96 protein-coding genes and 2 pseudogenes (1 of these 98 running past the window's edge) are annotated in these 115,343 nt (G+C 72.4%); 36 read left to right on the top strand and 62 right to left on the bottom strand.

The window, feature by feature from the left end; translation table 11 throughout:
- Window positions 1-155 carry the 3' end of a DUF5691 domain-containing protein gene (locus AC07FV_RS28545; protein ID WP_479090224.1) on the top strand. Its footprint begins 1,480 nt before the window's first position, so the window shows 155 of its 1,635 coding nt (coding positions 1,481-1,635); its start codon lies beyond the left edge, outside the window; its stop codon occupies window positions 153-155.
- Between the two features lie 82 nt (window positions 156-237).
- Here AC07FV_RS28545 and AC07FV_RS28540 read toward each other — a convergent pair whose 3' ends face one another.
- Window positions 238-654 carry a cobalamin B12-binding domain-containing protein gene (locus tag AC07FV_RS28540; protein ID WP_479090222.1) on the bottom strand — a complete coding sequence of 139 codons (417 nt, stop codon included), beginning with the start codon at window positions 652-654 and terminating at the stop codon, window positions 238-240.
- A 593-nt stretch (window positions 655-1,247) separates the two neighbouring features.
- On the opposite strand from AC07FV_RS28540, the gene AC07FV_RS28535 reads away from it, so the two are divergent.
- On the top strand, window positions 1,248-2,201 hold the full coding sequence (locus tag AC07FV_RS28535) for an esterase/lipase family protein (protein WP_479090221.1): 954 nt from the start codon (window positions 1,248-1,250) through the stop codon (window positions 2,199-2,201).
- Window positions 2,202-2,461: 260 nt separating this feature from the next.
- On the top strand, window positions 2,462-4,075 hold the full coding sequence (locus AC07FV_RS28530) for a M23 family metallopeptidase (RefSeq protein WP_479090219.1): 1,614 nt from the start codon (window positions 2,462-2,464) through the stop codon (window positions 4,073-4,075).
- A gap of 79 nt (window positions 4,076-4,154) precedes the next feature.
- Here the strand turns inward: AC07FV_RS28530 and pcrA are convergent, their stop codons facing one another.
- Entirely contained in the window at window positions 4,155-6,635 is a 2,481-nt protein-coding gene (gene pcrA, locus AC07FV_RS28525) for a DNA helicase PcrA (RefSeq protein WP_479090217.1), read from the bottom strand.
- Between the two features lie 451 nt (window positions 6,636-7,086).
- On the opposite strand from pcrA, the gene AC07FV_RS28520 reads away from it, so the two are divergent.
- On the top strand, window positions 7,087-8,271 hold the full coding sequence (locus AC07FV_RS28520) for a C40 family peptidase (protein WP_479090215.1): 1,185 nt from the start codon (window positions 7,087-7,089) through the stop codon (window positions 8,269-8,271).
- Window positions 8,272-8,298: 27 nt separating this feature from the next.
- Complete coding sequence (locus AC07FV_RS28515; RefSeq protein ID WP_479090213.1) at window positions 8,299-9,318, top strand: tellurite resistance/C4-dicarboxylate transporter family protein; 1,020 nt, start codon at window positions 8,299-8,301, stop codon at window positions 9,316-9,318.
- Here the strand turns inward: AC07FV_RS28515 and AC07FV_RS28510 are convergent.
- Window positions 9,296-9,649, bottom strand: coding sequence for a hypothetical protein (locus tag AC07FV_RS28510; protein ID WP_356601867.1), 354 nt, complete (start codon window positions 9,647-9,649; stop codon window positions 9,296-9,298). The genes AC07FV_RS28515 and AC07FV_RS28510 overlap by 23 nt on opposite strands.
- A 337-nt stretch (window positions 9,650-9,986) precedes the next feature.
- On the opposite strand from AC07FV_RS28510, the gene AC07FV_RS28505 reads away from it, so the two are divergent.
- A complete protein-coding gene (locus AC07FV_RS28505; RefSeq protein ID WP_479090211.1) occupies window positions 9,987-11,042 on the top strand; it encodes a C40 family peptidase in 1,056 nt (351 codons plus the stop codon).
- Between the two features lie 16 nt (window positions 11,043-11,058).
- Here the strand turns inward: AC07FV_RS28505 and AC07FV_RS28500 are convergent, their stop codons facing one another.
- Both AC07FV_RS28500 and AC07FV_RS28495 read right to left on the bottom strand, forming a co-directional pair.
- Window positions 11,059-11,796: a LuxR C-terminal-related transcriptional regulator gene (locus AC07FV_RS28500; RefSeq protein ID WP_479090210.1), complete on the bottom strand. Its 738-nt coding sequence runs from the start codon at window positions 11,794-11,796 to the stop codon at window positions 11,059-11,061.
- Entirely contained in the window at window positions 11,793-13,085 is a 1,293-nt protein-coding gene (locus AC07FV_RS28495; protein WP_479090208.1) for an ATP-binding protein, read from the bottom strand. Before AC07FV_RS28495 ends, AC07FV_RS28500 begins: the two co-directional genes overlap by 4 nt.
- A gap of 180 nt (window positions 13,086-13,265) precedes the next feature.
- Between AC07FV_RS28495 and AC07FV_RS28490 the strand changes: the two genes are divergently transcribed.
- Window positions 13,266-14,708: a PspC domain-containing protein gene (locus AC07FV_RS28490; RefSeq protein WP_479090206.1), complete on the top strand. Its 1,443-nt coding sequence runs from the start codon at window positions 13,266-13,268 to the stop codon at window positions 14,706-14,708.
- Window positions 14,695-14,937, top strand: a complete 243-nt coding sequence (locus AC07FV_RS28485) for a hypothetical protein (RefSeq protein WP_479090205.1) — start codon at window positions 14,695-14,697, stop codon at window positions 14,935-14,937. Before AC07FV_RS28490 ends, AC07FV_RS28485 begins: the two co-directional genes overlap by 14 nt.
- On the opposite strand, the gene AC07FV_RS28480 is transcribed toward AC07FV_RS28485, so the two are convergent.
- Window positions 14,934-15,470 carry a DoxX family membrane protein gene (locus AC07FV_RS28480; RefSeq protein ID WP_479090203.1) on the bottom strand — a complete coding sequence of 179 codons (537 nt, stop codon included), beginning with the start codon at window positions 15,468-15,470 and terminating at the stop codon, window positions 14,934-14,936. The genes AC07FV_RS28485 and AC07FV_RS28480 overlap by 4 nt on opposite strands.
- A 138-nt stretch (window positions 15,471-15,608) precedes the next feature.
- Entirely contained in the window at window positions 15,609-16,904 is a 1,296-nt protein-coding gene (locus tag AC07FV_RS28475; protein ID WP_479090202.1) for a hypothetical protein, read from the bottom strand.
- Between the two features lie 210 nt (window positions 16,905-17,114).
- Between AC07FV_RS28475 and AC07FV_RS28470 the strand changes: the two genes are divergently transcribed.
- On the top strand, window positions 17,115-17,972 hold the full coding sequence (locus AC07FV_RS28470) for a DUF4429 domain-containing protein (protein ID WP_479090201.1): 858 nt from the start codon (window positions 17,115-17,117) through the stop codon (window positions 17,970-17,972).
- A gap of 59 nt (window positions 17,973-18,031) precedes the next feature.
- Here AC07FV_RS28470 and AC07FV_RS28465 read toward each other — a convergent pair whose 3' ends face one another.
- A complete protein-coding gene (locus AC07FV_RS28465) occupies window positions 18,032-18,835 on the bottom strand; it encodes a class II aldolase/adducin family protein (protein ID WP_479090199.1) in 804 nt (267 codons plus the stop codon).
- A 136-nt stretch (window positions 18,836-18,971) separates the two neighbouring features.
- Between AC07FV_RS28465 and AC07FV_RS28460 the strand changes: the two genes are divergently transcribed.
- Complete coding sequence (locus tag AC07FV_RS28460) at window positions 18,972-19,454, top strand: pyridoxamine 5'-phosphate oxidase family protein (protein ID WP_479090198.1); 483 nt, start codon at window positions 18,972-18,974, stop codon at window positions 19,452-19,454.
- Window positions 19,455-19,460: 6 nt separating this feature from the next.
- Here the strand turns inward: AC07FV_RS28460 and guaA are convergent, their stop codons facing one another.
- Entirely contained in the window at window positions 19,461-21,041 is a 1,581-nt protein-coding gene (gene guaA, locus AC07FV_RS28455; protein ID WP_383641399.1) for a glutamine-hydrolyzing GMP synthase, read from the bottom strand.
- Window positions 21,042-21,384: 343 nt separating this feature from the next.
- Between guaA and AC07FV_RS28450 the strand changes: the two genes are divergently transcribed.
- A complete protein-coding gene (locus AC07FV_RS28450; RefSeq protein WP_479090197.1) occupies window positions 21,385-21,702 on the top strand; it encodes a chorismate mutase in 318 nt (105 codons plus the stop codon).
- Window positions 21,703-22,386: 684 nt separating this feature from the next.
- Window positions 22,387-23,400: an LPXTG cell wall anchor domain-containing protein gene (locus AC07FV_RS28445; protein ID WP_479090195.1), complete on the top strand. Its 1,014-nt coding sequence runs from the start codon at window positions 22,387-22,389 to the stop codon at window positions 23,398-23,400.
- Between the two features lie 77 nt (window positions 23,401-23,477).
- Here AC07FV_RS28445 and AC07FV_RS28440 read toward each other — a convergent pair whose 3' ends face one another.
- The 9 genes from AC07FV_RS28440 to AC07FV_RS28400 form a co-directional block, all read right to left on the bottom strand.
- Window positions 23,478-25,313: a GMC oxidoreductase gene (locus AC07FV_RS28440; protein ID WP_479090194.1), complete on the bottom strand. Its 1,836-nt coding sequence runs from the start codon at window positions 25,311-25,313 to the stop codon at window positions 23,478-23,480.
- A gap of 55 nt (window positions 25,314-25,368) precedes the next feature.
- Window positions 25,369-26,982, bottom strand: coding sequence for a succinic semialdehyde dehydrogenase (locus AC07FV_RS28435; RefSeq protein WP_479090193.1), 1,614 nt, complete (start codon window positions 26,980-26,982; stop codon window positions 25,369-25,371).
- 122 nt (window positions 26,983-27,104) lie between these two features.
- Window positions 27,105-27,860: a serine/threonine-protein kinase gene (locus tag AC07FV_RS28430; RefSeq protein WP_479090191.1), complete on the bottom strand. Its 756-nt coding sequence runs from the start codon at window positions 27,858-27,860 to the stop codon at window positions 27,105-27,107.
- Complete coding sequence (locus AC07FV_RS28425) at window positions 27,860-29,617, bottom strand: serine/threonine-protein kinase (RefSeq protein ID WP_479090189.1); 1,758 nt, start codon at window positions 29,615-29,617, stop codon at window positions 27,860-27,862. The genes AC07FV_RS28430 and AC07FV_RS28425 overlap by 1 nt, the downstream gene beginning before the upstream one ends.
- A gap of 81 nt (window positions 29,618-29,698) precedes the next feature.
- Entirely contained in the window at window positions 29,699-30,799 is a 1,101-nt protein-coding gene (locus AC07FV_RS28420; RefSeq protein ID WP_479090187.1) for a serine/threonine-protein kinase, read from the bottom strand.
- Window positions 30,800-30,908: 109 nt separating this feature from the next.
- Entirely contained in the window at window positions 30,909-32,696 is a 1,788-nt protein-coding gene (locus AC07FV_RS28415) for a serine/threonine-protein kinase (RefSeq protein ID WP_479090364.1), read from the bottom strand.
- Window positions 32,697-32,841: 145 nt separating this feature from the next.
- Complete coding sequence (locus AC07FV_RS28410; RefSeq protein ID WP_479090186.1) at window positions 32,842-35,490, bottom strand: protein kinase; 2,649 nt, start codon at window positions 35,488-35,490, stop codon at window positions 32,842-32,844.
- Between the two features lie 153 nt (window positions 35,491-35,643).
- Window positions 35,644-37,689: a serine/threonine-protein kinase gene (locus tag AC07FV_RS28405; protein ID WP_479090185.1), complete on the bottom strand. Its 2,046-nt coding sequence runs from the start codon at window positions 37,687-37,689 to the stop codon at window positions 35,644-35,646.
- A 171-nt stretch (window positions 37,690-37,860) separates the two neighbouring features.
- Window positions 37,861-39,567, bottom strand: coding sequence for a glycerol-3-phosphate dehydrogenase/oxidase (locus tag AC07FV_RS28400; RefSeq protein ID WP_479090184.1), 1,707 nt, complete (start codon window positions 39,565-39,567; stop codon window positions 37,861-37,863).
- Window positions 39,568-39,884: 317 nt separating this feature from the next.
- On the opposite strand from AC07FV_RS28400, the gene AC07FV_RS28395 reads away from it, so the two are divergent.
- Complete coding sequence (locus tag AC07FV_RS28395; RefSeq protein ID WP_479090182.1) at window positions 39,885-41,093, top strand: nucleotide sugar dehydrogenase; 1,209 nt, start codon at window positions 39,885-39,887, stop codon at window positions 41,091-41,093.
- 64 nt (window positions 41,094-41,157) lie between these two features.
- On the opposite strand, the gene AC07FV_RS28390 is transcribed toward AC07FV_RS28395, so the two are convergent.
- The 4 genes from AC07FV_RS28390 to AC07FV_RS28375 all read right to left on the bottom strand — a co-directional run bounded on the left by AC07FV_RS28390 (window position 41,158) and on the right by AC07FV_RS28375 (window position 45,526).
- Window positions 41,158-42,282: a GuaB3 family IMP dehydrogenase-related protein gene (locus AC07FV_RS28390; protein WP_479090181.1), complete on the bottom strand. Its 1,125-nt coding sequence runs from the start codon at window positions 42,280-42,282 to the stop codon at window positions 41,158-41,160.
- 115 nt (window positions 42,283-42,397) lie between these two features.
- Window positions 42,398-43,906, bottom strand: coding sequence for an IMP dehydrogenase (guaB, locus tag AC07FV_RS28385; RefSeq protein ID WP_479090179.1), 1,509 nt, complete (start codon window positions 43,904-43,906; stop codon window positions 42,398-42,400).
- A gap of 140 nt (window positions 43,907-44,046) precedes the next feature.
- Entirely contained in the window at window positions 44,047-44,634 is a 588-nt protein-coding gene (locus AC07FV_RS28380) for a sigma-70 family RNA polymerase sigma factor (RefSeq protein ID WP_019329587.1), read from the bottom strand.
- A gap of 280 nt (window positions 44,635-44,914) precedes the next feature.
- Window positions 44,915-45,526, bottom strand: a complete 612-nt coding sequence (locus AC07FV_RS28375) for a response regulator transcription factor (protein ID WP_003948568.1) — start codon at window positions 45,524-45,526, stop codon at window positions 44,915-44,917.
- A 399-nt stretch (window positions 45,527-45,925) separates the two neighbouring features.
- Here AC07FV_RS28375 and AC07FV_RS28370 point away from each other — a divergent pair, with 399 nt between their 5' ends.
- Window positions 45,926-46,258, top strand: coding sequence for a WhiB family transcriptional regulator (locus AC07FV_RS28370; RefSeq protein ID WP_383641440.1), 333 nt, complete (start codon window positions 45,926-45,928; stop codon window positions 46,256-46,258).
- Window positions 46,259-46,326: 68 nt separating this feature from the next.
- Here the strand turns inward: AC07FV_RS28370 and AC07FV_RS28365 are convergent, their stop codons facing one another.
- Complete coding sequence (locus tag AC07FV_RS28365; protein ID WP_479090178.1) at window positions 46,327-47,247, bottom strand: LysR family transcriptional regulator; 921 nt, start codon at window positions 47,245-47,247, stop codon at window positions 46,327-46,329.
- Window positions 47,248-47,328: 81 nt separating this feature from the next.
- Here AC07FV_RS28365 and AC07FV_RS28360 point away from each other — a divergent pair, with 81 nt between their 5' ends.
- The 6 genes from AC07FV_RS28360 to AC07FV_RS28335 all read left to right on the top strand — a co-directional run bounded on the left by AC07FV_RS28360 (window position 47,329) and on the right by AC07FV_RS28335 (window position 55,972).
- The gene (locus tag AC07FV_RS28360) at window positions 47,329-47,997 is read left to right on the top strand and encodes an MOSC domain-containing protein (RefSeq protein WP_479090177.1); all 669 of its coding nucleotides are present in this window, start codon (window positions 47,329-47,331) and stop codon (window positions 47,995-47,997) included.
- 146 nt (window positions 47,998-48,143) lie between these two features.
- A complete protein-coding gene (locus AC07FV_RS28355; protein WP_479090175.1) occupies window positions 48,144-48,917 on the top strand; it encodes an SDR family NAD(P)-dependent oxidoreductase in 774 nt (257 codons plus the stop codon).
- 157 nt (window positions 48,918-49,074) lie between these two features.
- A complete protein-coding gene (gene pglW, locus AC07FV_RS28350) occupies window positions 49,075-53,499 on the top strand; it encodes a BREX system serine/threonine kinase PglW (RefSeq protein ID WP_479090174.1) in 4,425 nt (1,474 codons plus the stop codon).
- A 55-nt stretch (window positions 53,500-53,554) separates the two neighbouring features.
- The gene (locus tag AC07FV_RS28345) at window positions 53,555-53,755 is read left to right on the top strand and encodes an RloB domain-containing protein (RefSeq protein ID WP_479090173.1); all 201 of its coding nucleotides are present in this window, start codon (window positions 53,555-53,557) and stop codon (window positions 53,753-53,755) included.
- Between the two features lie 258 nt (window positions 53,756-54,013).
- A complete protein-coding gene (locus AC07FV_RS28340) occupies window positions 54,014-54,703 on the top strand; it encodes a hypothetical protein (RefSeq protein WP_479090171.1) in 690 nt (229 codons plus the stop codon).
- A gap of 273 nt (window positions 54,704-54,976) precedes the next feature.
- On the top strand, window positions 54,977-55,972 hold the full coding sequence (locus tag AC07FV_RS28335) for a hypothetical protein (RefSeq protein WP_479090170.1): 996 nt from the start codon (window positions 54,977-54,979) through the stop codon (window positions 55,970-55,972).
- A 34-nt stretch (window positions 55,973-56,006) separates the two neighbouring features.
- Here the strand turns inward: AC07FV_RS28335 and AC07FV_RS28330 are convergent, their stop codons facing one another.
- Window positions 56,007-56,678, bottom strand: coding sequence for a contact-dependent growth inhibition system immunity protein (locus AC07FV_RS28330; protein WP_479090169.1), 672 nt, complete (start codon window positions 56,676-56,678; stop codon window positions 56,007-56,009).
- Window positions 56,679-56,687: 9 nt separating this feature from the next.
- Window positions 56,688-58,805 (bottom strand): RNase A-like domain-containing protein, encoded by a 2,118-nt coding sequence (locus AC07FV_RS28325; protein ID WP_479090363.1) that lies wholly within the window; start codon window positions 58,803-58,805, stop codon window positions 56,688-56,690.
- 234 nt (window positions 58,806-59,039) lie between these two features.
- Here AC07FV_RS28325 and pglX point away from each other — a divergent pair, with 234 nt between their 5' ends.
- Window positions 59,040-62,756, top strand: a complete 3,717-nt coding sequence (gene pglX, locus AC07FV_RS28320; RefSeq protein WP_479090168.1) for a BREX-2 system adenine-specific DNA-methyltransferase PglX — start codon at window positions 59,040-59,042, stop codon at window positions 62,754-62,756.
- Window positions 62,757-62,804: 48 nt separating this feature from the next.
- Here the strand turns inward: pglX and AC07FV_RS28315 are convergent, their stop codons facing one another.
- Together AC07FV_RS28315 and AC07FV_RS28310 are read right to left on the bottom strand one after the other, a co-directional pair.
- Entirely contained in the window at window positions 62,805-63,011 is a 207-nt protein-coding gene (locus AC07FV_RS28315) for a DUF397 domain-containing protein (RefSeq protein WP_479090166.1), read from the bottom strand.
- Window positions 63,008-63,844: a helix-turn-helix domain-containing protein gene (locus tag AC07FV_RS28310; protein WP_479090165.1), complete on the bottom strand. Its 837-nt coding sequence runs from the start codon at window positions 63,842-63,844 to the stop codon at window positions 63,008-63,010. Before AC07FV_RS28310 ends, AC07FV_RS28315 begins: the two co-directional genes overlap by 4 nt.
- Window positions 63,845-64,108: 264 nt before the next feature.
- On the opposite strand from AC07FV_RS28310, the gene AC07FV_RS28305 reads away from it, so the two are divergent.
- Together AC07FV_RS28305 and AC07FV_RS28300 are read left to right on the top strand one after the other, a co-directional pair.
- On the top strand, window positions 64,109-65,074 hold the full coding sequence (locus AC07FV_RS28305; RefSeq protein WP_479090163.1) for a hypothetical protein: 966 nt from the start codon (window positions 64,109-64,111) through the stop codon (window positions 65,072-65,074).
- A gap of 167 nt (window positions 65,075-65,241) precedes the next feature.
- Window positions 65,242-65,805 carry a Uma2 family endonuclease gene (locus tag AC07FV_RS28300; protein WP_479090162.1) on the top strand — a complete coding sequence of 188 codons (564 nt, stop codon included), beginning with the start codon at window positions 65,242-65,244 and terminating at the stop codon, window positions 65,803-65,805.
- Window positions 65,806-65,865: 60 nt separating this feature from the next.
- On the opposite strand, the gene AC07FV_RS28295 is transcribed toward AC07FV_RS28300, so the two are convergent.
- Genes AC07FV_RS28295 through AC07FV_RS28285 form a run of 3 tightly spaced genes read right to left on the bottom strand, consistent with a single transcriptional unit; the run spans window position 65,866 to window position 69,199 of the window.
- Window positions 65,866-67,341 carry a hypothetical protein gene (locus AC07FV_RS28295; protein WP_479090161.1) on the bottom strand — a complete coding sequence of 492 codons (1,476 nt, stop codon included), beginning with the start codon at window positions 67,339-67,341 and terminating at the stop codon, window positions 65,866-65,868.
- A complete protein-coding gene (locus AC07FV_RS28290; RefSeq protein WP_479090160.1) occupies window positions 67,338-68,720 on the bottom strand; it encodes a KGGVGR-motif variant AAA ATPase in 1,383 nt (460 codons plus the stop codon). The genes AC07FV_RS28295 and AC07FV_RS28290 overlap by 4 nt, the downstream gene beginning before the upstream one ends.
- Window positions 68,717-69,199 (bottom strand): hypothetical protein, encoded by a 483-nt coding sequence (locus tag AC07FV_RS28285; RefSeq protein WP_479090159.1) that lies wholly within the window; start codon window positions 69,197-69,199, stop codon window positions 68,717-68,719. Before AC07FV_RS28285 ends, AC07FV_RS28290 begins: the two co-directional genes overlap by 4 nt.
- Window positions 69,200-69,377: 178 nt before the next feature.
- Between AC07FV_RS28285 and AC07FV_RS28280 the strand changes: the two genes are divergently transcribed.
- From AC07FV_RS28280 to AC07FV_RS28255, 6 genes are all read left to right on the top strand, one after another.
- Window positions 69,378-70,625 (top strand): hypothetical protein, encoded by a 1,248-nt coding sequence (locus tag AC07FV_RS28280; protein WP_479090158.1) that lies wholly within the window; start codon window positions 69,378-69,380, stop codon window positions 70,623-70,625.
- A gap of 100 nt (window positions 70,626-70,725) precedes the next feature.
- Window positions 70,726-71,187, top strand: a complete 462-nt coding sequence (locus AC07FV_RS28275; RefSeq protein WP_479090156.1) for an ATP-binding protein — start codon at window positions 70,726-70,728, stop codon at window positions 71,185-71,187.
- Window positions 71,188-71,352: 165 nt separating this feature from the next.
- Window positions 71,353-75,267: a BREX-2 system ATPase PglY family protein gene (locus tag AC07FV_RS28270; protein ID WP_479090155.1), complete on the top strand. Its 3,915-nt coding sequence runs from the start codon at window positions 71,353-71,355 to the stop codon at window positions 75,265-75,267.
- The gene (gene pglZ / locus AC07FV_RS28265; RefSeq protein WP_479090154.1) at window positions 75,267-77,999 is read left to right on the top strand and encodes a BREX-2 system phosphatase PglZ; all 2,733 of its coding nucleotides are present in this window, start codon (window positions 75,267-75,269) and stop codon (window positions 77,997-77,999) included. The genes AC07FV_RS28270 and pglZ overlap by 1 nt, the downstream gene beginning before the upstream one ends.
- Entirely contained in the window at window positions 77,996-79,339 is a 1,344-nt protein-coding gene (gene brxD / locus AC07FV_RS28260; protein ID WP_479090153.1) for a BREX system ATP-binding protein BrxD, read from the top strand. The genes pglZ and brxD overlap by 4 nt, the downstream gene beginning before the upstream one ends.
- Window positions 79,336-81,477, top strand: a complete 2,142-nt coding sequence (locus AC07FV_RS28255) for a DEAD/DEAH box helicase (RefSeq protein ID WP_479090151.1) — start codon at window positions 79,336-79,338, stop codon at window positions 81,475-81,477. Before brxD ends, AC07FV_RS28255 begins: the two co-directional genes overlap by 4 nt.
- 141 nt (window positions 81,478-81,618) lie before the next feature.
- Here AC07FV_RS28255 and groL read toward each other — a convergent pair whose 3' ends face one another.
- The 4 genes from groL to AC07FV_RS28235 all read right to left on the bottom strand — a co-directional run bounded on the left by groL (window position 81,619) and on the right by AC07FV_RS28235 (window position 85,583).
- Window positions 81,619-83,244, bottom strand: a complete 1,626-nt coding sequence (gene groL / locus AC07FV_RS28250; RefSeq protein ID WP_479090149.1) for a chaperonin GroEL — start codon at window positions 83,242-83,244, stop codon at window positions 81,619-81,621.
- A 134-nt stretch (window positions 83,245-83,378) separates the two neighbouring features.
- A complete protein-coding gene (gene groES / locus AC07FV_RS28245; protein WP_003974211.1) occupies window positions 83,379-83,687 on the bottom strand; it encodes a co-chaperone GroES in 309 nt (102 codons plus the stop codon).
- A gap of 271 nt (window positions 83,688-83,958) precedes the next feature.
- Window positions 83,959-84,678, bottom strand: coding sequence for a polysaccharide deacetylase family protein (locus AC07FV_RS28240; RefSeq protein WP_479090148.1), 720 nt, complete (start codon window positions 84,676-84,678; stop codon window positions 83,959-83,961).
- Window positions 84,675-85,583 carry a polysaccharide deacetylase family protein gene (locus AC07FV_RS28235; protein ID WP_479090146.1) on the bottom strand — a complete coding sequence of 303 codons (909 nt, stop codon included), beginning with the start codon at window positions 85,581-85,583 and terminating at the stop codon, window positions 84,675-84,677. Before AC07FV_RS28235 ends, AC07FV_RS28240 begins: the two co-directional genes overlap by 4 nt.
- Window positions 85,584-85,706: 123 nt before the next feature.
- On the opposite strand from AC07FV_RS28235, the gene AC07FV_RS28230 reads away from it, so the two are divergent.
- On the top strand, window positions 85,707-86,903 hold the full coding sequence (locus AC07FV_RS28230; RefSeq protein ID WP_479090144.1) for a THUMP-like domain-containing protein: 1,197 nt from the start codon (window positions 85,707-85,709) through the stop codon (window positions 86,901-86,903).
- A gap of 28 nt (window positions 86,904-86,931) precedes the next feature.
- Here the strand turns inward: AC07FV_RS28230 and AC07FV_RS28225 are convergent, their stop codons facing one another.
- The 8 genes from AC07FV_RS28225 to tsaB all read right to left on the bottom strand — a co-directional run bounded on the left by AC07FV_RS28225 (window position 86,932) and on the right by tsaB (window position 93,774).
- Window positions 86,932-88,179, bottom strand: coding sequence for an RNA polymerase sigma factor (locus AC07FV_RS28225; protein ID WP_479090143.1), 1,248 nt, complete (start codon window positions 88,177-88,179; stop codon window positions 86,932-86,934).
- 44 nt (window positions 88,180-88,223) lie between these two features.
- The gene (locus AC07FV_RS28220) at window positions 88,224-88,580 is read right to left on the bottom strand and encodes a YciI family protein (RefSeq protein WP_479090141.1); all 357 of its coding nucleotides are present in this window, start codon (window positions 88,578-88,580) and stop codon (window positions 88,224-88,226) included.
- 108 nt (window positions 88,581-88,688) lie between these two features.
- On the bottom strand, window positions 88,689-89,744 hold the full coding sequence (locus tag AC07FV_RS28215; RefSeq protein ID WP_479090140.1) for an LCP family protein: 1,056 nt from the start codon (window positions 89,742-89,744) through the stop codon (window positions 88,689-88,691).
- Window positions 89,745-89,953: 209 nt separating this feature from the next.
- Window positions 89,954-91,003 carry a LacI family DNA-binding transcriptional regulator gene (locus AC07FV_RS28210; protein WP_479090139.1) on the bottom strand — a complete coding sequence of 350 codons (1,050 nt, stop codon included), beginning with the start codon at window positions 91,001-91,003 and terminating at the stop codon, window positions 89,954-89,956.
- 198 nt (window positions 91,004-91,201) lie between these two features.
- Window positions 91,202-91,459, bottom strand: coding sequence for a hypothetical protein (locus AC07FV_RS28205; protein WP_384694953.1), 258 nt, complete (start codon window positions 91,457-91,459; stop codon window positions 91,202-91,204).
- Window positions 91,456-92,598 carry a tRNA (adenosine(37)-N6)-threonylcarbamoyltransferase complex transferase subunit TsaD gene (gene tsaD / locus AC07FV_RS28200; RefSeq protein WP_479090138.1) on the bottom strand — a complete coding sequence of 381 codons (1,143 nt, stop codon included), beginning with the start codon at window positions 92,596-92,598 and terminating at the stop codon, window positions 91,456-91,458. The genes AC07FV_RS28205 and tsaD overlap by 4 nt, the downstream gene beginning before the upstream one ends.
- Window positions 92,591-93,076, bottom strand: coding sequence for a ribosomal protein S18-alanine N-acetyltransferase (rimI, locus tag AC07FV_RS28195; protein WP_479090361.1), 486 nt, complete (start codon window positions 93,074-93,076; stop codon window positions 92,591-92,593). Before rimI ends, tsaD begins: the two co-directional genes overlap by 8 nt.
- 44 nt (window positions 93,077-93,120) lie before the next feature.
- The gene (gene tsaB, locus AC07FV_RS28190; RefSeq protein ID WP_479090137.1) at window positions 93,121-93,774 is read right to left on the bottom strand and encodes a tRNA (adenosine(37)-N6)-threonylcarbamoyltransferase complex dimerization subunit type 1 TsaB; all 654 of its coding nucleotides are present in this window, start codon (window positions 93,772-93,774) and stop codon (window positions 93,121-93,123) included.
- A gap of 162 nt (window positions 93,775-93,936) precedes the next feature.
- Between tsaB and AC07FV_RS28185 the strand changes: the two genes are divergently transcribed.
- Window positions 93,937-94,491: a hypothetical protein gene (locus AC07FV_RS28185; RefSeq protein WP_479090135.1), complete on the top strand. Its 555-nt coding sequence runs from the start codon at window positions 93,937-93,939 to the stop codon at window positions 94,489-94,491.
- A gap of 46 nt (window positions 94,492-94,537) precedes the next feature.
- On the opposite strand, the gene AC07FV_RS28180 is transcribed toward AC07FV_RS28185, so the two are convergent.
- From AC07FV_RS28180 to alr, 4 genes are all read right to left on the bottom strand, one after another.
- Complete coding sequence (locus tag AC07FV_RS28180; protein ID WP_384694942.1) at window positions 94,538-94,711, bottom strand: hypothetical protein; 174 nt, start codon at window positions 94,709-94,711, stop codon at window positions 94,538-94,540.
- 340 nt (window positions 94,712-95,051) lie between these two features.
- Window positions 95,052-95,594, bottom strand: a complete 543-nt coding sequence (tsaE, locus tag AC07FV_RS28175; RefSeq protein WP_479090133.1) for a tRNA (adenosine(37)-N6)-threonylcarbamoyltransferase complex ATPase subunit type 1 TsaE — start codon at window positions 95,592-95,594, stop codon at window positions 95,052-95,054.
- On the bottom strand, window positions 95,560-96,831 hold the full coding sequence (locus tag AC07FV_RS28170) for an alpha/beta fold hydrolase (RefSeq protein ID WP_479090131.1): 1,272 nt from the start codon (window positions 96,829-96,831) through the stop codon (window positions 95,560-95,562). Before AC07FV_RS28170 ends, tsaE begins: the two co-directional genes overlap by 35 nt.
- Window positions 96,832-96,958: 127 nt before the next feature.
- Window positions 96,959-98,125, bottom strand: a complete 1,167-nt coding sequence (gene alr / locus AC07FV_RS28165; protein WP_479090129.1) for an alanine racemase — start codon at window positions 98,123-98,125, stop codon at window positions 96,959-96,961.
- 92 nt (window positions 98,126-98,217) lie between these two features.
- On the opposite strand from alr, the gene AC07FV_RS28160 reads away from it, so the two are divergent.
- Window positions 98,218-98,589, top strand: coding sequence for a holo-ACP synthase (locus AC07FV_RS28160; RefSeq protein ID WP_479090128.1), 372 nt, complete (start codon window positions 98,218-98,220; stop codon window positions 98,587-98,589).
- Window positions 98,590-98,675: 86 nt separating this feature from the next.
- On the opposite strand, the gene AC07FV_RS28155 is transcribed toward AC07FV_RS28160, so the two are convergent.
- Window positions 98,676-99,287: a helix-turn-helix domain-containing protein gene (locus tag AC07FV_RS28155; protein WP_479090127.1), complete on the bottom strand. Its 612-nt coding sequence runs from the start codon at window positions 99,285-99,287 to the stop codon at window positions 98,676-98,678.
- A 61-nt stretch (window positions 99,288-99,348) separates the two neighbouring features.
- Between AC07FV_RS28155 and AC07FV_RS28150 the strand changes: the two genes are divergently transcribed.
- Together AC07FV_RS28150 and AC07FV_RS28145 are read left to right on the top strand one after the other, a co-directional pair.
- Window positions 99,349-100,806 (top strand): NAD(P)H-hydrate dehydratase, encoded by a 1,458-nt coding sequence (locus AC07FV_RS28150; protein ID WP_479090125.1) that lies wholly within the window; start codon window positions 99,349-99,351, stop codon window positions 100,804-100,806.
- 65 nt (window positions 100,807-100,871) lie between these two features.
- Window positions 100,872-101,333 carry an ASCH domain-containing protein gene (locus AC07FV_RS28145; protein ID WP_479090124.1) on the top strand — a complete coding sequence of 154 codons (462 nt, stop codon included), beginning with the start codon at window positions 100,872-100,874 and terminating at the stop codon, window positions 101,331-101,333.
- A 73-nt stretch (window positions 101,334-101,406) separates the two neighbouring features.
- On the opposite strand, the gene glmS is transcribed toward AC07FV_RS28145, so the two are convergent.
- Window positions 101,407-103,254, bottom strand: coding sequence for a glutamine--fructose-6-phosphate transaminase (isomerizing) (gene glmS, locus AC07FV_RS28140; protein ID WP_479090123.1), 1,848 nt, complete (start codon window positions 103,252-103,254; stop codon window positions 101,407-101,409).
- A 129-nt stretch (window positions 103,255-103,383) separates the two neighbouring features.
- A complete protein-coding gene (locus AC07FV_RS28135) occupies window positions 103,384-104,166 on the bottom strand; it encodes a hypothetical protein (RefSeq protein WP_479090122.1) in 783 nt (260 codons plus the stop codon).
- Between the two features lie 218 nt (window positions 104,167-104,384).
- Between AC07FV_RS28135 and coaA the strand changes: the two genes are divergently transcribed.
- On the top strand, window positions 104,385-105,353 hold the full coding sequence (gene coaA, locus AC07FV_RS28130; RefSeq protein ID WP_383641818.1) for a type I pantothenate kinase: 969 nt from the start codon (window positions 104,385-104,387) through the stop codon (window positions 105,351-105,353).
- A 70-nt stretch (window positions 105,354-105,423) separates the two neighbouring features.
- On the opposite strand, the gene glmM is transcribed toward coaA, so the two are convergent.
- The 4 genes from glmM to AC07FV_RS28110 all read right to left on the bottom strand — a co-directional run bounded on the left by glmM (window position 105,424) and on the right by AC07FV_RS28110 (window position 109,452).
- On the bottom strand, window positions 105,424-106,782 hold the full coding sequence (gene glmM / locus AC07FV_RS28125; protein ID WP_479090120.1) for a phosphoglucosamine mutase: 1,359 nt from the start codon (window positions 106,780-106,782) through the stop codon (window positions 105,424-105,426).
- Between the two features lie 248 nt (window positions 106,783-107,030).
- Window positions 107,031-107,543, bottom strand: coding sequence for a 30S ribosomal protein S9 (gene rpsI, locus AC07FV_RS28120; protein ID WP_052839842.1), 513 nt, complete (start codon window positions 107,541-107,543; stop codon window positions 107,031-107,033).
- A gap of 42 nt (window positions 107,544-107,585) precedes the next feature.
- Window positions 107,586-108,029, bottom strand: a complete 444-nt coding sequence (gene rplM / locus AC07FV_RS28115) for a 50S ribosomal protein L13 (RefSeq protein ID WP_003974239.1) — start codon at window positions 108,027-108,029, stop codon at window positions 107,586-107,588.
- Between the two features lie 208 nt (window positions 108,030-108,237).
- Window positions 108,238-109,452: a glycosyltransferase 87 family protein gene (locus AC07FV_RS28110; RefSeq protein WP_479090119.1), complete on the bottom strand. Its 1,215-nt coding sequence runs from the start codon at window positions 109,450-109,452 to the stop codon at window positions 108,238-108,240.
- Window positions 109,453-109,526: 74 nt separating this feature from the next.
- Here AC07FV_RS28110 and AC07FV_RS28105 point away from each other — a divergent pair, with 74 nt between their 5' ends.
- On the top strand, window positions 109,527-110,420 hold the full coding sequence (locus AC07FV_RS28105; protein WP_479090118.1) for a hypothetical protein: 894 nt from the start codon (window positions 109,527-109,529) through the stop codon (window positions 110,418-110,420).
- 45 nt (window positions 110,421-110,465) lie between these two features.
- On the opposite strand, the gene truA is transcribed toward AC07FV_RS28105, so the two are convergent.
- The 9 genes and pseudogenes from truA to AC07FV_RS28060 all read right to left on the bottom strand — a co-directional run.
- Window positions 110,466-111,320, bottom strand: coding sequence for a tRNA pseudouridine(38-40) synthase TruA (gene truA, locus AC07FV_RS28100; protein WP_479090117.1), 855 nt, complete (start codon window positions 111,318-111,320; stop codon window positions 110,466-110,468).
- Between the two features lie 68 nt (window positions 111,321-111,388).
- Window positions 111,389-111,886 carry a 50S ribosomal protein L17 gene (gene rplQ / locus AC07FV_RS28095; protein WP_479090116.1) on the bottom strand — a complete coding sequence of 166 codons (498 nt, stop codon included), beginning with the start codon at window positions 111,884-111,886 and terminating at the stop codon, window positions 111,389-111,391.
- A 192-nt stretch (window positions 111,887-112,078) separates the two neighbouring features.
- Complete coding sequence (locus AC07FV_RS28090; RefSeq protein WP_003966937.1) at window positions 112,079-113,101, bottom strand: DNA-directed RNA polymerase subunit alpha; 1,023 nt, start codon at window positions 113,099-113,101, stop codon at window positions 112,079-112,081.
- A 142-nt stretch (window positions 113,102-113,243) separates the two neighbouring features.
- Window positions 113,244-113,648: a 30S ribosomal protein S11 gene (gene rpsK / locus AC07FV_RS28085; RefSeq protein WP_003948617.1), complete on the bottom strand. Its 405-nt coding sequence runs from the start codon at window positions 113,646-113,648 to the stop codon at window positions 113,244-113,246.
- 64 nt (window positions 113,649-113,712) lie between these two features.
- Window positions 113,713-114,093 (bottom strand): 30S ribosomal protein S13, encoded by a 381-nt coding sequence (gene rpsM, locus AC07FV_RS28080; protein ID WP_003974244.1) that lies wholly within the window; start codon window positions 114,091-114,093, stop codon window positions 113,713-113,715.
- A gap of 195 nt (window positions 114,094-114,288) precedes the next feature.
- Window positions 114,289-114,402 (bottom strand): 50S ribosomal protein L36, encoded by a 114-nt coding sequence (gene rpmJ, locus AC07FV_RS28075; protein WP_003974245.1) that lies wholly within the window; start codon window positions 114,400-114,402, stop codon window positions 114,289-114,291.
- A 68-nt stretch (window positions 114,403-114,470) separates the two neighbouring features.
- A complete protein-coding gene (gene infA / locus AC07FV_RS28070) occupies window positions 114,471-114,692 on the bottom strand; it encodes a translation initiation factor IF-1 (RefSeq protein WP_003948620.1) in 222 nt (73 codons plus the stop codon).
- Between the two features lie 249 nt (window positions 114,693-114,941).
- Window positions 114,942-115,106, bottom strand: a pseudogene (locus AC07FV_RS28065) (type I methionyl aminopeptidase); the annotation flags it as partial.
- Between the two features lie 98 nt (window positions 115,107-115,204).
- A pseudogene (locus AC07FV_RS28060) lies at window positions 115,205-115,343 on the bottom strand (type I methionyl aminopeptidase); the annotation flags it as partial.

Below are 115,343 nucleotides of genomic sequence, written 5' to 3'. Positions count from 1 at the left end.
CGGAGGCGGGTCGGCTCGACGGGCTGCTGGCGACACCCGACGAACCGGAGGACGCGGCGCCGGGCGCCGGGGGGTACTGGGCGGAGGCCTTCCAACGGCTCGTCACCACGTTGCGACTGCGGGCGGCGATGGCCGAGGAACTGGGGGCGCGATGAGGCGGGACAGGGGCCCGCACCCGCGGCGGACGCATCCGCCCGCCGCCGACCCTCGAAACCCGCTCCCGCTCCCGCCCTGCGGTTACGCCTCCGCGGGTTCCCGTACGTTCGTCCGCACCCAGTCCACGATCGACGCCGTAGTCGCCCCGGGCGTGAAGAGCTCCGCGACGCCCTTCTCCTTCAGCGGCGCGATGTCCGCCTCGGGGATGATCCCGCCACCGAAGACCAGGATGTCCTCCGCGTCCCGCTCCCGGAGCAGCTCGATCACGGCGGCGAAGAGCGTGTTGTGCGCGCCGGAGAGGATGGACAGCCCGATCGCGTCGGCGTCCTCCTGGATCGCGGTGTCCACGATCTGCTCGGGTGTCTGGTGGAGCCCGGTGTAGATGACCTCCATACCGGCGTCACGCAGCGCCCGCGCGATCACCTTGGCCCCACGATCGTGGCCGTCGAGCCCCGGCTTGGCCACCACCACGCGGATCGGACCGGCTGCCACACCCATCACTGCCTCCATGAAGCGACTACATCCATCCGTACCGACAAGTACCGCACACTTCGCCGACGCCGTACACACGGGCACGGGCGACGGGACACACGAGCCGCACATCGCCCCGGCCGCCCCGTGCCGAGGGCGAGCTTCCGTGACGCGGGCACGGACCCCCGCACCGCATCGTCCGGGGAAGTGAACGAACGTTATCGCCAGGATCCCGCAACCGGCAGTTTCGTGGTCGATACAGAGGGGGAAATCACACGGTGGGACACGTTCGCCGCGCACCGCTCCGGGGCGCGGCGACATCACGCGTACGGAGAGCCGCAGCGAGGGCCGGACGGGGGCGTCAGCGCGCCTCGCCCCCGCGGGACGACACCAGCGAACACCGAGGGACCGCCGGTCCCGCCAAGCTCACGAAACACACCTGGCTCACTGAAGCCGAACAGACGGACAGGGCTCACCAGGCTCGCAGGGCACTGACGTGGCGCGACGGCACTTCCGGTAGGCCAAACCTCGTAATCATCACGAAACACTGGTGTCACGACTCTCCCCGAGGGCACACGGGGGACAGAGGCTCCCTGCGCGTGCCGACAGGAGGTCGGCCCATGAAGGTCACCACGGCAGCACTGCCCCTTCTCCCGCTCTGTCAGCGTCTCCTGCCCAGCCTCCCCGCCCTTCCAGGGGTGCCGGGACTCCCGGGGCTGTCGGAGCTGGCGGCCCTTCCGGGCCGGCTGACCGGGCTCTCCCTGACCCTCCTCAAGGCGAGCGCCCTGGAGGCCGCGATCCTCGCCGGACACCTGCTCCTCTACCCCTCCGGGGTCATCCAGGAGCGCCGGCCCGTCTCCGCCCTGCCGACGGTGGATCGGGACCGGCAGCCCGACCCGCCCACCTGCCGCCTCCCGGCCCCCGCCAGCCCGCCCGTCGTCCTGCTGCACGGTTTCATCGACAACCGCTCGGTCTTCCTGCTCCTACGCCGCAGTCTGACCCAGCACGGCAGGCACCAGATCGAGTCGCTGAACTACTCCCCGCTGACCTGCGACATCCGCACCGCGGCCGAGCTGCTCGGGCGGCACATAGAGGAGATCTGCCGGCGGACGGGCAGCGAGCGGGTCGACGTCGTCGGGCACAGCCTCGGCGGACTCATCGCGCGGTACTACGTGCAGCGGCTCGGCGGCGACCACCGCGTCCGGACGCTCGTGACGCTCGGCACGCCGCACACCGGCACCCGGGTGATGCCGTTGGCGAACGCGCACCCCATCGTGCGCCAGATGCGCCCCGGATCGGCGGTGCTGGAGGAGCTGACCCTGCCCGCGCCCGGTTGCCGTACGCGGTTCGTCAGCTTCTGGAGCGATCTGGACCGCGTGATGGACCCCCTGGAGACGGCCTGCCTCGACCACCCCGACCTGACCGTGCAGAACGTGAGGGTGAGCGGCATCGGCCATCTCGCCCTGCCCGTGCACCCCGCCGTGGCCACCGGAATCCGCCGGGCGCTCGACGCCGTGGCCGCGGAGCCGGACCTCCGGCCCGGCAGCCAGGTCGGCGGACTGACAGTCGCCTGACGCCCCGGGGGCGGCCGTCCGACGCCCCGAGCGGCCGTCCGAGCCCCTGACGGGTCCGGAACCAGGCGGACACAACCCGTTCAGCTTCGAACAAACGTCGAACACAAAGCCAAACTCGTGCCCGCCGTCCCCCAAAACACGGCCGATTGCCCGTTTCCTTCGGGCACGAAACCTGGGGAAGATTGTCGCGCCCGTATACCGACGGGTACAGTCGCCGCACTGCTCTGGCAGCCCCTGTTGTCGAGGCGAAAGAGAAGTTGGTGAACGACCGTCACCCGTCGGGGGGCCTGACCACCCCGGCCTCGGCTTCCGAAGCCGCATCGGCGCCCTACGCGTCGTACGGCACAGGGGAGGCCCAGTACGGCGACCTCACCACGTACGGCGGCTACGACGCCACCGCTTTTCCGCCCGGCGACGCCGCCACGGCCACCTTCGCCTCGGACCCCCTCTTCGGCAGCCTCCCGGGCCAGGACACCGGCAGCTACGACGTCACGGGCGCGTACGAGACGACGGGCACCTACGACGCCACCCAGTGGTCCACCGGCAGCGGTCCGGTCCTGCACCACGACGCGTACGCGGCCCAGCACGCCGGATACGGCACCGGCGCCTACGACACCGGCAGCTACGACACCGGCGCCTACGACGCGACCGCGTGGACGGACGGCCACCACCAGCAGTCCGCGGCCGTACCGCCGGGGGCGGCGGAGACCGAGGCCACCGGCCAGTGGGACACCGGCGCCTGGTCGCCGCCGGACCAGTCCGGGAACCCGGCCGACCGGACCCAGCAGTGGGACTGGGGCACCCAGACCTTCGACACGGGCACCTTCGACACCGGCTCGTTCGCCACCGGCACGTTCCACACCGGAGCGTACGACGGCGGCAACCCCGACACCGGGGCCTACGACGCCACCCGGTGGAACTCGGACGGCGCCCCGCAGGACACCGCGCACTCCCCGGAGAACGCGACGGCCGACGTCGAGCCGGCCGCCGAGGAAAGCGGCCCGTACGACGACCCGGCGGCCACCGGGGAACTCCCCGCCGTGCCCACCCTGCTGGAGGGCCAGGAGGAGGTCACCCCCGCTCCCCGGATCCCGGCCGCCCGCGCCGCCTCCCGGAACGGGTCCCGCTCCCGGCGCCGCCAGCCCGCCAAGCGCTCGGCGCTGATGACCATCGCCGTGCCGTCGGCCTGCGTGATGAGCGTCGCCGGTATCGCCGCCGCCTCCGTCGGCATGACCGGGGGCGACGGCTCGGAGGCCAAGGCGTCCGCGGCGGACGCGGAGGACCCCGCTGCCGCGCCGGTCAAGCCGTCGATCGCCAACAACAAGCTGGACACCCAGCTCACCAGCCTCGCCGCCGGAGCCGACGACTTCGCCGACCGGGCCAGCCGTACGCAGGAACGCATCGACCTCAAGGCCGAGCAGGCCCTCGAGAAGAGACGGGCGGCCGAGGAGGCGGCCCGCAAGGAGCGGCTGCGCCCCAAGTTCGCGCTCCCCGTCGCCCAGCACGGCCTCAGCGCGTACTACGGCCAGGCCGGCATCAACTGGATGTCCGCGCACAGCGGCATCGACTTCCCCGTGTCCTACGGCACGACCGTGATGGCCGCGACCGACGGCACCGTCCGTACGCAGTTCAACGTGGCGTACGGGAACATGATGATCCTCACCGCCAAGGACGGCACCGAGACGTGGTACTGCCACCTCTCCGGTTACCAGGTACCCACCGGTTCCACGGTCAAGGCCGGCGACGCGATCGCGTCCTCGGGCGACTCGGGCAACTCGACCGGACCGCACCTGCACTTCGAGGTGCGTCCCGCGGGCGGCGCGGCGATCGACCCGCTGTCGTGGCTGCGCAGCCACGGCCTCGATCCGCAGTGACGGAGTAACGTCTCAGCACATCCCCGGTGAGCCCCGTCGGCCGACGGGGCTCACCGCGTGGCGCGCCCGGGACGCGCCGTCAGAGCTTCTCCACCGGCGCGTACCGCAGCAGCAGCCGCTTGGGCTTGGGCTCTCCGAAGTCGATCGTCGCCTCCGCGTTCGCCCCCGTGCCCTTGACCGCGACCACCGTGCCGAGACCGAACTGGTCGTGCGTGACGCGGTCGCCCACGGACAGCGAGACCGTCGGCTTCTCGGCGGTGCGGCGCGTGGCGAAGCCGGAGGCGCCCGACGCCGAGGAGCGGGAACGGGACGAGGACAGCGAGGCCGCCACCGCCGAGACGGGCGCGGAGGAAGCGGGCCCGTTCGCCCCGGTCCGCTTCCACTCCAGGTGGGGGGCCGGGATCTCCTCCAGGAAGCGCGAGGGCGGGTTGTACGAGGGCTGGCCCCAGGCGCTGCGCAGCGTCGAGCGGGTCAGGTACAGCCGTTCGCGGGCGCGGGTGATGCCGACGTACGCCAGGCGCCGCTCCTCCTCCAGTTCCTTGGCCTGGCCGAGGGCGCGCATGTGCGGGAAGACGCCGTCCTCCATGCCGGTGAGGAAGACGACGGGGAACTCCAGGCCCTTGGCGGTGTGCAGGGTCATCAGGGTGACGACGCCGTCGCCGTCCTCCTCGTCGGGAATCTGGTCGGAGTCCGCGACCAGCGCCACCTTCTCCAGGAAGTCGGCCAGGGTCCCGGCCTCCTCGCCCTCGGCGCGCTCCTGCTCGAACTCCAGGGCGACGGCGGCCAGCTCCTGGAGGTTCTCGATGCGGGTCTCGTCCTGCGGGTCGGTGGAGGCCTGCAACTCGGCGAGGTAGCCGGTGCGTTCGAGGATCGCCTCCAGCACGGTCGCCGGTCCGGCTCCGGACTCGACGACCGTCCGGAGGTCCTCCATCAGCGTGTTGAAGCGCTTGACGGCGTTGCTGGAGCGTGCGGCCATCCCGTACGCCTCGTCGACGCGCTTGAGCGCCTGCGGGAAGCTGATCTTCTCGCGCTGCGACAGGGCGTCGATCATCGCCTCGGCGCGGTCGCCGATGCCCCGCTTGGGGACGTTGAGGATGCGGCGCAGCGGGACCGAGTCCTCGGGGTTGGCCAGAACGCGCAGGTAGGCCAGGACGTCCCGGACCTCCTTGCGCTCGTAGAAGCGGACACCGCCGACGACCTTGTAGGGCAGGCCGACCCGGATGAAGACCTCTTCGAAGACGCGGGACTGGGCGTTGGTGCGGTAGAAGACGGCGACGTCGCCGGCCTTGGCCTCGCCCGCGTCCGTGAGGCGGTCTATCTCGTCGGCGACGAACTGGGCCTCGTCGTGCTCCGTGTCGGCGACGTACCCGGTGATCTGCGAGCCCGCGCCCTGGTTGGTCCACAGGTTCTTGGGGCGGCGCGACTCATTGCGCTCGATGACCGCGTTGGCGGCGCTGAGGATGGTCTGGGTGGAGCGGTAGTTCTGCTCCAGGAGGATGGTCGTGGCGTCCGGGTAGTCCTCCTCGAACTGGAGGATGTTGCGGATGGTGGCGCCGCGGAACGCGTAGATCGACTGGTCGGCGTCGCCCACCACGCACAGCTCGGCGGGCGGGACCTCGGCCTCGGGCGGTACGTCGACGGGGTGCTCGGTGGAGCCGACCAGCTCGCGCACCAGGGCGTACTGGGCGTGGTTGGTGTCCTGGTACTCGTCGACCAGGACGTGCCGGAAGCGGCGGCGGTAGTGCTCGGCGACGTCCGGGAAGGCGCGGAGCAGATTGACCGTCGTCATGATCAGGTCGTCGAAGTCGAGGGCGTTGGCCTCGCGCAGCCGCGACTGGTACATGGCGTACGCCTGGGCGAGGGTCTTCTCGAAGCCGTCGTTGGCCTGGGCGGCGAAGTCCTCCTCGTCGACCAGCTCGTTCTTCAGGTTCGAGATCTTGGCGCTGAAGGACTTCGGCGGGAACTTCTTCGGGTCCAGGTCGAGGTCGCGGCAGACCAGCGCCATGAGGCGCTTGGAGTCGGCCGCGTCGTAGATGGAGAACGACGAGGTGAAGCCGAGCTTCTTCGACTCGCGGCGCAGGATGCGGACGCAGGCGCTGTGGAAGGTCATGACCCACATCGCGTTCGCCCGCGGGCCGACGAGCTGCTCGACGCGCTCCTTCATCTCGCCCGCGGCCTTGTTGGTGAAGGTGATCGCGAGGATCTGACCGGGGTGGACGCTCCGCTCGGCCAGCAGGTGGGCGATGCGGTGGGTCAGGACGCGGGTCTTGCCGGAGCCGGCACCGGCCACGATGAGCAGCGGGGTGCCGGAGTGGACGACGGCGGCGCGCTGGTTCTCGTTCAACCCGTCCAGGAGGGCGGCCGCGTCCAGGGCGGGGCGCGGGGCGCCGTCCCGGTAGTGGGTGTCGCGGTCCGGGGGCGTGTCGAACTTCCCGCCGAACAGATCGTGCGGCACCGCTTCCGGTGCGTGATCGTCCTCGGGCGGCGGCGGAGGTTCCTCCTCGTGACCCCGGGGGGTCTGGAGGCTCGCCAGGAAGCTGTCGTCAAAGAGGCTGCTCATCGCTCTCCGAGTCTAGGGTGCGCCACCGACAACCCGGTGCCGCCCCGGAAAATGGCCGGGACACCTCACACCGGCACGCGCTGCGACCTGCCGGGACACGAAGAGTGACGCCCGTCGCCAAGGTCACGAAAATGTATCGGGCATATCACCCGGCAACCTTCACAGCCACCGCACGAGTTGGCTACGGTGCGGGCAGGCCGCACGACCTCCACCGGCGAACCTCGCCGGGCCGCGCGGCCTCCGCCGAGTCCGGTGTGCCCGCACGGCAGCCGGAGCCGGGGACCCACCGAGAACCTTGGGGTGAATCGGCCGCCCAGCCCCCCCGACGGGGGCGGACCGCCGTAGGGCAACCCTTCCGCGCCACGCCGCCCGAACCCTCCCCCAGGACCGAAAGCCCGGGGGGACCCCCACCGCTGACCCGGTAGGCGGAGCATCGGAAGGAGTCGCCTCCTTGGCGTCGCACCGCAAGTCGCGTCCCACCGGTACGCGCGTAGCAGGCATACGGACCCCCGCCCTCGCGACGGCGGCGCTCACCTCCGTGGCCCTGCTGTCCCAGACGGCCACCGCCACGCCCTCGGACGACGACCGGCCGAGCCTGGAGGAGGTCGAGAAGAAGGTCGACGACCTCTACCGCCAGGCGGGATCGGCGACGGAGAAGTACAACGCGGCCAAGGAGAAGACGACCAAGCAGCGCAAGCGCGTCGACACCCTCCTCGACGACGTGGCGAAGCGCACCCAGCGGCTCAACGAGGCGCGCGAGGAGCTGGGGTCCTACGCCTCCGCGCAGTACCGCACCGGCTCCGCGATCCCGGAGACGACGACCTTCCTGCTGGCGGACTCGCCGCAGGACTACGTCGACCGGAACCACCTGCTGAGCCGGCTCACCGGCCGTCAGAAGGACGCGGTCGACGACTTCACCACCCAGCAGTCCGAGACGATGGAGAAGCGGCGCGAGGCCACCGAGAGCCTCGCGACGCTCACCGAGTCGCAGAACGACCTGAAGACGGCCAAGGCCACCGTCCAGCAGAAGCTCTCCACGGCGCGCGAGCTGCTGTCGGAGCTGACCGCCGAGGAGAAGGCCCGGCTCGCCGCGATCGAGAGGAAGAAGCAGGAGGAGGCCGCCCGCAAGGCCGCGGAGCTCGCGGAGCGGCAGGCCGAGGAGCGGGAGCGGCAGGAACGGGCCGCCCAGCAGGAGAGCGACGCCCCCTCCGGCTCGTCGGAGTCCTCGGGCGGCACCGGCGCCTCCTCGGGTTCCACCGCGCCCGACGCCTCGTCCGGCACCCAGGCCGAGAAGGCGCTCGCCTTCGCCCGTGCGCAGATCGGCAAGCCGTACGTGTGGGGCGCCACCGGCCCCGGCTCCTACGACTGCTCGGGCCTCACCCAGGCCGCCTGGAAGGCCGCGGGCGTCACGCTGCCCCGCACCACCTACGACCAGGTGAACGCCGGCACGACGGTCCCGGTCTCCCAGGCGCAACCCGGTGACCTGGTCTTCTTCTACGACGACCTCAGCCACGTCGGCCTCTACATCGGCAACGGCATGATGATCCACGCCCCGAAGCCGGGGGCGTACGTCCGCGAGGAGTCGATCTTCTACGACGGCGAGTCGTCGATCCACAGCGTGGTGCGCCCGGCCTGAGCCGCACGGCTCTCTAGCATCGGGCGCATGTCATCGCGCACCTCCCCCTCCCCTCTGCGCGCCTGGTGGGCGCAGCGTCCGCCGGCGGCCGGGGCCGCGGTGATGGCGACCGGCATCCTGTCGGTCGGCCTGCATCTGACGGGCCACGAAGTCCTCTCCCGCATCGCCCTGGTCCTGGCCTGCGCGGCCTGGCTGACCCTGGCGGCGAACTTCGTCTACCTGCTGCTGGTGGAGCGGGCGCAGTGGCTGACCCGGGCGGGGACGCCGGGCGCGCTGACCGCCGTCGCCGCGACGACGGTGCTCGGCACCCGGATCGCCCTGCTCGACCGGCCCGTCCCGGCGGCGGCGCTGCTGGCGCTGGCGGCGCTGCTGTGGCCGGCGCTGCTGTTCCTGGTCGTCACGCACTGGGGACGCCGCATGCCGGGGGCGGTGTTCCTGGGCTGCGTGGCGACGGAGGGGCTCGCCGTACTGGGTGCCACGCTGTCCGCCACCACCTCGACCCCCTGGCTGGCGCACGCGTCGCTGGTGCCGTTCTTCCTGGGGATCGTGCTGTACCTGGTCGCGCTGTTCCGCTTCGATCTGCGGCAGGTGGCGCGGGGGGCCGGCGACCACTGGGTGGCCGGCGGCGCGCTGGCCATCTCGGCGCTGGCCGGCGCCAAGCTGCTCGCGGCGGCCGGGACGGGCATGTACCTGTGGAACGAGGACGACGGCGCCGTCCTGCACGACCTGACCGTCTTCCTGCTCGTCCTCGACCTGGCCTGGTACGCCGTGCTCCTCGCCGCGGAGATCGCGTGGCCCCGGATCCGCTACGACGTGCGCCGCTGGTCGACGGTCTTCCCCCTCGGCATGACGGCGGCGGCGACGCTGTCCGTCGCCGCCGTCGTCGACGTCCCGTGGCTGGACGCTCCGGGTCAGGTGCTGCTGTGGATCGCGGTGGCCGCGTGGCTGGCGGTGGCGGCCGGGGCGGTCCTTCAGGCCCGGGCGGGGCTGCGGTCCGGTGGTGCGGACGCGGGGGCGGAGGGGCTCAGGTCCACAGCACCGCGATGAAGACGTTCACGACGGTCAGCAGGCCCACCAGGCCGAACAGCGGCTTCTCCACCTTCTCGTCGTCGCGCTTCACGTAGACCAGGCCGAGGATCACGATCAGCACGGCGAGCTTCACACCGATCTTGATGTTGTCGACGGAGTAGTCCTGGGCCTGGTTGAGGCCGACCAGGGCGATGCCGGTCACCAGCATCGTCAGCGCCCCGTGCAGCATCGCGGGGGTGAAACGGGCCGTGCCCTGGCCCATCGCCTTCATCTGGGTCAGGAAGCCCCCGAGGAGCGCCGCGATGCCGATGATGTGGAGACCGACGAAGAGGTGGATGAGTACGTCCATGGGGCCGGAGCCTAATCAGGGGCCCGGACGCCGTCCGACACCGGCCCGGGGATGCGGGAAGGTGCGGAACCGACGCGGGTGCATATGCGCGCGTCGTAGCACCTCAGTCCCATCCCCCGTCCCCGGTCGGGCATCTCGGTCATCACCCTGCGTGAAGGGGACGGCCGTACGACGGCCCTCCGGTCACATGCGGTCACCGCGCGATCCGGTACCGCCAGTTCCGCGCAACCCGTCTCCCCCGCGCCCCGACGCCGCCTAGCGTCCTGGCCGAGTGACCGGAAGCGACCGGAAGCGACCGGCACGAGCGATCTCCGAGTACGGAAGGACGTGGATCCAGGTGGCAGCGCACCGCAGGCCACGGCGTCCCGCGAGCGGCGGCGGGGCGGCCCGCACCGCCGCCACCCTCACCCTCGCGGGCGCGGCCACCGCGACCGGCCTGGGCGGCGGGACCGGCCACGCCGCTCCGCAGCCGACGCCGGCGCAGGTCGGGGCCAAGGTGGACAAGCTGTACCAGCAGGCCGAGGTCGCCACCGAGAAGTACAACGGCGCCCAGGAGAAGGCCGACGCCGCCGAACGGCGCCTGGAGCGGCTGCGGGACGAGGTCGCCCGCAAGGAGGACCGGCTGAACTCGGCGCGGGAGACGCTCGGTTCGGTCGCCGCGGCCCAGTACCGCAGCGGCGGCCTCTCGCCGGCCCTGCAACTCGCCCTCTCCGCCGACCCCGACGGGTACCTCGACGGAGCCGCCCTCGCCGAACGGGCGGGCAGCCGGCAGGCGGCCACCGTGCGCCGGGTGCGCGGGGAGCTGCGGGAGATCGAGCAGTTGCGCGGCGCCGCTCGCGTGGAGGTGGCCTCGCTGACCTCGCGCCGGGCCGAGCTGAAGCGCCACCGCGAGACCGTCACCGGCAAGCTGGGGGCCGCCCGCCGCCTGCTGTCCGGGCTGACCGCCGGGGAACGGGACCGCGTCGGACACGGCACGGACGAGCGCGCCTCCCGCTCCTCGGCGGGTCCGCGGGCCGGCCTCACCGCCGCGGCCCAGGCGCCCGACTCCCGCTCCGCCGCGGCCGTCGCCTACGCCCACCAGAAGCTCGGCAGCCCCTACGTGTGGGGCGCGACCGGCCCGAACGCCTTCGACTGCTCGGGCCTCACCCAGGCCGCCTACCGCGCCGCCGGCGTCTCCCTGCCCCGCACGACGTACGCCCAGATCGACGCGGGCCGCCGCGTCTCCCGCTCCGAACTGCTCCCCGGTGACCTGGTCTTCTTCTACTCCGGCATCAGCCACGTCGGCCTCTACGTCGGCGACGGCATGATGATCCACGCCCCGAACCCCTCGGCGCCGGTCCGCCTCGCCCCGGTCGACCAGATGCCGTTCGCCGGGGCGACGCGGGTGGTGTGACCTCCCCGCGACCGGGTCAGACCAGCCGGCGGGCCGTCGCCCAGCGGGTCAGCTCGTGCCGGTTGGACAGCTGGAGCTTGCGCAGGACCGCCGAGACGTGGGACTCGACCGTCTTCACCGAGATGTACAGCTGCTTGGCGATCTCCTTGTACGCGTAGCCGCGGGCGATCAGGCGCAGCACCTCGCGCTCGCGCTGGGTGAGGCGGTCCATGTCCTCGTCCACCGGAGGGGCGTCGGTGGAGGCGAACGCGTCGAGGACGAACCCGGCCAGCCGCGGGGAGAAGACGGCGTCGCCCTCCTGCACGCGGAAGACGGAGTCGATCAGGTCGGTCCCCGTGATCGTCTTGGTCACGTAACCCCGGGCGCCGCCCCGGATGACGCCGATCACGTCCTCCGCGGCGTCCGAGACGGACAGGGCGAGGAAGCGGACGGGCCGCTCGGCGTCGCTCATCAGCGGGGCGCACCGGCGCAGCACCTCGACCCCGCCGCCGCCCGGGAGATGGACGTCCAGGAGCACGACCTCGGGCCGGGTCGCGGTGATCACCGTGACGGCCTGGTCGACGTCGGCGGCCTCGCCGACGACCTCGACCCCCGTCTGCGCGGTCTGGCCGATCTCGGCCTGGACGCCGGTGCGGAACATGCGGTGGTCGTCGACGAGCACCACGCGTACGTGCCGCTCCCCCGTGCCGCCGCTCGTCGGCCGGGCCGCCCCGCCCGCTCCCGCCGTGCCGTCCGTCTCGGTCGGGTCGCTCATGACGTGTTCTCCGCCCTCTCCATCTCCAGCTCGACCTCCGTGCCGCCGTCCGGCACCGCGCGCAGCCGCGCCGTGCCCCCGTTGCGCTCCATGCGGCCGATGATCGATTCTCTGACGCCCATGCGGTCCGCCGGTATCGAGTCGAGGTCGAAGCCCGGTCCCCGGTCCCGGACGGACACGAAGACCGTCCTGCCCTCGACTTCGGCGAAGACCTGCACGGCGCCGCCCTCGCCACCGTACTTGGCCGCGTTCACCATCGCCTCGCGTCCGGCCTGCATCTGTGCGCTGATCTTCTCGTCGAGCGGGCAGTCGCCGACGACCACGACCTCGATGGGGACGCCGTGCTTGTCCTCGACCTCGGCGGCATTGCGCTTGACGGCCTCGGCGAGGGTGGTGGGCTCGTCGTCCTCGTCCTTGCCGTTGCCCTCCGGCTTGTAGAGCCAGGCGCGCAGGTCGCGCTCCTGGGCGCGGGCCAGCCGGCGCACCTCACCGGGGCTCTCGGCGTTGCGCTGGATCAGGGTCAGGGTGTGCAGCACCGAGTCGTGCACGTGGGCGGCGACCTCGGCGCGCTCCTGCGCGCGGATGCGCATCAGCCGCTCCTCGGAGAGGTCCTGCGTCATCCGCACCAGGTAGGGGCCGGCGAGCAGCGTGATCCCGACGAGGACGGCGAGGGCCGCCTGGAGGACGGAGCCGAGGTGCGCGGCCGAACCCTGGAGGACGAAGATGCCCGTGACCCCGGCCGTCACCAGCAGCACGCCGGCCACCGAACGCAGCAGGGTGACGGTGCGCCGGTGGCGGCCCACCTCGGCCCAGCGGGCCCGTCGGGCGTTGTCCGCCTGGCGCCACACGAGGGCGACGCCGGCCCCGACCAGCACGGTCGGCCACAGGTAGGCCTTGGCCCCGCCGCCGAGGTCGACGTTCCCCACGAAGACGAGGGCCACGACGACCATCAGGAGCAGGGCGACGATCTGGCCCTTGTCCGGCTTGCGGGCGACGAGTCTGCGGCGGCCGTCCGGCGAGGTCTCGGACGTGACGAGCGACGGCGGCTTCTGGGCGTCGACGCCGCCGATGCCCAGCGGCACGAAGAACCAGAAGGCCGCGTACAGCAGCGCACCGAGACCGTCGGCCATGAAGAGGCCCACGAAGGCGAACCGCACCCAGATGACGGGCAGGCCGAGGTGCCCGGCGAGCCCCCGCGCCACACCACCGAGCCAGCGTCCGTCGCCGCTGCGGTAGAGCTTGCGCGGCGGCCGCGGTTCGGCGACTGGTGCTGTGGCGGCGTCCGGCATGACACCGATGGTCACACGGCCCCGGGAGCACGGGCATCAGGGTCGGCCCCCGAGACTCCCCTGATCTTCGGTCCGGGGTCGCCTCGAACGCTCCCCCGGCCCGGCGTCAGGGCCGATATCAGGGTCCGACCAGGGTCGGACCGACTGCCGTCACGGCGCCGCGCCCGTCACCATGGACGCATGACAGATCACGAGCACGCCGCGACGGGTCCGGGACCCGGCTCCGGCCCACGCCCGCCACGGGGCGCCGGGCCGCAGGACCCCGCGCCCGCCGCGGGTGCCCCGGGTGCGGCGGGCGCCGCGGGCCCCGCGGCCGGCTCGGGCTCCCCCGCCGGCCCGGACGTCACCGAGCCGCCCCCCTCGTTCCGGCGCGACCGGCGGCACAAGACGTTCGCCGGGGTGTGCGCAGGTCTCGGGCGGCAGTGCGACATGGACCCGGTGATCTTCCGCATCACGCTCGCGGTGCTCTCCGCCACCGGCGGCATCGGCCTCATCTTCTACGGCTTCGCCTGGCTCTTCGTCCCGTACGACGACGAGGACGAGAACGAGGTGCGCAAGCTGCTCACCGGCCGGGTCGACGGCCAGGCGCTGGCGGCCGTGCTGTTCGCCCTGGTCGGCTGCGGGGTCCTGCTGACCATGCTGAACAACGGCGGGGTACTGACCTTCGCCGTCGTGCTCTCCCTCCTCCTCGCGGGCGCCGGCTACTGGTCGCGGCACCGGAAGACACCCGATCCCGACCCCCTCTCCGCCCAGACCGTCGCCGACGCCCCGCCGGAGGCCCAGGCGCCGCCGATCATGTTCACGTGGCCCTCCTGGTGGCGCGAGCCCATCGTCAAGGACGGCACGCGCGTCGGCGGGACGGGGTATCTGTGGGGCCCGTCGGACTCCGAGGACCGCGACATCGCGGCGGCCGTCAACATCGGCCGCGGCGTCCCGGGCGGCGGCCGCGCCGGCGGATGCGACCGGCGCCCGCGGCCACCGCAGCCGCGCGGCCCGCACGGGATCGGCGGCTGGGTCTTCCTCCTCGCCCTGCTCGCCGGTTTCCTCGGCACCCGGCTGACCTGGGACGACCAGCCGCTCGGCGCGAGTCTCCAGGCCGGACTCGCCTGTGCGCTCGCCGTCCTCGGCGTCGGCATCGCGGTCAGCTCCTTCCTGGGACGCACGGGCGCCGGCTCGATCTTCCTGGCGATCGTCACGGCCGGCCTGCTGGCCGCTTCGGCGGCCGTGCCCGAGGACGTCGGCACCGACTGGGTCCGGCGCACCTGGGAGCCCACGACGGCGGCCGGTGTGCACGAGCAGTACGACATCGGGGCCGGCACCGGCACCCTCGACCTGTCCGGGCTGGACCTGGCCGCGGGGCAGACGGTGACCACGCGGGCCGACGTGGGCGTGGGCCGCATTCGGGTGGTCGTGCCGCAGGACATGACCGTGCGGTTGAACGTCGAGGTGGGCGTGGGCGACATCCAACTGCCCGGCGACGACGAGAAGGACGTGGACGTGGCACCGGGCAAGCACAAGGAGATCACCCTGTCCCCCACCGCGGGCGTCGAGGCCGCCGGCACGCTCGACCTCGACCTCCAGGTCGGCGTCGGGCAGGCGGAGGTGTCCCGTGCTGCGTCATAGCTTCCAGCCCGGACGCCTGGTCGCCGGCCTCTTCCTGACCGCGGCGGGCGTCGTCTACGCCGGTGAGGCGGGCGGGCTCTGGCAGACGCCGTGGTTCGTGGTGATCCCCCTCGTCATGGGCGGCCTCGGCCTCGCCGGCGCGGTCGGGGTCGTGGCCCGCTCCGCGCACCGGCGCCGCGGGGCGCTCCACGAGGACGCCGACGAGCCGCGGACCGGCCTCTCCGGCTAACCGCGGTGCCCGACGCCCGTCCCGCGCCGTCGCCGGGCCCGCAGGACGGCGTCCAGGGACAGCAGCGGGGCACCCGCGAGGACGAGCGGCGTCCAGGCCATGAGGTAGGCGAGGTCGTTGCCGTAGTAGTAGGGGTCGGAAGCCCAGCTGACGGTCAGCCACAGGCTCAGCGAGATCAGCGCGCCGCCGAGGGCCGCCAGACGGGTCAGCAGGCCGAGCAGCGTGCCGATGCCCACGGCCAGTTCACCGAGGGCGATGGCGTAACCGAAACCGACCGGGCTCTCCAGGGCCAGGTCGACCAGGGACGGGATGGCCGAGGAGTCGCGGACCGCGCGCATCATGTCGCCGACGGAGCCCGCCCCGGCGTCCTTCATGAAGGCGCTGTCGGTGAGCTTGTCCAGCCCCGCGTAGACGAAGGTGACGCCCAGGAAGATCCGCAGGGGCAGCAGGGCGTACCGCGTGGCCTGGTCGCGCCAGTCCCCGCCACCGCCTGGAGGCGAGGGGTACGCGTCCGTCCGCATGCCGTGAGCCATCACTGCCAGCCGCCTCTCACCCGCGCGCCGAGACTCCGTCAACAGTTCATACGTACGACGCGGAAGCCGGGCTCAATCCTCCGCCGGCCGGGATCTTGCTGTCGGTTTCGACAGGCGGCCGACGCGGCGAGGGGGTGCTCAGTCGGTGACGTCGATCGCGTACCGGTCGGTCTCCACACCCGCGGCGGTGACCACCTGCACGTCGACCCGGCCCGGTTCGACGTCGGCGGGGACCGGGACGGTCAGCAGGTCGTCCGCGGGGTTGTTGAAGCCGCCGGTGACGGGGACGAGCGGCACGTGGACGTTGACCGCCCCGATGCGGACGACCATCCGGGAGAGGCGGTCCGCGCGCTGGGCGCCCGGGGGTACGAATCCGGCGCCGCGGATCTCGATGTCGTCACCGGTGCGGATCGGCGCGTCCAGGTCGCCGGCCTCCCGCGCCCGGACCACGGAGAGGATGACGGGCCGGCCGCCCTCCGCGTACTTGCCGGCCACATAGGTCGCCGCCGAGACCAGCACCACGACCGCAAGCCCCCAGGGCAGATCGGGCAGTTGCTCCGGGCGCCGGGCCAGCCGTACCGCCGCGAACACCAGGGCGACGGCGCTGATCACCACGTACTGGATGTCGGCGAAGGTCCCGCGTCCGGCGTCGTCCGTCAGCAGGTCGGCGGCGCGCGGCCGGTCCGCCCGTACCTTCTGCAGCCGCCGCCCCAGCACCCGCAGCCCGACCACCCGCCGTACCAGGACCGCGATCCCGCACACCACCGCGAGCACCGTCACCGCCCCGGCGCCGCGAGCCAGTTCCAGACCGGAGATCAGCGCGTCCCGCCGCTCGCCGTCCGAGGCCACGGCCAGCTGTCCGGCCAGCACCAGGACCGCGTACGCGACGAACAGCACCCAGACCGCGGCCACGGCCCGGGACGTGGACAGGCGGTTGTCCTCGCCGATGACCGGCGCCAGCGCACCGCCCCGCGCCCGGTGGAACCACGAGGCGGCACTCAGCGCGCCCGCCACGACCAGCGCGGCGGCGAGCCCGGCGGTGCGCGCCGCCGTCCATCCGGCACCGATCGCGGTGAGCGCCTGCACGAGGAGCAGCAGCACGACCGCGGCCCACGCGACGGCCGCGGTGCGCCGGCCGAGGCCCGCCAGCCATGCCTCTCCCTCGGCGCGGCCCCGTTCGGCGACGACCTCCGCGGACTGGGTCAGTTCCTCCGAGACCCACTGCCGGGAGGCGGAGGCCGAGTGGGCCACGGCGGCCGGCAGCCCCTGCCCGGCCGCGAACTCGTCCCGCCGCAGCAGGAACGCGGCCACCGCCCGGCGGTGCCCCTCGCGGGCCCCGTGGGGGCAGTCCCCGCAGGTGCAGCCGCCCCCGTGCGCCGCCTCGTACGCGCCTTTGTCCGAGCCGCTCCCGCGTCTCGCCTCCTGCACCGCCACGCCCGACGCCCGCCTTCCCGAACTCCCGCGAAACCCGGCAACGACCCCTGCGGTCGTGCCGCCGTCCCCGCGGCCGGACCCGCAAGTCCCGTGGGGCGCACGCGAATTGTGCCGCACATGGCGCTCCGCGCGCCCGGCGGCCCCGGTCCGCTCTGCTCAGGGCGAGTGACACGCGGACCGCCGTGTTGACCCGGCTGCGAGAATTCCGTTATGGCCGAGATCTTCCAGCGCGACGGGACCTGGGCGTTCGACGGCGGCACGGTTCGGATCACGCCGGGGCTGCACCGCTCGGTGTCGCCGTTCCGGCAGGCGTACGGAGAGATCCCGGTGCCGTTGGAGGCCGTCGCGGGCATCACGCTGGCCCCGGACCGCAGGCGAGGGTGTCTGCGTCTGCGGCTGCGCGAGGGCGCCGACCCCCTCCTGCGGGCCACCGGCGGCCGGCTGCCCGACGCGGCGAACCCCTACCGGCTGTGGGTGGAGGCCGACCGCGGCTCGGTCGCCGAGTACGTGGCCGAGGAGATCCGCCGCGCCCTCCTCCTCGACCAGGTCCCGAAGGGGCCCACCGAGGCCTATCTGCTGCCCGGACCGCCGGTGCCGGTCTCGGTGCGCTCCTCGGACGGCACGGTCTCCTTCGACGGGGCCCGGGTGCGGATCGACTGGGCCGACACCTCCGACCGGGTCAAGCGCGCCGCCGGCCCGCGGACCGTCGGCCTCGCTGATCTGGCCCGGGTGGAGTGGCTGCCCAACTCCGGTTCCGAGGGCGGCCTCCTGCGCTTCGTGACCTCGGGGGCGCCGTCCTCCCGGCTGCCTCCGCGGAAGGACCCGTACGCCCTGGACCTGTGGGGCAGTGCCCGCCGTGATCTGCTCACCGCGCTGATCGCCACCGCGGTCACGGCCCGGTTGCCGCATCCGTCGGCCGGGCCGCCCCGGGCCGCCGTACCGCGCCCGGCGGGCCCTCACGACGTCCTGCTGCGCCGGCTGCGCGAGCTGGGCGAGCTGCACCGCGGCGGCGTTCTGACGGACGAGGAGTTCGCGCGGACGAAGGCCGCCGTGCTCCGGTGCTTCTGAACCCGGCCCGTACCGGCCCGGGCCCCGGCCCAGGCCCGGACGACCGACCCCGGTGGCGCTCAGTCCAGCAGGTCCGGCTCGCTGCGGCTGATCTCCTGCCAAAGCGGCTGGTAGTTGATCCACGCGACCAGGTCCCCGCCGAGCTGCTCCCGCGTCGCCACCGCCTGCCGGTGGCCGATCAGCACCGGCCGGCCCGCCGCCCGGGCCGTCAGCTGCACCTGGCAGGACCGCTCCATGGACAGGAACCACCAGGCCGCCGCGTCCACCGAGCCGCCGACCGTCAGCAGCCCGTGGTTGCGCAGCACGAGCGCCTTGCCGGAACCCAGCACCTCCGCGATGCGCCGCCCCTCCTCGGCGTCGACGGTCACGCCGGAGTAGGTGTCGTACAGGGCGTGGTCCTCGTAGAAGGCGCAGCTCTCCTGGGTGAGGGGGTCGAGGAGTTCGCCGAGGGCCGCCAGGGCCCGCCCGTACACCGAGTGGCAGTGGGCGACCGCGACGACGTCCGGGCGGGCGGCGTGGACCCGGGAGTGCACGGTGAAGGCGGCCTGGTTCACGTGGTGGCGGCCCTCGATGACCTGCCCGTCGGAGTTGGCCAGCACCAGGTCGCCCACCGTGATGTGCCCGAACGGCATACCGAACGGGTTGACCCAGAAGCAGTCGCTGTACTCGGGGTCGCGGGCCGTGATGTGCCCCGACACCCCGTCCTCGAAGCCGTGCCGGCCGAAGAGCCGCAGCGCGCCCGCGAGACGCTCCTTGCGGTACCGGCGTTCCTCCTCGACCGAGTCGTGCATCGGCGGCATCGCGAACCGCAGTTTCTCGGTGGGCAGCGGCGGGGGCGGCGTGGCCCCGGGCGTCCCGTCCATGTGTCCTCTGTCCTTCGGCGCCGGACCGGCACTGGATGTGCCTTAGGGCCGGAAGTTACCGGCGGTGCGGCCGGGACGACAGACACGGGGGCCATACCCGACACGAGGTGTCCCCTTTCGGGACCACACTCACCCTATGACCCAGAACACGACGGCCTGGTCGTCCTTCGCGGGCGCCGAACCCGCGCTGGCGGCCACCGTGGAAGCCCGTTTCGGCGCCCACACCCACCACGTCCTCGCCACCCTGCGCAAGGACGGCTCGCCCCGCACCAGCGGGCTGGAGGTGCGTTTCCTGAGCGGCGACCTGTGGCTCGGCATGATGCCGGGCTCGCTGAAGGCGCTCGACCTGCGGCGCGACCCGCGGTTCGCGTTGCAGGCGAACCCGGGGGACGGCACCGGCATGGGAGGCGGGGACGTGCGGATCGCGGGACGGGCGGTCGAGGTCGAGGACCCCGCGGTCCGGGCGGGGTACGTGAAAGAGGTGGAACCGCCGGAGCCGTTCCACCTCTTCCGTACCGAGCTGACGGAGGTCGTGCGGACCTACGTGGAGGACGACGCGTATCTGGTCGTCCAGGTCTGGCAGCCCGGGAAACCCCTGCGCACCCTCAGGCGCGCCTAGGAGGGGTCACTCCCACTCGATGGTCCCCGGCGGCTTCGACGTCACGTCGAGGACGACCCGGTTGACGTCCTTGACCTCGTTGGTGATCCGGGTGGAGATCTTGGACAGCACGTCGTACGGCAGCCGGGACCAGTCGGCCGTCATCGCGTCCTCGGAGGAGACCGGGCGCAGCACGATCGGGTGGCCGTAGGTGCGGCCGTCGCCCTGGACGCCGACCGAGCGGACGTCGGCGAGGAGCACCACGGGGCACTGCCAGATCTCGCGGTCGAGGCCGGCCGCGGTCAGCTCCTCGCGGGCGATGGCGTCGGCCGCCCGGAGCAGGTCGAGCCGCTCCTCGGTGACCTCGCCGACGATGCGGATGCCCAGACCCGGGCCCGGGAACGGCTGGCGCTGGACGATCTCCTCGGGCAGGCCCAGTTCCTGGCCGACCATCCGGACCTCGTCCTTGAACAGCTTGCGCAGCGGCTCGACCAGCTCGAACTCGATGTCGTCCGGGAGCCCGCCCACGTTGTGGTGGGACTTGATGTTGGCGGTGCCGGTGCCTCCGCCGGACTCGACGACGTCCGGGTAGAGGGTGCCCTGCACGAGGAAGGCGACCTCGGGGCCGTCCTCCCGCATGATCTCCAGCTGGGCCTGCTCGAAGACGCGGATGAACTCGCGACCGATGATCTTCCGCTTCTCCTCGGGGTCGGAGACCCCGGCGAGCGCCTTGAGGAACCGCTCCTGGGCGTCCACGACCTTCAGCTGCACGCCGGTCGCGGCGACGAAGTCCTTCTCGACCTGCTCGGTCTCGCCCTGGCGCATCAGGCCGTGGTCGACGTAGACACAGGTCAGCTGGGAGCCGATGGCCTTCTGGACGAGGGCGGCGGCGACCGCGGAGTCCACGCCGCCGGACAGGCCGCAGATGGCGCGCTTGTCGCCGACCTGCTCGCGGATGGCGGCGACCTGCTCCTCGATGACGTTGCCCGTGGTCCAGTCCGGGCGCAGGCCCGCGCCCCGGTACAGGAAGTGCTCCAGCACCTGCTGCCCGTGCGTGGAGTGCATCACCTCGGGGTGGTACTGGACGCCGTAGAGCTTCTTCTCGTCGTTCTCGAAGGCGGCGACCGGGACGACGCTCGTCGAGCCGGTGACGGTGAAGCCCTCGGGGGCGGCGGAGCAGGCGTCGCCGTGCGACATCCACACGGCCTGCTCGGCGGGGGTGCCCTCGAAGAGGGTGGAGGACGGCTTGGAGACCGACAGGTCGGTGCGGCCGTACTCGCGGGCGCCGGAGTTGTCGACGGTGCCGCCGAGGGTCTGTGCCATCAGCTGGAAGCCGTAGCACATGCCGAAGACGGGGACACCGGCCTCGAACAGGGCGCGGTCGATGGTGGGGGCGCCCGGCTCGTACACCGACGAGGGGCCGCCGGAGAGGACGATGGCCGCCGGGTTCTTGGCGAGCATCTCCTCGACCGGCATGGAGCTCGGCACGATCTCGCTGTAGACCCGCGCCTCGCGGACACGACGGGCGATGAGCTGGGCGTACTGCGCGCCGAAGTCGACGACCAGGACGGTGTCGGGGGCGGCGGCAGCGGGAGTCGCTGATGACACGGGGTGCCTTCCGGCGGTCGGGCGGGGGTCTTGTACTGCCGATTCTACCGAGGCGGGCAGGTGGCCCGTCCCGCCCGCGGTCCCGGGGCTCGACCGCGCCCGCCGCGTCTCACCATCCGAACCGGCTTGGACACCGTCCGTCGCCGGGGCATACTGGGCGCATGCTCACGCACCAGACCTTCCTGTTTACCTATGGCAACCGGCCCACCGGCTGCCATGGTCGTGCTGCTTGAGCAACTGACAAGCGACTTCCCAGGCGCCCCGGGCCGACAAGGCCCGGGGCGTCTGGCGTCCGGGGCCGGTCGGCCGGGGGCACCGCCCCCTTCGGCGAGGAGACCCCGACATGACCGTCACCGCAGCGGACGCCACCGCGACAGCCCTGACCGCGGCCGAGAGGACCGGCGCCCGCACCAGCGAGGCCGCCGGTGTGATCACCGGTGCCCGGGAGCGCATCGACGCCCTGGACGACCGGATCATCGGGCTGATCCAGGAGCGGATGGCCGTGTCCGCCGTCATTCAGGAGGCGCGGATCACCTCCGGCGGCCGGCGGGTGAACCTCTCCCGCGAGATGGAGGTCCTCGACCACTACCGGGAGGCGCTGGGCAAGCCGGGTACGGCGCTGGCGATGACGATGCTGGAGCTGTGCCGCGGGCGCGTCTGAGACCCGCACGCGTCCGAGCGTCGCATCGGCGTTCGGAGACCGGCTCACCCGTACGGCGCGTGACCGGGGCGCCGACGGCTTCGTTGGTACCGGTGTCCGTGTCATCCAGGGGCGGGCCCGAAAGAACCACGCGTGGCTCGCTGGAGCGATGAGACGTACGGATCGTGCCGCACGTCGTGGGACCTCGCTCCAGGGAAGTGACCGGACGGCAGGGGACAGCAGCCCGGTCACCCAGAGAACGGTCGGCTCCGGGGACGCCCGGAGCCGGCCGACGGAACAGGTCCGCGCCCGAGTCCCCCGCGCGACCCACTCGATCGCACTGCCTCCGAGGCAAGCGGCGCAACCCCCCGGCGCCGCTCCCCAGGCACCGGCGCTGCCCTGACGCCGGTGCTGGCTGAGGAAGGGCCCCGTGGCACCAGCCCGCGGGGCCCTTCGCCATGCCGCCCGCCGGTCGTTCGCCCGCCTGTCGGCCGCCCCCCGGTCGGCTGCCCCAGGTCGGCCGCCCCCGATCATGGGTGACGCACGTTACATAAGAGTTCTGTGAGTGCCGGACAACCATTCACAGCTTTCACAGATCAAACAGGCCGCACAGACGAACCACGGGCCACACCCGCGCCCCACACGCGGAGGCCTCCCGACCCTCCCGTGCCGCACCTGCGGCACGCCGGACACCTCGAGGTCTTCATGAAGCTCCGTCGCGCCATGGCAGCCGCGGCCGTCACCGCGGTGATAGCCCCGGTGGCGCTGCTCGCGGCACCGGCCGCCCACGCGACCGGCGACACGCCGTCGTCCCCGCCCGCGAGCAGTACCGAGAGCACGCCCACGACCGGCGCTCCGTCCCCCGGCACGTCGCAGAGCGAGACCGCTCCCGCGCCGGGCGACACGACGAGCGGTTCCCCGAGCACCTCCCCGAGCACGACGGCGCCCGAGACCACGGCGCCGGAGACCACGGCGCCCGGCACCTCGTCGCCGCCCGCCTCGCCGTCCCCGAGCACCTCGGCGCCCGAGGAGACGGAGACCCCCGACCCCGAGCCGTCCGTGTGCGAGGACAGCAAGGTCGATGTCGCCATGAGCGGTCTGCCCGGCAGCATCGCGGTGGGCAGCGGCTGGCACGAGTTCTCGCTGACCGTGGCGAACAACTCCGACTCCACCCTGCGGGACCTCGACTACCTGGCCGGTGCCTCCGCCGACCTGGACGGCCTGGAGCTGTTCGAGAGCAGGAAGGTCAGCCTCCAGGCGTGGAACCCGGAGGACGAGGGCTGGGAGGAGCTCGACGAGTTCGGGTACGCGGTCGGCTACATCGGGTACACCGACGAGCTGGCGCCCGGCTACGAGGTCGACATCCCGATGCGGATCAACGTGCGCGCCGACGCCCCGGTCGGCGCCGGCTTCACGCTGGGCGCGACGATCTACGGGGACGCGGACGGCGAGTGCACCGGCTTCGGTGACGTCGCCTACGAGTTCCGGATCGTGGCCGCCGGCACGGACACCGGGGGCACCGAGCCGCAGGAGGGCGGCAAGGCGCCGGTGGCCGCCGAGAAGCCGGCCGCCGGGACGCCCGAGGTCACCGGCGCGCTCGCCGAGACCGGCGCCGGCTCGGCGCTGCCGATGATCGGGCTGGTCGGCGGGCTCGCCCTCGTCGTCGGCGGTGGCGCGGTCTTCGCGGTGCGCCGCCGCAAGGCCGGTACCGAGGCGTAGCCGCCGGTACGGCACATCGGACGGGAAGGACCTGCGCTCGGAGGGGGGCGCAGGTCCTTTCGCCGTCCTGGCCCGCGCTACTCCTTCGGCTCCTTCGACTCCTTCGGCGGCACCGCCGGCATCCCCAGGAACGGCAGCCGCAGCGCGCCGAAGGCCTCCGCCGGGACCGCCGGGGCCTTGGGCTCGACGGGGGCCAGGCGCTCGTACGCCGTGCCCTGAGCCGGCCTCGGGTCGCTCTCGCCCTTGTTCGGCCAGTAGGACATCGCCCGCTCGGCCTGCGCCGTGATGGTCAGCGACGGGTTGACGCCCAGGTTCGCGGAGACCGCGGCGCCGTCCACGACCGAGATGCCGGGGTGGCCGTAGAGCCGGTGGTACGGGTCGATGACGCCGGTCTCGCGGGAGGCGCCGATCGGGCAGCCGCCGAGGAAGTGGGCGGTGAGCGGGGTGCCCATCAGCTCGCCGACGTTGGAGCCCGCGAAGCCGTTGATCTCGGCGGCGAGCGCGGAGGCGCCCTCCGTGGCCGCCTTGATCTGCTTGGGGTTGGGCGAGCCGTGCCCCTGGTGGGCGGTGAGCAGGCCCTTGCCGACGCCGCTCGGTTTCAGGTGCGTGGTCAGCGAGTTGTCCAGGGACTGCATGACCAGGCCGATGATGGTCCGCTCCGACCACTTGCGGTTGGAGAGCGAACGCAGCACCAGCACCGGGTGCTTGGCCGCGTGGCCCAGGAAGCCCAGGACACGGGCGGCGCCGGACGCGGTCTGCCCGGCGTAGGGGACCTGGAGGATGGACAGGCTGCCCATCGAGTTGGAGCCCCGGCCGTAGCGGACCGGCTCGATGTGGGTGTTGGCGTCCGGGTGGATCGAGGACGTGATGGCGACGCCGCGGGTGAAGTCGGCCCGGGGCTCGCCGGTGGCCCTGCGGTAGCGGCGGTCGTCGGTCTGGGCGCCGACCAGGGCCTCGGAGTTGGTGCGGGTGAGGTCGCCGAGCCGGTCGGACAGGTGCGGGAGCTGACCGCCTGCCTTCATGCGGTGCAGCAGCGTCTGGGTGCCGTAGGTGCCGGCGGCCACGACCACCCGGCGGGCCGTGAAGGTGCGGCCCGCCCCCTTCTTGCGGCGGTCGGTGGGCAGGGTGGCGAGGGCGAACCCGCCGCGCGAGTCCTCGGTGACCGAGAGGACGGTCGTCATCGGGTGCACCACCGCTCCGGCCCGCTCGGCGAGGTACAGGTAGTTCTCGTTGAGGGTGTTCTTCGCGCCGAGGCGGCAGCCGGTCATGCACGAGCCGCACTCGGTGCAGGCCTGCCGCTCGGGGCCGGCGCCGCCGAAGTAGGGGTCCGGTGTCCGCTCGCCGGGCTTCACCTTCGCCGTGCCGTCGGCGTCCTCGCCGTCGCCGAAGAAGACGCCGACCGGCGCCATGTGGAAGGTGTCGCCCACGCCCATCCGCTCGGCCGCCGCCTTCAGGTGGACGTCGGACGGGGTCATCGTCGGGTTCAGCCGGACCCCGAGCATGCGCCGGGCCTGGTCGTAGTACGGCGTCAGCTCCTCGTGCCAGTCGGTGATGCCGCGCCACTGGGGGTCCTCGAAGAAGGGCTTCGGCGGCACGTAGAGGGTGTTGGCGTAGTTCAGGGAGCCGCCACCCACTCCCGCGCCTGCCAGGACCATGACATTCCCGAGCAGGTGGATGCGCTGGATGCCGAACATGCCGAGCCGGGGGGCCCAGAGGTAGTTCTTCAGGTCCCAGGAGTTCTTCGGCAGCGAGTCGCGGGTGAAGCGGCGGCCGGCTTCCAGGACGCCGACGCGGTAGCCCTTCTCGGTGAGCCGGAGGGCGGACACGGAGCCACCGAACCCCGAGCCCACGACGACCACGTCGTAGTCGTACCCGTCGTCGTCCCGGGTCCGGACGGTCTTCTCCTGCGGCACGTGCTCTCCTCGTCGAGAACGGGGTGGACTGGGGGCGGCTCGGTGGGCCGGTGGTCTAGCGGAAGCGGAACGCCTTCATCAGGCGCAGGCTGCGGCTCATGAACGCCGCGTACTTCTCGTCGTCCATGCCCAGCGAGGGCGCCATCGGCAGCAGCCGCTGGTGGGCGACGGTCTGCGACTCGGTGTACTTGAGGATGCCCTCGGAGCCGTGCCGGCGGCCGAGGCCGGACTCCTTCATGCCGCCCATCGGCGACTGGACGCTGCCGTACGCCGAGGCGTAGCCCTCGTTGATGTTGACGGTGCCGGTGCGCAGCCGGGCGGCGACCTCGCGGCCGAGGCGGGCGTTCGTCGTCCAGACCGAGGAGTTCAGCCCGTACGGCGTGGCGTTGGCACGCTCGACGACCTCGTCCACGTCCGAGAAGCGGTACACGGAGACGACCGGGCCGAAGGTCTCCTCGGAGCACAGGGTCATGGTCTCCGTGACCCCGTCGAGGACGGTCGGCTCGTAGAAGTACGGGCCGATGTCGGGGCGGGCGACCCCGCCCGCGACGATGCGGGCACCCTTGGCGACGGCGTCCTCCACGTGCCGCTTGACGGTCTCCAGCTGGTGCCCGCTGACCAGCGAGCCCATGTCCGCGCCGTACGCCAGGGCGCTGCCCAGCCGCATCGCGCGGGCGCGGGCGGCGAAGCGGTCGAGGAAGGCGTCGGCGACCGACTCGTGGACGTAGAGCCGCTCGATGGAGACGCAGAGCTGGCCGGCGGAGGAGAAGCACGCGCGGACCGCGCCCGCGGCCGCCTTCTCTATATCGGCGTCGGCCAGGACCAGCATGGCGTTCTTGCCGCCCAGCTCCAGCGAGACGCCGACCAGGCGGTCCGCGGCGACGGTGGCGACCTCGCGGCCGGTGCGGGTGGAGCCGGTGAAGGAGACGTAGTCGCCGTGCTTGACGACCTCGGGTCCGATGACGGGACCGACGCCGATGACGGCCTGGAGGACGTCGGCGGGCAGCCCGGCCTCGATCAGGAGGTCGCGGGCCCACAGGGCGGTGAGGCAGGACTCGGTGTCGGGCTTCATCACGACGGCGTTGCCCGCGACGAGCGCCGGCAGGGCGTCGCCTACGGAGAGTTCGAGAGGGTAGTTCCAGGGCACGATCTGGCCGACGACCCCGCGCGGGTGGCGCAGCTCCGTGACCTTCGTCAGCGCCGGCACCGCGCCGGTGTGCCGCTTGGGCCGCAGGTACGCGGGGGCCTTGCGGCCGTAGTGCCGGGCGGCGACCGCGACGGCCTGGACCTCCTCGTGGGCGTGCAGGCGGGCCTTGCCGGTCTCCAGCTGGATCAGGTCGAGCACCTCGGCCTGGCGCTCCAGCACCAGGTCGTGGAAGCGCAGCAGGACGGCGGCGCGCTGCCGTACCGGGGTGCGGGCCCAGACGGCCTGGGCGGCGCGGGCCAGCTCGAAGGCGTGGGCCACGTCCTCGGGGGTCGACTCGGGCAGGTCGGCCAGCTTCTCGCCGGTGAACGGCGAGTGGTTGGCGGTGCGGCCGGAGCCGGCCACGCCCTTGGTGAGCTGGGCGACCAGCTCGGGTGTCACCACGTCGGCAGCGGTACGGGCGCCCGCGGGGGCGGGGGCCAGGGGGTTCGTGCCGGTGATTTCCGGGGCCTGCGCATCCGTCATGAGCCGCAGGGTATGCCGCCGCGCGAGCTTTGTGTACCCGTCGGTAATGGGGATTCACCGAGTGCTCACACACCGCCAGTGATCGCTGGCAACAAACGTGCTGATCAGGGAGTTGGGGGCGGCTACGCGGAAGGACCGGACCTGATCGCGTCCCGTCGGTCCGGCGCGGGCCGACGGGTGCCGGCCACCTCCCGCAGGTGCCGCTCGACCTCCTGCGCGTCCGGTCGCCCCGCCCCGTCCCCGTCCCCTGCCCGCAGCGCATCGATCAGCGGGCCGAGCGGTGCGGCGGGCACCCGGTCGCCGACGGCGGTGCGCAGCAGGTCGCCCAGCGAGCGGAGGTCCGCCTCCGGACCGGCGCCCCGGTGGGGGCCCTCGTCCGGTGCGCGGGCCGTGCCGAAGTCGGTGAGCACGACCCGGCCGTGCGGGCCGAGCAGGACCTTCGCGGGCCTGACCGCGCGGTGCACGATGCCGACGGCGTGCGCCGCCCGCAGGGAGCCGAGGACCGCGAGGCCGATGCGGGCCGCCTCCGGGGCCTCGACCGGACCGCGCCGCAGCACCTCGTGCAGGGACTCGCCGGGGACCCACTCCATGACGATCCAGGGCAGTCCGTCCAGCCCGGCCTCCTCCACGACGACGTCGTGGATGCGCACGGCCGCCGGGTGGTCGACGCGGGCGGCGGCCCGTGCCTCGCGATAGAGGCGGTGCGCGGCCCGGCGGTAGGCCTCGTCCTCCGGGTCGCCGGGGAGCCTCGGCCGTTTGACGGCGACCTCCCGTGCCGCGCGTTCGTCGAACGCCTGCCAGACGGTCCCCGAGGCGCCGGCACCGACGCGCCGCCGCAACCGGTACCGTTCGCCGACCAGACGGCCCTGGGCTTCCATCAGAGCTTGTCGACCTCCCAGTTGGCGACGACGGTCCGGGCGATGTCCCGTCCCTCGTCGGCGAAGTAGCCCTTGCGGGGGTAGTCGATCGAGACCTTGTACATGTCGCCGTTGCCCGCCCGGTAGTAGACGATGCGGAACTCGCGCTCGCGGGGGTTCTGCGTGTCCGCGGTCGTGTAGGCGATGGTGTTCTCGGCGGCCTTGCCGCCCTCGTACTCGGTGGCGACCGGTTCGCCCCGCGGGGCGGGGGTGTCGGCGAAGTTCCAGGAGTACTCGCCGTCCTTGAGCACGTCCCAGTCCGCCCAGGCGTTGGCGATCGCGGAGTCGGGGATCCGGTCCTCCGTGTCGTCGGCCTTGATGTCGCGGTCCACGTGGACGACGACCGCGCCGCTGGGGTCGGCGAACGACTCGTTGGTGCCGTCCCAGTCGTCGGCGTGCTTCTGCTTCACGAACGCGGTGGGCACCGCCACGCCCATGCCGAGCTTCGCGCCGAGTTCCTGCTTCTTCCAGCCCTCGGGCAGCGGCCCGGCGAAGGGGTCCGCGACCACGAGGTACGACGCCGCCGCGGCCAGGGCGACCGCGGCACCCAGGGTGATCCACGCGTTGCGGCCCAGCCGGACGCCCCACCGGGACACGGGCGCCGCGCCCGGCCCGTCGACCCGCACGACCTGGGTGGGAGCCGGGGCGGGCGGGTTCGCGGCGGCGTCCAGCAGGGCGCGGACCCGGGCGGCGTCGGGGCGGCGCGCGGGGTCCTTGTCCAGCAGGCCGGTGATCACCTCGGCCAGCGGTCCCCGCGCGGAGGCCGGTGGCGCCGGCGCGGCGTTGAGCACCGACTGGAGCGTGGCGGGGGTGTTGCTGCGGCGGAACGGCGAGACGCCCTCCGTCGCCGCGTACAGCACCACGCCCAGCGACCACAGGTCGCTCGCCGGGCCGGGGCGCTGGCCGAGCACCCGCTCCGGGGCGATGTACTCGGGGGAGCCGACGAAGCCGCCGGTGTCCGTCAGGTTGGTGTCGCCCTCGATCCGGGCGATGCCGAAGTCGGTGAGGACGACCCGGTCGTGCCGGCCGAGCAGCACGTTGTCCGGCTTCACGTCCCGGTGCAGGACGCCTGCCGCGTGCGCGGCCTCCAGCGCGCCGAGCACCTCCAGGCCGATCCGGGCCGCCTCGCGCGCGCCCAGCGTTCCCTCCTGCAGCGCGTCACCCAGCGAACGGCCCCGCACCAGCTCCATCACGATCCACGGCTGGTCGTCCACCACCGCCACGTCGTGCACGTTGACCACGGCGGGGTGGTCGAGCCGGGCCGCGGCGCGCGCCTCGCGACGCATCCGCTCGAAGGCGTTGTCCCGTTCGCGTTCGGGAAGATGATCGGGTACGCGGGGTTCCTTGACGGCGACTTCACGGTCCACCGTCTCGTCCTTCGCCCGCCACACGGTGCCCATGCCGCCGTGTCCGAGCTTGGCCATCAGCCGGTAGCGCCCCGCGATGAGCCGCCCGGCACCCGGCTCGCGTGCGTCCACGCCCGGCTCGTGCACGTCCACGCCCAACTCGTGCACGTCCACGCCCAACTCGCGCACGTCCACGCCCGGCTCGCGCACGTCCGTCGGCGCGGGCCCGGACGGGGGCCGCGGCGGTACGACCTGGGTGGGCGCCGCGTACGGATTGCCGGGATGCGGCACCGCGGCGGGCGGGTTCGGCGGTTGCAGCCCAAAACTCGTCGGCTCGTCCGAGCCCTTGCGCGGTCCCCCGTTGCTGCTCATGGCTCCATCCTTATCTCGCCCGGCGGGTCCGCATCCACCACCCGTGCGCCTCGGTCACAGACCCGTGACGCGTCGTGCCGCTTATCTCCCGTTTAGGTGCGGTGCGGCGGGCGCCCCGGCGCCGGGCGGCGACGCGGAGGAGGCCGTGGCGGTCCACGTCGGGCCCGTGGTCGGCGTCACGGGCGCCGAACTCGTGGGCGTACCGCCCCCGCCGCCGTCGGCGTCCGCCAGCAGCGCGGCCGCCGCGACGCCCGCGCCCGCCGCCACGACGACCAGCAGCACCGCCATGAGCACGCCCCGCGTCACCTGCCGGGGCCCGCCGGGCCGGGGCGGCGAGGGCGTGCGTCCGGTGGCCAGGAAGGCGCGCAGCATCCGCTCCGCCTCGGCCGCGTCCAGCCGCCGCTCGGGGTCACGCTCCAGCAGCCCCCGGACGACCGGCAGGATCGGCCCGGCCTGGGCGGGCGGCCGGATCTCGTCGGTGACCACCGCGTGCAGGACGCCGCCCAGCGAGTCCCGGTGGAAGGGCGAGGCGCCGCTGAGCACCGCGCAGAGCAGCACGCCCAGCGACCACAGGTCGGACTCCGGGCCGGTCCCGGCACCGGACATCCGCTCCGGCGCGGTGTACTCGGGGGACCCGACGAAGGAGCCGCTGTCGGTGAGCGTGGTGGCGCCCGCGACCTGGGCGACCCCGAAGTCGGTGAGGACCACCCGGCCGTCCTCGGCGAGCAGCACGTTGGACGGCTTCACGTCCCGGTGCAGGATGCCGGCGGCGTGCGCGGTGCCCAGGGCGTCCAGCAGGGCGACGCCGATCCGGGCGGCCTCGGTGGCGTCGACCGGACCGTGCCCGAGGACGCGGTCGGCGAGCGAGCCGCCGTCGACCAGCTCCATGACCATGTACGCGCGTTCGTCGTCCTCGACGACGTCGTGCACCACGATGACGTGCGGATGCCTCAGCTGCGCCACCGCTCGGGCCTCGCGCAGGGTCCGCTCCCGGCGCCGCCTGGCCTCCGCCGCGGAGAGGGTCTCGTCGAGCGGGAGCACCTTCACGGCGACCTCACGGGCGAGGAGTTGGTCGGTGGCCCGCCACACGATGCCCATGCCGCCGCGGCCGAGCCGTTCGTGGAGCCGGTAACGGCCCGCGATGACACGCCCGCCCGCCCCCTCGGTCACCATGCGTCCCATCATGCCCGACCGGACGCGGCGGCTCCGTGTCACCGGCCCACGGGTGGCCGACAACCGACGGGTGCCCGGGCGGCGTCGCGGCGGCCGCGGACGGTGTCCGCCGCGGGTCTCAGCCGGTCCGCTCCTGCCAGCTCTGGAGCACCGCCGTGAACTGCCGCCGGGTGACCGGCCAGTCGTCCGTGGGCCCCGACATGTTGAGGGCGTACTCGGCCCCGCTCCGGGACAGGTACGTGTGGACGACGCCGCTGCGCGGCCCGGGGAAGGGGGTGTCCTTCGCCAGCGCGGTCCAGGTGTACTCCCACCGGGCGCTGTCGCGGTCCCGGTAGGTGGTGCGCTCCAGGGTGACGCGCCGGTAGTCGACCAGCCGCTGGAGCTGCGCCTCCAGGTCGAGCTGGTGCGCGTAGGGGTCGTTGTAGTCGGGGGCGGTGTCGACGGAGACGCGGATGAAGTGCTCGCCGCCGTCGGGGGTGTAGTCGACCTGCCGGAGTTCGCCCTCGTCGTCGAAGGCCTCGCGCTTCCAGTCCTCGGGCAGGTAGAGGCTGAAACCCAACGGGTCGTCGCGCCGCACCCAGTCGGCCGGTACGGACCCGCCGGGGTCCTTCCCGGTGGCGGAGCCGGAGGGCGAGGGGGACGTCGAGGGGGTGGGCCGGGGCCCGGCCTGCGAGCCGCCCCCGTCGCGCTGTTGCAGGACGACGGCGGTGCCCGCGCCGATGAGCGCGGCGACGGCGAGGATCCCCACGACCATGCGCAGCCGACCGCGTCCGGGACCGCGGGCCCCGGTCGTGCCGGACGGTCCGGGCGGCGCGTACCCCGTTGCCGTGGGGCCCGTGGGGACGCTCCCCGCGGGCGGGACGCCCGGCGCGTGTCCCGGCACCGGGTGGCCGAAGGCCGTGGGACCGACGGCCGGGTGGCCGAAGGCCGTCGGGCCGGTCACCGGCGGGTACGGCGTCGCGCCGGCCGTCCCCGTCGCCGCCGGAGCACCCGGCGCCCCCTGGGGCCCCGGCGTCCCCTGGTGCAGCGTGTCGCCCTGCCGTGCCGGGCCCGTGTACTGGGTCGGCACGTACGCCTGGGCCGCGTCCGGCCGCCGTCCCTCCGCCGCCTGGGCGAGCATGTGCTCCGCCTCGGTCATGTCGGGCCGCGCGTCCGGGTTCTTGCGGAGCAGCGCGCTGATGACGGGCGCGAGCGGACCGGCGTACCGCGGCTCGGAGGCCTCCTCCTCGACGACCGCCTGCATGGTGGTGAGCGGCGAGGTCCGGCGGAACGGCGACCTGCCCTCCACCGCCGTGTACAGCGTCGCGCCGAGCGCCCACAGGTCGGAGGCCGGGCCGGGGTCGTGGCCCCGGACGCGCTCGGGCGCGAGGTAGTCGACCGAACCGACGACCTCGCCGGTCCGGGTGATCGTGCTGTCGCCCTCGATCTGGGCGATGCCGAAGTCGGTGAGCAGCACCCGTCCGTCGTCGGCGAGCAGCACGTTGCCGGGCTTGACGTCGCGGTGCAGCACGCCGGCGGTGTGCGCGGCGCGCAGTGCCCGGAGCACCCACAGGCCGACGCGGGCCGCCTCGCGCGGGTCGACCCGCTCCTCCTCCTTGACGGCGTCGGCCAGGGAGCGGCCCTCGACCAGCTCCATCACGATCCACGGCCGGCCGTCGTGTTCGAGTACGTCGTGCACGGTGACGACGGCCGAGTGGTTGATCCGCGCCGCCGCACGCGCCTCGCCCCGGGTACGCGCCAGGAGGATCGCCTGGTCGCTCTCCGAGACGTAGAGCGCGGCGGTCAACTCCTTGATGGCGACGGCCCGGTGCAGCACCTCGTCGTGGGCGCGCCACACCCGGCCCATGCCGCCGCTGCCGATGGTGTCGCCGAGCCGGTAACGGCCCGCCACGAGCCGGCCCTGCATCTGATTCACGTTGCCCCGCAATGCTCTTGTCAGGGTCAGACTAGGGACCGGGCCCTGTTCGGGGAACGGTTGGGGTGGTACGGAAACCGCTCTGTGACGGTTGTCGCTTTCCGCCCCGGAGGGCAACCATCGGGCCGGACCGCGGTCAGCCGGTGTACTGGTAGCTCGCCGACGCCTGTTCGAACACCCGGCTCACCTCGTCCCGCTCCGCCACCGGCCCGCGGACCTGCACCACGTGGTACCGGCCGTCGACGAGGATCGCGACGTTGCGCACGTACAGCTCGCCGTTCGCGCCGGTCCAGGTGAACTGCCCCTCCGCCATGGTCCGTCCGCCCACCTCGATGGTCTTCAGCCCACTGGAGGTCGCCCAGCTGGAGGCGCGGTAGGACGCCAACTCGGGTTCGCTGTCGCGCTGGTACGTCATCGGGTCGTCGCCGAACTCGCTGGTGCGGTCCCGGCCCGGCACGACGATCAGCTCGAGGCCGCCCTGGCCGTAGACGACCTGGCCGCTCCCGTTGCGCGGGGTGCGGGTCCAGCCCTCGGCGACGGCGACGCGGAACCCCTCCGGGTCCTTGCGCAGGGCGAACCCGTCGGCGACGTCGGGGTCCGTGGTCTGCGTCTCGGCGGAACCGGCGCCCGTCCCGGAGGGGCTGGGCCGGTCCTCCGGGGACGTCCGCTCCGGCCGGGGCTCGCCGCCGGCGTCGGGGGACCGCTCGGGCGGCGCCTGGCTCGCCTCGCCCGCGGCTCCCGTCCGGTCGGCGCCGCCGGTGCCGTTCGGGTCGTCCTTCGGCATGAGGAACATGGCGTAGGCGATCGCTCCGGCCAGGGCGAGCAGTATCAGCAGGAGCAGGGTCCGGCCGAGGCTGCGCGGGGAACGGTCCGTCTCCCGCCGGTCCCGCTTGTGCCGCCCGTGGTGTGCGGGCAGCCCGGCCCGCCGCCTGCGCACCAGCTCGCCCCGGCGGCGCACGATGGGCAGCCTGCTGGTCTCGGCGGGCGGGGCCGGGACGACGTGCAGTCCGGCCTCCGGCTCGGGGGCCGAGCGCACCAGCGAGCGCAGCCAGCCGCTCAGTTCCTCGAAGTCGATGCGCTCGGTGGGGTCCTGACGCAGCAGCGACTCCACGACCGGCCGCAGTGGTCCGCACTCCTCGGCGAAGGCCGGCGGCTCCGCGCACACGATCTGCACCAGCTCGGCGGTCGAGTCCTCCGGGTAGGGCGCGTGCCCCTGTACGGCGCGGAAGAGCAGGGCCCCCAGCGCCCACAGGTCGGTGGCGGGGCCGATGGGGGCGGCCAGTTGCCAGTTCTCGTGCACCGGCCCGGCCTGTTCCGGCGCCCAGCGCTCGGTCACCGGGCCGACCACGGCCATCCGGGTCTGCCGGGCCCGCTCGGCGGCGAGCGCGGTGGCCGGGCCGCGTGCGGCGGACGTCCGGGCGACCAGCTCGTCCCAGTGGCCGGCGGGTGCGGCGCCGGTCTCCTGCGGCGGACCGGCGGACAGGGCACGCCCGGCCGCCGGAGCGGGAACCGGACCGGGCACCACCTGGCCGGAAGATGCCGGACCGGAAGGTGCCGGACCGGAGGGGTGGTCGTCCGCGGTGCGGGGCGTGGCGCCGTGCCACGAGGTCGTGCGGACGCCGTAGGGGTCGGCGATCTGCCCGGGCGGGACGGTGTCGGGCGGGCTGCCGTGGCGGTCCTGCGCGGGCCGGCCGGGGTCGTCGTCGGGCGCGGGGCGGGCGCCGGGCAGGGCGGCACGGCCGGTCTGCGCCTCCTGGACGCGGGCCGCGGCCCTGGCCCCCGCGCGGTACGCGGCGATGGCCCCGGCGCGCGCGGCGCGGGCGTCACCGCCGGCTTCGAGCGCGGCGGGGGTGAGCCCGGCGGCGCCGCCGGGCGCCGCTCCGGGACCCGGCAGCCCACCGGCGCTCCTGGCCTCGATGGCGGCACGCCGGGCGGCCTCGGGGTCGTCGCCGCCGGGACCGAGCGTCCCGGACCGCACCCCCGCGGGGCCGGTGTGCCGAGGGCCGGCGCCGACGGGGCCGGGAAGGCCGGACCCCGCTCCCCCCGCGCCGGCACCGCCGCCGGACCCGAGGGCGCCGGCCGTCGGGCCGCCGCCCCGGCCGAAGGTGCCGTCGGGGGCGACCGGCGAGCCCCCGTCGTCCTCGCCCTCGCCCTCGGGAGCCGGCACCGGGTCGTACCCGCACAGCGCCTCCTCCGCCGCCCCGACCGCGAGGCCGGTCAGCATCACGCGTCCGTCGTCGCAGACGAGCACGGTGCGCGCGGTGATGTTGCGGTGCACCCAGCCGTAGGTGTGCAGCACCCGCAGCGCGAGGAGGATGTCGGAGGCCACCTCGGCCGCCCGGTACGGCGTCAGCGGCTCCTCGGCGAGGAGGGCGGCCAGCGGGCGCGCGGCCACCAGTTCGCTGACGATCCAGAGCGAACCGCCCTCGGCGAACACGTCGAAGACCTGGTCCAGGCGCGGGTGGTCCGGGACGGCGGCGGCGGCCTGCGCGGCCTCGACGGCACGGCGCACCACCGGGTCGGCGGGGCGCCGGGTGCCGCCCTGCGCGGAGTGCGCGCGCCGACCGGGGCGCCGGGCGCCGTCACGGGCCGTGAAGCCGTCGGGCAGGCCGTCGGCGTCGAGCACCTCCGCCTCGACGACCTCGGGCAACGGCACCTGACGAACCAGGACTTCCTGGCCGCTGTAGGTGTCGAAGGCCCGGGTCTCGGTCAGTTCGTACTCGTCGGAGGGCGGCAGGGGCAGCCGGTAGCGGTCGGCGAGCACCCGTCCCGCATAGTCGTCCACGTCGCCACCCCCGGCAGCCCGTCGGTCAATTCCGTTCGCCCGGCGGGCCGTTCCGGCTGCGTACGGTCCGCGAGCATTCACGATACGTGCCGGAGGCAACCCACAAAGAGGGGATGCCAGATATCGGACCGCTCAAACCCGGGCCGCGTCGCTTCAGGACTTGGGCTCGAAGGACTTCGTGAGGGTGCGCCAGGTGTCGCGGCGCAGGTCACTGTCCCAGTCGGCGGCCTTCGCGGTGTACATGAGCGCGTACCCCTGGCGGTCGCTGACGACGAAGCCCCGGTCCACGGTGCGGTACGCGGTACCGCCGTCCGAGTAGGTGAACTCCCAGTCGGCCGTGTTCCAGCCGCGGTAGTCCACCTTCTCTATGCGGATCTTCTTGTACTGGGAGCGGACCATGTACCGCTCCTGGTTCTCCCAGTCGGCGACCGGGTCGTCCTTGGGCGTGGACGTCCAGGCGACGAGCAGCTTCTGGCCCCGCGGGCCGGTGAACCGGTCCCCCGCGGCGTCCGTGGAGCGGTGCTTCCAGCCCTCGGGCAGTCCGAGGGAGTAGCCCTGGCCGCCCTGGTGGGTGGAGGCCGCGGCGGCGTCGTCGGACTTCCCGGCACCGCCCGACCCGGTACCGGTGTCGCCGGAGGCGCTCGGGCCGGTTTCCGGTGCGCCGCCCTCCGACGCCCCGTCGGAGGGGCCGTCCGACGCCCCGTCCGACGCGGAGCCGTCGGTGCGGGTCCCGCTCCCGTCGTCCTGCTTCGTGTCGTCGCTCGCCCCGGCGGAGGCGACCGGCTTGTCGCCGCCGCCCGCGGCCCCCTTGTCGTCGCCGCCGAGGGTGAGGGCCAGCACGGTGCCGAGCACGGCGAGCGCCACGATCACCGCGATGATCACCAGCGTCCGGCGCGGCACCACGTCGGTGAGCGGCGCCCTGGGCGCGGACCGGGCGGGCAGGTCCGGCGGCGGTACGACGGGCCAGCCGGAACTGCGGTTGCCCGCGGCGGCGTTCGGCGCGCCGGGGGCCGGGGCGGCTCCCGGTTCCGTCGCCGCCCGCGCACCGCGCGGGGCCTGCGCGGCCGTTCCGGCGGCACCCGCGGCGGAGGCCGCTCCGGCGGCCCCTCGCGCGTCCCGGTCCGAGTCGCCCGGCTTGCCGCGGGACGCGGCCGCCGCGCCGGCTCCACCGGCTCCGACCGCGGCCTTGCGCACGGAACGCAGCGCACCGCGCAACCGCTCCCCGGCCTCCTCGGCCCGCTTGCCCCCGGCACCCGCCGAGCCGCCCCGGCGGGTCCGCTCGTCCGGCTGCGCGGGCAGCGGTACGACCTTGGTGGCGTCGGCCGGCTCGGTGTCGGCCGCGCGGTCCGGCGCGTGGATGACCTTGTTGAGCATCGCGCGGGCGCCCGCGTCGTCGAGCCGCTGCTCGGGGTCCTTGGTGAGCAGGCCGTAGATGACGTCCCGCAGGGGCCCGGCGTTCTTGGGCTCCTCCAGGTTCTCCGTCATCACCGCGGTGAGCGTGGCGATCGCGGAGCCCTTGTCGTAGGGCGGGGTGCCCTCCACGGCCGCGTACAGCAGTCCGCCGAGCGACCACAGGTCGGCCGCGGGACCCGGCTTGTGGCCGCGGGCGCGCTCGGGGGAGATGTAGGAGGGGGCGCCGACGAGCATGCCGGTGGAGGTGATGGACGGGTCGCCCTCCACCTGGGCGATGCCGAAGTCGGTGAGGACGACCCGGCCGTCCTCGGAGATCAGTACGTTCGACGGCTTCACGTCGCGGTGCAGGATGCCCTCGCGATGGGCGGAGCGCAGCACGTCGAGGACCGCGAGGCCGACCTCCGCCGCGCGCTTCGGCTCCAGCAGACCGTCCTCACGGATGGCCTCGGCGAGCGACTTGCCCTCGACGAGTTCCATCACGATCCACGGCCGGTCGTCCTCCTCGACCACGTCGTAGACCGTCACGGCGCTGTTGTTGCGGATCCGCGCGATCGCCTTGGCCTCGCGCAGCGTGCGCGTGATCAGGCGCCGCTTCTCCTCCTCGTCGATGTTCCCGGGAAACCGCAGCTCCTTGACGGCGACCGTGCGTCCGAGGGTCTCGTCCTCGGCCCGCCACACCGTCCCCATGCCGCCGCGGCCGAGCACGTCTCCCAGCCGGTACCGCCCGGCGAGGAGACGTGCGCTCTTGTCCGTACGGGATGTCCCCGCCCGCTCCGCCTCCGACATGCGTCCCCTCATGCAACCCGCCCTGACAGAGCCTTCATTGTCTCTCACCCGACAAGTGCTCGACGCCCAGGGTGCCTCACGGCCCGCCCGGACGCCGGGGCGGGCGCCGTGACCGACTGACCGCACGTCACCCGGGCCCCACCGGCCCCTCCCGCCGGACCCCTCCGGGCGCTACCGGGGCACGATGTCCGGGGCCCCGAGCCGGGCCGCGTCGGCGGTGAGGTCGTCCGGCTGGCGCTGGGACTCCCGCTCGGCCTCGACCCGCTTCTCGTAGTGCTGGACCTCCCGTTCGACCTGCTCCTCGTCCCAGCCCAGGACCGGTGCCATCAGCTCGGCGGCCTCGCGGGCGCTGCGCGTGCCCCGGTCGAAGGTCTCGATGGAGATGCGGGTGCGCCGGGTGAGCACGTCGTCGAGGTGGCGCGCGCCCTCGTGCGAGGCTGCGTAGACGACCTCGGCGCGCAGGTAGTCGTCGGCGGCGTGCAGCGGTGCGCCGAGGGAGGGGTCGGCGGCGACGAGTTCCAGCACCTCCTCGGCCAACGCCCCGTACCGGTTCAGCAGGTGTTCCACCCGTACGACGTGCAGGCCGGTGCGCGCGGCGACCCGCGCCCGCGCGTTCCACAGCGCCCGGTAGCCCTCGGCGCCGAGCAGCGGCGTGATCTCGGTGACGCAGTCGGCGACGCGCTGGTCGAGCCCGTGCACCGCGGCGTCCACGGCGTCCTTGGCCATCACCCGGTACGTCGTGTACTTGCCGCCCGCCACGACGACCAGGCCGGGCACCGGGTGCGCGACGGTGTGCTCGCGCGAGAGCTTGCTGGTGGCGTCCGACTCCCCCGCCAGCAGCGGGCGCAGCCCGGCGAAGACGCCCTCGACGTCGTCGCGGGTGAGCGGCACCGACAGCACCGAGTTGAGGTGCTCCAGCAGGTAGTCGATGTCCGCGCTGGAGGCGGCGGGGTGGGCCTTGTCCAGGTCCCAGTCGGTGTCCGTGGTGCCGATGATCCAGTGCCGGCCCCAGGGGATGACGAACAGCACGGACTTCTCGGTGCGCAGGATCAGCCCGGTGGTGGAGTGGATGCGGTCCTTCGGCACGACCAGGTGGATGCCCTTGGAGGCCCGGACGTGGAACCGGCCGCGCTCGCCCACCATGGACTGGGTGTCGTCGGTCCACACACCGGTCGCGTTCACGACCTGCTTGGCGCGGATCTCGTACTCCCCGCCCGCCTCGACGTCCTGCACGCGCGCGCCGACCACGCGCTCGCCCTCGCGCAGGAAGGAGGTGACCCGCGCGCGGTTGGCGACCTGGGCGCCGTACGCCGCCGCGGTGCGCACCAGCGTCGTCACGAACCGGGCGTCGTCCATCTGGGCGTCGTAGTACTGGAGCGCGCCGACCAGCGCGTCCTTCTTCAGGGCGGGCGCCACCCGCAGCGCGTGACGGCGGCTCAGGTGCCGGTGCGTGGGCAGGCCCCGGCCGTGGCCGCGAGCCATCGCCATGGCGTCGTAGAGCGCGACGCCCGAGCCGGCGTAGAGCCGCTCCCAGCCCTTGTGCTGGAGCGGGTACAGGAACGGCACCGGCTTCACCAGGTGCGGCGCGAGCCGCTCCAGCAGCAGACCGCGCTCCTTCAGCGCCTCCCGGACGAGCGTGAAGTCGAGCATCTCCAGATAGCGCAGGCCGCCGTGGATCAGCTTGCTGGACCTGCTGGAGGTGCCCGAGGCCCAGTCCCGCGCCTCGACCAGGCCGGTGGACAGGCCGCGCGTCACCGCGTCGAGCGCCGTGCCCGCACCGACCACGCCCGCGCCCACCACCAGCACGTCCAGCTCTCGCTCGGCCATGGCCGCGAGCGACTCGGCGCGCTGCGCCGGCCCCAGTGTCGCTGTCCTCACTGCTGCCTCCCGCTGTCGGTCGCGTCGGCCGCACCCGTCGGGGCGAAGCCCGGTTCCTGGTACCCACCATGCCCAGATTCTGACCGGCCTGCCCGACATCGGCCGCCGCACGGCCCCCAGCCTGTGGACAACTCCCCGCCCGCCGTCCCGCCGCACATCCGGCGGCTCGCCGCCACCCCCGACACTCACCGAAACGCACCGGACCAATCCCGTAAATCGGTCATATTTACTCCTAGTCTGACGTTGTGCTCGCCCATCCTGTCCACCGGGCTTGCGCACCTGTCCCGCTTCGGCTACTGGGAAGGACGGCCCACGCCATGCCCGCAGATCTCGCCGTCATCGGACTCGGCCCGTACGGCCTGCCCCTGGCCCAGGCCGCCGTCGCCGCCGGCATCCCCACCCTCGGCTACCGCACCGGCCCCGAGGCCGACCCGCTCACCCCCGCCGAGGTGCGCCGGATGCTCGCCACGGGCTTCCGCACCCCCGCGGGCCCCGCCGAGCTGGGCCGCGTGCGCACCGCCGTCATCTGCGCCCCGACCCCACCGGGTGCGGACGGCGGCCTGGACCTCACCCAGGTGGAGGCCGCGGCCCGCACCCTGGCCGCGCACATGCGCCCGCACACCACGGTGATCCTGGAGTCGCCGGTGCGCCCGGGCACGACGGAGGAGTTCCTGCGCCCCCTCCTGGAGGAGTGCTCCGGGCTCCGCGCCGGCCGCGACTTCCACCTCGCCTACTCCCCCAGCCGCGCCGATCCCGGCAACCGCGACTTCACCCCTGCCAACACCCCGAAGGTCATCGGCGGCCTCACCCCCGCCTGCACCGAGTCGGCCGCCGCCTTCTACAGCCGCCTCACCGACAAGGTGGTCCGCGCGCGCGGCCCCCGCGAGGCGGAGACGGTCCAGCTGCTGGAGACCAACTTCCGGCACGTCAACATCGCCCTCGTCAACGAGATGGCCGTCCTCTGCGACGACCTCGGCGTCGACCTGTGGGACGTGCTGCGCTGCGCGGAGACCAAGCCGTTCGGCTTCCAGGCCTTCCGCCCCGGCCCCGGCGTCGGCGGCCACTCCGTCCCCCAGGACCTGACCGGGCAGGCCCCCCACAGCCTGCGCATGGTGGAGCTGGCCCAGCAGGTCAACGCCCAGATGCCCCGCTACGTCGTCCAGCGCGCCGCCGCCCTCCTCAACGAGCACGGCAAGTCCGCGCGGGGCGCCCGCGTCCTGCTCCTCGGCGTCACCTACAAGGCCGACCTCGCCGACCAGCAGGCGGCCCCGGCCGAGGAGATCGCGTCCCGTCTGATGTCGATGGGCGCCGCGGTCAGCTACCACGACCCCCTCATCCCGGCCTGGAAGGTCGCCGACCGCCCGGTCCCGCGCGCCGACTCCCTCTACGAGGCCGCCGCCGACGCCGACCTGACGATCCTCCTCCAGCAGCACCGCACGTACGACCTCCAGGGCCTGTCGGTCAAGGCCCAGCTGCTCCTGGACACGCGGGGCGCCACCCCGACGGGGGCGGCGCACCGGCTCTGACCCTCGGACACGCCGAAGGGCCCGCAGCGATCGCTGCGGGCCCTTCGGTACGGCGTGCGTGTGACTACCGCCGGTGCTGCGAGTCCGCCACCGTCACCTCGACGCGCTGGAACTCCTTCAGCTCGCTGTAGCCGGTCGTGGCCATCGCGCGGCGCAGGGCGCCGAAGAAGTTCATGGAGCCGTCGGGGTGGTGGGAGGGGCCGGTGAGGACCTCCTCCAGGGTGCCGACGGTGCCGAGGTCGACCTTCTTGCCGCGCGGCAGCTCCTCGTTCACGGCCTCCATGCCCCAGTGGTTGCCCTTGCCCGGGGCGTCCGTGGCACGGGCCAGCGGGGAGCCCATCATCACGGAGTCGGCACCGCAGGCGATCGCCTTGGGCAGGTCGCCGGACCAGCCGACCCCGCCGTCGGCGATGACGTGCACGTACCGGCCGCCGGACTCGTCCATGTAGTCGCGGCGGGCGGCGGCCACGTCGGCGACCGCCGTCGCCATGGGGACCTGGATGCCGAGCACGTTGCGCGTGGTGTGCGCCGCGCCGCCGCCGAAGCCGACGAGGACGCCCGCCGCGCCGGTGCGCATCAGGTGCAGGGCGGCGGTGTAGGTGGCGCAGCCGCCGACGATCACCGGGACGTCCAGCTCGTAGATGAACTGCTTCAGGTTCAGCGGCTCGTGCGAGCCGGAGACGTGCTCCGCGGAGACCGTGGTGCCGCGGATGACGAAGATGTCGACGCCCGCGTCCACGACCGCCTTGGAGAACTGGGCGGTGCGCTGCGGGGAGAGCGCGGCGGCGGTGACCACGCCCGAGTCGCGCACCTCCTTGATGCGCTGCCCGATCAGCTCCTCCTTGATGGGGGCCGCGTAGATCTCCTGGAGGCGGCGGGTCGCGGTGTCCGCGTCCAGCCCGATGATCTCCTCCAGCAGCGGCTCGGGGTCCTCGTGCCGGGTCCACAGGCCTTCGAGGTTGAGCACGCCGAGGCCGCCCAGCTCGCCGATGCGGATGGCGGTGGCCGGGGAGACGACCGAGTCCATGGGAGCGGCCAGGAACGGCAGCTCGAAGCGGTAGGCGTCGATCTGCCAGGCGATCGAGACCTCCTTCGGGTCCCGCGTACGGCGGCTGGGGACGACGGCGATGTCGTCGAAGGCGTACGCCCGGCGGCCGCGCTTGCCGCGCCCGATCTCGATCTCAGTCACGTCTGTGGCCTTTCCCTGATGCGTTGCAGCGCCTTCCAGTATCCCCGACGGGCACGCCGGGGCACTGCTGAGGGCGGCCCCGGATGGTCCGGGGCCGCCCTCGGGAGGCTGCTGCCTACTTGCTGCGGCTGTAGTTCGGTGCCTCGACGGTCATCTGGATGTCGTGCGGGTGGCTCTCCTTGAGACCGGCGGAGGTGATCCGCACGAACCGCCCGTTGTCCTGGAGGTCGGGCACGGTCCGGCCGCCGACGTAGAACATCGACTGGCGCAGGCCGCCGACCAGCTGGTGGACGACCGAGGAGAGCGGGCCGCGGTAGGGCACCTGGCCCTCGATGCCCTCGGGCACCAGCTGCTCGTCGGAGGCGACGCCCTCCTGGAAGTAGCGGTCCTTGGAGAACGACTTGCGGTCACCGCGGGTCTGCATCGCGCCGAGCGAGCCCATGCCCCGGTACGACTTGAACTGCTTGCCGTTGATGAACAGCAGCTCGCCCGGGGACTCCTCGCAGCCCGCGAGCAGCGAGCCCAGCATCACCGTGTCGGCGCCCGCGACCAGGGCCTTGGCGATGTCGCCGGAGTACTGGAGGCCGCCGTCGCCGATGACCGGGATGCCGGCCTCCTTGGCGGCGAGCGAGGCCTCGTAGATGGCCGTGACCTGCGGGACGCCGATGCCGGCGACGACGCGGGTGGTGCAGATGGAGCCGGGGCCGACACCGACCTTGATGCCGTCCACGCCGGCGTCGATGAGGCTCTGGGCGCCGTCGCGGGTGGCGATGTTGCCGCCGATGACGTCCACGCCGGAGGAGTTCGACTTGATCTTGGCGACCATGTCCCCGACCAGGCGGGAGTGGCCGTGCGCGGTGTCGACGACGATGAAGTCGACGCCCGCCTCGATCAGCGCCTGGGCCCGCTCGAAGGCGTCACCGGCGACACCGACGGCCGCGCCGACCAGCAGCCGTCCCTTGCCGTCCTTGGCGGCGTGCGGGTACTTCTCGGCCTTGACGAAGTCCTTGACCGTGATCAGGCCCTTGAGCACGCCGTGGTCGTCGACCAGGGGCAGTTTCTCGATCTTGTGGCGGCGCAGCAGCTCCATGGCGTCCACGCCGGAGATGCCGACCTTGCCGGTGACCAGCGGCATCGGCGTCATGACCTCGCGCACCTGACGGGAGCGGTCGGTCTCGAAGGCCATGTCGCGGTTGGTGACGATGCCGAGCAGCCTGCCGGAGCCGTCGGTGACCGGGACGCCGCTGATGCGGAACTTGGCGCACAGCGCGTCGGCCTCGGCGAGCAGGGCGTCCGGGTGGATGGTGATGGGGTTGGCCACCATGCCCGACTCGGAGCGCTTGACCAGGTCGACCTGGTTGGCCTGGTCCTCGATGGACAGGTTGCGGTGCAGGACGCCGACGCCGCCCTGGCGGGCCATCGCGATCGCCATGCGCGACTCGGTGACCTTGTCCATTGCGGCGGACAGCAGCGGGATGTTCACCCGCACGTTCCTGGAGACGTACGAGGCGGTGTCGATCTCGTCGGGCGCCATGTCCGACGCGCCCGGCAGCAGCAGCACGTCGTCGTAGGTCAGCCCGAGTGTCGCGAATTTGGCGGGCACTCCGTCGACGTTGGCAGTCATGACACCTTCCCCAAAATGGCCTTGATCGGTGCGGATGTCCATGCTAACGGGAAGCGGAGGTGGCTCATTCCACGATCAAGGGCGGCCGCGGCATTCGTAGCTTCGTACGGACGTCGGCCGTCGCGTGTTCAGGCCCGGCGCTACTGCTCCGCCAGGGCCCGCAGGCGGCTCAGGGCCCGGTGCTGGGCGACGCGCACGGCACCGGGTGACATTCCCAACATCTGCCCGGTCTCCTCGGCCGTGAGTCCCACCGCGATCCGCAGCAGGAGCAGCTCGCGCTGGTTCTCCGGCAGGTTGGCCAGCAGTTTCTTGGCCCAGGCGGCGTCGCTGTTGAGCAGCGCGCGCTCCTCGGGGCCCAGTGAGTCGTCCGGCCGCTCGGGCATCTCGTCGGACGGGACGGCCGTCGAGCCGGGGTGGCGCATCGCCGCGCGCTGGAGGTCGGCGACCTTGTGGGCGGCGATGGCGAAGACGAACGCCTCGAAGGGGCGTCCGGTGTCCTTGTAGCGGGGCAGGGCGAGCAGCACCGCGACGCAGACCTCCTGGGCGAGGTCCTCGACGAAGTGCCGGGCGTCGCCCGGAAGCCGGGACAGACGGGTGCGGCAGTAGCGCAGCGCCAAGGGATGGACATGGGCGAGCAGGTCGTGCGTGGCCTGCTCGTCCCCGTCGACGGCGCGGTGGACGAGCCCACCGACCGTCCCTTGATCGGGGGCCGCCTCGTCGTCACGCATCGGTCCATGGTGCCTTGCGGCCGTCCGATCCGTGGCTCCGCGCCCGTTGTTGTGCACCGAAGCGTTATGAGCAGGTGCGCCGGAACTCATCCCCTGCGCCCTCCCCTCCCGCTCGACCGACTCGTCCCCGAGGAACTCCACACCTCAAGGATGCGTCATCGGCGGCGAAACAAGCATGGGGCGTCCGGCGGGTCGCCTTGTCAGCCCCGCTCACCTCGCGATAAGCGGGGATCGCGGCATCCCCGACGGGCCCTTTCCGCCTCCACCGCACGGGGTGCCCCTAGCGGACCAGGCCCCACCGGAAGCCGAGCGCCACCGCGTGTGCCCGGTCCGAGGCGCCGAGCTTCTTGAAGAGCCGCCGGGCGTGGGTCTTGACGGTGTCCTCGGAGAGGAAGAGCTCACGGCCGATCTCCGCGTTGGAGCGGCCGTGGCTCATGCCCTCCAGGACCTGGATCTCCCGCGCGGTGAGCGTGGGCGCGGCGCCCATCTCGGCCGAGCGCAGCCGGCGCGGGGCGAGCCGCCAGGTCGGGTCGGCGAGGGCCTGGGTCACGGTGGCCCGCAGCTCGGCGCGCGAGGCGTCCTTGTGCAGGTAGCCGCGGGCGCCGGCGGCGACCGCGAGGGCCACGCCGTCCAGGTCCTCGGCGACGGTGAGCATGATGATGCGCGCCCCGGGGTCGGCGGACAGCAGCCGCCGGACGGTCTCGACGCCGCCCAGGCCGGGCATGCGTACGTCCATCAGGATCAGGTCCGAGCGGTCGGCGCCCCAGCGGCGGAGGACTTCCTCGCCGTTGGCCGCCGTCGTCACGCGCTCCACGCCGGGCACGGTCGCGACGGCGCGGCGGAGCGCCTCTCGGGCAAGCGGGGAGTCGTCGCAGACGAGGACGGAAGTCATGGCCGTCCTCCGCAGCTGATGCGCGTCACGTTGAGCCTCCAGGCTGGTACGAAATCGTCACCTGTGCGGTCGACCGTCCCGGACGCCCGCCCGAGCACTTGTTCCTTCAACCGCCTCCGCACTCTCAACGACGGTCACTCGAAAGAGTTACGGGGCTGTGTGTCGTCTTCGGCACTCTACGTGAGGGGACGGCCACGCAGCAGACATGCGCGTCGGACCCGCCCCGTTTCATCACAACCGATGCCCCATTTAGCCGCTTTTCTTCCGCTTCGCTGGTGTCTGCGGCTAGATTCGCAATGAGTCATATTTTCATCTCCTTAGATCGTAGTTGTACGGTCGTGGATGCCGGTGTCGGCGTATCTCCTACATCCACCCATAGCGGCAACAAGGGGTCACGCAATGGCAGATTTCTCCCGCCTTCCCGGACCGAACGCGGATCTGTGGGACTGGCAGCTCCTGGCCGCGTGCCGCGGGGTGGACAGCTCGCTCTTCTTCCATCCGGAGGGTGAGCGCGGTGCGGCGCGGAGTGCTCGCGAGAACTCGGCCAAGGAGGTCTGCATGAGGTGCCCGGTCCGCGCCGAGTGCGCGGCGCACGCGCTCGCGGTGCGCGAGCCGTACGGCGTGTGGGGCGGCCTGACCGAGGACGAGCGCGAGGAGCTGATGGGGCGCGCCCGCAACCGCCTGGTGGCGGCGTCGGCGTCGGCCGGCGGCGATGCGGCCGCGCCTCACTGAAGGAACGTTTCTCTCTCGCCCTCGGCCACGCGGCCCGACGCCTCGGCGCGCGGTGCCGGGGCCGCCGGTCAGCGCGCCGCCGGCTGACGCGCCCCCGCCCGGGCCAGCTCGTCCAGCGTCGCCGTCACCGCCGGCACCTGGGCCAGGTCGGGGAGGGTGAGCGCGACGATCTCCCGCCGCACCGCCGGCTCCAGCGCCACGGTGCGTGCGCCCCGGGGCCGTACGGACTCGACGGCGAGCTGGGGCAGGACGGCCACGCCCAGGCCCGCCCCCACCAGGCCGACGACCGCCGGGTAGTCGTCGGTCGCGAAGTCGATGCGGGGCGTGAAGCCGGCCCCCTCGCAGACCTCGACCAGCTGGCCCCGGCAGCGCGGGCAGCCCCCGATCCAGGACTCCCGGGCGAGTTCCCCGATGGCCACGGCGCCGGTCTCCCCGGTGCGCGCCAGCCGGTGGTTCTCGGGTACCAGCGCCACCAGGCGGTCGGTCAGCAGCGGCCGTACGACGAGGTCGTCCCACTCCTCCGCGCCCGCGGCGCCCTCGTAGCGGAAGGCGAGCGCCACGTCGCAGTCGCCCTCGCGCAACAGCTCGACGGATCTCGGCGGCTCGGCCTCCTCCAGGGAGACCCGGGTGCCGGGGTGCGCGGCGCGCAGCGCGGCCAGGGCGGTGGGCACGAGGGTGGAGCTGCCGCTGGGGAAGGAGACCAGGCGGACCCGGCCGGCCCGGAGCCCGGCGATGGCGGCGACCTCCTCCTCGGCGGCGGTCAGTCCGGCGATGATCCCGGCGGCGTGCCGCACGAGCGCCTCGCCGGCCTGGGTCAGCCGCATCTCCCGCCCGGTGCGCACGAGCAGGGGGGTGCCGACGGATGCCTCCAGGGCCTTCATCTGCTGGCTGACGGCGGGCTGGGTGCAGCCCAGCTCGCGTCCCGCGGCGGAGAAGGAACCGGTCGATGCCACGGCGCGCAGCACACGGAGATGACGAGCCTCGATCACACCGCCGAGGATAAGCGACGCTTTGGCCGGACGCCGAATAGTGCGTCGACGCTTTGATGAGCGGTGTTCTACCGTTCCGCCATGAAGCTTCTCTCTGTCAACCTGGGCCGTCCGAAGGCCGTGCCCTACACGGACCACCCCGACGGCGTCACCGGCATCGACAAGCAGCCGACCGACGGGATCGTGCGGGTGTCGGCGCCCGGCCCGAAGGGGGTCGGGGCGAGCGGGGTGGCCGGGGACGCGGTGTGCGACACGCGCCATCACGGCGGCGACGAGCAGGCGGTCTACGCGGTCGCGCGGGAGGACATGGACGACTGGGAGCGCGAGCTGGGCAGGACGCTGCCGAACGGCGCCTTCGGCGAGAACCTCACCACCACGGGCGTGGACGTCTCCGGCGCCCTGATCGGCGAGCGCTGGCGGGTCGGGCCCGACCTGGTGCTGGAGGTCACCTGCGGCCGTATCCCGTGCCGTACCTTCCAGGGCCATCTGGGGGAGAAGCGGTGGGTGCGGCGCTTCACGGAGAAGGGGGCGCCGGGCGCCTACCTGCGGGTGATCGAGCCCGGTGAGATACGGGTCGGCGACCCCGTCGCGATCGTGCACCGGCCGGACCACGAGGTGACGGTGGCGTTGCAGTTCCGGGCGGTGACGACGCAGCGGGAGCTGCTGCCGCGACTGCTGGCGGCGGGCGAGGCGCTGCACCCGGAGTCACTGGCGACAGCCCGCAAGTACGTGGCCGGTCAAGGGGCCTGACAAGGCATCAGCGGATCGTGCCCACCGCCCGCACCGCGCTCGCCCCCTCGTGCACGAGGGGCGGGCCCACGGTGTGCGCGCGGCACTCCCGCGGCGACCCCGGGAGCGGAACGGACCTGCCCGGCCCGGGCCCCTAACCTTGCGCCATGACAACGGCATTGATTACGGGTTCGACGGCGGGCATCGGCGCCGCGTTCGCGCGTCGGCTGGCGGCCGACGGGCATGACCTGGTGCTGGTCGCCCGCGACACCAAGCGGCTGCGCGAACAGGCGACCGAACTGCACGACCGGCACGGCATCGAGGCGGAGGTGCTCACGGCCGACCTGGCCACGGACACCGGCATCGACGCGGTGGCCGCCCGGCTCGGCGAGCGCAGGAACCCCGTCGACCTGCTGATCAACAACGCCGGCTTCGGCAACAAGGGCCGCTTCCTCGAGGTCTCCATGGCCGACGAGCTGACCATGCTCAAGGTGCACTGCGAGGCGGTGCTGCGGCTGACCTCGGCGGCGACGGAGGCGATGCGCGAGCGCGGCCGCGGTGGCGTCGTCAACGTCGCCTCGGTCGCCGCCTTCGTACCGCGGGGCACCTACGGCGCGTCCAAGGCGTGGGTCGTGCAGTTCACCCAGGGCGTGGCGAAGGACCTGGCCGGCAGCGGCGTCCGCCTGATGGCCCTGTGCCCCGGCTTCGTGCGCACGGAGTTCCACGAGCGGGCCGGCATGGGCACGGACAACATCCCGAACTGGATGTGGCTGGACGCGGACAAGGTCGTCGCGGCGGCCCTCGCCGACCTGTCCCGCGGCAAGTCCCTGTCGATCCCCGACCCCCGCTACAAGACCCTGATGGGCGCGGCGAAGCTGGTACCGCGGGGCATGCTGGGCGGCCTGTCTTCGCGGACGGGACGGAAGTACGGGCCGCAGTAGGAGAGGACGGGTCTCGCCTCTTCACTGTCGGTCGGGCGACCGGCTCCGGACTGGCTGTCGTACGGGCGGACTAGGATTCTTCTCCTGTCATGGAGGGTGCTCAGGCAGGATGTCGCGGAGCTTCCCTTGTTCACCGCAGCCGTCCCGGAGGTGCTTGGTGCCAGCCGCTCCCAAGCCAACAGCTCCCGTCACCCGGGAACGCTGGTTCCAGCCGCGCACATCCGGTTTCCGCTGGGAGCAGGAGGGGCTCGATCATCTTCGGGCGCTGATGCCGAGGACCGAGCCCTTCCGGGCCTGGGCCACGTTCCAGTTCACGGGCCCGTCCGGCCGTATCAACGAGTGCGATGTGTTGATCGCCGTACCGGGCGGCCTGTACCTGCTGGAGCTGAAGGGGCATCCCGGCCGCGTGGTGAACCACGGTGACACCTGGCAGTTCCACGGCGACCGGGTACGCACCATCCGCAATCCGCTCCATCTGACCGACCTCAAGGCCAAGGAGCTCAAGAGTCAGCTCGAACGGGCGGCGCGGGCGCTCGGTATGGATCCGCGACAGGTGCCGTTCGTCAAGCCTGCCGTCTTCCTCCACGACCCGGGGCTCGCGAGCGAGCTGGACGAGTTCCAGCGCAGTTCCGTCTACGGCCGCAACGACGGGGCGAGCGGCCTGCCGAGGATCTGGGACGATCTGCTGAGCCGCCCTCCGGAGCGGGAGAACTGGCGTGTCACCCCGCTGGTCAGCCAGCGGTTGGAACAGCTGATGCAGCGGATCGGCATCAGCCACTCCACGGCGCACCTGCGCTTCGGCGACGACTGGAAACTCGCTCCCCGTTCCCTCGACGCGGGCCCCGACTGGGAAGACCGGCTGGCGGTACGGGACGACGGGCTCGTCCAGGAGAGCGGCCGTGTCCGTATATACCTGGCCGGCGCCGCGGCGTCGGAGGAGCAGCGGGCGAAGGTGGACCGCGCCGCCCGTCGCGAGTACCAGGTGCTCCAGGGCATCAACCACCGCGGCATCGTGCAGGCGGTGCAGATCCGCGAGCACCAGGGCGGGCCGGCGATCCTCTTCCGGCACCGGGAGTCGGATCTGCGGCTCGACGCCTACCTCGACGCGTACGGCGGCCTCCTCTCCCCCGTGGTCCGTCTCGATTTGGTGCGGCAGCTCGCCGAGGCAGTGCGCTATGCCCACCACCGGTCCCTGTACCACCGGGCGCTGTCGGCGCGATCGGTGTACGTATCGGCGCGCGAGGACGGCACCGTTCCCCTTCTGCGCATCGCCGACTGGCAGACCGCGGCCCGCGACTTCGAGACCACCCTGCACCGCTCGCTGGGTGACACGCCTCTGGACGGCGGTCTGATCGCGGACACGGCGCAGATGTATCTGGCGCCGGAGACGGAGCAGGAGTTCGCCGACCCCGTGGACCTCGATGTCTTCGGTCTCGGCGCTCTCACGTATCTCCTGCTCACGGGGCGTCCGCCCGCCGATCGCCGCAGCGCGTTGCTGGAACGGCTGCAGAGTGACAAGGGATTGCGTCCCTACGCCGTGTCCGACTCCGTCTCCGCCGCCCTGGACACGCTCGTGTTCCGGGCCACCGCGGCGGATGTGCAGGACCGTCTGGCCTCCGTCGACGAGTTCCTCGAACTCCTTGCCGCCGCCGAGGTGGACGCGGCGGCTCCGCAGGTGTCCGGTGGGCCGGAGGCGGATCCCCTCACGGTCCAGCCCGGACAGCGCCTGAACGGTGCCTGGTCGGTGGTGCGCGTCCTCGGTACGGGTGCGACGGCCCGCGCCCTGCTGGTGTGCGGTACGGCTGATGAGGGAGCTGAGGGCTCCCCGGCGGAGAGCTCCCTTCGGGTCTTCAAGGTCGCTCTGGACCAGGAGAAGGACGTTCGGCTGCTCGCGGAGGCCAAGGCTCTGAAGGAGGTGGGTGGCGGGCGCATCGTGAAGCTGCTCGCCGAACCGCAGGATCTCGCGGGCCACACGGTCCTGGAGCTGGAGTACGCGGGCGGGTACCGGGGGGTGGACGACCGTGAACCGGTGAGCCTGGGGTCACGATTGCGTGACCAAGGCCCGCTGGGATATGACCAGTTGGAACGGTTCGGCAACGACCTGTTCGACGCCTTGGATGCGCTCGCCGCCCGCGGGGTGCGGCACCGGGACATCAAGCCCGACAACCTCGGCCTGTTCAAGCGCAGCGACGGTTCCTGGCAGCTGATGCTGTTCGATTTCTCGCTGGCCGACGCCCCCGACCAGGACCTGCACGCGGGGACGCGCGGCTACCTGGACCCCTTCCTCGGCAGTGCCGGCCGTTCACGCTACGACGACCACGCCGAGTGGTATGCCGCCGCCGTCACGCTCCACGAGATGGCCGCAGGAGAGAGGCCGGTCTGGGGAGACGGCCAGGGGGACCCGCGCATGGCTCCGGACGCGGTGCTGCACGTGTCCGCGGAGTTGTTCCCCGCCGCGCTCAGTGAGGGCCTGAAGCGGTTCTTCGAGCGCGCGCTGCACCGTGACGCCGAGCAGCGCTACGACAGCCTGCGGCAGTTGCAGGAGGCGTGGCGGCAGGTCTTCCGGACAGCGGACGCGGCTCGCCCGGCCACCACTCCGGCGACGGTCGGGATGAGCGCGGACGACCTGGAGGACGCTCGTGAGCAGGCGGCCGAAGCGGCTTCCCTCGACACCCCGCTCGCAGCCGCCGGACTGTCTCCCCGTGCCGTATCGGTCGCCGAGAGCCTGAAGGCGCACACGGTGGAGCAGTTGCTGAACATTCCGCCGCATCACATCTCGCGGGCGCGCGGCGCGGGCAACGCGATCCGCAAGGAGCTGAACCGCCGGCATCGGCAGTGGACGCAGGCCCACCGCCGGCGTGCGTCGGCCGCCAAGCCGTCGGCCGTTGCGGCGGACGCTCCGGAAGAGGTGCTGGAGTCCGTCGACACACTGGCTGCCCGGCTGACCCCGCCTCCGGGGAAGCGCCGCACCCGGCCCCGTCCCGACGTCGTCCGGGCGGCCTTGCAGCTTCCGGCGGTGCTGGAGGACGGTGAGTCGCTGGAGCCGTGGCCCGCACAGAGTTCAATCGCCCAGTCACTGGGCATCAGCCAGCCGACCGTCTCGCAGAACTTCCAGGTGGCGGTCGAGCAGTGGGCGGAGCTGCCCTGGCTCGGAAGGGTCCGCGACGAACTCGTCGCGGTCCTGGCCGACCGGGACCGCGTGTCGACGGCTGAGGAGCTGGCGTCCGAGCTGCGTGCCCGGCACGGCGCGGGCGCCGGTGACGCGGACGCGACCCAGGCACGGGCTCTGGCCGTGGTGCGGGCCGCGGTCGAGACGGAGATCCGCAGACGTGACGAGGAGCAGGCAGGGACCTACGGGGAGGCGCCCGCCCGCCTGGCCGTCCAGCGTCGGGCCGGCCGTGTGGTGGTCGCGTTGGAGGACCAGCCGGGTGCCGACGACCCGACCCCGGCAGAACTCGCCGACTACGCCGCGGCCCTGGGCGAGTGCGCCGCCGACCTCGCCGGCCGTGACCCACTGCCCGGACGTACCACCGTGCTGCGTGAGCTGCGGGTCGTACCCGCCCCGGAGGGGATGTCCCCGCTGGCCGACACACGGCTGGTGGAGCTGGCCGCGTCGATGGCAGGCGGTGTCGCCGTCTCTCCGCGGCTGGAGCTGTTTCCGCTCTCGCTCACCCTGGCGCGTGCGCTGCGCATCTCACAGGCTCCGGCGGGTGTGCGTCCCGAGACCGGGATCGCCACCGGAGACCTTCTGTCCCGTGTACGGGCCCGGTTCCCCGGTCTGGCTGTGCTCTCCGAGACGACGTACGTGGAACTGGGCGAGGCCCTGACCGAGGCGGGGTTCCCGCTCTTCTACCACCAGGACCAGCGACGGTTCGTACCGCAGCCGCGGGACGGCGCGGGCAGTCGGCCGGTGCTGTCCTCGTCGGTTCTGACGAGCACCAGTTCCCTGTACGCAGCCGCTCAGGGCAGCATCGCCGAGGGCCGGGACCCGCGTGAGGTGCTGGCGGCACGCCTCACCGAGGCCCGCCGTCGAGGAGGGTTCCTCGCCATGACGCTGAAGGGCGCGGAGCTGCCGGGCATCGCCGCGCTCCTGGCGGAGCGGTACGAGGCGACCGCGGTGTCGTTGAACGGCCTGTTCCTGAGCGCGCTCAAGGAGCTGGCCGAGGAGCAGGCGGTGCGCTGGCAGGCCCTACTGAAGGCGGACGCCAAGTACACGGCCACCGGCACACTGGGCGCTGCGCTCTCCTCGTACACCCGGTTGGCGTCGGAGCGGCTGCGCGGGCGGCTGCTCGAGATGGCGGAGAACGCCGGGCCGCGGACGGTCCTGCTCGCCCATGACGCGGGACTGATCGCCCGTTACTGGGAGGCAGGCGGCAGAGAGACGATGGCCGCCCTCCAGCAGGCGGCGCGCCGCCCCGCCGACACGCCGCACGGGCTGTGGCTGCTGGTGCCGACGGAGGACCCGCGGGCCACGCCGACACTGGACGGGCGGACCGTGGAGGTGGTGGACCGGGTGACGGAGTGGGAGGTGTTGGACGGGTTGTTCCTGAAGAGCCTGCGAGGGGCCGGTTCACCCTCCTGATTCGCGCCTCAGCTTGCCAGGCGCGGGTACCGACGATTCACTTGCACGGAATCGGGTGAGACTTGCCTGGGGAACGGCTTTTGCAGCCCTTCGACTGGCCGTGGAGGAGCGCGTCGAGATCGCACTCTCCAACCGGTGCTTCGAACTGTGGCTTCTCCTCCACCTCCATGACCATCAAGCCGCCGTCACCGGTTACCGGCAGGCCAAGCAGCACCTCGTTCCCTACCTATCCGGGTTACAGCAAAGCGACCTGTGAGTTCGGGTTCGACCGCTACCGCGACGGGTGGCGGGACGCCGTGGAGCGAGCGCGGAATCTTGCGCGTCCGGGCGAGGAAGCCAAGAGCAACCCGTCGAGTGGCATGTGGCGACCGGTCCGCCAGGTAGTCCCGACGCATCTACAGAACTGAGCTGTCGTCCGCGGACAGCGCCCGGCCCCAACTTCGGAAGAGCCCGCCTGGTCAACGTCCGTCTGACTAGACTCAGTTGCGATGTGAAGATCTTAAGGAGATCGGACATGGCAGCAGATGCCCTCGATGGGCAGGTTCCAGACGAAACCCCACGTGGGCAGCGAGTCCTTGATCTCCTGGACAAGGCGATCGACCTCCAGAGTCCGCTGGTACGCAGGAATATCACCCGCGCCCGGCAGCGGAACCCGGAGGCGACGCCTTCAGAGGTGATCCGCAACCTGGAGCGGATGTATGTCAGCGCCCTGACCGGGTCGGGGGCGGCAGTCGGAGGGGCTGCGGCCGCGCCGGGCGTCGGCACGGGAGTCGCCCTGGCACTGTCCGCGGGCGAGACTCTCTCCTCTCTCGAACTGAGCGTCCTCTTCGCGCTCTCCGTCGCCGAGGTCCACGGAGTCCCCCTCGCCGAGGCCGAACGCCGCCGGACGATCGTGATGGGGATCATGCTCGGTGGGAGCGGGAACTCCACCATCACCAAGGTCGCCGGGACCACGGGCAAGCACTGGGGACGCCAGATCGTCGCCAAAGTGCCTGTCGAGACGCTGCGACAGATCAACAGGGTTCTGGGCCCGCACTTCATCACGAAGTACGGGACCAAGCAGGGGATCATCGTCCTCGGTCGAGTGGCGCCGTTCGGTATCGGCGCTGTGATCGGTGGTGGCGCCAACGCCACCCTCGCCACCTTTGCGGTGAGAGCCAGTCGGCGTGCGTTCGGCCCGCCTCCCGCGTCGTGGAACGGCTGACTCGCGGTGAACGTCGGTGAAAGGCTCCGCGGCAGGAAGGTCGTGAAGACCTACGAGGCCCGTGCGGGCAGGCAGCTCGTCCGGTTGGAATCGGTCACCTCCTTCCCTTGTGCGGGGTGTGCCCGGACGAAGAAGGCCCGTGTCGTCGCCATACGTGGTGATGCCCTGTTCTGCAACGGCCGTCACGGGCGGATGGGAGCGTCGCAGCCCGTCGACCGCGCGCGGCGGACCACTGACCGGCCGCCGACGTCCGCCGACTCCGCATCGACGGCCGTGGGGACGCAGGCCCCCGACCTGCGCGCGGAAGATCCCGCGCCGGTCGTCATGGAGGAGTTCGACAGCGGTCTGCCCTACTCGGTGGTGAACACCGGCCTCACCGTGGAGTGGAAGTTCCACGTCCGTGCCGAGCACCTTCTGCACGGCACGTGCCCCGTGCCGTCCGAGATGGCTGATCGGGCCGCCCCTCACGAACCGCTGGACTTCACCTTTCTGCGCGGGCGCCGCCGTATCGGAGTCCTCGACGAGCAAAAGGGGACCAGGCTCCTGGTGTCCGGTGGGGAAACCTTCCTCACGGGACTGACCTGGCAGCCCTTCGTTCTTCCCGGAACGCGGGTGTCGGTGCGGTGGGACACCTGGCGGAAACTGCGTCTGGCGTACACGCCGCTGGACAGGCCCGTCGTCTTCGGCGGCACCGTGGTCCGCTACGCCTACGACCCCCGGATCATGACCCGTGAGCTGGCAGCGTTCGACGCCCGGGTGGACCGGGTGGAGGAGCTGGTGCTGGTCGCGTTGCGCGAGCTCGGCTACCTGGACGAGAAGGGGCGAGCGCTGCTCCCCAGGGAGGCGTTGATCCGCAACACCGTCGAGCGTGCGCAGTCGGAGCGACCGGCCATGAAGAAGCTCCACGGGGCGATCGAGCGGCTACTGTCCCGCTCCGTTCTGACCTGGGAGCAGGGCAGCGTGAACCGGGCCGGCATGCTGCATTATCCGGCCAGGCGCGGTGAGACGCCGGTCGTCCTGCTCTGCTACACCCCGGTACTTCGGGAGGCGGACCGCGAGGACCTGCGCAACACCGAGGCGGAGTCCGCTTACGACGCGGGCGTACATCGCGTGGCGGGCCATTTGATGCGCATCGGCCACCTGGGCAAGGAGGCGAGCGCGGAGGCGAAAGCCGCCTACCGTGAGGACCACAAGCGAGCCGGCCTGGCCGGTCCTCACGAGCTGCCCCGCGGTTTCACCTACGTGCGTGAACACGAGCGGGGGCTCTAGGCAGGCTCAGCTACCGGCGGCTGGGCAACGAGAATCACTGCACTGCGGCGATCCTGCGACGAATCGACTCGAGCCATTCTTGCAGGGACATCCCTTGCGGCGGCAGGAGGTCGAGTCCCAATGCCGTGGTAGCGGTGCGGAGTTCCTGCTCCGACGACACCATTTCCAGAAGCTCACCGATCTCCTGGGCCGCCTGTTCGCGGTCCTGCGGGTCGGCTTCGGCGACGTACTCGTCGAGGGCCTCTTCGCGGGACTCGTAGATGTAGGAGAAGTCCCGGTGGAAATAGGCGCCGAGCAGCTGGCCCAAGGACGGGAAGCGCTCGTTCCATTCCCAGGAGCTCTGCGGGTTCGCCTGCGGGGTGCGTGAGGGGTCGAGCAGGAAGCGGTGAAGATGGTCCTTCACCACGCGAAGACAGCCCTCGACGCTCGTACCCATCGGCGGACGGATGTGCGGGAGGTGTTCCACCTCGTCCGCGATCTCCTCGGAGAACAGACCGACGGAGAGCAGGTCGTCGATCTGCTGAACCGCCGTCGCGGCGCGCCCGGGGTCACGTGCGGCCATCCTGAGGTAGGCGGACAGGGCGGGTCCCGGAGCTTCTGCGGTGTCGGAGAACGTGAAATCCACGTGGGCGTACGCCGCCAGCAGGTCGCTGAGTTCGAAGAATCGTTGCCCTGGCGGAAGTGCCTGACTCATCAACTGCTCCAAGGATGCGTGTTACGGCTGGGGGAACGAGGTGAGGACGCGGTAGCCGGACGGGGCCGACGGGTCGGCCTTGAGGATCACCCGGACCCCCTTCACCCATTGTGTGGGCTGCCCGTGAGTGAAGTCGTAGCGGGTGAGATGCAGCCCCGTGTTCTCGTTGAACTTCCCTTCCAGCCGTAGTGGCCCTTTGGCGCCCTTGCCCAGCCAGGCCGATATCTTCCGCTGATTTTCTGCCGTGGTGAGGGTCTTGTCAGTGAAATGTTGTGCCGCTTTGACGTCGACATAGCGTGAGTCAGCGGTCAGGCCGGCGTCTTCCCGCAGGCGCTTGCGCATACCGGCGATGGTCTTGTCGACGTGCTTGTCGATGGTGTGGGCTCTGCTCCTGCCGCCGAGGCTCTTGCCCTCGTCACCGGGGACATCCGCACGGTGCTCGGGCTTCGTGCGCCCCTTCCTCTTACTCCGGGGCCACGCGTTGTAGTCACCGCCGGAGCCGTTCGTGGCGCCCAGCCCCATGAGGAGGAGCCCGGACGAGCCCAGGACCCCGGCGGTGAGGGCTGCCTCGGTGGTCAGGGCGCCGGCCACTCCGCCTCCTGCGAGCGCGAGCCCGCCGGGCGGAAACAGCGCCAGCAAGGAGAGCAGGAGGAGCGCGAAGCCGAGATGGACCAGGAAGGTGTCCAGCGCGTCGAGCAGGTGCAGCGTCCGGATCGACCTGCCTTCGGGGCCCGCCTCGCCGAGCCCGTGCCACAGCAGGAAGGTTCCCAGGACCGCCGCTCCTAGTGCGGTTCCGAGGCGGAAGCGGTGCGCGGCCAGCAGTTCCGCCACGGGTTGTGCCGTCACGGCTCGCCAGGTGCGGAGCAGGACGGTGAGCTGGTAGGCGATCCAGGCGAGGGCGGCGATGCCGAAGCCCATCAGGATCTTCGGTCCCGAGCCGGTGGTGAAGAACTCCTGGAGACCGGTGGTGGCCTTGAACGTGCCGACGCCCAGGTACAGCAGTGACGGCACCACGAGTACGCACGGGATCAGCAGGAGCCACCGGTCCCGGGGACGACGGGCTCTTCGGGCCGCCTCCCACCACGTCCGGAGGTTGACCTCTCGCCAGGCTCGCTGGTTGTCGGACGCGTCCATCCGAGCGGTGATCCCGGCGACCACACGTCGGAGTTCTTCGGTGTCGTCGGCGGGTGCCGAGATCGCGGCGTACAGCAGGGAACGCCGGAGCCTGACGTAGCGCAGCCCGACCAGCAGGCTCCATGGCGGACGCCAGGACATGTAGCGCAGCAAGGCCCCGACGCTGTCTCCATCGGCCCGTTCGGAGGCGAGCAGTACGCCGGGCACCGCCGTCTTGCCCCGGTAGAGCCGGCTCAGGTCGACGACCAGGGCGATGGCCAGGCACACCAGGAGCGCCGCCCACGCCTTCGCGTCCAGGTCGTCGAGCCACTGCTTGGCCTGGCTGCCCGGTTCCCGCGCGGCGTAATTGTTCACCGTGTGGTGGAAGGCGGCCGCGGCGACGGGGACCACCGACAGCAGGCGTGCCCACCGGCGTGCACGCCAGAGCAGTCCGACCCCGAACCCGGCCAGGGTCGACATCACCAGGTGCTGGAAGGTCTCCGTGACCGGAGGACCGGCCGTGGCCAGTTGGCTGAACGGTGCGGGCAGCCAGGACGTGAGCACCTGACCGAGGCCCGGAACGTAGGGTGGCGACAGGCTGTCGGGGATGATCCAGCCCTCGCCGCGCGCCATCGCCCGGTCCGCGTCCAGGCCGAACCGGAGGACCGCCTCCAGCAGCCCGAATCCGGCCCCCAGCGCCCCACCCAGAACCGTGAAGTCGGTCAACCCCCACTGACGGCGAATCCGAAGGCTGCACCCCGCCAGCAGCAGCGGAGCCACCTTGATCAGTTCCTCCACCCACGGCGCCACCGTGTAGCTGGTGGTGTTCACCACCGTGATCAGCGACTGCCCCGACTGGTCCGCGTAGAGACGGGTGTAGGCAAGCTGCACCACTGCTGTGGTCACTCCGCACGCGTACGCCCCCACCGCGAGGGCGAGCAGCACGGTCGACAGCCGCACCGACCGGGTCGGCCACGATACGGCGTACAGCTGTAACGCGCCCCATACAGCCGCCAGCGCCATCATCAACGTCACACCAGGCCCCCCGCCCGAACAACCATTGATTCGCGAATGTGAACATGATGCTATGGACTCAACTACCGCCACAGCAAGCGACTTGGTACACATTGCGTCCCACTCGACCTTGGGAGCAACAGGCCGCCGATGCGCTGATCTCTCCGAGAGTCACCGGGACCGGCTGGCAGGATGGGACGCGGGCCGTGGGGCCCGGTGCGCAAGTGGTGAAGGAGTGAGCCGGGAGTGACTGCTGAGGGGACGCCGGGGGTGAGGTCGGGGGCCTCGCTGGACCGCGTACGGCTGCTGAAGGATCTCCAGGTGCGGGCCCGCCTGCTGGAGGACGACCTGCGGGCGCGGACCGACGACGAGCCGGAGTTCCGTACCGCGCTGCGCGCCGAGTACGACCGGGCGGTCCTCGCGGAGCGTACGGCGGCCATGTACGAGACCTGGCGGGACGACCGGGTCGTCCAGATCGCCGCCGCGTGGGTACTGGCGTGTGTCTTCGTCCGCTTCAGCGAGGACAACGGGCTGATCCCGGACGCCTGGCTCTCCGGCCCCGGTGAGCGGCTGGCGGAGGCCGTGGACCGGCACGACGCGTACTTCCGGGCGCACCCGGAGAAGAACGACCGCGACTGGCTCCTCGACGCCTTCGACGCGCTGGGCTCCTCGCATCCGACGGCGGCCGGGCTCTTCGACCGTGGGCACAATCCGCTGTACGAGGTGACGCCGTCCTACGAGGCCGCGTCCGCGCTGCTCGCGTTCTGGCGGGAGCGGGGCGCCGACGGCGAGATCGTCCACGACTTCACCGACCTCGAGCTGAACACGCGGTTCCTGGGTGACCTGTACCAGGACCTCTCCGAGCACGCCCGGAAGACGTACGCGCTGCTCCAGACGCCGGTGTTCGTGGAGGAGTTCATCCTCGACCTGACGCTGGAACCGGCGGTGGAGGAGTTCGGGCTCACGCCGGCGTGGAAGCACCGGCCGGTGGCGTGGGACGGGGAGTTGTGGGACGACGGCCCCGGTGGCGAGAAGGTCGTACGGGGGCTGCGGTGCATCGACCCGGCGTGCGGGTCCGGGCACTTCCTGCTGGGGCTCTTCGAGCGGCTGCTGGGGAAGTGGCGGGAGGCAGAGCCCGGGACTGAGCCGTGGGTGCTGGTGCGGCGGGCGCTGGAGTCCGTGCACGGGTCCGACAAGAACCCGTTCGCCGTGGCTATCGCGCGGTTCCGGTTGTTGGTGGCCGCGTTGAAGGCGGGGGGCGTGCGGGAGTTGGGGGCGGCTCCTGGGGTGCCGATTCGGGTTGCGGTGGCGGACTCGTTGCTGCACGGGCGCGGCGCGGAGACGGTGACGGAGTCGCTGGACACGCTGTTCGCGGAGAACGAGCCGTTCTATTACCGGACGGAGGATGTGGAGGAGTACGCGCGGGGGGTGGATCTTCTCGGGCGGGGGTCGTATCACGTGGTGGTGGGGAATCCGCCGTACATCACCGTCAAGGACGCCAACGAGAACAAGAACTACAAGGCCGCGTACGACGCGTGTTATCGGCAGTATGCGCTGTCGGTGCCGTTCGCTCAGCGGATCTTCGAGTTGGCGGTTCGGGCGGGGGGTGACCATCGGGACGGTGGGTTCACCGGGCAGATCACTGCTAATTCATTTATGAAGCGGGAGTTCGGGAAGAAGCTGATTGAGGAGTTCTTTCCCAGGGTTCAGCTTACGCATGTGATTGATACGTCTGGGGCTTATATCCCTGGGCATGGGACACCTACTGTTATTCTGGCGGGCCGGAATCAGGTGGCTCGGCAGGGTGAGAGCGTGCGGGCCGTGTTGGGGGTTCGGGGGGAGCCTAGTCAGCCGGATGAGCCTGCGAACGGATTCGTCTGGCGGGCGCTCGTATCGCAGGTTGGTGCTCCCGGGAGCGAGTCGGAATGGATGTCTGCCGAGGATGCGAAGCGCACAAGTTTTGCAGAATTTCCGTGGTCGCTGTCCGGCGGTGGAGCACCAGCTGTGACGGCCAAGCTGGAAGGCGCTCCTAAGCGACTGAGCGACTTTATCGACGGAGTAGGGCGAACCACTCACACCGGGCTCGACGAGGCGTACTATATGTCCCCTGCCTCCGCAAATACTCGCCGCATGTCCCGTAGCACCGTCCCCGTCGTGTTGGGTGAAGAGGTGCGTGAGTACCAAATCAACCCGGCTACGGCCACCTTTTTTCCTTATACGACCACACCAGCCACTGAACGCGGCAGCGTCAGGGAGTTGCTTCCCAGCGAAGAGGTCTTCTTGTGGCCCAATCGGACATCCCTCCGCGAGCGACTGGACTTCGCGCAGACACCCGAGGAACGTGGACTGCGGTGGTTCGACCACAGCATGTTCTTCCCCAAACGGTATCGTTCGCCAATGTCCATTGCCTACGGCGAAGTGGCCACACACAACCACTTCGCACTAGATCGCGGCGGCAAGGTCTTCAAACAGACGGCCCCTGTGATCAATTTGCTCGACAAGGCCACTGAGGATCGACATCTAGAACTACTGGGACTGTTGAACTCTTCAACTGCTTGCTTCTGGATGAAGCAGGTAAGCCACGTGAAGGGAGGGAGTGGGATTGGGCGCGGGGTCCAGGATGAAGCTTGGGAGAACCGATACGCCTTCAACGGGACGAGACTCCGCGATTTCCCCACTCCGGCCCAACTTCCCTTGCGCCTTGGGCGAGAGCTCGACGCCCTCGCCCAAGAGTTGGGCAAGCACGAACCGGCAACTCTTGCCCGCATCGCCGTTCCCGCCCGCGAAGTTCTCAACAAAGCCCGCCAGGCGCAGAAGGGCATCCGTACCCGAATGGTCACTCTGCAAGAGGAACTGGACTGGACCGTCTACGGAGCGTACGGAGTACTGACACTCGACGAGGTAGCACGCACAACCGCCAGCGATCCGCCCGACGTGGTCCCCGGGCAACGGGCCTTCGAGTTGGTGCTCGCCGCCAGCGGGGCAAAGACCGCCTGGTTCAAGCGGCATGGGTCGACCCCTGTCACGGAGATTCCCGCGCACTGGCCCGAGGAGTACCGGAAGGTCGTCCAAGCTCGGATTGATCTCATCGAGGCCAACAAGGACATCCGGCTCATCGAGCGACCCGAGTACAAGCGTCGTTGGTCGATCGAGCCGTGGGAGAAGCGCGAGGCCGCTGCTCTGCGGAGTTGGTTGCTCGATGCTGCCGAGCGGGAGGAACTGTGGTTCGAGGAGCAGGACGGGTACACCGTGCCGCGTCCGCTCACCGTGAACCAGCTCGCTGATGCCCTCCGTCACGACGAGGACGTGCAGGCCGTCGCCGCCCTTTACGCCGCCGATCACCTCGGTAAGCGTGATGCCTCCCTCGCCACCGTGCTCGCCGCCGTCATCGAGGCCGAGCACGTGCCGTATGTCGCCGCCCTTCGCTACAAAGACAGCGGGCTGCGCAAGCGGGCTCAGTGGGAGCAGGTCTGGGAGCAGCAGCGGGAAGAGGACCGGACCGGCCAGCGGCTCGATATCAAGGTGCCGCCGAAGTACACCAGCGCGGACTTCCTCAAGAACTCCTACTGGTCGAACCGCGGCAAGCTCGACGTGCCGAAGGAGCGGTTCATCTCCTATCCCGGCGCCTCCACCGACTCCGATACCTCCCTCCTGCTCGGCTGGGCCGGCTGGAACCACCGCGACCAGGCCGACGCCCTCGTCGGGCTCATCCGTAGCCGCGTCGAGAGCGGTGGCTGGGAGAAGGAAGACCCGCGGTTCGTGCCGCTGCTCGCCGGGCTGCGGGAAGCAATGCCCTGGGTGCACCAGTGGTACGGCGGCCACGACGAGGAGTGGGACGGCAACCCCGCCGAGGAGTTCCAGGCCGCCCTGGACAACGGCCGCACGGAACGGGGCCTGTCCGAGTCCGACCTGACCAACTGGCGTCCCGAGAAGAAGACGCGGGGAAGCAAGAAGAGCGCGTGACACGGGCGAGGGGTGGCCGGTGCGCGCCGGCCACCCCTCGTCGTCGTTTCAGCCGCGCGCGGCCATCCGTACGAACGCCGTCCACTGAGCGGTAGGAACGGCGAGGAGCGCCGTCTCCGGCTGCTTCGAGTCGCGGACCAGCATCGCCGTACCTGTGTCTGCGACCTCCACGCAATCGCCTCCATTTCCCGCGCTGTAGCTGCTCTTGAACCAGCGCGGTTCGCCTGCGGCAGGCGCGGGGCTGCCTGTCTTCATAGCTCTCCCAACAGTTTCTCGATGAAGGCCAACGACTCCCGGGGCGTCAGTGCCTCGGCTCGCAGCACGCCGTACGTCGCTTCGAACGGGCTGACCTTCTTCGGTTCCGAGTACAGGGCGCTCACGTCCTGCACCTCCATGTAAGCCATCCTGCGCTGATCCTTTGAGTGGATCAACGTGAAGGGACCGGCCAACCCCGCGTGCTCTTCCCGGTCCGTCGGCATGACCTGCATTCGGACGTTGCGCTGGTGGCCGTAGATCAGAAGTTGCTCCAACTGACCACGCCATACGTCCCGTCCGCCCAGGGGCCTGCGAAGAACGTGCTCGTCGAAGACGAAGCTCAGCAGTGGCGCCGGGCGACGCGCGAAGAGCTGCTGTCGCTCCATGCGTGCGGATACACCCTGCTCGATGGCTTCCTCGTCCAGCAATGGGCGCCACATCTGGAAGACCGCCCGCGCGCAGTCCTCCGTCTGCAAGATCCCTTTGATCACGTGGCTCACATAGGCGTGCAACTCAACTGCCTCGGACTCACACTGCACGTACCGCCGGAAGAACGACGGATACCGAGCCTTCGCCACCTCCTCCTTCATCGCCACCAGCACCCCGCGCGCGCCCACCGCACGGTCCACCGCGTCGACGAGTTCCGGCTTCGGGATGCGCCGCCCCTGCTCCACCGCCGCGATCTGCGCCTCCCCGTACCCGACCCGCTCCCCCAACTGCGCCTGCGTCAGGCCCGCGACCTCGCGCAGCAACTTCATCTGACGACCGAAGCAGCGCAGGAACTGCCCGCTGGAGTCCGGTTCCGCCCCGCCCGCATCCGCTCCCGCGTCCATGCCTGCCTCGCTCCCTCAGCATCGTCCAGCCACTCTCCGTAGCCGGAGGCTAGGACGCGCGTGCGGCAACAGGGGCCATGAGCGGGCAAGTTGGCTCGTGTGAGTGAACGCTGTCCAGCGAAAGCTTTCTTCACTCAACGCTTCGACGCGGGCACACTCCGTGAGCTACCGTCCATCCCAGCGTCACCACACAAAACAGCCCCCGCCGACGGCTTCGGACCCGTCGGCAAGGGCCTGAACCATCAGTGGAAGTAGGCCTCCACCGTGATCTACCGGCACTTTATCGCGCCCCCGCGCGCCTTCACCCAGTTCTCGCACGACCTCATCCGGCATCCCCGGCTGTCGTCCGACGCCGTTCGGCTCCTGACCTGGCAGCTCTCCCTCCCGTCAGGCACCCGCGAATCTCTCTCCCGTACGGCTGAACGCGCCCATATCGGCGGATGCGCCTTCACCCGGGCCAAGCGCCAGCTCAAGGACGAGGGCTTCGTGCACGAGCGGCGGTTGCAAGGGCCTGGCGGGCTCTGGGTCACCCAACAGCTCGTCTCCAGCGTGCCCTTGAGCGAAGGCGAAGCCGTCAAGCTGCTCGCTCAGATGCCCGTCGGCCCGGCCGGGACGACCACCACCGAGCGCGTATCGCCGCAGCTCGCACCGGGTCGTCGTTCACCGGCCGTCGGTCAGCCGACCACCCCGCCCACCGACGGTTATCCACCGCAAGACCCTGAGGGAAACACTCCCAACCAACCCCCCAGGCCCCCCGCAGAGCCCGAACCCGAAGCACGTGAGCCGCAGCGGGACGACAACGCACTCCCCGAGCCCCACCTCACCGCAGCCCGCACCCTCGTCGACGCCTTCCCCGCCCTCTCCCCCGACCTGCGTCACATCCCCCGCGCCATGCGCCCCGAGCTGACGCGCCTCACCGCCCGCTGGCTGGCCGCCGGGCACCCGCCCACCGCCGTCCGCACGCACATCCTGCGCGGCCTGCCCGACGACGGGACCCCCGTCCACCGCCCCGGCGGCCTCCTGCGCCACCTGCTCCGCGACGTGCCGCCGCCACCGCCTCAGCCCACGGCTGCGTCCCCGCACCCCGGCGACCGCCCCGCCCGGCAACACCCCCCGGGCCCTCGCCTCTCCCGACGCCTCGCAGGCACCCGCGAGTGCGCGGGTGACCACGTTCAACCACTGCTCTTCAGGCCCGTGGCGGACGAGACCCACTGCCCGCGTTGCCACTGACCGCAAGGGCCTCCTGCGGAGACCGTGAACCGCACCCCGTCGGTTCGAGGTGTCGCTCCCAGCGGCGGCTGGACCTCGTGTCAGCCGGTGCGAGCGCCCGTATGCTGGCGGTGTATCGCTTGCCGAGGTCACGCCGAGACTACGGGTCGGATGAGGAGGTGAAGGGAATGAGCGTTGCCATCGACCACACCGGACCGTGGACCGTCGCCGACGTCCTGGCCCTGCGCGAGGACCGCACCACCCGCTACGAGCTCCTGGGGGAATCCCTCGTGATGTCCCCCGCCCCCGGCGTCCGCCACCAGCGGGCCTCGTTCCGCCTCCACGTCGCCCTGGACGCGGCCGCCCGCGCCGTCGGCGCGCCGGTGGAGATCCTGGAAGGCGTCAACGTCGTCCTGCCGTCCGGACTGGTCGTGCCCGATCTGGTTGTGGCCGACGCCGGATCGACCGCCGACGACCCCGTTTCCGTCGACATGGACGCGGTCCGGCTCGTCGTCGAACTCGTCTCCCCCGGCAACAGCACCATGGACCGCAAGGTCAAGCCCATGCTGTACGCCGAGGCCGCGATCCCGCACTTCTGGCGTCTGGAGTTCGACCCCGCCCCCATGCTCGTCGTCTACGGACTGCAAGAGGGCCACTACGCGGAGCGAACCACGGCACTCGCGGGTACGACCACCCATCTGGATGCGCCGTTCCCGATCGCCATCGATCCGGCTGGCCTCTCGCGGCAGTAGAGCACCGCGGAGACGGGGCAACGCGAGAGCCCCCGCCTTGCCGCTGACGGCGGGCAGGGATCAGCCGGCGACCCGGGGCACGCCGCCCTTGCGGCCCACGCCGAAGGCGATGCGGTAGACGTCCGGCAGGTCGATGCGGCCGTCGCGGCGGCGGCGCATCACGCCCAGGCCGATCAGTTCCTCGATCAGCTGTTTCGGGTCCTCGGGGTAGCGAGGGCCGGTCCGCACCTTGATCTCGTCGTCGTCGCCCTGCGGCTCATAGCGCTCGGCCAGCTTGCGCAGCTCGTCCGCCAGGTGGGACTCCTGCCAGAGCGTCTCGACCTTCGCCTGCTCGATGGGTACCTGGTGTCCGGCCAGCGGCCTGATGGCCGACACCACCCACGGCATGTCCTCGCTGACCTCCGTCACCCGGGTCTCCGACGCCTTCTGCACCCCGCGCCGGATGCCCTCGTGGTGCAGTGCGTGCTCGTGACCGGCGTACTGGCCACGGGTCTCCAACAAAGCCTTCTGCAAGGCGCTGAGGAAGCTGCGCGGGCTGACCTGCTCCACGCCGTCCATCAGGTGGTTGGGCAGCCAGGTGAAGGTGTGGCCCTTGCGGAAGTTCGAGCCCATGTACGGTCCGGCGATCTGCGTGAAATGCTCCGACTGGAACTGCTCGTCTCCACTGAGCAGCGCGGGGGGGACATGGCGACGGCCGTCCGCCTCGCTCTGCCAGCCGCCCGTGAGCTGCCGGAAACGGGACGCCAGCTCACTGTCGTGATTGCCCAGGGTGTGGAAGAGCAGGCCGTAGAGGTTGGCGCGGGACCACGTCAGGGCCGCCGCGTTCGAGGTCAGCTTGGAGGCGTCCGGGAAGTGGAGCAGTGCGCCGTCGTACATGTCGGGGCGGATGAACACCTTGAAGCGGATGCTGCGGGTCCCGAGGCGCATGGCGAGCGCCAGCTCCAAGATGCCGCCCACCAACCGGTCGGCCTGGGCACGGACCCGGTGCAGGTGCTCCAGGGCGTCGAAGAGGATGAGGTGGGTGACGCCCTGCTGCCGTGCCTCCTCGTCCACCTTCTGCACCGTGCGCTCCGCCGCACCGGGGTTGGCGCGCACCCACCGGGCCTTGTCCCGCCACTCGGGCAGCTCGCGCAGCTCCGGCTGGCCGAAGGCGGTCAGCAGAACCGCGTACCAGAGGTCGTACGGGCGGATGCTCTCCTCGACCAATTGACGGAGGGTGCCCGGGCCGGGGTAGAGGTCGTGCTGAAGTGCGGCGCCGAAACCCTGCGACACGGTCACCCGGCGCAGCCGCTCGATGCCGTACTCCTGGGCGGCGACCTCGCGCAGCGACTCGTTGAGCAGCGAGCGGTACCAGAAGGTCTTGCCGACGCCCCGGCCGCCGCGGACCACCGTGCTGTCGACGTACAGGGCCGCGCGGTGGGTGTCCGGCGTGAACAGGCTCTCGACCCTCGGCTCCACCGTGTCGGCGTCCGACGCCTCCGGGAGGGCACCCGCCAGCAGCTCGCGGTACTCCTCGACGCTCAGGGGGGTGGTCATCGCGGTCCTTCGCTGGTCTGCGGGTCGGCGGTGATCAGGAGCGTAGCGGTGGGCAGGAAGTCCCGGTACGCCGCCTGCACGAAGGCCCGGTCCTGCCATCCGGGGGCGGTGACCAGGTCCAGGCCGACCAGGCCCGGTTCGAAGAGGATCGGGACGGGGTGGTGCGGTGCCGCCTCGTCCTCCAGGGACGGGGAGAAGGCGTCGGCGTCGTACTCGTCGGACCCGGCGGGGACGTCGTCGTAGAGCTGGGCGAAGCACTCCCAGGCGTGCTCGCGGAAGGACTGGAGGTAGGCGCCCTCGGGCGAGTCGGGGACCATCGAGGCGACCATGCGGAGCTTCTCGCGGATGGCCGGTGCCTGCCCGGAGGAGAGCCAGGCCTCGAAGAGGTCGCCGTAGCCCTCCCAGGTCTGTGCGTTGTCCGTGCCGAAGAGCAGGGCCAGGTCGCACAGGCGGGAGATGGCGACCGCCGCGATGTCGTGGATGCCCGCGCGGCTGTCCAGCAGCACGATGTCGGGGCGGCGTCCGCTGTCCCCGTCCCGGGCGACCGCGTCCTCACAGGCGCGGACGGCCTGTTCCAGCCGGTCGGCGAAGTCGGCGCCGGGGACGTCGGCGTAGGTGCGGTTGAGCTTGTCGACGTAGGCGTAGGGGACGCCGGGCGTGCCACGGCCGCGGGCCGGTGCCACCCACAGCTCGCCCCGGCCGCCTCGCGGTGTGTAGCCGGAGCGGATCACGTGGTCCAGGCCGTCGGCGTTGCCCACGGCGGACTCGACGAGGTGGTCGATCACGCCGTGCGGAGGCAGGTCCGCCCCGGCGGCGACCAGGGTGCCGACGCCCGGGGACTCCAGGTCCAGGTCGACGACGAGGACCACGTGCCCCTGGTCGGCCAGGTGGCGGGCCAGGACGGCGGTCGCCGTGCTGCGGCCCACGCCGCCCTTGAAGCCGTAGAGCGCGGTGCGGTGGGTGCGGGAACCGTCCGCTTCGGGTGCGGGCGTGGACACCTGCGCCCAGTCCTCGCCCACCACGGTGTTGTCGAGGATGCGGACCCGGCCGGAGGGCTGCTGCGGGTCGGGTACGGCCCGCTCCGAGTCCAGCAGGGTGTCGGCCGAGAAGAGGCCGGAGGCCCGCAGGAGCGGGCGGTCGGAGGCGTAGGGGCCGAGGTCGCGGGCGAGCCGGGGCTCGTAGTCGGCCTCCAGGTTCTCCAAGGGCGGTGGGAGCGGCTGCGTACGGTCGTCGACGAGGAGCGTGAACCGGCCCAGCACGTCCCGTACGGCCAGCACGTCGGTCCCGCCGGACGCCAGCTCGTGGGCGAGGGCGAGAGCGCGCGGGCGCGCCTCGGCGAAGCGGACGGGTCCGCCGGCCGGTTCGGGGGCGTCAGTCACGGCAGCCTTCCGGTGATCAGGGCCTGTTCGTGCAGGGCGATGAGTTTCTCGGCCACGGTACGCCGTCGCCCCACGTCGGCCGCGACGACCTCGCTGCCGTCGAGGTAGCGGTGTTCGACCGACCAGGCGGCGAAGGCGGACAGGCCGCCGAGCGCCGTGGTCAGAGGGGACGCCGTTCTGCCGTGCGTCAGGAGGGCTACGTCAGTGGCGACCCAGGGCAGATGGCCGTACTTGTGCGCGGGCTTGCCGGTCTTCGGGTCCCTGAGATAGGGCATCTTCGACCGGTCACCGCCGGGCTTCACGGGGTCCATGGTGACCGCCGTGAAGCGGAGCAACAGGCTTTTGAGGGCGCATTCCACCGCCACGCCGAAGTGGTGGTCGGCGTTCGGCAGCCGTGCCGCGTCCATCAGGAAGACGGCGTCCTTGTAGTGGCGCGTGGCCGCGTGGGCGAAGTGGTGCTGTTCTGAATTCACCTGCACGGCAGGGATCTTAGGGCTCTGTCACTCGGATGGCCCAGCTCCGGTGCACGCACGGGAGCGTCACCCGAACGTGTGGTCCATTCCGGTCCCGGCGCGGTCGAGGCTGCGGGAAACGTAGCGTCGGATGGCTGCGCCCACGCAGCGGGCGGGGCAGGCATGTACAGGAAAGGGGCATCGGGTGAGCGCGGGCACGGGTGACCGGGGCGGACTGTTCGTCGACGGCGCCGACAGCGGGCGTGAGGGCAGGGGCAGGGCGGGCCGGGGGTGGGTGGCCGGCGGGGGGACGGTGATGTTCTCCGACGCTCCCGGCGCCGGTGGGTCGCCGTCGGCGGATTCTGCCGCGGAGCGCGCCGGTACGGGCGGGGCCGGGGATGCGTCCGTGCCGCGCGCCCGGTCCACCCCGCGTCCCCGGCCCGGTGGGGTCCCTGCCGGGCACCTGGGTGCGGGGCGGGGCGGGAAGATCGCGCAGCGGATCGTGCCGGACGACCTCCAGCCCGAGGCGCTGCGCCTGGAGCTGACCGCCCTCGGGGACGCGTTCCGCGCGTACCAGCGGCGCCCCGAACCGGACCTCGCCGTCCTCGCCGAACTCCACGACCGCAAGGCCCGCGCGTTCGCGTCGTGGGCCGACGTCACCGACGACGCGTCCCTGCGGGAGGAGGCCGTACGGGCGGAGGCCGCGGCGCGGACCACCCGGGAGATGAACGCGAACCGCCTGGGCATCGAGGTGGACGGCGGCGGGCCGGTCGTCGAGCGGTTGCTGACCCGGGGTCAGGGCGCCCACGCGCGCGGCGTGCTGGAGCACGTCCGGGTCCACGCACCGCTCCCCGGTGCCGAGGTGAGGCTCGCGGTGCTCATGCTCTGCCTGCGGGCGGCGCGCGCCGGCACCGGGAACGTCACCGGGCAGGATCTCGCCGGCTGGTTGCAGGGCGACGCCGAGCGGGTGCTCCAGGAACTCGTCGACGTCGGCTGGCTGCGTCTGCCGGAGGAGGTCGACGTCGCCGACGCGCTGGACTCCCGGCCCGAGGAGCCCACCCAGGTCACCGTCCCCTCGCTGCTGCCCGTCGAGACGCACCCGCTGCCCTTCGGCAAGGTCACCCGGGCGCGGTTGTCGGGGTGGGCGCAGAAGGTGGTGGGCGACCGGAAGCTCCGGAAGAAGAAGGCGGGCGCCGCCACCCGGCTCCTCGCCGTGTACACCGCCGCCCACAGCCGTCCCGACGGGCGTCTCGGTGAGCGGGTGGATGGCGCCGAGGGCGACGGTGTCGGCCTGGACGCGGTCGCCTCGTTCTGTGGCCTGCGGCCCGAGGACATCGCCGAGCACGCCGAGCTGCTGGTCGCCGCGGGCTGGCTCACCGAGGCCGACACCGCCGGGGGCAGGTTGCGGGGGCGGCTCGCCGAGCGGGTGCTGCCGCTGAGTGGGCTGGTGTGAGCGACCACCCCGACAGACGGTGGTCCGACCGCTACAGATGACGGCCGTAGGGTCGAACCACCTGGTCAGGGAGGCGGGTGAGGCGGAATCTTCGGCAGGCATGACCACCGCTTCCACCGGCGTCACCTCCTTCACGGCCGTCGCCTGCTTCACCTTCCGTTTCAGCGCCACACCACGCGGCGCCCGCCTGGCCCGGCGGCTGGCCTCGCACCAGCTCGACCGCTGGGGGTGGCCGTACCGCACACCGGTGCACGACGCCGTGGGACTGGTCGTGGCAGAGCTGGCGGCCAACGCCGTCACCCACGGGCGGGTGCCGGGGCGGGACGCCGAACTGCGGCTGGCCCATGACGCTGCGGGCCGTCTCCTGGTGGAGGTGAGCGACGTGCGCGGGGAGCGACGGCCGGCGCTCGCGGAGGGCGGGCGGGGGCTCGCTGAGGACGGGCGCGGGCTGACGCTGGTAGCGGCGCTGGCTGAGGCGTGGGGTGTGGCCGAGCGGCCGGGCGCCCCGGGGAAGACCGTGTGGGCCTTGGTGGCGGACGGTCCTCACCCTCGCGTCCCCTGAAGTGCCGCCCGTCGGACCCCGGGCCCTCCGTCCGGCGTCCCCCCGCGGCCCCGCCCGTGCCCTTCGTTCTCCTGCGGGATCTTTCCCGCTCCCTCCCTGCACCCCCGGGCAGCCTGGCAGGATAAGAGGGACTTGTGTGGGCTACGGGGAGCGGGAGCGGCTGATATGGCCAGGGGTGGCGACAGTGTCGTGCTGAGGGACGTCCTCGACATCAAGGAGGACGTGTACGCCGGCGATTTCAAGGTCGAGCTGTCCCAGGGATTCACCGGGAAGGCTGCCGGGCGCGTCGAGGAGTACGTCGTCACGCCGCAGCTCCAGGAACAGTTCGGCAAGGCCCTGAAGCTGGTGCGCGGCGCCGTGCGCAAGAACGCGTCGTACGCCGCCTACCTGCACGGCTCCTTCGGCGCCGGTAAGAGCCACTTCCTGACCGTGCTGCACGCGGTGCTGAACGGCGACCCGTCCGTGCGCACCAAGCCGCGGCTGCGGGAGACCGTGGCCGAGCACGACGACTGGCTGCGCGGCAAGCGGTTCCTCATGGTGCCGTACCACCTGGTGGGCGCCGCCAACCTGGACGAGGCACTGCTCGGCGGGTACGTGCGGGTGGTGCGCGAACGCTATCCGGACGCGCCGACGCCCACCGTGTTCCGCTCCGACGCGATGCTCGCGGACGCGCGCGGCATGCGGGAGCGGCTCGGGGACGACGCCTTCGTCGGGCTGCTGCCCGCCGACGCCCCGGGCGGCGACGACGAGGACGGCGAGCTGAAAGTGATCGGCGCCGGCGGGTCGTGGACCTCCGCGGAGCTGGACGGCGCCTTCGCCGCGCCCGCCGGGGACGAGCGGCGCGAGCGGCTGGTGTCCGCCCTGCTCACCGGGCCCATGCGGTCGTACGCCGAGAGCGCGCACGGCGACGCGGCCAAGTACGTGCCGCTGGAGAACGGGCTGTCGGCCATCAGCCGGCACGCGCGCGGGCTGGGCTTCGACGGTGTGGTGCTGTTCCTGGACGAGCTGGTGCTGTGGCTCCAGGCGCACATGAAGGAACGCACCTTCGTCAACAGCGAGATCCAGAAGTTGGTGAAGCTGATCGAATCGGGGGACGCCGACCGGCCGGTGCCGATCGTGTCCTTCATCTCCCGGCAGCGCGACCTGTCCCAGCTGGTCGGCACCGACGTGCTCGGCGCCGACGTCAAGGCGATGGAACAGGCGCTGGAATACCTCAACGAGCGGTTCGACATCGTCGACCTGGAGGACCGCAACCTGCCGGAGATCATCAAGGAGCGGGTGCTGAAGCCGCTGCCCGGCAAGGAACCGGTCCTGGAGACCGCCTTCGCGGGCATCGACCGCTCCAACCAGCAGGTCAAGGACATCCTGCTGGACGGCGGCGGTGCCACGCACGCCGACTGGGACGGCTTCCGGGCCGTGTACCCGCTCTCCCCGGCGCTCCTCAACGTCCTCGTCGCCCTCTCCGGCGCCCTCCAGCGCGAGCGCACCGGCCTGAAGCTCGTCCAGCAGCTGCTCCAGCGCAACGCCGACGCCGCCGTGGGCCGGCTGATCCCCCTCGGCGACCTGTGGGACGTGCTCGTCGACGGCACGGGCGCCGCCTTCACCGACCGGCTCAAGCGCGAGTCGGAGGCCGCCGTGAAGTTCTACGGCAAGGCGCGCACCCACCTGCTCGGCAAGTACGGCTCCGACACCCACACCGACTTCCTGGCCGACGACCGGTTCGTCAAGACGCTGCTGCTGGGCGCGCTCGCCCCCGACGTGCCCGCGCTGCGCAGGCTGACGGGAGCGCGGCTCGCGGCCCTCAACCACGGCTCGGTGCGCTCACGGACCGTGCCCGCCGGGGACGTCGTCGTACGGCGGATGCGGGACCTTCAGGCGACGTTCCCCTCCGAGGTGCGGTCCGACGGCGAGGCCGACCCCGTGTTCTCGCTGCACCTGTCCGACCTCGACATCGAGCCGCTGCTCGACGCCGTCGCCGAGGAGGACAAGGCGGGTGTGCGCCGGGTGTGGCTGCGCGACCGGCTGTGGGAGGCGATCGGGGTCCGCGACGGGCAGTTCGTCGCCGAGAAGGAGATCGTCTGGCGGGGCACGCGGCGCGTCGCCGAGTTCGTCTTCGGCAACGTGCGGGACCGCTCCGACCTGCCGGACGAGCAGTTCGCCCCGGCGACCGCGGGCAACGTGCGGTTCGTCGTCGACTACCCCTTCGACGACGGCGACCACTACCCCAGCGACGACTTCCACCGGGTCGAGGAGCTGAAGAAGGCCGGGATCACCGCGCCCGTGCTGGTCTGGCTCACCGACTTCTTCTCCGACCAGCGCAAGGCGCAGCTCGGCCGGCTCATGCGGATCGGCTTCCTGCTGGAACGCGACCGGCTCACCGACTACACCGGTACCTTCCCGCCCGACGACCGGGCCAAGGTCCGGCGACAGCTGGAGGTGGCCCGCGACACCCTCACCGACCAGCTCACCGGCGCGCTCGCCGAGGTGTACGGCCTGGCCGGGCGGACCGACGCCAACCCCGGCCCCGAGGTGCCCGACGGGCGGCACGTGCTGTCGCTCCAGCCGGAGTACGCCCAGCCGCGCGAGGAGGGCGGCAAGGGCTTCGAGGCGAACGTGCAGCACCTGGCAGACGGCATGTTCTCCGCTCTCTACCCCAAGCACCCCGACTTCGGGCTCGACGGCAAGGGGCAGCGCAAGGCGGTGACGGCGGGCGAGCTGCGCACCGCCCTGGAGTGGATCACCCGTGCCATGGACGAGGGCGGCCGCGCGCAGAACGTCGACAGCCACCACCTGAAGACCGTCAAGCGAATCGTCGAGCCGCTGGAACTGGGCACCGTCCACGACGGTCCCCTGGTCATGCGGCGGGACTGGCGCGCCCGCATCAACCAGATCGCCTCCGCGCACCACCAGCGCGGCGACCTCGCCGTCGAGGACATCCGCGGCTGGATCACCAAGGACCTCGGGTACGGCGGCCTCGACAAACTCACCGGCAACCTCCTCATCACCGCGTACGCGCTGCTCGACGACCGGGCCTGGGTGTACCAGGGCGGTCCGGAGCGGCAGGCGCCCGCCCTGCACGAGATCGGCCCCGGCTGGTCGCTGCGGGCCCAGCCGCTGCCCAGCGAGGAGGAGTACGCGGCGGCACGGGATCGCGCCGGGCGGCTGTTCGGCGTCTCCGCCAAGCCGGCGATGTACGCGCGAACCGTCAACCGGCTGGCCGAGGACGTCAGGGCCAAAGCGGAGGCGTGGGAGAAGGACGTGGCGGGCGTGCGGACGTCGCTGGAGCGGCACGCCACGCTGCTCGGCCTCGACGCCCCCGGCGAGGCCGCGCCCCGTCCAGCCATCCTGCGCGAGGCGGCCGCGCTGCTGGCCCGGCTGACCCGCCACGGCAGCGACGCCACCGCCCTCGTACGGGAACTGGCCACGGCCTCGTTCACCGCGTCGGAACGGGACCTGAGCACCGCCATGGGCAGCGCGGGCGAGGTGTTGCGCGCGCTGGACGACGCGGCCTGGCCGGCCCTCACCAACGTGCGGGGCCTGACCGGCCGTGAGGACGGTGTGGGCGACCGCGCCCGGCGGCTCTTCGACGAGATCGCCGTGGCCGCGCGTGCCTCCGAGTTCGAACGGTCGTTGGTGCCCGTGCTCGCCGAGTCCGGTGAGAAGGCCAACGCCATCATCAACGCGGCGCTGACCGTGGAGAACGTCTTCACGCCGCGCCGGCAGCCCGCGTCGGGGCCCGAGGACGTACGGATCGACCAGCCGGAAGTGGCCACGCACCACCCGGGGGCGCCGAACCGTGAGGTGCCGCTGCCCGCCGAGCCCACCCCTGCCCCTGCCGGGCCGGGCGCGAACGGAACGTCCGCACGGACGCCCGGCACAGGGCGGCGGGTCGTCGCCCCCGCGGGAACGACCCCGCTGGAGGAGCTGCTGGCGGGCGAACTGGCCGGGGTACGGGACGACATCCAGACCTTCCTCGCCGCACACCCGGACGCCGCCGTCGAGATCAGCTGGCGTCCGGTACGGGCCGCCGAGGAGGCCGGCGGGGCCGACTCCGCCGAGGGCGCAGGGGAGCCGCGCTGATGGGGGCGCGACCGGCCGCCGGGCGGCGTGCCGTCGAGGTGCTGCTGGAGGCCGAGTTGTCCAGCGCCGACGTCCGGCGACTGGTCCTCGTGGACGCCGTGTGGGCGGGCGCCGACGACGAACGGGAATTCAGTGTCCGGGTCGGAGACCGGCAGCGGCGGGTCCACGTCACCGACCAGGACTCACCGCTCGGCATCGCCGATGCCTGGCGGCGCCACCTCACCGAGACCGACCCCGACGGCGACAGCGTCCTCGTCGTCACCGGCAGCGTCCCCGCCGATCAGCTCGGCTGGGACCTGCGGGGCCACGCGGTACGCCGCCGGCCGCTGGCCGTGGAACGGACGGACATCGTCAAGCAGCTCTTCGGCGTCGGCGACCTCGACACCCGCATGGTGCGGGAGACCTGGCTGCTGGACGCCCTGTTGGAGTCCGAACCACCGGGCGGCTGGCCCAAGGCCGGCTCCGTCCTCACCCTCGACCGGGCCCTGCGCGCACTGCTCGCCGCACGGGTGGGGCTCGGTGACACTGCCGGCGAGACGCTGGACCTCGATGCCGACACCCTCTTCGAGTGGAGCCGCACACCCGTCGGGCCGCGGCGCTTCGCCGAGCTGCACGAGTCGGAGCGTGCCGGACTGACCGGCTGGCTGGAGCAGGTGGCCGGACCCGCGGCGCCCACCCTGCTCGCCCTCGCCGCCGACGGGCGCGGCGCGGACGCACTGCCGCTCGGCGCCCTGGCCTCCGCGGTCCTGACCTGTCCCGCGGCGGCGGACGCCGGATTCGCTCTCGGCACGCTCTTCGGCCGGGCTCTGGGCTCCTTCGACGCGCTGACGCCGTTCGCGGCGGCGGCCGGCGGCGTGCTGACACGCTGGATCGCCCAGGCGGAAGCGGGCGGCCCTGCCGGTGCCGACGCGCGCGTCCGGGTGCTCTCCGTGCTGGAACGGGCCGACCAACTCGCCGACAGCGCACGGCTCACCGACCTGCTGGCCGGGGACAGGCTGCTGCCCTCCGGCTACCGGAGCAGACTGCGCGCCGTCGCCGCCACACTCGACGGCCGGTCCGCCGCGGCACAGAGCGTCCTGCGGGAGCTGGCCGACCACCAGCTCGCCGCACTGCACGCGGATTCCACCGAGCGGGCCCGCACAGCGATCCGCCTGCTGCGGTGGCTCGACACCCCGGCGCCAGAGCTGACGTCGGTCGGCCAGAGCGTGCGCCTGCACATCGAGTCCGCGGGCTGGACCGACCTGGCCGTGGGGATACTCGCCGAGGGGGACATCTCGCGCGACGGTGAGGTCTCGGACGCCTATCACCGGCTGATCGGCCGGGTGCGCGAGCGGCGGCGCCGCATCGACGGGCAGTTCGCCGCGCTGCTCGCCACCTGGACGGAGCGCGCCTGTCAGCAGGCACCCAACGGGGCTCTCCTCATCGAGGACGTACTGGCGGAAGCAGCCGCGCCGCTCGCCCGGGACGGCGGCCGACCGCTGGTCCTGGTTCTGGACGGCATGAGCGCCGACGTAGCCGTCGAACTCGCCTCCGGTCTGGACCGGCGGGCCTGGACCGAGATCGTCCCTACCGCGCCGACGGGCCGCCGTCCCGGCCGGCTCGCCGCCGTGGCGATGCTGCCCACGGTCACCCGGCTCAGCCGGGCCTCACTGCTGTGCGGCGCCCCCGCCGAAGGCGGTCAGGACGCGGAACGGTCCGGGTTCACCGCATTCTGGAAGAGGCGGCACCGTGACGCGGTCCTCTTTCACAAGGGCGGCTACGAAGGAACGGCCGGACATCGGCTCGCGCCCGAACTGCTCGGTGCGCTCGCCGACGAGCGCACCGTCGTCGGCGTGATCGTCAACACGATCGACGACGCCCTCGCCGACGGACGCGACAACGGGCGTGCCCGGTGGCGCCCGTCGGACATCGCCAAGCTGACCGACCTGCTCGACGCCGCCCTCGGCGCCGGCCGGCCCGTCCTGCTCGTCTCCGACCACGGACACGTCGTCGACCGCGGCCCCCGGGACACCGGCCCCACCGCCGCCGAGGGCGTGCGGGGAGCCCGCTGGCGCACCGGCCCGGCCCGGCCCGGCGAGGTCGAACTGTCCGGGCCCCGCGTCCTGGCTTCGGGCGGGCGCATCACCGCCGCCTGGCGCGAGGACCTGCGGTACACCGCCCGTCAGGCCGGCTACCACGGCGGTGCCTCGCTCGCCGAGGTCACGGTGCCCGTCCTGGCGTTCGTTCCGGCGGGCAGCGAGATCCCGGCCGGCTGGACGGCGCTGCCCGCGGAGAACACCGCGCCCGACTGGTGGCGGGAAGGACACGAGACGGCGCAGCCGCTCAAGCCCGCGGCTGCTCCACGCGGCAAGGACGCACGGGCACGACAGCCGCAGACCGAAGGGCTCTTCCCGCAGCCGGGACACGGCACGCCCGGCGAGCGGACCGTGCGCAGCAAGCCGTACGAGGTGCAGCGCGAGTTCGTACGGAACGCACCGAGCGGTACGGCCGTCGCCGCCGCGCTCGACGCGCTGCTCGACGCGGGCGGAAAACTCTCCCCGGCCGCCGTGGCCTCGGCCGCCCAGTCCGCCACCGGCAAGTCGGAACGCAACCCGCAGCGGTTCGTCACCATGCTCGAACGACTGCTCAACATCGACGGCTATCCCGTACTGCAGCTGATCGAGTCCGGGCGCACCGTCCAGCTCGACAGGGAGCTGCTGCGGCAGCAGTTCCCGGAAGGTGACGCACCGTGAACGCCCCTCCCCGGTCCGACGGCCCCGGGATCAGTGCCGCCCGCGCCCGGGACGTCGTCGACGCGCTGCGCCGGGGCACCGTGCCCCAGCAGGGCCTAGGGCTGTTCGCGGTCGGGCTCGACCGCTTCGCCGACGCGCTCGACGACGACCTCGCCACGGCCGCCCGCGGCGGCTCGGCGTTCCACGCCCTGCGGGGTGAGTACGGCTCGGGGAAGACGTTCTTCGCCCGCTGGCTCGCCGAGCGCGCCAAGCGGCGCGGGCTGGCCGTCAGCGAGGTGCAGATCTCCGAGACCGAGACGCCGCTGCACCGCCTGGAGACCGTCTACCGCCGGCTCACGGAACGGCTGACGACGTCCACGCACCCCCCGTCCGCCCTGCGTGCGGTGATCGACTCCTGGTTCTACGCGCTGGAGGAGGAGGTCCTCGCCGCCGGGGAGGTGGACGGGGACGACGAGGCCGCGCTGGGCCGTGCCGTGGACGAGCTGCTGGAGCTGCGTCTGACGGAGGTGGCGCGCACCACACCCGCCTTCTCGGCGGCGCTCCGCGGCTACCGTACGGCGGTCGCCGCCGGCGACGGTGCCCGCGCCGAAGCACTGATCGCCTGGCTCGGTGGGCAGAAGTCCGTCGCCGCCGGTGCCAAGCGGGCGGCCGGAGTACGCGGCGACCTCGACCACTTCGCCGCGCTCGGATTCCTCCAGGGCCTGCTGACGGTACTGCGGGACTGCGGGCACCCCGGGCTCCTGCTCGTCCTGGACGAGGTGGAGACGCTGCAGCGGGTGCGCGGTGACGTGCGGGAGAAGTCCCTGAACGCGTTGCGCCAGCTCCTGGACGAGATCGACGCCGGCCGCTTCCCCGGACTGTTCCTCGTCATCACCGGCACGCCGGCCTTCTACGACGGGCAGCAGGGCGTACAGCGCCTCGCGCCGCTCGCCCAGCGGCTGGCGACGGACTTCAGCACCGATCCCCGCTTCGACTCCCCCCGCGCCGTCCAGCTCCGCCTGCCCGGCTTCGACCTCGCTTCCCTCGGCGACCTGGGCCGCAAGGTACGTCGGGTGTACGAGGCCACGGCCCACCACCCCGAGCGGGTCGCCGAGCGTGCCGACGACGCGTACCTCGACGAACTGGCCCGAGCCGTCACCGGATCACTGGGCGGAAAGGCCGGTATCGCCCCCCGGCTCTACCTCCGCAAGCTGGTGGCCGACGTCCTCGACCGGGTCGACACGTTCGGCGACTTCGACCCCCGTGCCCACTACACGCTGACGGTCAGGGCCGCGGAGCTGGACGAGGTGGAGCGCAACGCGGCCGCGAGCGCCGGGGACGTGGAGCTGGAGCTGCCGTGAGCGCCGACGCGCTGGACCTGCTCGATCCGATCCTCACGCATCACATCGTCAACACGCTCGGCTGGCGCTCCCTGCGGCCCCTCCAACAGGAGGCCATCGGTCCACTGCTGGCGGGCCAGGACGCCGTACTGCTGGCACCCACGGCCGGCGGCAAGACCGAGGCCGCCACCTTCCCGTTGCTGACCCGTGCCCAGCGGCACGGGTGGAAGGGCACTGGCATCCTCTACGTCACGCCGCTCAAGGCACTGCTGAACAATCTGCACCCGAGGCTGGAGACGTACACGAGCTGGGTGGGCCGGACGGTGGAGCTGTGGCACGGGGACATCGCGAGCAGCCGGCGCCGCCGCATCCTGGCGCAGCGCCCGGACATGCTGCTGACCACGCCGGAGTCGCTGGAGGCGATGCTGGTCAGCACACATGTGGACCACCGGGCATTCTTCTCCGGGCTGCACAGCGTCGTGGTCGACGAGGTGCACGCCTTCGCGGGTGACGACCGGGGCTGGCACCTGCTCGCCGTCCTGGAACGACTCCAGCGGCTCGTGGGACGGCCGGTCCAACGAGTGGGTCTGTCCGCCACCGTCGGCAACCCCCGGGAACTGCTCGCCTGGCTTCAGGGCTCCGGGCGCGGCGAGCGGCCCGGACGGATCGTCGCCCCCGGAGTGACGCTGCCCGGCCCCGAGCACTCGGCTCCGGCCGGTCCGCCGCCGGGCGATGTGGAACTGGACTACGTCGGATCAGTGGCCAACGCGGCAACGGTGATCGCGGCTCTGCACCGGGGTGAAAAGCGCCTTGTGTTCTGCGAGAACAGGCGAACGGTCGAGGAGTTGGGCGAGCAACTCCGCCTACGGGGCGTCACCACGTTCCTCTCCCACGCCTCGCTCTCCACCGACGAGCGTCGGCGGGCCGAGCAGGCCTTCGGGGAGGCCCGGGACTGCGTGATCGTCTCGACGAGCACCCTGGAACTCGGTATCGACGTCGGTGACCTGGACCGCGTCATCCAACTCGATGCACCCGCCACCGTGGCTTCCTTCCTGCAACGACTCGGCCGCACCGGGCGCCGTCACGGCACCCGCCGCAACTGCCTCTTCCTCGCCCTGGACGACGAGGGATTCCTGGCCGCCGCTGCTCTCCTGCTGGCGTGGTCGCGCGGCTGGGTGGAGCCGGTGACCCCGCCGGGTGAGCCGCGACACCTCGTGGCCCAGCAGCTTCTCGCGCTCTGCCTTCAGGAACACCGGGTCGGAGAGAAGCTGTGGCAGGAGTGGTGGGGCGGCCTCGACCCGTTCGGCACCGCCGCCGAACCCGTCGTACGGCATCTGGTGGAGCAGGGCTACCTGGAGCGTGACTCGGGCACATTGTTCATAGGGCCGGAGGCCGAACGCCGCTTCGGCCACCGTCACTTCATGAACCTGACGGCCTCGTTCACCGCGCCCCCCGAATTCACCGTGCTCAGCGGGCGGACCGAGATCGGGCGTACCGACCCCGACCTGCTCACCGAGGAGACCGACGGCCCGCGCAAGTTGCTGCTGGCCGGCCGCAGCTGGCTGGTGATCTACATCGACTGGCGACGCAGACGCTGCTTCGTGGAACCCGTGGACGAGGGCGGACGCGCCAAGTGGAGCGGCTCGGGGGCACATCGCGTCCGGTCCTTCACGCTGGCCCGCGCCGTGCGAGACGTGCTGCTCGGCGACGACCCGACCGTGGTCCTGACCCGCCGGGCGGAGGCCAGGCTGGCGGAGGCACGCGAGAAACACGCGGACGTGGTGCATCCGGCGGGCACCGTCATCACCCGTCGCGGAGCCAACGACGTGCGCTGGTGGACCTTTGCCGGCCATCGGGCGAACGCCACCCTCGCCGCGTCCCTGCCATCGGTCGTTCTGCGTCACCGTCTCGTCGACGACCGGTTCGTGCGCCTGCGCGACGACGTGACCGCGCCGTCGTGGCAGGCAGCGGTCGCGGACGCCGAGGCGGGTCTCACCCTGCCCGAGGTGGACCCCGGCGCGGTCCGCGGTCTGAAGTTCGCCGAAGCTCTCCCCCCGCGCCTGGCGGAGGCCACCCTCGCTGCCCGCCTGACGGACGAGGAAGGGGCACGGGCGGCTCTCGCGGAGCCTGTGAGGTTCGTCAAGGGAATCGCCCCGTAAGGCGCGCGGGGAACCGCGCGGGCCACCACGACGGTGCCGCGCCCGGCACGCGCCCCGACGGGCAGGCTCGCACCCGGCACAGAGAAACGGTGCCCAGTCCCCCGCAGGGGACCGGGCACCGTCAGAGGCTCAGCGCAGCGCTCAGTGGGCGTGGCCGTGGCCGTGGCCCGCGGCGGCCGGCTCTTCCTCTTCCTTCTTCTCGACGACCAGGGTCTCGGTCGTCAGGAGGAGGGAGGCGATGGAGGCGGCGTTCTCCAGGGCGGAGCGGGTGACCTTCACCGGGTCGATGACGCCGGCCTTGACCAGGTCGCCGTACTCGCCGGTGGCGGCGTTGAAGCCCTGGCCCTTGTCCAGCTCGGCGACCTTGGAGGTGATGACGTAGCCCTCCAGGCCGGCGTTCTCGGCGATCCAGCGCAGCGGCTCGACGGCGGCGCGGCGGACGACCGCGACACCGGTGGCCTCGTCGCCGGTCTTGCCGAGGTTGCCCTCGAGGACCTTGACGGCGTGGACCAGCGCGGAGCCACCACCGGAGACGATGCCCTCCTCGACCGCGGCGCGGGTCGCGGAGATGGCGTCCTCCAGACGGTGCTTGCGCTCCTTCAGCTCCACCTCGGTGGCGGCGCCGACCTTGATCACGCACACGCCGCCGGCCAGCTTCGCGAGGCGCTCCTGGAGCTTCTCGCGGTCCCAGTCGGAGTCGGTGGACTCGATCTCGGCCTTGATCTGGGCGATGCGGCCCTCGACCTCGTCGCGCTTGCCGGCACCGTCGACGATCGTGGTGTCGTCCTTGGTGACGGTGATGCGGCGAGCGGTGCCGAGCACCTCGAGGCCGACCTGGTCGAGCTTGAGGCCGACCTCCTCGGAGATGACGGTGGCGCCGGTGAGGACGGCCATGTCCTGGAGCATCGCCTTGCGGCGGTCGCCGAAGCCGGGGGCCTTGACGGCGACGGCGTTGAAGGTGCCGCGGATCTTGTTGACGACGAGGGTGGAGAGGGCCTCGCCCTCCAGGTCCTCGGCGATGATCAGCAGCGGCTTCGAGGCGCCGGCCTGGATGACCTTCTCCAGCAGCGGCAGCAGGTCGCCGATCGAGGAGATCTTGCCCTGGTTGATGAGGATGTAGGGGTCGTCGAGGACGGCCTCCATACGCTCCTGGTCCGTGACGAAGTACGGCGACAGGTAGCCCTTGTCGAAGGCCATGCCCTCGGTGAAGTCCAGCTCCAGACCGAAGGTGTTGGACTCCTCGACGGTGATGACACCGTCCTTGCCGACCTTGTCCATCGCCTCGGCGATCAGCTCGCCGACCTGCTGGTCCTGGGCGGACAGCGCGGCCACGGCGGCGATGTCGGACTTCTCGTCGATCGGGCGCGCGGTGGCGAGGAGGTCCTCGGACACGGCGGCGACGGCCGCGTCGATGCCCTTCTTCAGCAGCGCCGGGGAGGCACCGGCGGCGACGTTGCGCAGGCCCTCGCGGACCAGGGCCTGGGCCAGCACGGTGGCGGTGGTCGTACCGTCACCCGCCACGTCGTTGGTCTTGGTCGCCACCTCCTTCACCAGCTGCGCGCCGAGGTTCTCGTACGGGTCCTCGATCTCGACCTCGCGGGCGATCGTGACACCGTCGTTGGTGATGGTGGGGGCGCCGAACTTCTTGTCGATGACGACGTTGCGGCCCTTGGGGCCGATCGTCACCTTGACCGTGTCGGCAAGCTTGTTGACGCCGCGCTCGAGGGCGCGACGGGCGTCCTCGTCGAACTTCAGGATCTTCGCCATGGGAGCGTGAGCCCTCTTCCGGAAATCTTGGGGTTATACGGCAAATGCGCCCCGGGCGCCCGGCTTGTTAAAGGTCGCGGGAGCCAGGGGCGCAGATGAGAAGCCAGGTACTTCGGTGAAGTGAAGAGCCGCTTCTACTTCTCGACGATCGCGAGCACGTCGCGGGCCGAGAGGACGAGGTACTCCTCGCCGTTGTACTTCACCTCGGTGCCGCCGTACTTGCTGTAGAGCACGACGTCGCCGACGCTGACGTCGAGCGGAAGACGGTTGCCGTCCTCGAAGCGGCCCGGGCCGACGGCCAGGACGACGCCCTCCTGGGGCTTCTCCTTGGCGGTGTCCGGAATGACCAGGCCCGAGGCCGTGGTCTGCTCGGCGTCGAGCGGCTGGACCACGATGCGGTCCTCGAGCGGCTTGATGGCAACCTTGGAGCTGGTGGTCGTCACGATCCGACCTCCCCCTTCGGAGATCTCACGGGGTTAACTGTCTGAGGTGGCGACCAGGTGGATCCGTCGTCGCGGGTGCCGGACCTGCCCGTCGCTGTGTTGGCACTCTCCAGTGGTGAGTGCCAGAGCCGAGACTATGACCGCGATTAGCACTCGGTCAAGCGGAGTGCCAATGCAGACGGCGCGTCGGCGGTTTTTCGTACCCGCCGGCCCAGGTGGGCACCCCGCGACGGCGCCGGGCCCGCCCGCTCCCGGCCCGAGCGACCTCGCCCTACAGGTAGTCCTCCAGCCGCCCCACCCTCAGCCCCTGCTCCGCGATGGTGGCCAGCAGACGCGCCGTGCGGTCGCGCAGGTTCCGGCCCGTCGGGTCGTCCGGGGCGACGGTCACGATGTCGCCGGGATGGAGGCGGTGCTCGCCGCGCGTGTAGGCGAGGGCGCCGTCGGCCTCCAGGGACGCGCGCCACAGGACGACTGCCGCGATGCCGCAGTCGGCGGCGGCCCGCAGCGTCGTGGTGTCGTACGTGCCGTAGGGCGGGCGGAAGAGGTGGGGGCGGACACCGAAGCGGGCCGTGAGCTTGGTCTGCTGGCCGCAGATCTCGGCGCGCTGGCCCGCGTGCGGCAGGCCGCGCAGGGAGCGGTGGTCGAGGGTGTGGTTCTGGAGGCTCGCGCCGACCGAGCGGAGCCGCGCGAAGTGGCCGTAGGCGGGTCCGGTGACCGTGTCGGTGAGGAACAGGGTGACCGGGAGGCGCCGTTCGCGGATGAGGGCGGCGAGACGGGGGTCCCGCTCGGCGCTGTCCTCGAAGGTGAGGAAGACGACCCGGTCGGTGGTGCGGACGTGGTCCACGACGGGCGGCAGGTTCTGCCCGCGGTCGCCGCCCTGGGCGGGCTCGCCGGCCGCCGGGTGCTGCGCGGGGCCGGCGAACTGGGCGCAGCCGGTGAGGAGTACGGCGGCCAGGGCGGCCCCGGCCGTCCGGAACCGCCCGCGCCTCACAGGTAGTCCTCCAGCCGGGCCACCGCGTATCCCTCGGCGGTGACCTTGTCGAGGAACTCGCGGACCATGTCGCGCATGGTGCCGTCCCAGTCGTCCTCGCCCCGGAAGTGGCTGAGGACGATGTCACCGGGGTGGATCTCCCGGTCCCACTCCCGGTAGTCCCAGCGGTCGGCGAAGACCTCCTCGTTCCAGATCGGGGCGTATCTGATGCCGCAGGCCTTCGCCGCGCGCAGGGTGTCGCGGTTGTAGTTGCCGAAGGGCGGGCGGAAGAGGGTGGGGCGGCTGCCGTAGCGCTTCTCGATCACGTGCTGCATGCCGCAGATCTCGCGCTTCTGCTCGGCGTAGGACAGGCCGGGCAGGTAGGGGTGGTGGAGGGTGTGGTTGCCGAGGGTGACGCCCCGGTCCTGCATCTCCTTGAAGTAGCCGTAGTCCTCCTTCACCAGGTAGTCGCTGAGGAAGGCGGTGTACGGGATCTTCAGCTCGCTCATCATGCGCAGGAACGCCGGGTCCTTCTCGGCGCCGTCGTCGATGGTGAGGAAGACGATCTTCTCCTTGGTGGGGATCGAGGTGAAGACCGGCGGGAGATCCTCCTGGCCGGTCACCTCGAAGCCCTTGCGCGCCCTGATCTCCGGCTTCCTGGCCGGGGGCGGCGGGGCCGTCAGCGGGACCTTCTTCAGCTTCCAGCGCTTCGCGGCGGCGACCCGGGCGGCCTGGGCGGCGCGCAGCTTGGACGCGTAGGCGTCGAGCGCGCGGGCGGGGGGCGCCTGGAGGGGCTGCTGGCCGGAGGCGCCGCGGACCTCGGAGGCGTCCTGCGCACAGCCGGAGGCGAGGGCGGCGACGGCGAGGGCGGCGACGGCGCCGCGCACCCGGAACCCGGGGGCGGACGCCCGGGTGACGCGGAACATCCGACTTTTGTCATTTTGTACGACTGCTCGCATGGTGCCGGATCTTCGCAGTCCCCGGCCGTCCGGCCCCGTCCGACACCGCGTCGGAGGCGCACCGTCCACCGACTGGCCCACAATGTCCCGGTGAACGACCTCGACGCCCTCCGTGCCCTGCTCACCCCGGAGGGCCGCGCCCTCCTCGACGAGGTGCGCGACACCGACCCCGCGCGGGAGCTGGCCGTCGCGACCCGGCTGCGGCGGACGCACCCGGCCGAGCTGGTGTCCGCGGCGCTCGGGCAGGCGCGGCTGCGGCAGCGGGCGGTGGCGAAGTTCGGGGCCGAGGACGCCGGGCGGATGTACTTCACGCCGAACGGGGTGGAGCAGTCGACGCGGGCGAGCGTGGCCGCGTACCGGGCCGAGTGCCTCCGGGCGACGGGGGTGCGGTCCGTCGCCGACCTGTGCTGCGGGATCGGGGGGGACGCGATCGCGTTCGCCCGCGCCGGTATCCGGGTGCTGGCCGTCGACCGGGACGCGGCGACCTGCGCGGCGGCCCGAGCCAACGCCGACGCGCTCGGCCTGGCGGGCCTGATCGAGGTGCGCGAGGCCGACGTGACCGAGGTGGACACGTCCGGGTACGAAGCCGTGTTCGTCGACCCGGCCCGGCGCTCCTCCAAGCGCGGCCGAATCTTCGACCCGGAGGCCTACTCGCCGCCCCTGTCCTGGGCCGTCTCCGCCGCCCTCGGGGCGCCGCTGGGTCTGCTGAAGATCGCGCCGGGCATCCCCCACGAGGCGATCCCCCCGCAGGCGACGGCCGAGTGGGTCTCGGACGGCGGGGACGTCAAGGAGGCCGTGCTGTGGTTCGGCCCGGACGTGACGCCGGGGGCGAGGCGGGCGACGCTGCTGCCCGCCGGCGCGGGCATCTACGTGACGCCCGGGACCATGCTCCCGGACCCCGGAGTACGGAACGTCGGCCGGTACCTGTACGAACCGGACGGCGCCGTCATCCGCGCCCACCTGGTCGCCGAGGTCGCCGAGGAGCTGGGCGGCGGGCTGATCGACCCGACCATCGCCTACGTCACCGCCGACGAGCTGAGGCCGACCCCGTACGCCACGGCGTACGAGATCACCGACGTGATGCCCTTCAACGTCAAGAAGCTGAAGGCGCTGCTGCGGGAGCGCCGGGTCGGCACGCTGACCGTGAAGAAGCGGGGCTCGGCGGTGGAGCCGGAGGAGCTGCGGCGGAAGGTGAAACCCCAGGGGCCGAACGCGGCGACGGTGTTCATGACCCGGGTCGCGGGGGCGCCCACCATGCTGATCGGGCACCCGGCGGACCGGCTCTAACCGCACTCCCGCGCCCGGCAGACCGGCTTCAACCGCACTCCCGCGCCCGGCGGGCCAGCAGCTCGCGTTCGCGCGCGTTGCGGGCCAGCGCGGCGGCGCGCTCGAAATCGGTGCGGGCCTCGGCGGTGCGGCCGAGGCGCAGCAGCAGGTCGCCGCGGACGCTGGGCAGCAGGTGGTAGTCGCGCAGGGCGGGCTCGGCGGCGAGGGCGTCGACGAGGGCGAGTGCGGGGGCCGGTCCCTCGGCCATGGACACGGCGACCGCGCGGTTGAGGGCGACCACCGGGGACGGGGTGCGGGCGGCGAGCAGGCCGTAGAGGGCGGCGATGCGCGGCCAGTCGGTCTCCTCGTAGGTGAACGCGGTGGCGTGGCAGGCGGCGATCGCGGCCTGGAGGACGTAGGGGCCCGGGGCGCCGGAGCCGGTGGTGCGGGCGCGGTCGAGGGCGGTGAGGCCGCGGGCGATCAGCATGCGGTTCCAGCGGCGGCGGTTCTGGTCCTTCAGGAGCACCGGCGCCCCGTCGGGGCCGGTGCGGGCGGCCGTCCGGGACGCCTGGAGCTCCAGCAGGGCGGCCAGGCCGTGCACCTCGGGCTCCTTCGGCATCAGGGCGGCGAGCACGCGGGCCAGCCGCAGGGCGTCCTCGCACAGGGCGGGGCGGAGCCAGTCGTCGCCGGCGGTGGCCGCGTACCCCTCGTTGAAGATCAGGTAGATGACCTCCAGGACCGAGCCGAGACGGGCCGCGCGGTCGGGGCCGTAGGGCACCTCGAAGGCGACGTCCCGGGCGGCGAGGGTGCGTTTGGCGCGCACGACGCGCTGCGCGACCGTCGGTTCGGGGACCAGGAAGGCGCGGGCGATCTCCGGCGTGGTCAGGCCCCCGAGCAGACGCAGGGTGAGGGCGATGCGGGCCTCGGCGGACAGCACCGGGTGGCAGGCGGTGAAGACCAGCCGCAGCAGGTCGTCGTCGATGTCCTGCGGGTCGGCGGGTTCCGCGGGCGGCGCCGCGGCGGGCAGCTCGCGGCCGGCCTCCGCGAGTTTGCGGGCGTAGGTCTCCCGGCGCCGGATCAGGTCGACGGCTCGGCGCCGGGCGGTGGCCATGAGCCAGGCGCCCGGGTTGTCGGGCACGCCGTCCCTCGGCCACTGCTCCAGGGCGGCGACCAGCGCGTCCTGGGTGAGTTCCTCGGCGATGCCGACGTCCCGGACGAGGCGGGCCACGCCGGCGATGACGCGGGGCGACTCCAGCCGGAAGACGGTTTCGAGGGCCTCGGTGGGCTGTGGTTCCACAGCCCACCATGCAACACCCTCGGGCGGGCGGGGGGCGACTCCGGTCAGCCCTCCATCAGCTCCCGCACCTCGCAGGTCACCGTCCAGTGCTCCTCGTGGACCTTGAGGAAACGCTTGGTCCACTCGATCGCCTCGGCCTTGTCCTTGGCCTGAAGGAGCGCGTAGCCGCCGACGACCTCCTTGGTCTCGGTGAAGGGGCCGTCGGTGACGGACAGCCGTCCGCCCTCGTAGTGGACGCGGGTGCCCTCGGCGGTCGGGGTCAGCCCGGCGGTGTCGAGCAGGACGCCGGCCTTCGTCATCTCCTCCATCAGCTTCTCCATGCGCTGGATCAGCTCGGGGCTGGGACCGCCGGAGAGGGCGTCGCTCTCCTCGATCCGGATCAGGGACAGGTAGCGGGGCATGGTGACTCCTCGGGGTCGTCGGCGGCCGGGTTCTCCCGGCCTCTCACCCCTGCGTCGAACGGGAGCCCCCTGGATCGACAGCCGCCCGGAGATTTCCCGAAGGAATTCTCAGCGCAGCGATTCCCACAGGTCACCGGCGTCCGGTTCGCGGGCGACCACCCGGTTGGCGTCCCAGGGGGCCGGCACCACCGGCATCGTGACCGTGCGCACGTCGTCCGCCGAGAGGCCCCCGAGGCTCCGTCCGAGGCTCATCAGCTCGCCCAGCGAGTCCAGGCCGGTGTCGGTGGTGAGGCTGCCGGTGACCGCGTCGGTGACCTGGTAGAGCCGGGCCGGGTCGGTGAGCAGGTCGGTGCCGGAGATCCGCTCCAGCAGCGCCTTGACCAGCTTCTGCTGGAGCTCAATGCGGGCGAGGTCGCTGCCGCCCTCCAGGCCGTAGCGGGTGCGGGCCAGCCCGAGGGCCTCGGTGCCGTCGAGGTGGTGGGTGCCGGCGTCCAGGTGGAGGTGGCTCTTGTCGTCGTCGATGTCCTCGTCGGTGGTGACGGTGACCCCGCCGAGCGCGTCGACCAGCTCGGCGAAGCCGGAGAAGTCGATCTCCACGTAGTGGTCCATGCGGACGTCGGTGAGGGTCTCGACGGTCTTGACGGCGCAGACGGGCCCGCCCAGGGCGTAGGCGGAGTTGAACATCACGCCGCTCGCCTCCCGGGTCTCCTCGCCGGACGGCAGCGGGCAGGACGGGCGGGTGACGAGCGTGTCCCGGGGGATGCTGACCACGGTGGCCGCGGTCCGGCCCGGGTCGAGGCGGACGACCATCGCCGTGTCCGAACGGGCCCCCTCGCTGTCGCCGCCGCCCAGTTCCCGGTTCTCCTCGCCACTGCGCGAGTCCGAGCCGAGTACCAGGATGTTCAGGGCCCCGGTGGACACCGGGGACGCGGAGGGCCCGGCGGAGGGGGCGGTGACCGGCCGCGCGGGGCGGTCGTCGCCGAGCGCGCCGTTGATGTCGACGCTGGTGATGTTGCCGTTCAGGTGCCAGTAGGCCCAGCCCGCGGCGGCCACCCCGAGCAGCAGGGCGCCGGCCAGGGCGAGTCCGGCCGCCTTCAGCCCTTTCGAACGCCCACGGAGTCCGCCCCGCCCGTCCCCCGCATCCGGCGCACCCCGCGCAGCCATGCGTCCGCCCCCGCCCCGTGCCGGTTCCGTTCGCGTCCCCACGCGAATGCCCCATCGCAAGGAACATAAGTCCGAATTATTGGGAGCGGGGACACAGGAGCCGACATTCTGCGGAAATTCTCAGACTTCGGAGGACGCCGACGGGGTCGAAAGTTTCGCCGACGGACCGGCGCGGCGCACCGATATGCCGGCGAGTCGGCCGGTCTCCGTCAGGCCGCGGGCGGTGCCGTACTGCTGCGCACCTCCAGGCTGGTGGCCAGCTCCACCCGGGTCGCCGCCGCCGAGCCGTCGTCGCGCCCCAGCTCCAGGACCAGCCGGGCCGCCGCCTCGGCCATCTCCATGAGCGGCTGCCGTACGGTCGTCAGCGGCGGCCCCACCCAGCGGGCCACCGGCAGGTCGTCGAAGCCGACCACGCTCAGGTCCTGCGGGATGCGCAGGCCCAGCTCGCGCGCGGCCTCGTACAGGCCGAGTGCCTGGAGGTCGTTGCCGGCGAAGACGGCGGTCGGCCGGTCCGGGCGGCGCAGCAGGTTCAGGCCCTGCCGGTAGCCGGCCTCGTGGTGGAAGTCGCCGGTCACGATCAGGTCGGGGTCGACCGGCAGCCCGGCCGTCTCCAGGGCGGCCCGGTAGCCGTCCACGCGGGCGCGGCTGCACATCATGCGGGTGGGCCCGCTGATCGCGCCGATGCGGGTGTGGCCCAGCTCGACCAGGTGCCGGGTGGCGGCGAGCCCGCCCTGCCAGTTGGTGGCGCCGATGGACGGCACGTCGGCGCCCGGGTCGCCGGCCGGGTCCATCACCACGAACGGGATGGAGCGGCTGGTGAGCAGTGCCCGCTGGGACCCGTCGAGGTCGGACAGGACGAGGATCACGCCGTGCGGACGGCGGGCGGCCACCTGGTCGGCCCAGGTCCGGCCCGGCGTCAGGCGTCCCGCGCTCTCGGAGAGCACGACGCTGAGCCCCGTGTCCCGCGCCACGTTCTCCACCCCCCGGATGACCTCCATCGCCCAGGCGCTCTCCAGCTCGTGGAAGACCAGGTCGATCAGGGGCGAGCGGGTCGCCTCGGCCCGCCTGCGCCGGTAGCCGTGGTCGCGCAGCAGCTCCTCCACGCGGGCCCGGGTCGCCGGGGCGACGTCGGCGCGGCCGTTGAGGACCTTCGAAACAGTCGGCGCCGACACACCGGCTTCGCGCGCGATCTCGGCGAGGGTCGCGGTCTGCCCGGATCGCCGTTGCGTCCGGGTTTCAGCGGGCTGCGGGGATGTCATGGCGGCGATCGTAACCCTGCGGGGCCTCGCGACGCAGTCTTCGACGGGCCATGACATCCCCAATCATTCGCTACAGGCGACGAAACATTCGCCGCGCCGACCCGAGGCGACAGGAGGGAACGCAGCACGCGGGGACGTCGGGACGCCTGCACGCCGAGATGCCTGGACGCCTGACGCGTCGGCCCGTGGCCTCGCGGGTCAGTCCTCGGCCACCGACTCGAACCGCCACCGGTGCACCGCCCGCGTGACCAGGTCGCCGTCCGGCTCGGGCAGTTCCGGCAGTTCGGCGTCGTAGGCGGCGTCCCACCAGGTGATGACGAGGACCCGGTCCTGCGGGGCGCGCAGGACCTCCCGGCGCAGGGGGGCACCGCCGGGCCGCTGCGCGCGGACCCAGGCCAGCAGGTCCCCGCCGCGGCCGGGCACGGCCCGCGCCTCCCACATGAGCGCGACGGTCACGGGTACAGGTTCTCCTTGCTGACCTCGTGCACATGGTCGTGACCGTGCGCGTGGTCGTGCGCGTGGCCGTGACCGTGCGCATGGCCGCTGCCCGGCACGTGCGGGTCCGTCACCGGCAGCGACGAGTCCGCCGAGAGGTCCCAGTCGGAGGCGGCCCGGCCCCGGGCGACCATCTCGGCGCCGAGGGCGGCCACCATCGCGCCGTTGTCCGTGCACAGCTTGGGCCGCGGTACGCGCAGCCGGATGCCGGCCGCCTCGCAGCGCTCCTGGGCGAGGGCCCGCAGCCGGGAGTTGGCGGCCACGCCGCCGCCGATCATCAGGTGGTCGACCCCCTGGTCCTTGCAGGCCCGCACCGCCTTGCGGGTCAGCACGTCCACGACGGCCTCCTGGAAGGACGCCGACACGTCGCGGACCGGCACCTCCTCCCCCGCGGCCCGCCTGGCCTCGATCCAGCGGGCCACGGCCGTCTTCAGCCCGGAGAAGGAGAAGTCGTACGCGGGGTCGCGCGGACCGGTGAGGCCGCGCGGGAAGGCGATCGCGTTCGGGTCGCCCTCGCGCGCGTACCGGTCGATGACCGGACCGCCGGGGAAACCCAGGTTCAGCACGCGGGCGATCTTGTCGAAGGCCTCGCCGGCCGCGTCGTCGATGGTGGCGCCCATCGGGCGGACGTCGGAGGTGATGTCCGTGGAGAGCAGCAGGGAGGAGTGCCCGCCGGAGACGAGCAGCGCCATCGTCGGCTCGGGCAGCGGGCCGTGCTCCAGCTGGTCGACGCAGATGTGGGAGGCGAGGTGGTTGACGCCGTAGAGGGGCTTGCCGAGGGCGTAGGCGTACGCCTTGGCCGCCGAGACGCCGACCAGCAGGGCGCCCGCGAGGCCGGGGCCCGCGGTGACGGCGATGCCGTCGAGGTCCCGGGCGGTGACGCCCGCTTCCTTCAGGGCGCGCTCGATGGTGGGGACCATCGCCTCCAGGTGGGCGCGGCTGGCCACCTCGGGGACGACGCCGCCGAAGCGGGCGTGCTCGTCGACGCTGGACGCGACGGCGTCGGCCAGCAGGGTGGTGCCGCGGACGACGCCGACGCCGGTCTCGTCGCAGGAGGTCTCGATCCCGAGGACGAGGGGTTCGTCGCGTGGGTCAGCCATGGTGGTCGGTTCCTCGTTCGGTTCCCGGTACGGAGGTGGAAGGGTCGGTCAGCCGCATGACCAGGGCGTCGACGTTGCCCGGCTGGTAGTAGCCGCGTCGGAAGCCGATGGGCTCGAAGCCGAAGCGCTCGTAGAGGCGCTGGGCGCGGGTGTTGTCCACCCGGCACTCCAGCAGCACCTCGGTGCACTCGAAGGCGGTCGCCGCCCGCAGCAGCTCGGTCAGCAGCCGCGCGCCGAGGCCGGTGCCCCAGTGGTCGCGGGCGACGGCGATGGTCTGCACGTCGGCCTGCTCCCCGGAGGCGACCAGGCCCGCGTAGCCGACGACCCGGCCGTCCTCCTCGGCGACCAGGTAGCGCCGGGTCGCCCCGGGGCCGCGCGCGTGGGCCAGCTCGGACCAGAACATCCCCCGCGACCAGGCGTCCTCGGGGAACAGCTCGCGCTCCATCCGGAGCACGGGGTCGATGTCCCACCAGCGCATCTCGCGCAGTCCGGCGGGCGGGGTCAGGGGCTCGGTCGCTTCGGTCACTTGGGGGTGACCACCTTGTAGTTCTTGGGGACCTGGGCGTCCGGCCGGCGCAGGTACAGCGGCCGGGGCACGGGCAGCTCCTCGCCCGCCGCGAGCCGCTCGGCGGCCAGGGACGCCAGGGCGGCGGCGGACACGTGCTCCGGCTCGTGCGCCTTGGGGAAGGTGTCCGGGTAGAGCAGCGCGCCCGCGCCGACCGCCGGGAGCCCGGTGACCTGTTCGGCGATGTCGGCGGGCCGGTCGACCGCCGGGTCGGTGAGGCGGGTGCGGGAGTCGGCGTACCGGGCCCAGTAGACCTCCTTGCGGCGGGCGTCGGTCGCCACCACGAAGGGGCCCTCCAGGTCGGTGGCGTAGGCGAGGCCGTCCAGCGTGCACACGCCGTACACGGGGACGTCGAGCGCGAGCCCGAAGGTGTCCGCGGTCATCAGGCCGACGCGCAGCCCGGTGTACGGGCCCGGGCCGGTCCCGGCGACGATGCCGGTGACGGCGTCGAGCCGCAGTCCGGCCTCGGCGAGCACCCGGTCGACGGCGGGCAGCAGCAGCTCGCCGTGCCGGCGTGCGTCCACCTGGCTCGACGAGGCGATGACGTCCGTACCGTCGTGCAGCGCGACGGTCACGGCGGGCGTGGCGGTATCCAGAGCGAGCAAGAGCACGCAAACAGCCTACGGCGCCACGGAAGGCGCGGCGGACGCCCGGTGGACGGGCCCGGCACGGCACCCGGAGCGGACACATCGCCCACCGCGGTCATACGGTCACTTACTGCTACCGTCGCCGGGAAAGCAGAAGCAAGCCATACGACGACGAGGTGGTCGGCAGTGGTCAGCAGCAGCGCCGTTTTCGTCACCGGCCTCACCGCCGCGGCTCTCGCGACGATCGGCGTCCTCACCCACCAGGCGTCGGCCGGCGCCCCGGCCGCGCCGGACCGGAGCCATGCGAGCGGCACGCCGGCGCCCGGCGCCTCCAAGGCCCCCCGTGACCGGCTCCATCCGGACGCGCTGCCCGCGGGGTCCGGGACGGGTGAACGGGTGGTGTACTCGGTGGACGACGACCGGGTGTGGCTGGTCGACGCGGGCGGCAAGGTGCGGCGCACCTTCGAGGTCACGCCCAGCACGGTCGACCCGGCACCGGGCACCTACGCGGTCACGTCCCGTTCGAACCGGGTCACCGGGTCCGACGGCGTCCCGGTGGAGCACGTCGTGCGGTTCGCCGGCGTCAAGGACGTGGTGATCGGGTTCAGCGCGGCGGTGGACGGCTCCATGGCCGAGCCCGATCCGGGCGAGCGCACCGGCGGCATCCGGCAGACCCGCGCGGACGGCGACGCGATGTGGCGGTTCGCGACGATCGGACAGCGGGTCGTCGTCGTCCCCTGACACGTGGGGCGGTCGTCCGGGAGGGCGCGCGGGCAGCCCGTAGCGGTCAGGCCGCTTCGCGGTGTTCCCGGGCGGGGCGGCGGGTCGCCGGCTCGGGGGCGGGTGGCGGCGTGGAGACCGCCCTCGCGGCGGCGCAGGACGCGAGCAGGTCCCGCATGGACACCCCGGCGAGCACGGACGACTGCGGCCTCGGCCGGGCCTGCGGCTCGGTCTCCGACATGGACGCCTCCTGAAGGTCGGGGGCGGGCGCAGTTAGGCAACCCTAACCACGAGCTGGATACCATGTGACCACGGGCAAGACCCGGAACGCAATATCTTGCCGACGTCTTGTCGGGACGCTCCGGCGGTGGCCGCCGGGGCGGAGGGCGAGCACGCCGCGCCGCCACCCGCCGGCCAAGGCGGCGAGCACGTCCCGCGGCGACCACCGGTTCGGACGCCGAGCACGACCCCGGCAACCACCGACCCAGACGCCGAGCACGACCCCGGCAGCCGGCCGACCCATCCGGCAGGCGCCCCTGCGGCCACCGACTCAAGCGGCGAGCGCCTCCGCCCCCACCGGATCAGACGGCCAGCGTGCCCAGGTCGGCCGTGGACCAGCGTCCGCCGATGCCCGTCAGCGTCACGTGCCGGACCTCGTCGGTGGTGTCGCCCACGGCCCGCTCGATCCGGAGCTGCAACCGGTCCTCGGTCAGCTCCTCGACCTTGCCCTCGCCCCACTCCACCACGATCACCGAGTCGGACAGCGAGACGTCGAGGTCGAGGTCCTCCATCTCGTCCAGGCCGCCCGACAGCCGGTAGGCGTCGACGTGGACGAGCGGCGGGCCGTCGCCCAGGGAGGGGTGCACCCGGGCGATCACGAAGGTCGGGGAGGTGACGGCGCCGCGCACTCCCATGCCCTCGCCGAGGCCCCGGGTCAGCGTCGTCTTGCCCGCGCCCAGCTCCCCGCTCAGCATCAGGAGGTCACCGGCGCGCAGCACCCCGGCGAGCCTGCGGCCCAGGTCCCTCATCTGCTCCGGGGAGGTGACGGTGATCTCGACGTCGGGGGCGGGTGCGGGGGGTCCGGAGGGCTCAGCCGGGCCCTGCGGTGCTGCTGGTGCTTCCATAGCCGTCAACGGTAGCCGCTGCGGGCACCGCGCCCGCGCGGGCCAGCAGGTCGGCGAGGCGGTCGGTGACCAGCTCGGGGTGCTCCAGCATCACCAGGTGCCCCGCGTCGGGGACCAGCACCAGCTCCGCGTCCGGCAGCAGGTCGGCCATCGCCTCGCTGTGCTCGCTCGGCGTGACCAGGTCCCGTACGCCGGCCAGCACCAGGACCGGCAGGCCGGCGAAGTGGGCGAGGGCCTCGGTCTTGTCGTGGTCGCTGAAGGCCGGGTAGTACTCGGCGACCACGTCGATCGGCGTCGACTCGATCATCCGCTCGGCGAAGCGGGCCACGGCCGGGTCGACCTCCCGGGAGGCGAACGAGTACCGCTTGATGATCCCCGCGAAGAGGTCCGCCGTCGCCCGCCGCGTCCTCTCCACCAGCTCGGCCCGCTGCCCCAGCGCCTTCAGCACCCCCGGCAGCACCCGCCGCACCGCGTTGACCCCGGCCACCGGCAGCCCGAAGTTGACCTCGCCGAGCCGCCCGGAGGAGGTGCCGACGAGGGCCACCCCGACGACCCGCTCGCGGACCAGGTCGGGGAAGTCGTCGGCGAGGGCCATCACCGTCATCCCGCCCATGGAGTGCCCGACCAGCACGACGGGGCCCTCCGGCACGGCCGCGTCGATGACGGCCTTCAGGTCACGGCCCAGTTCCTCGATGGTGACCGGCCGGCCGTCCCGCGTCTGGGACACGCCCCGCCCGGACCGGCCGTGGCTGCGCTGGTCCCAGTGCACGGTGCGCACCACACCCCTCAGGGCCGCCCGCTGGAAGTGCCAGGAATCCTGGTTGAGGCAGTAGCCGTGGCTGAAGACGACGGTCACGGGGGCGGGGGCCTTGCGGCCGAACAGCCGCCGGCGACGCCGGGTGAGCGCGGACTCCGTCTCCGGGTCGACGTCGTCGACCTCGTAGTACAACTCGGTGCCGTCGTCGGCGTAGGCCCTGCCGGGGGTGCCGCGCAGCCCGCCGTAGGGTCCCGCCGAGTCGAGGGCGAGCCGCGCCTTCTGGCGCATGCCGCGGCCGACGGTGAGCCGTTCTATCGCCACACCGGCCGCGGCGCCCGCCGCGACCACGCCTATCGCGACGCCGGCGACACCGGTCGCCCGGCGCCAGCCGCCGACGGCGACCTCGGTGGCGGCCTCCGTGGCGGAGGCGACGGCCGCCGCGGCCACGTCCGCGACGACCTCCGCGCTGCTCTCGCTCACGTACCGCTCCTCTTCGCCGGGCCGCTTGGGCCGCTGTGCGGATTCCCCTCTTGTTCCTGATTCACCCGAACGCGTCCGTCATGCACGCCGGACCCGCGGGGCCCGCCGCTCCATGGAGGGAGGCGTGTCACTCGTTGACGTAGACGCGCGGAACGCGTGCTCCGATCCGGGTGACGATCTCGTACCCGATGGTGCCCGCCGCCTGGGCCCAGTCCTCGGCGGTGGGCTCGCCCCGGTCCCCGGGCCCGAACAGCACCGCCTCGGCACCCGGCTCCGGCCGGTCCCCGCCCAGGTCGACGACGAACTGGTCCATCGCGATACGCCCCGCGACCGTGCGCCACTTCCCGTCGACCAGGACGGGCCCGGTGGAGGAGGCGTGGCGCGGTACGCCGTCCGCGTAGCCGAGGGGTACGAGGCCGAGGGTGGTCTCGCCGGGGGTGGTGTAGTGGTGCCCGTAGCTGACGCCGTGGCCGCCGGGTACCTGCTTGACCAGGGCCAGCGAGGCGGACAGCGTCATCACCGGGCGCAGTCCGAGGTCGGCGGGGATGCCGATCTCGGGGCTGGGCGAGACGCCGTACATGGCGATGCCGGGCCGGACGAGGTCGAAGTGGGTCTCGGGGAGGGTGAGCGTGGCCGGCGAGTTGGCGATGTGCCGCACGTCGGGGCGCACCCCCTCTTGCTCGGCGTACGCCGTCATCTCCCGGAAGCGGGTGAGCTGGGCGGCGATGGAGGGGTCCCCGGGCTCGTCGGCGCGGGCGAAGTGGGACCAGAGCCCGGTGACGCGCAGCAGCCCCTCGTCCTGGGCGTGCAGGGCAGCCCCGACCAGTTCGGTCCAGTCCTCGCCCGGCTGGCAGCCGCCCCGGCCGAGTCCGGTGTCGGCCTTGAGCTGCACGCGCGCGGCGGTGCCGGCCGCCCGGGCCGCCCGGGTGACCTCCTCCAGCGCCCACAGGGCGCTGACGGACACGTCGAGACGGGCCTCGACGGCCTCGCGCCAGGGGCCGCCCGGCGTCCACAGCCAGCACATGATCCGCACGTCGTCCGGCAGTCCGGCCGCCGCGCGCAGCGCGAGGGCCTCCTGCGGCGTGGCGGTGCCCAGCCAGGTCGCGCCCGCCGCGACGGCGGCACGGGCGCACGGGATGGCGCCGTGGCCGTAGCCGTCGGCCTTGACGACGGCCATGAGAGCCGCCCCGGGGGCGCGCTCGCGCAGGGCGCGGACGTTGGCCCGCAGGGCGGCCAGGTCGATCTCGGCCCGGGCCCGCAGTACCGCGTCCCGCCGAGCAGCTGTCTCACTCATCGTGCCCACAGTCTCTCAGAGCGCCCGGACGCCCCTCGAGGCGCAGCGCCCGGCGGCGACGGCGGTGCCCGCCGGTCGTTAGGGTGCCCGGCATGAGCATCATCGGGGTCGGGATCGACGTGGCCGAGGTCGAGCGGTTCGGGGTGTCGCTGGAACGTACGCCGGCCCTGGCCCGGCGGCTCTTCCTGGAGAGCGAGCTGCTGCTGCCCAGCGGCGAGCGCCGGGGCACCGCCTCGCTCACCGCCCGGTTCGCGGCGAAGGAGGCGCTGGCCAAGGCGCTCGGCGCACCGGCGGGGCTGCTCTGGACGGACGCCGAGGTGTACGTGGAGGACAGTGGGCAGCCGCGGCTCCGGGTCTCGGGGACGGTGGCGGCCCGGGCCGCGGAACTGGGCGTGGCGTCGTGGCACGTGTCGCTGAGCCACGACGCGGGGATCGCGTCGGCGGTGGTGATCGCGGAGGGGTAGGGGCCCATCGGCCCCTGTCAGCCCTTGTCAGTTCCTGTCAGCCTCTTCCAGCCCCTGTCACCCCCTCCCAGCCCCTGTCACCCCCGTCAGCCCTCGTCGGCCCCCGTCGGCCGGACCCGGATGTGCATGCGTTCGCCCTGGGCGCCGTACAGGGCGAGCCATTCGACGGGCCGCTCACCGGCGTTGGCGAGGCCGTGCGGGACGCGGGTGTCGAACTCCGCCGTCTCGCCGGCCGTCAGGACGAGGTCGCGGTCGCCCAGGGCGAGGAGCAGGCGGCCGGAGAGGACGTGGAGCCATTCGTGGCCCTCGTGCGACCCCTGTGCGGGGCGGGGCGTCGTCGCGGTCCGCGGGGTGGCCGGCGCCGGGAGGATCTGCTTGTAGGCGTGCAGCCCGTCGCCCGGGTTCCGGGTGAGCGGGACCCACGTCTGGCCGTGCCGGGTGAAGGGGCGCGGATGCACCCGGGGGTCGCCGGTGCGGGAGCCGACGAGGTCGTCCAGCGGCAGCCGGTGTGCCCGGGCCAGCGGCAGGAGGTGGCGCAGGCCGGGCTCGCGCAGGCCCGACTCCAGCCGGGACAGCGTGCTCACGGAGATGCCGGTGGCGGCGCCGAGCCGGCCGAGCGTGAGGCCGCGGGCCTGCCGGATGGCGCGCAGGCGTGCCCCGAGCGAGGTCATCACCTGTGCCGTCTCGTCGTCGCCCATGGGACAACTGTCCCGCACGGGACTCGTGAGCGTGCGCGGTGTACGGGGAAGACTCGACGGCATGCGGACTGCGTACAGCGTGGAGATGGTCAGGACGGCCGAGCGGGAGCTGATGGCACGGCTGCCGGAGGGGGCGTTGATGCACCGGGCGGCGGCCGGACTGGCCGCCGCCTGCGCGGAGGTGCTCGGGCGGGTGGCCGGCCGGGTCTACGGCAGCCGGGTGGTGCTGCTGGTCGGGAGCGGGGACAACGGCGGCGACGCCCTGTACGCCGGGGCCCGGCTGGCCCGGCGGGGCGCGGGCGTGACGGCCGTGCCGCTGACGCCGGAGCGCGCGCACGGGGCGGGGCTGGCGGCACTGCGGCGGGCCGGCGGGCGGGTCGTGGCGGCCGGTGGCGGGGTGGCCGGCGACCTGATCGCGCGGGCCGACCTGGTCGTCGACGGCATCGTCGGGATCGGCGGCCGGGGCGGGCTGCGCGAGGAGGCGGTGCCGCTCGCGGACGCGGCCGCGCGGTCCCGGGCCGCGGTCGTCGCCGTGGACCTGCCGAGCGGCGTCGACGCGGACACCGGGCAGGTGCGCGGGGCGGCCGTACGGGCCGACCTGACGGTGACGTTCGGGGCGCACAAGCCGGGGCTGCTGATCGATCCCGCGCGGGAGTACGCCGGGTCGGTGCGGCTGGTGGACATCGGCCTGCCGCTGCCGGCCGACGGGGCCGCGCTGGAGGCGTTGCAGCACGCCGACGTGGCGCGGCTGCTGCCGGTGCCGGGGGCGGAGAGCGACAAGTACCGGCGCGGGGTCGTCGGGATCGCCGCCGGGTCGGCCCGCTATCCGGGCGCGGCCGTGCTCGCCGTCGCCGGGGCGCTGCGGGGCGGGGCCGGGGCGGTGCGGTACGTCGGTCCGGCCGGGGACGCGGTGATCGCCCGCTTCCCGGAGACGCTGGTGTCGGACCGGGGGCCGGAGCGGGCGGGGCGGGTGCAGGCGTGGGTCGTCGGGCCGGGGGCCGGTGACGACGCCGGCACCGTGGCGCAGGTGCTGGCCGCCGAGGTGCCGGTGCTGATCGACGCGGACGGGCTGCGGCTGGCGGACGCGGAGGCGGTACGGGGGCGCACGGCACCGACGCTGATGACGCCGCACGCCGGGGAGGCGGCCGCGCTGCTCGGCGTGGGCCGGGACGAGGTCGAGGGGGCGCGGCTGGCCTCGGCGCGGGAGCTGGCGGACCGCTACGGGGCGACGGTGCTGCTGAAGGGGTCGACGACGGTGGTCGCCGGGGCGGAGGGAGGGCCGGTGCGGGTCAACGCGACGGGGACCTCGTGGCTCGCCACGGCGGGCAGCGGGGACGTGCTGTCCGGGCTGGCCGGTTCGCTGCTCGCCGCGGGGCTCTCGGCCCGGGACGCGGGCAGCGCGGGGGCGTACCTGCACGGGCTGGCGGGGCGGTTCGCGGCGGAGGGCGCGCCGACGGGGGCGCACGACGTCGCGGGGGCGATCCCCCGCGCCTGGCGGGACGTGGCGCGGGCGGGGTGAGCGGGGCGTCTCGTGCGGCGGTGAGCGGGGTGTCTCGTGCGGCGCCGGGCCGTTACGGTGCTCGCATGACGCCCGACCCCGCCTCGGCCCCCACGGACCCCGCCACGCTGCCGAGGGCCGAGTTCGCCTTCCCCGGCCCCCTGCGCGACCGGCTCGTCCGGGCGATCCTGGACGGCTCGAAGACGACGACGACCGGCCTCGTCGTCGACTACGAGCACGAGGACGAGCCGCTGCCGCGGGCCGGGAACCGCGCGGTGGTCGTCGACTCCCACGACCGGCCGGTCGCCGTCATCGAGGTGACCGGCGTACGCGTCGTCCCGCTCGGCCAGGTGGACCTCGCCCACGTGCTGGACGAGGGCGAGGGCTATACCGACGTGGCCGCGTGGCGGGCCGGACACGAGCGGTTCTGGCACGGCGAGGAGATGCGCGCGGCCCTGGGCGACCCGGAGTTCACGGTGGACGACGGAACCCCCGCGGTGCTGGAGCGCTTCCGCCTGGTCGCGGACCTCCGCCCCGCCGACGGCTGAGAACCCGCCCCGCCGACGACTTACGGCCCGCCCCGCCGTCGCCTGAGAACCCGCCCCGCCGACGGCTGAGGACCTACTCCACCGTCACCGACTTCGCCAGGTTCCGCGGCTGGTCCACCTCGTTGCCCCGGGCCGTCGCCAGCTCGCAGGCGAAGACCTGGAGCGGCACCGTCGCCACCAGCGGCTGGAGCAGCGTCGGCGTGGCCGGGATGCGCACCAGGTGGTCGGCGTAGGGGACGACCGCCTCGTCGCCCTCCTCGGCGATGACGATGGTGCGGGCGCCCCTGGCCCGGATCTCCTGGATGTTGGACACGATCTTGTCGTGCAGGACCGAACGGCCGCGCGGCGACGGGACGACCACGACGACCGGCAGGTCCTCCTCGATCAGCGCGATCGGCCCGTGCTTCAGCTCGCCCGCCGCGAAGCCCTCGGCGTGCATGTACGCCAACTCCTTGAGCTTCAGGGCGCCTTCGAGGGCGACCGGGTGTCCGACGTGGCGGCCGAGGAACAGCACCGTGTTCTTGTGGGCGAGGGAGCGGGCGAGTTCCCGTACCGGCTCCATGGTCTCCAGGACCCGGTCCACCGCGTCGGAGATCCGCGAGAGGTCGCGGATGACGTCGCGGATCTCGTCCCCGTACTTCGTGCCGCGCACCTGTCCGAGGTAGAGGGCGACCAGGTAGCAGGCCACCAGCTGGGTGAGGAAGGCCTTGGTGGAGGCGACGGCGACCTCGGGGCCGGCGTGCGTGTAGAGCACGGCGTCGGACTCGCGCGGGATGGTGGAACCGTTGGTGTTGCAGATGGCCAGCACCTTGGCGCCCTGCTCGCGGGCGTGGCGCAGGGCCATCAGGGTGTCCATGGTCTCGCCGGACTGGGAGATGGCGACCACCAGCGTCTGCTGGTCGAGGATCGGGTCGCGGTAGCGGAACTCGCTGGCCAGCTCCACCTCGCAGGGGACACGCGTCCAGTGCTCGATGGCGTACTTGGCGATCAGCCCGGCGTGGAAGGCCGTGCCGCACGCGACGATGACGACCTTGTCGACCTCCCGGAGCACGGCCGCGGGGATGCGCACCTCGTCGAGGCTGAGCGTGCCGGAGCCGTCCACGCGGCCCAGCAGGGTGTCGGCGACCGCCTTCGGCTGCTCGGCGATCTCCTTGAGCATGAAGTAGTCGTAGCCGCCCTTCTCGGCGGCGGAGGCGTCCCAGTCGACGTGGTAGGAGCGGACGTCGGCCGGGGTGCCGTCGAAGCCGGTGACGGTCACACCGTCCCTGCGCAGCTCCACCACCTGGTCCTGGCCCAGCTCGATGGCGTCCCGGGTGTACGCGATGAAGGCCGCGACGTCCGAGGCGAGGAAGGCCTCCCCCTCCCCGACGCCCACCACGAGCGGCGAGTTGCGGCGGGCGCCCACGACCACGTCCGGCGCGTCCGCGTGCACCGCGACCAGCGTGAACGCGCCCTCCAGCCGCCGGCACACCAGCCGCATCGCCTCCGCGAGGTCGGCGCAGGCGGAGAACTCCTCGGCGAGCAGGTGGGCGACGACCTCGGTGTCGGTCTCGGAGGCCAGCTCGTGGCCGCGTTCCGCCAGCTCGTCGCGGAGGGAGGCGAAGTTCTCGATGATGCCGTTGTGGACCACGGCCACCCGGCCCGCGTTGTCGAGGTGGGGGTGGGCGTTGGCGTCGGTCGGCCCCCCGTGCGTGGCCCAGCGGGTGTGGCCGATGCCGGTCACGGCGGTCGGCAGGGGCCGTTCGGACAGCTCCTTGTCCAGGTTGACGAGCTTCCCGGCGCGCTTGGCGGTGGCGAGGCCGCCGTCCGCGAGCACGGCGACGCCCGCCGAGTCGTACCCCCGGTACTCGAGTCGCTTCAATCCGGCCAGTACGACATCGAGCGCCGACTGAGACCCCACGTATCCCACGATTCCGCACATGACCGGCAGCCTACGATCAGATCCGGTCCCGAACCGGCCTTTCCATGCCCGAAATCGGAAATTCCCACCGGGGTACGAACGCCCCGGTGGGAACTTCGGTGCACGGTGCGCGGCGGCCCGGCCGCGTCCTCAGCCCAGCTTGGCGAGCTGCGCGTCGCTGATCTCGGCGGGGAACGGGAAGTCCTTGCCGGTGCCGGCGGAGGCGAGGTTCAGGACGGTGAAGGTGACGACGGTGGAGCCCTTACGGGTGACGACCACCTTGACCGGGAAGGCCTCGCCCTCGTCGCCGGTCATCGTCATCGTCATCGCGACCGCCTCGTCGGCCCCGCCGGGCGCCTTGTCCTCGGCCACCTTCGCGATCTTCGCCTGCTCACCCATGGCGGTGAAGGCGAACCCGCCGGCGCAGGCGCCGGCCGCCTTCTTCACGTCCGCGAGGACCTTCTCGGCGCCGCCGTCGTCGTAGGTGGCCAGGGTCACCAGCGCCTTGTCCAGGTCGAAGGCGGCACCGATGGACTCCTCGGTCGCCTCGCCCCCGGACGGTTTCTTCGGCCCCTCCGTCCAGGACCGCTTGACGGTGGCCGCCGGCGTGCCCAGCGGGACGCCGGTCTCGGCGAAGGCGAGCGCCTCGCACTCCGCCTTCTCCGCCTTGACCTTGTCCTTCGCGATGTCGTCCGTCGCCGACGCCTCGGTGACCTTGCCGTTCTTGACGTCCGCCTGCGCGAGGGCCGCCTTCTCCAGCTCCGCGGCGCTGAGCGCCTCGGCCGCCGCGGGGGCCGCCGAGCCGGTGTCGCCGTTCTTGCCCTCGTCGGACGAGCCGCCACCGTCGTCGGAGCCGCCGCAGGCGGTGACGAGCAGGGCCAGGGCGGCGACGGAGGCCGCGAGGGCGGTACGGCGGACGACGGTCAGTCTCACGTTGGGTTTCTCTCTTCCGGACGGCGGAGGGTCCGCACGTATGTGCGAGCACTGTACGCACAGGGAACTGACAGCCGATCACCCCAGTACCACCCGGTACCCGAACCGTGACACCGGCGTGATCATCCGCGGACACGGCGCGGTCGGCGTGACACACCCCACCCGCCGCCGCGTTCGAACTCCGTTAACAATGGACTGTGATCTCTCCGGTCCCCTCGATGCCCCGGAGCGCCCACCGGCAGCGGCCGGAGGCGACTCCCTACGTCGACCTCACCCGTCCCGAGTGGAGCGCGCTGCGCGACAAGACGCCGCTGCCGCTGACCGCCGAGGAGGTCGAGAAGCTGCGCGGCCTCGGCGACGTCATCGACCTCGACGAGGTGCGGGACATCTACCTCCCGCTCTCCCGGCTCCTCAACCTCTACGTCGGCGCCACCGACGGCCTGCGCGGCGCGCTCAACACCTTCCTCGGCGAACAGGGCTCCCAGTCGGGCACCCCGTTCGTCATAGGGGTCGCCGGCTCGGTCGCGGTCGGCAAGTCCACCGTCGCCCGGCTGCTCCAGGCGCTGCTGTCGCGCTGGCCCGAGCATCCGCGCGTGGAGCTGGTCACGACCGACGGCTTCCTGCTGCCCACCCGGGAACTCCAGGCCCGCGGGCTGATGTCCCGCAAGGGCTTCCCCGAGTCGTACGACCGCCGGGCCCTCACCCGGTTCGTCGCCGACATCAAGGCGGGCAAGGCCGAGGTGACCGCCCCGGTCTACTCCCACCTCATCTACGACATCGTCCCGGACCAGAAGCTGGTCGTGCGCCGCCCCGACATCCTGATCGTCGAGGGCCTCAACGTGCTCCAGCCCGCCCTGCCCGGCAAGGACGGCCGCACCAGGGTCGGGCTCGCCGACTACTTCGACTTCAGCGTGTACGTGGACGCCCGCACCGAGGACATCGAGCGCTGGTACCTCAGCCGCTTCCGCAAGCTGCGCGCGACCGCCTTCCAGAACCCGTCCTCGTACTTCCGCAGGTACACCCAGGTCTCCGAGGAGGAGGCACTCGACTACGCCCGCACCACCTGGCGCACCATCAACAAGCCGAACCTCGTGGAGAACGTGGCTCCGACCCGCGGCCGGGCCACCCTCATCCTGCGCAAGGGCCCCGACCACAAGGTCCAGCGGCTCAGCCTGCGCAAACTCTGACACCGCGCCCCGCCCGGCGGAACGCGAAGGGGCGGCCCGAAGGCCGCCCCTTGCGTCACGTCCGGTTCCGCTAGCCGAGCGCGGACTTCACCGCGTCGGCCAGCCGGCCCGCCACCGACCGCGCCTGCTCGATGTCCGCCGCCTCGACCATGACCCGCACCAGCGGTTCGGTCCCCGACGGACGCAGCAGCACCCGGCCGGTGCTGCCCAGCTCCCGCTCGGACTCCGCCACGGCGGTCGCCAGCTCCGCGGAGGTCGTCACCCGCGACTTGTCCACGTCCGGCACGTTGATCAGCACCTGCGGCAGCCGCTCCATCACGGACGCGAGGTCCTGGAGGGTACGGCCGGTCTGCGCGACCCGCGCCGCCAGCATCAGCCCGGTCAGCGTGCCGTCGCCGGTGGTGGCGTGGTCGAGGACGATGACGTGCCCGGACTGCTCGCCGCCGAGGGCGTAGCCGTTGGCCTTCATCTCCTCCAGGACGTACCGGTCGCCGACACCGGTCTGCACGAACCGGATGCCCTCGCGCTCCATGGCCAGCTTGAAGCCCAGGTTGGACATGACGGTCGCCACGACGGTGTCGGAGCGCAGCACCCGTCGCTCCCGCATCGCCAGCGCGAGCACGGCCAGGATCTGGTCGCCGTCCACGTCCGCGCCGGTGTGGTCCACGGCCAGGCAGCGGTCGGCGTCGCCGTCGTGCGCGATGCCCAGGTCGGCACCGTGCTCGACGACGGCGGCCTTGAGCAGGTCGAGGTGGGTCGAGCCGCAGCCGTCGTTGATGTTGAGGCCGTCCGGCACGGCACCGATGGTGACGACCTCGGCCCCGGCCCGCGCGAACGCCTCGGGCGAGACCCGGTGGGCCGCGCCGTGCGCCTCGTCGAGGACGATCTTCAGCCCGTCGAGGCGGTTCGGCAGGACGCCGACCAGGTGGGCGACGTACTGGTCGAGCCCCTCGTCGTAGTCCCGGACCCGGCCCACGCCGCCGCCGGTCGGACGCTCCCAGGGGGCGCCCGTGCGGTGCTCGGCGTAGACGGACTCGATACGGTCCTCCAGCTCGTCGGCGAGCTTGTGGCCGCCGCGGGCGAAGAACTTGATGCCGTTGTCGGGCATCGCGTTGTGGCTGGCGGAGAGCATGACGCCGAGGTCGGCGCCGAGCGCTCCGGTGAGGTGGGCCACCGCGGGCGTCGGCAGCACGCCGACCCGCAGCACGTCCACACCGGCGCTGGCCAGACCGGCGACCACGGCGGCCTCCAGGAACTCCCCGGAGGCGCGCGGGTCACGGCCGACCACGGCCGTCGGCCGGTGTCCGGCGAAGGTGCCCGCCTCGGCCAGTACGTGCGCCGCGGCGACGGAGAGCCCGAGCGCCAGCTCGGCCGTCAGATCCGCGTTGGCGACACCGCGCACGCCGTCCGTGCCGAAGAGTCGTCCCACTTGTCCTCCTGAGGAAACGTCAATTCCGGGAGCCGGCCGCAAGTGCGGCTCACACGGGTCGGCTCCCGTGGCCACGGCCGCGCTTCGCGACGCACCGCCCGACCATCCGATCACACAAGCCTTAGAGCGCCTGAACGTCTGAACTTCTGAACGTCTTGTGCCGTTATACGCCCAACGACGGGGATAAACGAACGCCCCGGCAGCACAGTGGCGTGCCGCCGGGGCGTTCGGAGTACAGGCAGCGAAGCTTAGCGCTTGCTGTACTGCGGGGCCTTGCGGGCCTTCTTCAGACCGGCCTTCTTCCGCTCGACCGCGCGGTCGTCGCGGCGCAGGAAGCCGGCCTTCTTGAGGGCGCCGCGGTTGTTGTCCACGTCGGCCTCGTTCAGGGCGCGGGCGACACCGAGACGGAGCGCACCGGCCTGGCCGGAGACGCCGCCACCCGCGATGCGGGCGATGATGTCGTAACGGCCTTCCAGCTCGAGCACCTTGAAGGGCTCGTTGACCTCCTGCTGGTGCACCTTGTTCGGGAAGTAGTCCTCGAGGGTGCGGCCGTTGATCTTCCACTTGCCGGTGCCCGGGACGATCCGGACACGGGCGATGGCGTTCTTGCGACGGCCCAGGCCGGCGGCCGGCTGGGGCTCGCCGAAGGCGGAGGCCATGGACTCCGAGGTGTACTCGCCCTCGACGGGCACCTCGGACTCGGTGGTGTAGCTGTCGATGTCGATCTCTTCGAGCGGCTGCTCGGCAGTGGTCTCGGCCACGATGCTCCTCAGATTCTGTTCAGTCTTAGGGGGTGGCCGGAACTACTGCGCGACCTGGGTGATCTCGAACGGCTGCGGCTGCTGCGCGCCGTGCGGGTGCTGGTCACCCTTGTAGACCTTCAGCTTCGAGAGCATCTGACGGCCCAGGGAGTTCTTCGGGAGCATGCCCTTGATGGCCTTCTCGACGGCCTTCTCCGGGTTCTTGTCCAGGAGCTCGTCGTAGCGCACGGAGCGCAGACCACCCGGGTACCCGGAGTGGCGGTACGCCATCTTCTGGGTCCGCTTGTTGCCGGAGAGGTGCACCTTGTCGGCGTTGATGATGATGACGAAGTCACCGGTGTCGACGTGGGGCGCGTAGATCGGCTTGTGCTTGCCGCGCAGGATGGAGGCCGCAGTGGTGGCCAGACGACCCAGGACGACGTCCTGAGCGTCGATGACGTGCCACTGGCGGGTCACATCGCCGGGCTTGGGGCTGTACGTACGCACGGTTCGTAGCCTTCGCTTCTTCAGTGAGTGGTCCTGACATTGGTCACCGAAGACGATCACGACAGCCCTGACCGCACTGCGGTGACGCATACCGCGTGCTGGTCGCTGGTCATCGGTCCCGGTGGACCGGTGTAAGGGCCCCTCACGTGAGAATGAGCAAGCCAATACACATACGACTGTGCAGAATACCCGGGGTCCCACGGCCGGGTCAAAACGGAGCCGCGGGGGCCCGCGCGGGCACCGGCGCCCGCCCGGTGACCGCGTGATCGTCGCCGGCCACCGTACCGGCCCCGGCCCGCCGGGCGACCGCCACCGCCAGCACGCACAGCGTGAACGCGTCCTTGAAGGCCCGCCGCTGCCCCGACTCCAGCCAGGGCCAGGTCAGCCCCGGCAGCTGGGGCACCAGTGCGATCCAGAACCACGGCCCCCGGGCCACCGCGCCGGCGTACGGCAGCCCGGCGAGCAGCAGCGGCAGGACGACCAGCAGGTAATGGTCGTAGGAGGGCCGGGAGACGAGGAACGCCGAGAGCATCAGGCCCGCGGCGGTCTCCGCGAGCCGCGCCGGTCCGGGGTCGGCGCGGCGCCAGCGGGCGTACGCGCACAGCACCCCCGCAGCGGCGGCGAGCACCGCCGCGCCCTGGGCGAGCGCCCCGGGCACCCCCAGCCGGGGCAGCACGGCGGCCGGGGAGGCCTCGTAGAGCCGTACGAAGCCGTCGTCGCCGTGGAGCAGGAAGGGCAGGGTGCGGGTGAGGAAGCCCGCCGGGTCGGGCATCAGCAGCGCGGCCACGCCGCAGGCGAGCGCGGGCACCCCCACGGCGGCCGCCAGCGCCCGCCACCGCCCGGCGAACAGCAGGAGCAGACACACGGGCGCGAGCAGCGGCTTGAGCGCCACCGCGGCGCCGATGACCGCGCCCGCCGCCGTCCACCGACCGCGTCCGGCCAGCAGCAGGGCCAGCGGCAGGGCCACCGCCGCCGTCACGGTCCAGTTGCCGAGGCGCACCAGGTGCCCGAAGGGAGCGAAGCCCGCCGCGAGCCCGGTCAGCCCGAGGACCGCGAACCGGCTGCGCAGGGGGACCCGGTGCAGCCGCAGCGCGACGGCCCAGGCCAGCGCCAGCAGGGCTGCCACCGCGCACGGCGCCAGCACCCGCAGTACGCCCGGGGGCAGCAGCGCCTGCGGGGCGGCGGCGAGCACCGCGCTCGGGAAGTAGAGGAAGTGGGGATCGTCGTACGGGGAGCCACCGGCCAGCCAGATGCGGGCGGCGCGCACGACGATCGCGTTGTCCATCCCGCCGTCCGCGCCGCCGGGGGTCGCCCGCGCCGCGTGCGCCACGGTGACCGCCAGCACCGTCCCGAGCACTGCCCACAGATGCCCGCTCGCCGGTCGTACCAACCACCCGGAGATGTCGTCTTTGCCCGTCCGCATGGACGGAACGCTAGGCGCTGCAAGGCCCCGGGAGCCGCACCAGCACGCCACGCGGCCCGTCTAAGATGCGGCCCATGAGCTTTGGGCAGGGGGGACCTCAGTCGCAGTGGGATCCCTGGAAACCGCAATCGCAGCAGCCGCAGCAGCAGCCCTGGAAGAGTGGCGACGGCGACAACTCCCCGGACTGGGCGGCCCTCGCCGAGGCCTCCGAGGCCCGCGCCAAGCGGCGTCGGCTGCTCTTCATCGGCGGGGGCGCGCTGGCCACCGTGGCGATCGCCGGTGCCGTCGCCGTGGCGGTCGTCTCGGCCAACGGCTCGGGGCAGGCCTCGGACAGCCCCTCCTCGCAGCTCCCGGCGACGGCCGACATACCCAGCGCGACGGACGCGACCCCGTCCTTCGCCCCGACCAGCGCCCCGCCGCCGCTCGACCCCAAGGACTTCATCGCCGGTGCGAAGAAGGACAAGGCCCCGCTCAGCCCTGACCTGCTCTTCTCGGGCACGCAGCTGACCATGGGCGAGACGGTGTACAAGAAGGGCCCGACGGCCGACACCCGCACCTGCGGCTCCGCGGCCCAGAAGACGCTGCCGAAGGTGCTGGCCGCCAACGACTGCACCCGCCTGATGCGCGTCACCTACACCGTGGGCGACACCGCGGTGACGGTCGGCGTCGCCGTCTTCGACACCGAGGCCAAGGCCCTCGCGGCCAAGCGGCAGGCCGACGAGAAGAGCATCGTCCGCTCCCTGTCCGGCGGCGGGGTGAAGTCCTTCTGCACCGGCGCCGTCTGCCGCTCCACCACCAACTCCTACGGTCGCTACGCCTACTTCACCCTCGCCGGCTTCACCAACGGCAAGGACGTGACGGAGAAGACCACGGAGGTCTTCCGCGCCGGCGACGACCTGGCCGAGTTCACCTTCCGCCAGATCCACCGGCGCGGCGAGGCGCAGGCCTCGGCGGCGGCCGCGGGCTGACCCTCCGGGGCCGGCCCACGGCGCCCTACGGCGCCCCGCGCCGGGTCAGCAGCAGCCGGCTCCGGGCAGGGAGCGTCGGTTGCGCGCCTCCTTGTTCCGGGCCGCGAGCAGCTCGTCCGCCGGGTAGCCGACCTCCTCCAGCGTCAGGCCGTGCGGCCGTACGACGTGCACGGCCGAGTCCCGTACGCCGGCGGCGAGCACCTTCGCCGGCCAGTCGGGCGTGCGGTGGCCGTCGCCGACGAAGAGCAGCGCCCCGATGAGGGAGCGCACCATGTTGTGGCAGAAGGCGTCGGCCCGCACGGTCGCCGTGACGATCCCGTCGTCCCCCCGCACCAGGCTCAGCTCCTGGAGCGTGCGGATGGTGGTGGCCCCCTCCCGCTTCTTGCAGTAGGCGGCGAAGTCGTGCTCCCCCAGCAGCCCGCGGGCCGCCTCGTTCATGGCGTCCACGTCGAGCGGCCAGTCGTGCCACAGGACGTGCCCGCGCAGCAGCGGGTCGACGCCGCCGGGGTTGTCGGTGACCCGGTAGGCGTAGCGCCGCCAGACGGCGGAGAAACGGGCGTTGAAGCCGGCGGGCGCCTCCCGGAGGGCCCACACCCGCACGTCCCTGGGCAGCCGCCCGGCGAGCCGCTTGAGCAGCTTCTCGTGGTGCTCGGCCCACACCTCGCCCGGCAGGTCGACGTGCGCGACCTGACCGCGCGCGTGCACGCCCGCGTCGGTCCGCCCCGCCACCGTCAGCTCGTACGTCTCCCGCGACCGCGTCACGGTCCGCAGCGCGTCCTCGATCTCGCCCTGGACGGTCCGCCGCCCGCCGGCCTGCTTGGCCCACCCGGAGAACTCGGTCCCGTCGTAGGACAGGTCCAGCCGCACCCGGACGTGCCCGGCCTCTACTTCGTCACTCACCCGGAGATCCTCTCAGCAACGCGAAAGCGGGCCCGCCCCTCGAAAGGGACGGGCCCGCGGCAGAACGCTTACGCGTCCTTCGACTCCTCGGCGGCGTCGTCGGCCTTGGTCGTGTCGACCTTGGTCTCGGCGGCCTCGGTGGTCTCGGCGTCCTTGGCGGCACGCTTGGTGGCGGCCTCGGCCTCACCGGTGGCCTCCTGGGCCACGGTCAGCGCCTCGACCAGCTCGATGACGGCCATGGGCGCGTTGTCACCGCGGCGGTTGCCGACCTTGGTGATCCGGGTGTAACCACCGGGACGGTTCTCGTAGCGCGGGCCGATCTCGGTGAAGAGCGTGTGGACGATGCTCTTGTCCGTGATCACCTGGAGCACCTGACGGCGGTTGTGAAGGTCGCCCTTCTTCGCCTTGGTGACCAGACGCTCGGCGTACGGACGCAGCTTGCGCGCCTTGGCCTCGGTGGTCTTGATCTTGCCGTGCTCGAAGAGCGACTTCGCGAGGTTCGCGAGGAGCAGCTTCTCGTGCGCGGCGCTGCCGCCCATACGGGCACCCTTGCTGGGCTTCGGCATGGTGTTTCTCCTAGGTGTCTGCCCCGGCCGTATCAGGTACCGGAGTCAGTGTCCGAGCGGGCGATCGCCCGTCGGAGATCCGGGGCGCCGTTTCCAGCGCCCCGGAGGGTCCGCGCCCCAGAGGGGCGCGGGGAACTGCGCGACCGGCCACGACGGACCGGCCGCCGCAGTACGGCCCTCCTCGCGGAGCGCTCAGTACTGCTCGGTCTCCACGAAACCGGCGTCCGCGTCGTCGTCGGCGCCGAAGGCGTCCGCGGCGGCGGTCGGGTCGAAGCCGGGAGGCGAGTCCTTCAGCGCCAGGCCCATGCCCGCGAGCTTGGCCTTGACCTCGTCGATCGACTTCGCACCGAAGTTGCGGATGTCGAGCAGGTCCGCCTCGGAGCGGGCCACGAGCTCACCCACGGAGTGGATGCCCTCGCGCTTGAGGCAGTTGTACGACCGAACGGTGAGCTCCAGCTCCTCGATCGGCAGCGCCAGATCGGCGGCGAGCGCGGCGTCCGTCGGGGACGGACCCATGTCGATGCCCTCGGCGTCGATGTTCAGCTCGCGGGCGAGACCGAACAGCTCGACCAGGGTCTTGCCCGCCGACGCCATGGCGTCGCGCGGACGCATGGCCTGCTTCGTCTCGACGTCGACGATCAGCTTGTCGAAGTCGGTCCGCTGCTCGACACGCGTGGCCTCGACCTTGTACGTGACCTTCAGGACCGGCGAGTAGATCGAGTCGACCGGGATGCGCCCGATCTCCTGACCGACCTGCTTGTTCTGGACGGCGGAGACGTAGCCGCGACCGCGCTCGACGGTCAGCTCCATCTCCAGCTTGCCCTTGCCGTTGAGCGTGGCGAGGACGAGGTCGGGGTTGTGCACCTCGACACCGGCCGGGGGCGCGATGTCGGCGGCGGTGACCAGACCCGGGCCCTGCTTGCGCAGGTACATCACGACCGGCTCGTCGTGCTCCGAGGAGACGACCAGCTGCTTGATGTTGAGGATCAGGTCGGTGACGTCCTCCTTGACACCCGGCACGGTGGTGAACTCGTGCAGGACACCGTCGATACGGATGCTGGTGACAGCAGCGCCGGGGATCGACGAGAGGAGGGTGCGGCGGAGGGAGTTGCCGAGGGTGTAGCCGAAGCCCGGCTCCAGCGGCTCGATGACGAACCGGGAGCGGAACTCGTCGACGACCTCTTCGGTCAACGAGGGACGCTGAGCGATCAGCATGTGGTGTTCCTTCAGTCAGGGGCGCCCGCTATTTGACGCCCGACCAGTACTGCAAGGGTACGGGCGATACGGCCCGAAGGAGCCGTACCGCCCGGAAACCCTGGTGGAGCGAGATCAGACGCGTCGGGAGTGACGCGACGGATCAGACGCGACGACGCTTCGGCGGACGGCAGCCGTTGTGCGGCGTCGGGGTGACGTCCTGGATCGAGCCGACCTCGAGGCCGGTCGCCTGGAGCGAACGGATGGCGGTCTCACGACCGGAACCCGGGCCCTTGACGAAGACGTCGACCTTGCGCATGCCGTGCTCCTGCGCGCGACGGGCAGCCGACTCGGCGGCCATCTGCGCGGCGAACGGCGTGGACTTCCGGGAGCCCTTGAAGCCGACGTGGCCGGCGGAGGCCCAGGAGATCACGTTGCCGGTCGGGTCCGTGATGGACACGATCGTGTTGTTGAACGTGCTCTTGATGTGCGCGTGGCCGTGAGCGACGTTCTTCTTTTCCTTGCGGCGCACCTTCTTGGCAGCGCCCTGACGACCCTTGGGGGGCATGTCGTTCTCCTACGGGAGGTGGTCGGTCCTACAGCGAAGACCGCTGATGAGCGTCCGCTGAGGACTACTTCTTGCCCGGCTTCTTCTTGCCGGCGATCGCGCGACGCGGACCCTTGCGGGTACGGGCGTTCGTGCTGGTGCGCTGACCGCGCACGGGCAGGCCACGACGGTGACGCAGACCCTGGTACGTGCCGATCTCGACCTTGCGGCGGATGTCGGCCTGGACCTCGCGGCGGAGGTCACCCTCGGTCTTGATGTTGTTGTCCACGTACTCGCGGATCGCGACGAGCTGCTCCTCGGAGAGGTCGCGGACGCGGGTGTTCGGGTCGACGCCGGTCGCGGCCAGCGTCTGCTGCGAGAGCGTCCGGCCGATGCCGAACACGTAGGTGAGGGCGATCTCCACGCGCTTTTCGCGCGGGATGTCGACACCGGAAACGCGTGCCATTCAATGGCTCCTGGTGATCTTCGGAGGTCTTCCACAGGACCGGCTCCCCGTCCGCCGTACTAGGTACGGACAAGGTCCCCGGCCTCCGAACCGGGGGTGTCGGGCACACGTGCCCGGGTCCTGCGTATGAACAAATTCAGCTCGCGTCGCGCGAATCCCTGCGAAAAAGATGCAGAGGGTTCGGTCGGTCGAACGTCAGCCCTGGCGCTGCTTGTGGCGCGGGTTGTCGCAGATGACCATGACCCGACCGTGACGGCGGATCACCCTGCACTTGTCGCAGATCTTCTTGACGCTCGGCTTGACCTTCATGGGTGTGAGGTTCTCCGGGTCAGTTGCCGGCGGGCCCGCGCGAGAACCGCGCGGGACGTGGGCAAGATCTACTTGTACCGGTAGACGATCCGGCCACGCGTCAGGTCGTACGGAGACAGCTCCACCACGACCCGGTCGTCAGGGAGGATGCGGATGTAGTGCATACGCATCTTGCCGCTGATGTGTGCCAGGACCTGGTGGCCGTTCTGGAGCTCCACCTTGAACATGGCGTTCGGAAGAGACTCGACGACAGTGCCTTCGATCTCGATGGCACCTTGCTTCTTGGCCACGCTTCGCCCTTCGAATCGACTACCTTGATCGACCCCCGTACGCCGTACGAGCGCATGCAGACATGCGGGTGCACGAGAGCCGACGCGTCAGTCTACGTCAGTACACCCGGAAAGGCGAAACGGGAAAGTCTGCCCCGCAAGGGTGATCCTCATGCCCCCGGGCCCGGAGCCGCCGTGCGTGACGCCCAGCTCGGTCAGAGCCACGGAGCAGCGCAGGCTCCGAGCGGTCGCGCCGGCCCCAGGCCGTCGTCACGCCAGCGGGTCCGGAGCCGCCGTGACGCCCAGCTCGGCCGGCTTCGCCCTGCCACCGTCCGGCGAGGTCAGCACCAGCGGCCCCTGCTCGGTCAGCGCCACGGAGTGCTCCCAGTGCGAGGACCAGGTCCCGTCGGTCGTGATGACCGTCCACTCGACCGATCCCCCACGCCCCTCTCGCGGGCTCGGCGCCGGGAGCGCCTCACATGCTTCGAGCGGCTGCGTCGGCCTCCGACCGACGGACGGACCCCAGGCCGTCGTCACGCCAGCGGGTCCGGAGCCGCCGTGACGCCCAGCTCGGCCAGCTTCGCCCTGCCACCGTCCGGCGAGGTCAGCACCAGCGGCCCCTGCTCGGTCAGCGCCACGGAGTGCTCCCAGTGCGAGGACCAGGTCCCGTCG

The sequence above is a fragment of the Streptomyces sp. NPDC045956 genome, assembly GCF_056430705.1.
The sequence above is the reverse complement of the archived record's forward strand: the minus strand, read 5'-3'. Positions and strand labels throughout refer to the sequence as shown.

Bases quoted from the DNA above. Each gene is read 5' to 3' on its own strand.
- AC07FV_RS28540 (WP_479090222.1), bottom strand. From the start codon at position 654: ATGGGTGTGGCAGCCGGTCCGATCCGCGTGGTGGTGGCCAAGCCGGGG.
- AC07FV_RS28535 (WP_479090221.1), top strand. From the start codon at position 1,248: ATGAAGGTCACCACGGCAGCACTGCCCCTTCTCCCGCTCTGTCAGCGT.
- pcrA (WP_479090217.1), bottom strand. From the start codon at position 6,635: ATGAGCAGCCTCTTTGACGACAGCTTCCTGGCGAGCCTCCAGACCCCC.
- AC07FV_RS28515 (WP_479090213.1), top strand. From the start codon at position 8,299: ATGTCATCGCGCACCTCCCCCTCCCCTCTGCGCGCCTGGTGGGCGCAG.
- AC07FV_RS28510 (WP_356601867.1), bottom strand. From the start codon at position 9,649: ATGGACGTACTCATCCACCTCTTCGTCGGTCTCCACATCATCGGCATC.
- AC07FV_RS28500 (WP_479090210.1), bottom strand. From the start codon at position 11,796: ATGAGCGACCCGACCGAGACGGACGGCACGGCGGGAGCGGGCGGGGCG.
- AC07FV_RS28495 (WP_479090208.1), bottom strand. From the start codon at position 13,085: ATGCCGGACGCCGCCACAGCACCAGTCGCCGAACCGCGGCCGCCGCGC.
- AC07FV_RS28490 (WP_479090206.1), top strand. From the start codon at position 13,266: ATGACAGATCACGAGCACGCCGCGACGGGTCCGGGACCCGGCTCCGGC.
- AC07FV_RS28480 (WP_479090203.1), bottom strand. From the start codon at position 15,470: ATGGCTCACGGCATGCGGACGGACGCGTACCCCTCGCCTCCAGGCGGT.
- AC07FV_RS28470 (WP_479090201.1), top strand. From the start codon at position 17,115: ATGGCCGAGATCTTCCAGCGCGACGGGACCTGGGCGTTCGACGGCGGC.
- AC07FV_RS28465 (WP_479090199.1), bottom strand. From the start codon at position 18,835: ATGGACGGGACGCCCGGGGCCACGCCGCCCCCGCCGCTGCCCACCGAG.
- AC07FV_RS28460 (WP_479090198.1), top strand. From the start codon at position 18,972: ATGACCCAGAACACGACGGCCTGGTCGTCCTTCGCGGGCGCCGAACCC.
- AC07FV_RS28450 (WP_479090197.1), top strand. From the start codon at position 21,385: ATGACCGTCACCGCAGCGGACGCCACCGCGACAGCCCTGACCGCGGCC.
- AC07FV_RS28445 (WP_479090195.1), top strand. From the start codon at position 22,387: ATGAAGCTCCGTCGCGCCATGGCAGCCGCGGCCGTCACCGCGGTGATA.
- AC07FV_RS28435 (WP_479090193.1), bottom strand. From the start codon at position 26,982: ATGACGGATGCGCAGGCCCCGGAAATCACCGGCACGAACCCCCTGGCC.
- AC07FV_RS28430 (WP_479090191.1), bottom strand. From the start codon at position 27,860: ATGGAAGCCCAGGGCCGTCTGGTCGGCGAACGGTACCGGTTGCGGCGG.
- AC07FV_RS28425 (WP_479090189.1), bottom strand. From the start codon at position 29,617: ATGAGCAGCAACGGGGGACCGCGCAAGGGCTCGGACGAGCCGACGAGT.
- AC07FV_RS28420 (WP_479090187.1), bottom strand. From the start codon at position 30,799: ATGGGACGCATGGTGACCGAGGGGGCGGGCGGGCGTGTCATCGCGGGC.
- AC07FV_RS28415 (WP_479090364.1), bottom strand. From the start codon at position 32,696: ATGCAGGGCCGGCTCGTGGCGGGCCGTTACCGGCTCGGCGACACCATC.
- AC07FV_RS28405 (WP_479090185.1), bottom strand. From the start codon at position 37,689: ATGTCGGAGGCGGAGCGGGCGGGGACATCCCGTACGGACAAGAGCGCA.
- AC07FV_RS28395 (WP_479090182.1), top strand. From the start codon at position 39,885: ATGCCCGCAGATCTCGCCGTCATCGGACTCGGCCCGTACGGCCTGCCC.
- guaB (WP_479090179.1), bottom strand. From the start codon at position 43,906: ATGACTGCCAACGTCGACGGAGTGCCCGCCAAATTCGCGACACTCGGG.
- AC07FV_RS28380 (WP_019329587.1), bottom strand. From the start codon at position 44,634: ATGCGTGACGACGAGGCGGCCCCCGATCAAGGGACGGTCGGTGGGCTC.
- AC07FV_RS28375 (WP_003948568.1), bottom strand. From the start codon at position 45,526: ATGACTTCCGTCCTCGTCTGCGACGACTCCCCGCTTGCCCGAGAGGCG.
- AC07FV_RS28370 (WP_383641440.1), top strand. From the start codon at position 45,926: ATGGCAGATTTCTCCCGCCTTCCCGGACCGAACGCGGATCTGTGGGAC.
- AC07FV_RS28360 (WP_479090177.1), top strand. From the start codon at position 47,329: ATGAAGCTTCTCTCTGTCAACCTGGGCCGTCCGAAGGCCGTGCCCTAC.
- AC07FV_RS28355 (WP_479090175.1), top strand. From the start codon at position 48,144: ATGACAACGGCATTGATTACGGGTTCGACGGCGGGCATCGGCGCCGCG.
- AC07FV_RS28340 (WP_479090171.1), top strand. From the start codon at position 54,014: ATGGCAGCAGATGCCCTCGATGGGCAGGTTCCAGACGAAACCCCACGT.
- AC07FV_RS28325 (WP_479090363.1), bottom strand. From the start codon at position 58,805: ATGATGGCGCTGGCGGCTGTATGGGGCGCGTTACAGCTGTACGCCGTA.
- AC07FV_RS28315 (WP_479090166.1), bottom strand. From the start codon at position 63,011: ATGAAGACAGGCAGCCCCGCGCCTGCCGCAGGCGAACCGCGCTGGTTC.
- AC07FV_RS28310 (WP_479090165.1), bottom strand. From the start codon at position 63,844: ATGGACGCGGGAGCGGATGCGGGCGGGGCGGAACCGGACTCCAGCGGG.
- AC07FV_RS28300 (WP_479090162.1), top strand. From the start codon at position 65,242: ATGAGCGTTGCCATCGACCACACCGGACCGTGGACCGTCGCCGACGTC.
- AC07FV_RS28295 (WP_479090161.1), bottom strand. From the start codon at position 67,341: ATGACCACCCCCCTGAGCGTCGAGGAGTACCGCGAGCTGCTGGCGGGT.
- AC07FV_RS28275 (WP_479090156.1), top strand. From the start codon at position 70,726: ATGACCACCGCTTCCACCGGCGTCACCTCCTTCACGGCCGTCGCCTGC.
- AC07FV_RS28270 (WP_479090155.1), top strand. From the start codon at position 71,353: ATGGCCAGGGGTGGCGACAGTGTCGTGCTGAGGGACGTCCTCGACATC.
- pglZ (WP_479090154.1), top strand. From the start codon at position 75,267: ATGGGGGCGCGACCGGCCGCCGGGCGGCGTGCCGTCGAGGTGCTGCTG.
- groL (WP_479090149.1), bottom strand. From the start codon at position 83,244: ATGGCGAAGATCCTGAAGTTCGACGAGGACGCCCGTCGCGCCCTCGAG.
- AC07FV_RS28235 (WP_479090146.1), bottom strand. From the start codon at position 85,583: ATGTTCCGCGTCACCCGGGCGTCCGCCCCCGGGTTCCGGGTGCGCGGC.
- AC07FV_RS28220 (WP_479090141.1), bottom strand. From the start codon at position 88,580: ATGCCCCGCTACCTGTCCCTGATCCGGATCGAGGAGAGCGACGCCCTC.
- AC07FV_RS28215 (WP_479090140.1), bottom strand. From the start codon at position 89,744: ATGGCTGCGCGGGGTGCGCCGGATGCGGGGGACGGGCGGGGCGGACTC.
- AC07FV_RS28210 (WP_479090139.1), bottom strand. From the start codon at position 91,003: ATGACATCCCCGCAGCCCGCTGAAACCCGGACGCAACGGCGATCCGGG.
- tsaD (WP_479090138.1), bottom strand. From the start codon at position 92,598: ATGGCTGACCCACGCGACGAACCCCTCGTCCTCGGGATCGAGACCTCC.
- rimI (WP_479090361.1), bottom strand. From the start codon at position 93,076: ATGCGCTGGTGGGACATCGACCCCGTGCTCCGGATGGAGCGCGAGCTG.
- AC07FV_RS28180 (WP_384694942.1), bottom strand. From the start codon at position 94,711: ATGTCGGAGACCGAGCCGCAGGCCCGGCCGAGGCCGCAGTCGTCCGTG.
- tsaE (WP_479090133.1), bottom strand. From the start codon at position 95,594: ATGGAAGCACCAGCAGCACCGCAGGGCCCGGCTGAGCCCTCCGGACCC.
- alr (WP_479090129.1), bottom strand. From the start codon at position 98,125: ATGAGTGAGACAGCTGCTCGGCGGGACGCGGTACTGCGGGCCCGGGCC.
- AC07FV_RS28160 (WP_479090128.1), top strand. From the start codon at position 98,218: ATGAGCATCATCGGGGTCGGGATCGACGTGGCCGAGGTCGAGCGGTTC.
- AC07FV_RS28155 (WP_479090127.1), bottom strand. From the start codon at position 99,287: ATGGGCGACGACGAGACGGCACAGGTGATGACCTCGCTCGGGGCACGC.
- AC07FV_RS28150 (WP_479090125.1), top strand. From the start codon at position 99,349: ATGCGGACTGCGTACAGCGTGGAGATGGTCAGGACGGCCGAGCGGGAG.
- AC07FV_RS28145 (WP_479090124.1), top strand. From the start codon at position 100,872: ATGACGCCCGACCCCGCCTCGGCCCCCACGGACCCCGCCACGCTGCCG.
- glmS (WP_479090123.1), bottom strand. From the start codon at position 103,254: ATGTGCGGAATCGTGGGATACGTGGGGTCTCAGTCGGCGCTCGATGTC.
- coaA (WP_383641818.1), top strand. From the start codon at position 104,385: ATGCCCCGGAGCGCCCACCGGCAGCGGCCGGAGGCGACTCCCTACGTC.
- AC07FV_RS28110 (WP_479090119.1), bottom strand. From the start codon at position 109,452: ATGCGGACGGGCAAAGACGACATCTCCGGGTGGTTGGTACGACCGGCG.
- AC07FV_RS28105 (WP_479090118.1), top strand. From the start codon at position 109,527: ATGAGCTTTGGGCAGGGGGGACCTCAGTCGCAGTGGGATCCCTGGAAA.
- rplQ (WP_479090116.1), bottom strand. From the start codon at position 111,886: ATGCCGAAGCCCAGCAAGGGTGCCCGTATGGGCGGCAGCGCCGCGCAC.
- AC07FV_RS28090 (WP_003966937.1), bottom strand. From the start codon at position 113,101: ATGCTGATCGCTCAGCGTCCCTCGTTGACCGAAGAGGTCGTCGACGAG.
- rpsK (WP_003948617.1), bottom strand. From the start codon at position 113,648: ATGCCCCCCAAGGGTCGTCAGGGCGCTGCCAAGAAGGTGCGCCGCAAG.
- rpsM (WP_003974244.1), bottom strand. From the start codon at position 114,093: ATGGCACGCGTTTCCGGTGTCGACATCCCGCGCGAAAAGCGCGTGGAG.
- rpmJ (WP_003974245.1), bottom strand. From the start codon at position 114,402: ATGAAGGTCAAGCCGAGCGTCAAGAAGATCTGCGACAAGTGCAGGGTG.